We start from the raw sequence: 115,343 nt of genomic DNA on the forward strand, positions 1-115,343 counted from the left end.
TACAAACAGGTCGCTGTTGCCGGTTGCGGCCAGGTACTCAAACTGGCTGTTTACCTGCCGGTTGATGGCCTTACCGCCCACTTCGAGCAACTGCCGGCTGCCCAGCGGCGTCTGGTAATCGGCCTGAAACGTCAGCTCCTGGTTGGTATTGTCGTTGACGTTGCGTTGCCGACGCAGAATCTCGCTCGACGTGCCGCTCAGCAGGTTGGCCGTGTAGTTGTTATCGACATTGGCGCGGCTCAGTTGCAGCGACAGGCTCAGTTCGGGGCGGGTCTGGTTGCCCTCGCCCGAGCCGTAGGTACGTAGGTAGTCGAGGCTGGCGTCGATGCTGTTAGACAGGTTCTTCTGCTGGATGTCGCGAGTGGTGGGGTTGCCGTTGTATACGTTGTTAAGGTACGTCTGCGTAAACTGGCTCTGCGACTGAACGAAGTTGCGGGTGCCGTAGCGCACGCTGGCCGAGAGCGACTCATCTTTCTTTAGGTCGTAATCGGCGCTGAGCGAATAGGAGCCAAACAGCGGGTTGTCGAAGTTGCTGTTCTGTTGCAGGCTGCGTTGGGTGCCGCCGCCGGGCAGCAACGTCGTCTGGTCGAAGGTCGAGGAGGCGCGGTTGTACATGTAGCGGCCAAACCCGCCCAGGCTGATGCCCAGTTTCCCTTCGCGGTACGAGCCGTTCAGCCCCAGGTTGGAACCCCGCGTACCGGCCCCGGCGTCGACGGTCATCGTCATGCCGTGTAGCGTATTTTTCTTCGTAATGATGTTGATAATCCCGGCGGAGCCTTCGGCGTCGTACTTGGCCGAGGGGCTGGTGATCACCTCCACGCTCTTGATCATATCAGAGGGCAGTTGCTTCAGGGCGTCGGCCACGTTGGCGGCTACGATGGTGCTGGGCTTGTTGTTGATCAGCACCCGGATGTTGGTGCTACCCCGCAGGCTCACGTTGCCGTCGAGATCGACCGAGAGTAGTGGCACTTTCCGCAACAAATCGGCGGCATCGCCACCGCGGGCCGTCAGGTCTTTTTCGGCGTTGAACACCAGCCGGTCTACTTTCTCTTCGATCATGGCCCGCTGCCCCGTCACGGTCACTTCGCCCAGCAGCCGCACGTCGGGCGCCAAGGTTACCGTTCCCAGCTTCATATCGGTGTTTTTCTCCAACTGAATCGGTCCGGCGTTGCGCGTCTGGTAGCCGATGAACGAGTACTGGAGGCGGAACGTACCGGCGGGCAGGTTCTTGAGCGAAAATTTGCCCTGTCCGTCACTGACTCCGCCATCGACGGGTTTGCCGGTGGTGGCGTCGATCAGCGCGATCGTGGCGTATTCAACGGGCTTACCCGAGGCCGAGTCGGTCAGTATCCCGCCTAGTTTGGCCGAGCCTTTAGGCGCGTTGCTGTCGACGCCCGGCACAAATTCTTTTGTTTTCTTGCTGTCCTGCTGCCCCTGTCTGTAGCCGCCCATGCCCGGAGGGCCGCCCATACCGCCGCCCCCGCCGCCGGGAGGGCCAAACTGAGCATAAGCCGGTGCCGATAAGGCGACCAACAGGATGAGAGCGGAGAGACGATTCATGGCTAGTGTATTTTTAGTGCTTGTGCCACAAAGGTTTACGTGGCTTTTGTAGGAAAAAAATGAGTGTAGCGTTACACCCGAAATGTGTCGATAATCATCAGAAATGCATTTCATCGACACATTATCCCCGTTTATCGGCGGTGTGCACAAAGACGTGCCAGAAGCCCGTACCTTTCGTTATGTGGTCGGCTCACCACGGATTGGTGGGTCGATAGGGAGATGAATTATGAGAGCAATTGAACGCTACCAGGGGGCATTGCATACCGTTGGCTGGCTGGTCTTCATCGGCCTGCCATTCCTGACCTTGCCCTCTTTTCTATGGAATCCGCAGGACCTGATTAGCATTGGCACCGCACAATTGCTGACGGGCGGCGTGATGATCGTCTTTTTCTATTACAACCTGAATCAGCTGACGCCCGCGCTGCTGTTGCAGCAACAACGCCGCCGGTTTGTGCTGGTGCTGCTGGGGGCGCTGGTGACCGTTTGTCTGGTGAAACTGGCCTGTTTTTACGGCCTGCCCCAGGCGCCCCGCCCCTGGGCCAAGCCCGGCGGCCGCCATAAGCCGTTTGGCCCCTGGCCGGGTGTGCTCAGCGTGAGTTTTTCGTTTAGCTTCATCACCATGCTCAGCTCGCTGATCGCCCTGAGTCGCCACCACGCCCGCCTGCGCGATCAACAGCAACAGATGGTGATTGGCAAAGTATCGGCCGAACTGGCCATGCTGAAGTTGCAGGTCAGCCCGCATTTTCTGTTCAACACGCTCAACAACATTCGCTGGCTGGCCCGCCAGAAAGCCGATCAGACCGAAGCGGCGGTGGTGAAGCTTTCGCAGCTGCTGCGGTATATGCTCTATCAGGCGCAGCGTGATCGGGTATCACTCACACAGGAAATCGAGCAGTTGCACTACTACATCGATCTGCAACGCATGCGCCTCACCGACCGTCAGACGGTGACGTTTACCGTGCAGGGGCCCGTCGAAGGGTTGCTGATCGAGCCGTTGCTGTTTATCCCGTTCGTGGAAAATGCGTTTAAATACGGCCTGCACGGGCAGGAAAAGAGCAGCATCAGCATTCAACTGGCCGTTGATGGGCAACAGCTTACGTTCATCGTCGATAACCCGACGTTTGCGCAGGCAAGCATGTCGACTGAGGATTCTGGGATTGGGATTACCAACGTGGCGCAACGCCTGACCCTGCATTACCCCGGTCGGCACATCCTGACTTATGGGGAAGACGATGGTCGTTTCCGGGTGAAACTGGTGCTGGAAGCCGAAGGGTCACCCGCCACCAAAGCCCCGCGTCCCGCGCCGATGAATGTGTGACGGGCCAACTCCTTCTATGCTTCCCGACGATATTGAATGGCCCATCTGGCCGTTGGTGGAGGCGCTGACCCAAACGGGACTGGTGCAGACGTTTTCCAGCTGCGCGGGTCATTTCGAGCCGACGGAACAACGCCTCCGCGACCGCAACCACGCCGAAGTGCGCTTTATGCCAGCCGCCAACGTACCTGAGGCTTCCGTAGAGGTGGCATTGGGGCAATGGCTGGCGCGGTTCAAAGCCCGGCATGGCCTGATGCCCGTGACGGCCGTTGGGTACAAACTCTTCACCCCACTAGATGCGGAAACGGTTGAACAGACGTTCGTACTCGAACTACGTCCGTTCAACCGTTTCGATCAACCCGCTACCAAACGTGCCGACATCGATAGGGCCATTGGGCAGTTGGTAGGGGTAATTGGTGGTCATTAGGCTTCGCCGTCATTGATGGTCATTCGTTGTACAAAACAATTAATGACAACGAATGACCATCAATGACCATCAATGACAATGCCCCCCATTAAATCTTCAGCACCTTCATGTAATCGGCGTCGATCTGCATGCTGGCCATCGGCGACTGCGGGTATTCTTCCTGCTCAACCAGAAAATGCTTCATACCGCTTTTCTTAGCCTGTTTCAGAATCGCTTTGTAGTTGACGACGCCCTTACCCAGGTTCTGCTGCACCACTTTGCCGTCGGCTTCTTTCTTGTAGTCTTTGATGTGGCACAACTCATAGCGTTTGCCATGCTGTTTCAGGTGGTCGACGGCGCTCTGACCGGCTGCTTCGATCCAGCACAGATCGAGTTCAAACATAACGTTGATCGGGTCGGTGTTGGCGAGCAGGTAATCCTGCGGCAACCGGCCGTCGGGCATGGGGCGGAACGAATAATCGTGGTTGTGGTACCCAAATTTCAGCCCACCATTGCGAACGGCTTCGCCCACGCGGTTGAAGCTGTCGGCGACGCGCTTCCAGTCGTCCCAGGTTTTCTGCGGGCCGATGTATGGGCAGAGCATGTAGCTGAGTCCGGCACCATTGGCCATGTCGATATACTGCTGGAGCTTATCGGCGTCTTTAGCCGCACCCCCAAAGTCGAAGTGGGTACTCACCATCTTCACACCCAGTCCGTTGAGGAACGATTTCATGGCGGCGGGCTCCATGCCCCACAGGAAACCCTGCTCGCCCTGATAGCTCTCAAACTGCTTATAGCCCATTTTGGCCAGTTGGGTCATGATGCCTTTCGGGTCTTTGGGCAGCACATCCCGAACGCTGTAGAGTTGGAGGCCGAAATTACGGATAGTGCCACCGAAGGCATCGGTCAGCGACGAGGAAAGCGCAAGCGTACCGGCTGAAAAAAGGCCCGCCTGCTTCAGAAAATCACGTCTGTTGGTTTGCATGAAACTAAGATTTGAAGCGAAAAGATACAGCGCCGACCGTTCTAATGAATAGCCTGCCCGCGCTAAACCGGCCCTTAGACACGATTTTTAGCGCAGGATTAATGCCCCGCCCAAACAAATCCCCCATTTGCCGAAAATTCTGACGTGAAACTGCTGGCCCCGTGCCGACCTTTGCGGTTTGCTTTTCAATCGACGCATGACATTTCCTAAAGTACATCTGCAAAAAGGCCGCGATGAGGCAGTACGGCGGTTTCACCCCTGGGTCTTTTCGGGAGCCGTAGCGAAGCGCGACGACGGTATCGACGATGGCGACGTGGTGGAGGTATTCGACAGCCGTGGCACGTACCTGGGCACCGGGCATTTCCACGATGGTAGCATCCAGGTACGTTTGTTTTCGTTTGCCGCGCATACCAACAGCCAGCCCATCGACCCCGGCGTGCCGTTCTGGGCGCAGAAACTGGAACGTATCCGGGCCGTGCGGCGTAGCGTCGTGCCCGCTCAAACCAACTGTTACCGGCTGGTGCACGGCGAAGGCGACGGCTGTTCGGGGCTGATCATCGACATGTACGACGGTGTCGCCGTGTTTCAGGCGCACTCGATCGGGATGCACCGGCACCGGCAGGCCATTTGCGAGGCCCTGGAGCAGGTGTTTGGTACCGAACTGGTGGCCATTTACGACAAAAGCGCCGAAACCTTGCCCGACCAATACGCGGCGGGGGTACAGAACGGCTACCGATTCGGTCGCGCCCAAACACCGCGCCCCGTGCGCGAAAACGGCCACACGTTTCTGGTCGATTGGATAACGGGCCAGAAAACGGGCTTCTTCCTCGATCAGCGCGATAACCGCCAACTGCTCGCCAGATACGTTGCCGATAAGCGGGTGCTGAACGCCTTCTGCTATTCGGGCGGCTTTTCGGTGTATGCGCTGGCCGCCGGTGCCACGCTGGTGCATTCGGTCGACGTGTCGCAGAAAGCCATCGACCTCACCAACCAGAACATCGCGGCCAATCCCGGTTTTGCGGGCGAGCACGAGGCCATCGCCGACGACGTGATGCATTACCTCAAAGCGCACGACCATCAGTATGACGTGGTGGTGCTCGATCCGCCCGCCTACGCCAAGAGCCTGTCGGCGCGGCACCGGGCGGTGCAGGGCTACAAACGCCTCAACGTGGAAGGGCTGAAGCGGGTCGCGGCGGGTGGTATCCTGTTCACGTTTTCGTGCTCGCAGGTGGTCGACCGGGAGCTGTTCTACAACACGGTGGTGGCGGCCGCTATCGAAGCCGGGCGGCAGGTGCGGGTGTTGCACCACCTGAGCCAGCCCGCCGACCACCCCGTGAGCCTGTTTCACCCGGAAGGCGGTTATCTCAAAGGGCTGGTACTGTGGGTTGAATAAACAATTTCGACTGTACGGTGTATACTATACGATTTTCACTGACAGGTCTGCTGCATCGCGTCGGCACCCCGTCGATCGTCTAGTCTACACTGTTCACTCGAATGGCTTCTACAGATACCAACACCGTCACTAACACCATTTACACGCCCAAACAGCAGCGTATTCTGCTGATTGCCAGCTTACTTGTGCTGGGTGGCTTCATCATCGCCGGTCTACAGGGCTACGTGTCGGCCTTTTTTGGGGCGGGCATCCTCTACGTCATTTTCCGGCCCGTATTTTACGGGTTGGTGTACAAGAAAAAATGGAACCGGACCTGGGTTACGTCGGGCATTATGTTCTTTTCGCTGTTTGTCATTATCCTGCCGTTTCTGGTGCTGAGCCTGTTGCTCATCGACCGCATCCAGTACTACTCGCAGCATACCGATCAGATTCTGGGCCTTGTCAAACAGGCGGAGCAACTGACCGGCTTTAAAATCACCAGTCAGCAGAATATCCAGCGGATGTTGCAGCAGGGGGGCACTTTTGCCAGCCGTCAGCTGCCGTCGCTGGCGGGCGGTGCACTCGACTTTCTGGTGATTATCGGCCTGATGCTCTTCACGTTGTTCTACATGTTTTCCGATGAAGAAACGTTTCTATCGGGCCTGCGCAAGCACCTACCGTTCAAACGCGACACCCTCCGCGAACTGGGCGATCAGCTGAAAAACAACGTTAATGCCAACGTGCTAGGGCAGGGGATCGTCTCCTTCGTGCAGGGCGTACTGACGGGGTTGACGCTGATGGTTTTCGGGGTGCCCGACGCGGCGTTCTGGGGCACGGTAGCCTTCTTTCTGGCTTTTATTCCGGTACTGGGTACACCGCTGGTTTGGGCACCGGCCGGCCTGATTCAGCTCTCGCAGGGCAACACAACCGACGGAGTCGGCATTCTGCTGGTGGGGGCCATCGTGATCACCAACATCGATAACCTGCTGCGCATCATGCTAGCCAAGCGCATGGGCGACGTGCATCCGCTGGTTACGCTGGCGGGCATCGTGATTGGTGTGCCCATCTTCGGCATTCTGGGTCTGGTAATCGGGCCTACCATTCTGTCGTTCTTCATTGTGCTGATGCAGGTCTTTGCCCGCGAAAACCAGGAGTCACGCATTGAGGCAGCGCAGGACGAAGCCACCGTGCGGGAACGAGCCGAAGAAAAAGCCGAACGAACTGTACGGTAGACACAGGGCAGCGCCTCGCCGTGTGGCGGGGCGCGAAAACCGCGTTGATCGGCACTCTAATTTTTATAAAGGAGTGACGGATTAGTCGTATTTTGTGTTTTGATTTCACAAAACACAGATACGATGGAGCGCATTGTCAGCTATTTTGAACACATTCCGTCGGCGCACCGCAGCCTGATTCTAGTCGGGGGTATTGCCTTTTTCTGGCTCATCGAAAGCGTGGTGCCGCTCTTCCGGTTCGATTACCACAAGTCCCGGCACGCGGGCGTCAACTTGTTCTTCACGCTCACAACCATCATCGTCAACTTCGCGCTGGCGTTTGTATTGGTCAAAACCAGCGATTGGGTGGTGACCAACCATAGTGGCGTGTTGTCGTGGGTGTCATTGCCGCTCTGGGCCGAAGCGGTGATCGGTCTGTTACTGCTTGACCTGATCGGCGCCTGGCTTGCCCACTGGACCGAACACCATGTGAAGTGGATGTGGCAGTTCCATGCCGTGCATCACTCCGATCAGTATGTAGACACCACCACGGCCAACCGGCATCACCCCGGCGAAAGCGTGATTCGCTTTGTGTTCACAACGCTGGCGGTGATCGTGGTGGGGGCGCCCATGTGGCTGGTCTTCATGTATCAGGCCTTTTCGGTGTTGCTCTCGCAGTTCAACCACGCTAACATCGAGCTGCCCCGCTGGGCCGACCGCGCCATTGGCTGGCTGATGGTGACGCCCAACATGCACCACGTGCATCATCACTACGTGTTACCTTATTCCAACACCAATTACGGGAACATTTTTTCGATCTGGGACCGGCTGTTCAATACCCACGCCGAGCGAGCCGGTAAGGACCTGGTGTATGGGCTCGACACCCACCCCGATACCCATGAGCACAGCCATATCGGCGGCATTCTGAAGACGCCTTTTCAGGCTTACCGGCCACCCGTTGGCGAAAAACAGCGCGTGTTAACCGACGACTGAAGAGAAGTAACTAGGAATAAGTTGAATTGTCTTTTTGCCTATTTTTAGGGTTTGGCTCCCCCTATTCGGCAGCTAATCAACTTACTACTATTCATTTGGCAGGCCTCGACCTGCCACACGGCCACTTTATGTCTGCACATGGACCTATTCTGATTATCGAAGACGATGAAGATGATCAGTACATGATTAACCTGTCGCTCGAACGACTCAACGTATCCAATCCACGCCTCTTTTTTTCGAACGGTCAGGAGGCCCTGACGTACCTGGAAGTGACAACCGAACTCCCTTTTCTGATTCTCTGCGACGTGAATATGCCGCTGATGAACGGGCTGGAACTGCGGCAGTGCATCACCGACAACGAGACGCTCAAACGGAAGTCGATTCCGTTCGTTTTTTTTACCACCGCATCGAATCCGGAACTGGTGCGGGCTGCCTACGACGAAACGGTTCAAGGGTTTTTCAAAAAATCGACCACCTTCGGGTCGTTGCAGGAACAGATCGGGCTGATCATCGCCTACTGGCAAAATTGCCTGCACCCCAATAATTGTTGAGGCTGCGTCAGGTACGTTTGTTTGTTACCTTTAACCAATTTACTAAACCTTCCTGTCCATTATGGCTTCTCGCCGCACAGTGCTCCAAACCTTATCGGTGGCTTCGGCCTCAACACTTGTGTCGCCCCATACGTTGCTGGCGGCTACAGCTCCCAAGAAAGACAAGTTAGGCGTGGCCCTGGTGGGGCTAGGCTATTACAGCACCGATCTGCTGGCCCCCGCGCTTCAGCAGACCAAAAACTGCTACCTCGCCGGCATCGTGACCGGAACGCCCGAAAAAGCTGAAAAGTGGAAAAAGCAGTACAACATTCCCGATAAGAATATCTACAACTACCAGACGTTCGATCAGATCGCCAACAATCCCGACATCGACGTGGTGTATGTGGTGCTGCCGCCGTCGATGCACGAAGAATACGTGGTGCGGGCGGCCAAGGCGGGTAAGCACGTGTGGGTGGAAAAGCCAATGGCCGTAACGGCGCGCGAATGCCAGAACATGATCGACACCTGCCGCAAAAACAAGCGGGTGCTGACGGTCGGCTACCGGCTGCACCACGAGCCCAACACGCAGGCGTATGTCAAGTTTCTGCGCGACGGCAACATCGGTAAGATTCAGCTAGTAAACTGCGCAGCGGGGTATTTCGACGCCCGCACCGACCACTGGAAGCAGAAGAAAGAAATGGGGGGTGGTGTGATGTACGACATGGGCGTTTATGTGTTGCAGGGGGCGCGGCTGGCAACGGGCGAAGAACCGATTGCCCTGACGGCGCAGCAATACACGACCCGGCCCGAGATATACAAAAACGGCCTCGATGAAACCAGCATGGTTCAGCTGGAATTCCCGAGTGGGGCACGGGCGTCGGTGCAGAGCAGCTACGGCATGAACATGAATTTCCTGCAGGTGACGGGGCAGAAAGGCTTTTTGCGCATGGAGCCATATTCGGCCTACGACGGCGTGAAAGGGGAGGGGAGCAACGGCTTCAAAACCAATGTGGCCTTCAAAACGCCCTATGAGCAGACCATGCAGATGGACAACGACGCCAAGGCGATCATGACCAACTCACCGGTGCTGGTGCCCGGCGAAGAAGGGCTGGCCGATATTCGGATCGTGGAGGCGATCTACAAAGCTGCCAAAGAAGGCAAGCGGGTGACGCTGTAAAAATAGTTTGCCGTTTGTTGGGTAGCGTTTACGGTTGCTAATCAATCCGATAGCTGACCGGATGACCAACGCCAAACGCTACCCAACGAACGGCAAACTGTTTTTCCTTCTATCTTCGCTTGAAATCGACGCCGTATGACCCCCGCCCATTTTACCAGCCTTGACACCGACGATCAGATGAACGCCCTGTATTTCGAGGGTAGTATTCTGGCCAACCGGTACGAAGACGAGTTTATTTACCTGCTTTACAGCCTCGACTCCTTCTACGTCGAGATCCGGCACGACGCCTACACCAATCAGATTCTTCAGGTAACCGCCTTTAAATCCACCGATAAACTCGAACCCTATCTGCCCTATCTGGCGGAAGTCGAGTGAATGAATAATGCACAATGTACAGTGTATAATGGGGCCTGAGGCGAAAACCCATTGTACATCGTACAGTATACATTACCCTTTTATCACTGTAACCGCGCGTCTTCGTTGCTGTTGAAGGTATCCCCCTGTTTGATGTCGCCGGTTTTGTAGCCTTTCATGAACCAATAGGCGCGCTGGGCGGCGGTGCCGTGGGTGAAGGCATCGGGCTGAACGTACCCCTGCGTTTGTTGCTGAATGCGGTCGTCGCCGATGGAGTTGGCCGCGCGCAGGGCCGCTTCAATATCCCCCTCTTCAAGCCGATTCTCGGTTTCCTGATAATACCGGGCCCAGACCCCCGCCAGAAAATCGGCCTGGAGTTCGAGCCGCACCGATAGCCGGTTGGCCTCTACCTCGCCCATGCGCTCCTGGGCCTGATGCACCTTGTCGAGAATACCCCACTGATCCTGGATGCAATGTCCCACCTCGTGCGCGATCACGTAGGCCATGGCAAACTCGCCCGGCGCCTGAAAGCGTTGACGCAGTTCATCGTAAAACGACAGGTCGATGTAGATTTTCTTGTCGACGGGGCAATAGAACGGGCCCGACTCAGCAGCGGCGGTGCCGCAACCCGACCGGGTACGTTGCCGAAACATAACGAGCGTGGGGGCGCGGTACTGATCGCCGTCTTTGTTGAATAGCTTGGCCCAGACATCCTCGGTGTCGGCCAGCACCACCCGGGTAAACTTGGCCGCCTGATCATCGGCCTGCGAGTTGACCTGCGCCGACGGCATGGTGGGGCTGCTGGTATCTTGCTGATTGAGAATGGTGGATGGGTCGCCGCCCAGCAAATACACAACGAGGGCAATGACCAGCGTGCCAATGCCGCCACCGACGATCATGCCACCACCGCCGCCTTCACCCCGGCGATCTTCTACATTTCCGCTTTCGCGATCTCCTAACCAACGCATTTAGTTAAATAGGTTATGGGCACCTTGGCCCGTGAACACAGGTCTTACTGTGGCGTATAAACTGCGTTTGCTAACAAAGAGTTAGACCAGCACAAAACATCAGTGATACGCGGCAACTGGCCGAAAGGTAAGCAATTCGGCGATATTGGCCACAGCGGGGTTCAGAACCCCTATTTTGCCGGGTCAGGCCGGAATCGTCAATTTTTCTGAAAAATTATGGCGTATTCTTCCAAGTGCCGAACTTTTGCAGGCCATAGGTCGTTTACCTCATAACTGCATCAGAGAAGCCCGTCAGCCCAAACGCCGACGGGCTTTTTATTTAGGGGATTGGGCTGACTAGCCTCCCACAAATTCCTTCGGCGACAGGCCGGTAAACTTCTTGAAAGCCCGGTTGAAAGTGGCTTTAGAGTTGAACCCGCAGTCGAGCGCCAGCCCCAGAAAACTGAGGTGTGCATTGGCTGGCTCCCGAACCTGCCGCTTGAACTCATCGACCCGGTAGGCATTGACAAAATCATTGAAATTCTTGCCGGAGCCTGCATTGATCACCTGCGATAGTAACACAGGGTTGGTGTGTAGCCGCCGGGCCAGATCGGGCAGGGCCAGGTCGGGGTCGAGGTAAGGCTTTTCGGCGTCCATATAGGCCAGCAGTTCATTAAGGCGCTCAGATAAGTCGGGTAGCGTCGTTTCGGGCCGACTTGTCCCCGCCAGAGCGGGTTTCACCGGCTCGGCACCAGCAGGTGCGCTAACGGGCTCGGCCAATACAGGAGGCTGGCTAATGGGGGAAAGGCTGGGGCTATCCGGGCTGGGTACGTTGTCGGGCCGAAAGGTGAGCTTCCGGGCGGTTTGGACCTGCGCATACCCCTCGATGCTGACGTAATAAATCAGGAATACGTCAACGAGATTACCCCACCAGTCTTGCCAGAACGACAGGTTAAGCCAGAGGTCGATGAGGGTCATCACCACGCTGAAGGTCAACGAAACCGACAGGGCCACCAAAAAGTTACGGTACCACCGGAAACTCACCGATTCGGTTTCGGAGAACTGCGTCTTGATCCAGGCGCGGTAGGCTCGGTACAGTTGAAACGACCAGTACAGGTAGAGGTACTGCTGACCGGTGCTGGTCAGAAACTCCAGGTCATCGATGCCGTTGTCGTGTACGTTCTGCTGCCACTGTCGCACAAACGCTGGCCCCTGCGCGAACACAATGAGGTGATAAGTCAGATTGATCGCAAACGGCAGGGCATGGACCAGATCGCGGCGCCGAAACCGAAACGAGGCATCGAACTGGCTTTTGAGGTAGAAATAAGTGAGCGGCGGCAGCAGGTACGTCAGGTTGCGGGGGAAAAAATCGAGTTGCTGCCAGAAGATCTCGATACCCCCGAACCCCAGCATGTAAATCCAGATCTGGAAGCATAGAGCCACCAATACCCAGCCCAGCAGTTTATCCGACAGGCGCTCCTCGCGGTACCCCCTCAGCCAGAGCAGGACTGCATACACCCAACCCTGAATGAAGCCGAATAAGAGCGGTGTCGAGTAAGCAGAAAAATAAAAGGTCATGGAGGGTGAGTGGCTTTATGACTCTCGGGTCCTGTAGGCGTAAAAGACGCCAAGCGGCGCGTCAGTTGCAATGAATCACCTTGCCCTGATCGTCTTTTTTTACAATCCAGAACGGTTTCCCGTCATCGATTCGCTTGCCGCTCATCACGACATCGACCTGTTCGCTGTTGGCCAGATACAACTTCGTACCAACCGGAAAGGTGAAAGAACGGCTTCCCTTCGGAGCCAGCATGAACCCCGTTGTGCTGTTGCCCGGCTCACCTGGTGCGTAGCTGATCAGGGTGAATTTGCGGGGTAATAGACTTTTGCTGGCCAGCCGAAACGTGACGGATGGGAGCGACGTAGCGGACTGCGCTGGCGTTGACTGGTCGGTTGGGATGGTGTTGCCTTCATCGGCCGCCGTAACGGTCGTAATTAGTCGACCCTTTACGGTGCCATCCTCACTGAAATAAAGCTTCGAGCCAACGGGCCAGTTGCAGGGCGTGGTAGCATGTTTCCCCATGGTGAATCCATAGGCCATACCGGGTCCTTCGGCCCGAAACATGCGGCTGTAGTTCAACGTGTTTTTTAGCAGGAAAGATACCCGGTCGACGGGGAGGATGGTCTGGGCGACGCAGGTGGTACACAGCTGAATGGCCAGATACAGAAGGGGGATCGCTTTCATGGGGATGTATGGGACTTAGACTTAACGTTTCTGAATCAGGTTGATGGTTTTGTCGGCATCGGTTGCTTTGACAAGCAGTAGTGGCTTGCCCGTTACATCAGACCCGCGCATGCTGGCATTAATCTCGTCCTGGTTGACCTGGGCGAGCGACGTACCCACCTTTAGCTGCACCTTGTAGGTCTGGCCAGGCAGCAGGTACGTGGTGAAGACGTTGGGGTATTTGTCGTCGGGGTGGCGCTCCAGAAACTTAAATTCTCTGGGCAGCAAGCCGTTGTTTTTTAGGAGCAACGTTACTTTTTGGTTGCTCTGGGCGAAGGCGGTGATCGCGAGTAGCCACACCAGCAGGTACGTGACGAAGCGAATCGGTTTCATGGGCATTGGTTGTTTATCGGGTTGATTTACAGGTTTCCTTTGGTTTTGATACGGCTGGCATCGGTGCCGGTTTCGCGGTCGCGGGCTGCTTTTACGTCGTTGCTGCCGAAGCGATAGCTAAACCGGAGCGTAAGGCGGCGGCTCTCCCATTTGCGCGCCAGATCGAAGCGTTCAACCTGGCCGGGTGTGCCATTGAACGTACCCGACTGCCGCCAGCGCATGGTGTTGAGCACGTCGTCGGCGGTGAGCGACACTTTGCCTCGCTCGTGCATTACTTTGCGGCTCAGGCTCAGGTTGAGCGCCCCCAGCCCGCCATTGCGGTAAAGGGTTTGGGTGGTCGGGGCATTCCAGAAGCCCGACACCTGTGCCGACATCAGTTTCGACAGCGTAAACGAGTGTTGCATGTACCCCTCGAAGGCAAAAGCCCGCCGGTCGAATGCTCCTGCCGGGTCATTGTTCGGAAAAACATTGCCCTGGAAGCGCGTCCAGGTAGCCCCGGCGTAGAAGTAGGTGTCCCACCATTTGGTAATGGGCAGCGGCGAACTGAACGACAGGTTCAGGGCGTCGGCGGTGCCCACGTTGGCCACGGTGCTGTAGGTGACGAGGCCCTCCTGCCGGATCACGTCGGTGGCGAAGTCGTCGGTGAGGCTGTAGGCGAGCTTGAGCGTCGTGGCCCATTTATACGTGTAGCTCACTTCCAGGTTGTGCGTATAGGTTGGGCGCAGGTAGGGGTTACCCCGCTGGCTGGTATAGGGGTCGACCTGGTAGATGAAGGGGTTCATGTCCTGATAGCTGGGCCGACCGATACGCCGCCCGTAGTTTAGGCCAAACTGGCTTTTATCGCTCGCCTGATACTGCACGAAGGCCGTCGGGAAGAGGTTCAGGTAAGTAGTGTCGGGCTTTGGCACAACGTTCTCGGCCAGGTCGGTCGATCGGCCCCGCACGGTCGAATGTTCGGCCCGTAGCCCTGCCTGTACCGTCCATTTGCCCATAGCGTGGTTTAGTGAGGCATAAGCGGCACTCACAAGTTCGCGGTAGGTAAAGCGGTTGGTGCGGGTCGCGTCGGGGCGTTCGGGTGCTTCGGGCGTACCACCCACAAAGGCCAGCAGGTCGTTGTCGGTCGAGACATCGGTGTGTTTCAGGCCCGTTTCCAGTTTGAGGCGACGCGCTTTCCATTCGTTGATGAAATCACCTTTCAGCGTAAGAATGCCGATGGTGGTGCTGGCATCGAAGCGACTTTGCCGACGCAACAGCGGCTGCCCACTGGCCGTGCGGTAATCGGTGCCGATGAGGCTGGGCGATTCATTACCGAAGCGGGTGTAGTCGACGTCGATGTTCAGATCGTGGCCGAGGGTATCAACGAAATGGTAATTCAAGGCAGCGTTGACCCGCTTGTTCCAGCTTGGATTGTCGATGCCGTTGATGAGGGTGGTGTCGAGTCGACCGCCGTTGCTGAACAGGTTGGAAGTGGTATAGGTGCCGAACTGATTCGCTGCCGCATTGCCCGATACAACCAACCCCAGGGTGTGGCTTGCCCCAATGAAATAGTCAGCCCCGGCTTTGTAGACGATCGCCCTGGTTCCGTCGCGGTCATAGCCCCGCTGACTAAGCGCCGCGCCCGCTGCCGACCGGTCGTAGGCCACGTTGGTGATCTGGTAATTGTCGCTCAGGCTGGTGTTGCCGTAGAGGTTAAGGTGGCGGGCCCGGTAGTTGAGGTCGAGGGTCGCGAGCGCCCGGTGGTGGTCGCTCTGCCCGTAGCTGGCGGAGGCGTTACCGTTCAGCCCCAGGCTTTTGTCGCGCCGGAACCGGATGTTGATGATCCCGGCCCCGCCCTGCGCATCGAACCGGGCCGACGGGTTGGTGATGAGCTCAACCGTAGCGATGTTGCTGGCGGGGGTAGCGCGCAGCAGGTTGGCCACGTCGGCCGATGAGAGGTTGGTGGGTTTGCCGTCGATGAATACGTTGACGCCCTGTTTGCCCGCCATGCGGATGTTATCGTTGGGGTCGATCACCACGCCGGGCGCCTGCTGAAGCAGTTCGTAAGCTGTTTTGCTCTGAGCTGCGCCATTGGTGGCTACGTTCAGTACGGTCTTGTCGGCCTGCTGTTCGATGTACACTTTGCGCGCCCGCACGGTCACGGCGTCCAGCGTTTTCTCGTCATTGCCCAGTAGCAACGTACCTACCGCGGTCGTCTGGCTGGCCAATACGGTTACGATTGGGCTGCTGGTTTCGGTCATGCCGACCAGCGAGGCCCGCAGCCGGTACGGGCCCACAGGTACGTTGCTGAGCTGGTAGCGCCCGGCCTGGTCGGCGACCGTGCCCGTGACGAGGGTCGAGTCGGAGGCGCGGAGCAGTTTCAGCGCGGCATACGGGGCGGGCTGGTGGTGGGTGTCGTGTACCAGACCGACGAGGGTGCCCGAAGGCGTTTGCCCCCATGCCGACAGCGTGACCGTAAAACCGAACAGGAGTAGACAGAAGCGAGCCATAAGCGAAGTCCCCGGTTGGGGCGTTTGCGATTGATGGCTCAAAGGTTGCGGTTGACACCCCTACGCTTCGACTCAGGATAATTTGAGACGGCTCAATGTATGATTTGAGCCGTTTGAGCAAATGCCGCTATTCCTGAAAAAGCATACGATTTATCGGTTAGGAAAGAATACCGGAAACGCCTCATTGCTTTACCTCTTCTATTCAGGAAGCCCTCTGTGGTAGGCGGTATTTTGAGTAAAGTCGTTGATGGTCAGTGTATATGTTTCGTGGCCGTCGCGGTTGCCCAGGTACGTTAGCGGGCCGGATTGGGTGCTTCGACCGCCGTAAACGGCTTGTAAGGGCTCAGATTGAACGTAATGTTGCCAGTCGATTCGGTGCCTGTTGCACCGGCGATGTCGGCCTGGAGGACGTACCGGGCTTTGGGTTTGTAGTTGGGTACGTTCAACAGGTAGAAAAACATATTTTTCTTGAACGGCGTACCCCTGAATTTATCGGCCAGCGATTCGTGGTTATCCGACGCTATTTCGACGCCATCTTCTAGCAGTTTTACATTTTTTACTTTCAGAAACGAGGCGCCGCCAGTAAAGAAAAACCCGGCCTGCGCCCGGCCATTGGCGTACACTTTATTGGTAACGTCGATGCGAATCGGCGTAAACGTCGTGCTGATCGTAGACGGATTCCAGGTGGAAACGATATAGCCGCCGGGCTTATAGTAGTCAACGTTCAGGGCGTCTAATCGGGCGTAGTGCGCGTTGAGCCGGGTGAGGAATTCAGCCAGATTTTTAGCCTGTCCGGTCGTCCATTCGATTTCTGAGGCCGCCAGTAAGCGGGGGAAATTCTGAACGTTTACGTCTTTCACTTCCTGCGGCACGGCGGGCCACATATTGGCCTGAATGCCCAACACGTATTTCTTTTCGTGTTCGCTCAGGTCCGCCAACGGCTGGTACGCGTATACCTGCTCCAAGGTGTTGGCCTCGCCATAGTTCAAATCGGCCATGGTTCCGTCGCTGCGGTCTTTTTGCGCGATGTCGAAGTAGAGTGGCCCGGTGGGGCAGGCCACCGTATAGAATTTATATTTGGCGGCCTCCCGAACGGCGTCGGCTCCCAGCCACGACATGATCGCCGTATTCTTGGGCAGATGGCCGGCGTCGGCGAGGATGTCGTTCCAGCCAATTGGCCGTTTGCCCTTTTTGGCAATGATGCCGCTCACCCGACTGACAAAATAGCTTTGTAGGGCCTTTACGTCGGCCATGCCGTGCGCCTTCATGAACGCCTGAATGTGCGGTTCGTTTTTCCATAATTTATGGACCACTTCATCGCCGCCAAAATGAATGTAGGTCGAGGGGAAAATGGCTGCGATTTCGGAGAAGATAGAATCCAGAAACGTATAAACGGCTTCTTTCGTCGGGTCCAGCGTATTGGGGGTATACTGCGCGCCCCAGTAGCTGTACGAATCCATAAAGGAGATTACGTAGTCGGGGTGGGTTCTCTGGTTCACGCCCAGCTCCGGGTGGGTGATAATGATCGGCCAGCAGTGCCCAGGTACGTCTATTTCAGGCACAATGGTAATGTGCCGGGCCTCGGCATAGGCAATCAGTTCGCGTATGTCGGCCTGGGTGTAGTAGCCGCTTCGCTCGGCTGGCTGCTGGCTGCTCTCGCCAAAAACGGTCGTTTTTTTCGAGGTTAGTTCGGGATGATTTTTTAGCTGAATCCGCCACCCCTGATCGTCGGTCAGGTGCAGGTGGAAGACGTTCATTTTGTAGAGCGCCATGATGTCCAGGTACTTCTTCAGTACGTCGAGGCTGTAAAAAGTCCGGCTGACGTCCTGCATGTAGCCCCGCCACTGAAACTGTGGCCGATCGCTGATGTGCAGCTCCGGTATGGTCCAGGCCACGTTTGTAACGGGCGTTTCGTGCTCAACGGCCGCTGGCAACAACTGCCGGATCGACTGGATCGCGTTGAACAGACCGGCTCTGTCGGCCGCTCTGGCAACCACCGCTTTTGCCGTTACGTCGAGGGTGTACGCGCCTTTGGTGGTATCCGCGACGTTAGTCACCAGCAGCAGGGCGATGCCCGTCTGGACATTGCCTGACGAGGTAGTGACGGCGCGCAACGGATAACCGGTTGACTGTTTAAGCAGAGCCAAAAGGAAAGAGGCTTCCGGCATGGCACCCTTCGAGGCATAGATGGTCGTGTTGGCCGCTACGGTGAACCGTCCGGGACCGTTTGTTACGTGCAGGGGTTTGGGGATAATGGCGATAGAGGCTTGCTGCGCATAGACCGATTGGATGAGAAAAAGTATGGGTAAGAACGTAGTAAGCCACTTTCCTGTCATGGTGCTCTGCTGGTTACCTGGTTGGCGATTTCAGTGGGTGCGGCTGCTGGATTCCTGAAGCGGAAGGTTGTTTTTTACGCCCGTCCTCAGGACAAGTGTTTAAATGTAGTGACATAGGATAGCTTCAGAAAGAGGGAAATAAGGACAAAACAGGTATATTGACAGGAGTAGAAGTGCGCAAACGTTTGTACAAGGCTGAACAAACGTTTGTCTAAACCCAATCTTTTTGGGTTGACGCTACCTGACGATCAAACACGGCTCGCACCGTGACCGGGACCGCCTACGTCAAGCTGGGTTAGCAAGCGGTGCGTGCTGAAACGTACCACCGCTTCGTTAATCGGGTACCTGACGGCGCGTGGCCCGATCGATCAGCCCTGTTTTTTGTATTGACTGTTGACCGTTGATGAAAGAAGCCGTTACGATAAAAGCGATTGCCCGTCAATTGAGAATCTCACCCTCTACGGTCTCGCGGGCCCTCCAGGATAATCCCCGGATTAGTCAGAAAACCCGTGATGCGGTCCAGGAATTGGCGACTCAGTTACGCTATACACCCAGCCAGACGGCCCGCAACCTGCGCAGTGGCCGGACCGGGGTTTTTGCCATGGTGCTGCCGGAGATCCGGGAAAGCTTTTTCTCGGAAACCGTGAATGGGGTGGAGGAACTGGCCTTTCTGCATCATTACAGCGTCGCCCTGTACCAGTCGCACGATTCGTATGAGCGGGAAAAGCAGATTCTGTCCAGGCTGACGCGCAATCAGGTCGACGGGGTGATGCTCTCGGTGGCGAAGGAATCGCAGCAGTTTGTGCACATTCAGGACCTGATCGACCGGGGCGTGCCAACGGTTCTGTTTGACCGCATTGCGCCGGGGATCAACACGCATCAGGTGTCGTGCGACATTGAAAAAGGGGCTTACGAGGCTACCAAATGGCTGGCTGGCCGGGGTTTTCGACGCATCGCGCTGCTCAACGGCCCCTATCAACTGGTAGCCAGTGAAGATCGGTACCGGGGCTACGTGAAAGCGCTCATCGACGAAAAGCTGCCCGTTGAAAATGCCCTCATCAAACGGGTCGATTTGACGACCGACGACACGTTCCAGAAAATGGGGCAGCTCATCAACCTGGAGCACCGGCCGGATGCCGTACTGACCTTCAACGATTACGTGGCGCTGGATGCCATGCAGGCCACCCGGAAACAGGGGTTGCGCGTCAATGAGGAGATTGCCTTCGTCAGCTTCGCAAACCTGCCGCTGACGGCCTACATGGATCAATCACCGCTTGCCTCCGTTGAGCAGCATCCTTACCAGATCGGGCACGAAGCGGTTGACATTCTGCTGAACCTGATGGCGCTCAAGGAAGACCACACCACGGATCCGTTTGCGTGCGTGACGCTGGAACCGAAGCTGGTGATTCGGTAGACGTGAGGCTAGTGTACGTCAGCAAAAGCGGGCGCTCCGTCATCTGTTCAGCCGGAACGTGCGAACGGGCTGGTCAATTCCACCGACCAGCAAGGTGGTGTGGTTGGCAACCAGCAGCGTGACCATGTCCCGAATGTCGCCGTCCCACAGCAGCCCCGCCTGGGCCATGGGTACGTACCTGAACTGGCCTTTCCCCCGGTTGATAAACAACTGCCCCCGGTTGGCGTCGCTTTTGCCGATCCGAACGCGGTTATACGTCCGGTTGCCACCCAGGATAAGGTCAGGCAGGCCATCGCGGTCGACATCGGCCGTGGCCATGGCGTATACCGGGGTCATCTGCGCCTCGATTGGCAAGGGCTGAACCCGAAAACGCGGGGCCTTTGAACTGCCATCGTTCAGGAAAAGCACGGTCTGCAACTGCGCGGCGTCGAGTTGGTGCGCCTGCTTCAGTTCGGCGGGGCTGAACAGGTCGGCAACGGTGGCTTTGGCGTAGGACGTATAATCAGTAAATTTCTTTCGGAGCGTCACGACCTGATCGAGCATTTCGTCGCGGGCGTTGAACGGATACAGATTGGCCGCTGCGTTGCCCGTGGTTTCGTAGTCGGCCAGAATGGGTAACACCGTCCCCGCCGCCGTGTTGATGCCGTACAACCGCAACGGGTACGTCGCCGAAGCGCTCAACTGGCTGTTCAGTCCCGCGTTTGCCGCAACGATGTCCAGGTCCTGATCGCCGTCCAGATCCTGCACAAGCAGTCGGTTCCAGCAGCCGGTGGTGCCGGGGATACCGCCCATGGGTTGCAGTGTGTTGCCCACGAAGCGAAAAGCCTGCACTGCCCCGAAATCCGTTGTCAGTATCAGTTCGGGGCGGTTATCGCCAGTCAGGTCGGCAAAAACGGCGTCGGTAACCATCCCAACGGTGGTCAGTACTGGCTGGCTGCCGGGTACGTCCGAGAAGTGGCCGTGGCCGTCGTTGAGCAGCAGGTGGCTGGTGGGTCGGTCGGGGTAGCGACCGGGCACAACGCGCGCGCCAATGAACAAATCCTGATCCCCGTCGGCGTCGATGTCGGCCGCCCGCACGCAGGAAGCACTGACCCGCACATCGGGGAAATCCGTTGCTCTCGTAAGCCGCCCCGTGCCGTCGTTGCGGTACAGGCGCGTTTGCAGGCGTAGGTCGGTGGCGGTCAGTTCATAACCGGCGCTGGCTACCACCAGGTCGAGGTCCCGGTCGCCGTCGGCATCGAACCAAGCGGCACCGGCATCTTCGTAACTTCGGTCGTTTAGCAAAGCGGGCTGAGCAAGCGGCGAAAACTGGCCGTTGCGCTGGAGCAGCGTTTGGCCGCCCCGCCCCCGGCTACCACCCACCCAAACATCCGCCTGCCCGTCGCCGTTCAGGTCGCCCACGGCAAAATGGGGGCCTGTGGCCGAGAGCATATAGGGGAGTAGCGGCTGATTCTTGAAGTCGTTGACCGTATCTTCCCGACTCACCACGTTCAGCCCCGTTGCCCGTTGCCAGTAAGGGGCTGAGGCGCTTACCGGCTGCTCGCTGGCCGTGGGTACGTATCGGATCGTGAGTGACCCGGCTGGCTGAGGCCCGATACGCTGGCTTCGGCCATCGGCCCAGCGCACGTGAATCGAGTCGACCCGCGCTGCCTTGCCCAGACCGAACAGGAGCGGGCCGTACATCGCCGACTGAAACCCCCGCACCGGCATAAACTCCTGCAACTGCTGGCGCTGCCCCGCCCACACGCTCACCCGCGCGCCCATCAGTTGGGCAGGATTGGGGCTTTTCAGGTGGATCGTGAGGGTGTGGTGCTGGCTCAGTTTGTCCGTGTGGTTTTCGTAAATACCCGCCTCTGCGTTGACATTGTTCACCACCAGGTCCAGGTCGCCGTCGTTGTCGAGGTCGGCGTAGAGCGCGCCGTTCGACTGGGTAAGCTCGTTCAGGCCCCAGGCGGTGGTTTCGTTCGTAAACGTCAGTTGGCCCGTGTTGCGGAAGATGTAATTGGGTTCATTGATGCTCGGCATCTGGGCAATGACCGCCATCGGATCGGCCCGAGCGCCGGTCTGGCGCGCTTTGAGTTGCTCGTCCATCGTAAACTTCAGGAATTCCATGTTCGTGTAGTCGCGGGCGTAGCCGTTGGTCACGAACAGGTCTTTCCAGCCGTCGTTGTCGAAGTCGGCAAAAAGCCCGGCCCAACTCCAGTCGGTATTGGAAATGCCCGCCAACTGCCCGATTTCCGAGAATACCGGAATGGCCGCTGCTGCCGACGTACCCACGGGCGCGGTGGTGCTGGCTTCCTGCCCGACGTTCAGTTGCAGCATATTGCGCATGGTCTGGTGGTGAAACCCCGCCCGAAGCAACTGCGCGTATTTGTCGTAATTGTCGTCGCCGGCCGTCAGTTTGATGCGCTCGTTCCGTTCGGGGAGCATGTCGAGCGTCAGCAGGTCGACCCGCCCATCGTTGTTGATATCGGCGGCATCGGACCCCATCGAGTAAAGCGACGTGTGGCCCATCGACGACCGGATGGTTTCGCGAAACGTCCCGTTCTGCTGGTTGATGTACAGGTAATCGTTTTCGTTGTAGTCGTTCGACACGTACAGGTCGAGCCACCCGTCGTTGTTGACGTCCGTAGCCGCCACGGCGAGGCCAAAACTCAGCACGTTGGCGACCAGGCCCGCCGCCGCCGACACATCGACAAATTTTCCTTGTTGGTTCTGGTAGAGTTTACTCGTATAGTTGGGGTTGGTCTGCTGCTTATACTGGCCGATCAGCCGACTGAATCCGGCGTATTCCTGCACGGAATGGTTCAGCAGAAAACAGTCGAGGTCACCATCGCGGTCGTAATCGAAAAAGGCGGCCTGGGTTGAATAAGCCGGATCGGCAAGGCCGTATTCGGCTGCTTTCTCCGTAAACGTCGGGGAGCCACCCGGCGTGGTTTTGTTGTTGATAAAGAGCAGGTTGCGGCGGAGCCTGGCGTCGGTGGCCGCCGACCGGCAAACGTACAGGTCGAGCCAGCCATCGGCGTTGATGTCCACCACCGAGACGCCCGTATTCCACCCGTCGGCGGCGGCTACCCCGGCTTTGTCGGTGATATCTTCGAACGTGATCGCCCCCGACCCCGGCTCGGTTTGGTTCAGGTACAGCCTGTTGGGGTTCAGGTTACCGGTAAAGTACAGGTCGGTCAGGCCATCGTTGTTAAAGTCGCCCGCTGCCACGCCGCCGCCGTTGTAGAAATAGCCATATTTCAGCACGTTGAAATCCGGCGCTTCCTCAAGCGCATTCGTGAATGTAACCCTGGTCTGAGACGACGGTAGCTTCTCGAAAACGGTATCGTCGTGCGTGCAGGCCGACACCAACAGGGCCGCCGCGACCAGGCATAGGAATGTCTTCATACCATTCGTAAAAAGTCGGCAGCGGACGATGCATCGTCCGCTGCCGCGACCTGTTTAGCAAGATACCCTTCGTTAGTTCTTATCCCACCAAAGGGGCGTCGTCACTTTGTCGGGGCCGTTCAGCAATGCTGCCCCTTTGGTAGCTTCGGCGGTGTTGGTCTGCTGCTCGATGAGCAGAATCGGAATCCGGCGCAAGACGCCCCCGGCCGGAATGTCTGGATTGTCGGAGTTGACGACCGGATACAGTTTGGGGTAGCGCGTCCGGCGGTATTCGGCCCAGCCTTCAAACCCGTCGGGGAAGAGCGCCAGCCATTTCTGGGTGCCGATCTGCTCCCGCTGAATAGCCTCGGTGCTGCCCCAGGCGACGGGTATGTTGCTCAACGGTGCCGATTTCAGGTAGTCGTTCGGAGCCACGGGCGTTTTGGTGCTGCTCTGATAGGCCGTGATCGCCGCCGCATCCGTTACGCCCCACTGCTTCATCGAGTTCTCGATGCCCTTGTTGTAGAAATCCTTCGCCGTGCCGCCCATGTTCCAGCCGTTCAGCGCGCCCTCGGCCCGCAGGAAGTACGACTCGGCGGTTGCCATGACGTTCTGCGGCGTTTCCAGACCGGTCGAGGTCCAGCGCTGGCCAACGTGCGAGTTGTAATCGGCGGTGTTGACGGGGTCGGTCAACTGCGTCGAGGTCAGGCCGTTGCGTAAGCCTTCGTATGACTTGGTCTTGACAGCGGGCAGAAAGTACGTACCTATGCGCGGGTCGTCGTAACCTTTCAGCACCGACTCCATGGCGGCGCTCATTCGAAACTCGTTCCAGTCTGACATGATCGACAGACCATTGCCGTCGTCGCCTTTGGTGCTGCGTGAAACGAGCGCGTCGTCGGTGGGGCTATTCGTGAGCACCCCGCCCGCCACTGCGGCTTCAGCCTCGGCTTTGGCGCGGGCGGGGTCCGCTTTGGAGATGCGGAGCGCCAGCCGGAGCCGGAGGGTGTTGGCAAACATGATCCATTTGTTGACATCGCCTTTGTAGACCAAATCGTAGTTGCCGTAGGGCGTTTCAGAGACTTTGCCTTTCAGGACCGCCGTGGCGGCAGCCAGTCGCTTAAAGAAGTCGTCGTAGATTTTATCCTGCGCGTCGTAGGCGACCGCCGTGGCGGGCTCACCCGCTTTGAAATACGGGATAGGGCCGATGTAGTCTGTCCAGCGGTGAAACGAATACACCCACCAGATACTGGCCAGCGCGTATTCGGCCGAGCTGGGGTCGGTGCTGCTCATGATTGTTTTCAACTGCGGCACGACTTCCGTGTATTGTTGGGTCCAGGGCCCCTGAAGCCAGTCCATCCGAATCACGAACCGATCGGAGGGGAAATACGTGGCGACGCAGGCGAAATACTGGGCGTACTGATCGGAAAACAGGTTCTGCCCAACCTGGTAGGTCCATTGGCTCAGCGGCGCGGCTGACTGCGCTTTGGAGAACAGGTACGGAATCTCGGATTTACCAATGACCGTGATTTTGGTCTGGTTGGTGTTGATCTGGTCAAACTTATCCGTGCAACCTGCTGCCAGCCAGAGCGATGTGGCGAGGCAGCTTCCTGCCAGCGTTCGTAAAACGATTGTTTGATACAAGGCCATAAAAGCGAAAGAGATGTCGGATTAGAAGGAAAGTTTCAGGTTCGCGCCCAGGCTGCGGTTGGAAGGCAGGGTGCCGTATTCAACTCCCTGGAAGTTGCCGTTGCCCATGTTGACGTCGGGGTCAAACCACATGGTGCGTTTGCCAACGCCGGGAATATCCAGAAGGGATTTGCCGCGGTATAACCAGAACAGGTTGCGCGCTACGAACGACAGTTGCGCCGATTTGATGAATAAGCTTGAGGGGACCGGAATCCGGTAGCCGATTGACAACTCACGCACGCGGAAGTTGGTCGCATCGTAGGCGAAAAACTCGCCCCAGCCGTAGCGTTTCCCCGACACGGTCTGCCAGAACTTCTCGGCGTTGATGGCCGTTGCATTGGTCTTGCCAGCACCGATCAGCGTTGATCCATCGGCCCCGGATACCCCCGCCGTAATGCCCGGCAACACCCAATTGCCTGCCCGGTTGATGGCCGTAGCCTCCGGTATGCCACTGAAAGCCAGGTTCATTTCGGTACCCGACACGGCAATGCCACCTACCCGTCCGTCGATCAGCAAGCGCACAGAGAGGGGGCCGAACGTAAACGTATTGGTCAGCCCCAGGATCGCTTTCGGGTTAAAATTGCCGATGTATTCCTGGTTTTTGGTGGCAACGGGCAGTCCCGTCGACACAACCGACGCCTCGGTTACGTTGGTGGAGGTCGATTGTGAAGCGATCAGAAACTGCCCTGTCGACGGATCGCGCTGCCAACGATACGACAGCATATCGCCGTAGGAACCGCCTTCTGCCACCACCGGAGAGGCCGCCCGGCCATAGCCCCCCGCCAGGAAGGCCTGCTTGACGTCGGGCGCCAGACTCAGAATTTTGTTCCGGTTCATGCCGAAGTTGAACGCCACATCCCACCCGAACCGATCGGTCTTGATGGCCGTGCCGTTGATGACCACTTCAAGGCCCATGTTGCGGATGTCGCCCGCGTTGATGTACTGGTTGCTGAAGCCCGATGCTGGCGCCAGACCCAGCTTGAGCAATTGGTTGATGGAGTTGGTTTTATAGGCCGTAATCGTGGCGCCCAGTCGGTTGCTCAGGAAGCGCACATCGACCCCCAGTTCTATGCTCCTGGTGATTTCGGGCTTCAGATTCCCGATGGCCTGGGTACCGTCGCGGCTGATGAAGCCGTTGCCCGCCCCCTGGCTGTAGGAATAGTTGGTCTGCAGCAGATACGGGCTGGCACCGTTACCAACCTGCGCATACGAGGCGTTCAGTTTCAGAAACGACACGGGTCCGCTCATCTTCAGCAGGTCGGAGAGCACCACCGATGCCCCCACGGAAGGGTATTGGAACGAGTAGGGGGCGGGCAGTGTCGAGGTCCAGTCGTTGCGCAGGCTGGCATTCAGGAAAATGGCATCGCGCCAGGCCAATGAGGCTGATCCGAACAACGACTGGGTCTGCGAACGCGAGAAGTCATCGCCGAGCGTCTGGTTGGTGCCGAAGTTCAGGTTAAACCGGTTGGGCAGGTTCAGGCCATTGGCAATCGCGTTCGTCGACTGGTAGCGGCTGTCCTGGATGATACCACCCGCCTGATAGTCGAGGGTGAGGTCGGCCCCAAATCGGTTTTTGCCTTCGATCAGCAGATCGTACCAGGTTTGCGTAGTGACGATGTTGTTGCGGTTGAAATAGCCTCCCGGCTGGCTCGCCCACAGGATCGTGCCCTGCGAGTAGCTCTGCTCGTTCTTGTCGAAATACTTGTCGAGGTTGGCGCGGCCCTGAATGCTGAGGAAATCCAGTAGCTGGTATTTGGCCGACACAAACCCCATCACCCGATCCCGGTACTGGTTGATGGCCGTCTGGTTGACCATCCAGTAGGGGTTCTGATAAATCGAATTCAGCGTTGAAGGCCAGGCGGTCGGAACGGTCTGCCCGACGTTATTGGTCGTCGCGTAGGTCTGCGCATTTGCCAGATTCACGTTACGTGGAATCTGATACAGGTCGATCACCGGTGAGTTTTCTTCCCCCGTGCGCGGCTTGTTCAGCACTGACTGGTTGATGTACGTCACCTTGGCATCCGTCGACAGTTTTGAACTGATCTGGTTCGACAGCCGCAGGTTGATGGTATGCCGGGTCAGGTCGTTGTTGGGGACAGTCCCCTGCAAGGAGTTGTTGGTATACGACAGGTACGTCTGCGAACGCTCGGTGCCGCCCGTGATGCCAATCGAGTTGTTGAGGCTGACAGCCGTGCGGAAGAAATCGCGGATGTTGTTGGGCTGTGCCGAATACGTATCCTGCTTATCCAGGTAATTCTTGTACGATTGTCCGGTCATCGCGGCCCCCCAGCTATCGCCTTTCTCGGGGTTCAGCACGCCGCCAACGCCCTGCCCGTAGGTGTTCTGCACAGTGGGCAGCGCAAACGGCTTATCCACCGCCACGCCGGAATTGATGTCGACAGAAACCCGGCCCGCCTTACCCCGTTTGGTGGTGATCAGGATGACCCCGTTGGCGGCCTGACTGCCGTATAAGGCGGCGGCCGAGGCACCCCGCAGCACCGTTATGTTCTCGATGTCGTCGGGGTTGATGTTGGAGGCCCCATCGGCATTGGCCACGCTCCCGAAGTCGCTGGTTACCTGCCCGTAGGTGTCGTTGTTAATGGGAACACCATCCACCACCATCAGGGCATTGTTGGTGCCCTGAATAGACCGGTTGCCGCGCAGCACAATGCGGGAGCCGGTGCCAGGCCCGCCCGACCCCTGGGTAATGTAAGCACCGGCGATTTTTCCCTGTAAGGTGTTCAGCACGTTGGCATCGCGCACCTCGTTGATCTGACCCGGTCTGATCGTCTGGGTGGCGTAGCTCAAGGCTTTGGCTTCCCGCTTGATACCCAGGGCCGTCACCACAACCTCTTCCAACTGCCGGTCATCGGCTACCAGCGTGATGGTCACCTGCGTCTGCCCGGCGGAGAGGGGTACGTCTTTAGCAATGTAGCCAACGGAAGACACCGTTAACACCGCATTGTCATCAGGAAGGCTCAACCTGAATTGGCCATTGGCGTCGGTGCTGGTGCCGCGTGAGGTGCCTTTGATGAGTACGTTGGTGCCGGCAATGGCCTGCGACTGATCATTGAGTACAACGCCGGTCAGTTGCCTGTTCTGAGCCCAGGACGGGCCCGCAAAGGCAGCTACCAGTAACATACAGCAGAGTAAGCATCTTGTCATAAAAAAGTGCGAGTAAAATGGGTGAAGAGATTCAGAAAAGGGTGTGGGTTAAGCGGAAAAGTAGCGGGTTTGGGTGAGCGTTTCTATCGCTTGAAAAGGCGCGAATCAGGGACTATAATAAATCGGATTGTCAGGCATATTTTTGGGTTATAGCACCTGGCCAATTCGCCAGAAAGCAACTGAGCTGTGTACGGCACCAAGACGTTGGTTTCAGCAGGAGTGCCGTATACGGCATCATATTTTTTTGGTCGCTTGTGAACGCCTTTTTCGGCCGTTTCCTGAAACCTGTCGGAGTGCCCTTCCACCAGTTAGCCTGCGCACGTATTAGTGCTGAATGATACGCGGGTTTTTGAACTAAATCAGCGCGTTGTGTTTCGTTTAAAACCCGATGAAAGTTATTGAAAGTAAGGCGATTAGTGCGTTGTATCGTGCAGGGTCAGACGTTAAAATAGCCTTAATTATGTTGCACAATCGTTTGCATAAGTTTGTGCAAACGATTGTATAAAGCTTAAGAAAAATGACTTTTTAGCACGGCGATAGGCTGCGACGAGCTTAGCAGCTTCAGACGAGGTTGACGAAGGTCATTGGTTGGTATAATTCACTTCGTCGCACGGCCGATGAAATAAAGGGATAAGCGCAGGTAGCGGTAAAAAGAAAACGCCACTCATCGGAGCGGCGCTTTGCCTAATTGCATAAACCTAATTGCTAATCGGTATCGTTATTGCCTAGCAAATGCCAGGATTTTCAGGCGTATTTTCTACGCTTGCCCGCCTCGTTTTCTGAGTTAGCGGCATCGGTGCAGATGGCGACAAGGTGGCCGGGCTAACGGGGAGGTGTCTGGTAGGGTAGAAACCAGCCAAGATTTCGCCTAGATTTAGTGACCATGTTGAAACCATTGTTCTACTGACTGTTGGCGATGGTGCAGCTGGCTTACAGAAAGTGGTAGCGAACGAAGGCTTCCATCGCGGCATAATCGGCCAGCCCCAACTGGTTGTAAAGGGCGGCGGTATCGCGGTTGCGGTCTTCGGCCCGTTGCCAGAATTCGCGGGCGTCGTTGCCCTGAAACACAACGCCATCTTTCTGCGACTGATGCTTGAAAATGCCGTATCGCTTCTGTAACACCTGCTCCGGCGACATCGGTACGGCCATTTCAATCTCGTGAATACCCCATTCGGCCCAGGCGCCCCGGTACAGCCATACCCAGCAATCCTGCATATAGGTCTCGTGTTTCAGCTGTTGTAGCGCCGCGAAAATGCCATCCAGACATACTTTATGCGTGCCGTGTGGGTCGGCCAGATCACCCGCTGCGTAAAGCTGATGCGGCCGAATCCGGGCAATCAGGTCGGCAATGAGGCGGATGTCGTCCGCACCAATCGGGTTTTTCTCAATGCGACCTGTCTCGTAGAAAGGCAGGCTCAGAAAATGGGCGTTCTCGGTCGGGATACCCACAAACCGGCACGTATTTTTTGCCTCGCCCCGTCGGATCAACCCTTTGACTTTTCGGACGGCATCGGGGTCCTGCTCCGAGGCTTTCTTGGTTTCCAGCGCCCGCTTCGCCTCCGAAAAGAGCGTGTCAATCGCAGTGGCTTCGATGCCAAACTGCTGCTTGAAGTCGACCACAAACTCCAGAAACCGCAGGGCTTCATCGTCGGCTACGGCGATGTTGCCCGACGTCTGGTAGGCCACGTGTACCTCGTGACCCTGATCGACCAGCCGTTGGAACGTACCGCCCATCGAAATAATATCGTCGTCGGGATGAGGGCTGAAAAGCAACACCCGTTTTCGGGCCGGTTGGGAGCGCTCAGGCCGGTTCGTATCGTCGGCGTTTGGTTTGCCGCCCGGCCAGCCCGTAATGGTGTGCTGCAACCAGTTGAACACTAGTATGTTGATGTCGTAGGCTCGCCCATGCTGCGCCAGCAGATCGCTCAAGCCGTGCTCGTTGTAATCACTATTGGTCAGTTTCAGCACGGGCTTGTTGAGGCTGAGCGCCAGTTGCGTCACGGCCTTCTTGATGAGCGTGGGTGTCCAGGTAACCGCATCGAATAGCCAGGGCGTTTTCTGGATCGTCAGTTCCGAGGCGCCCGCTTCATCGACAATGATGGTCGCGTTTGGGTGCGTTTGCAGGTAAGAGGCCGGTAGCAGTTCTGAAACGGGACCTTCAACGGCGCGTTGCAGAATCGTGGCTTTGTGCTCACCCCAGGCCAGTAAAACGATACGTTTCGCCGCCAGAATGGTGCGTATCCCCATCGTAATGGCTCGTTTGGGCACCTGCGCCAGCCCCCCGAACTCAGCGGCCGCATCGGCCCGCGTCAAGAAATCGAGTGTAATCAGCCGCGTGGTCGACTGCTGATGGGAGCCCGGTTCGTTGAAGCCAATGTGGCCGTTTCGGCCAATGCCCAGTAACTGAAAATCCAGCCCGCCCACATCCTGAATTTTTTGTTCGTAGTCGGCACAATACGCTTTGAGGTCGTCGGCTGGCAACGTACCTGTGGGGATATGAATGTTTTCCGGACTGATGTCAACGTGGTCAAACAGATGCTCGTGCATGAAGCGGTGGTAACTTTGCAAGGCATCCGGCTGAATCGGGTAATACTCATCAAGATTAAACGTGATGACCCGCCGAAAGCTCAAGCCTTCCTCACGATGCAGACGAATTAACTCGGCATACACTTTTTTGGGCGATGAACCGGTGGCCAGCCCCAGCACAGTCCAGTCGCCGGTTCGCTGGTGGCTAACGATCAGGTCGGCGATCTCCTGCGCAACAGCTTTCGACGCCAGATCGGCAGTCGGGTAGAGTTGCAGCGGCACCCGTTCGAAAGAGAGGGTAACTGGCGCGGTAGCCGTGGCTAAAGAGGGTTGCGAATAAGTCATGAGGAGCTTTAAAGAGCGACGTGATACTGGTTGGCGAGATACTCCTGCACCACTTTCAGGTCCGTTTTACTGGTCAGGTCAGGTACGTGTTCGGCGAGCGGGATCGTGTAAAACCCCTGTCCGTATTGCTGCCCATACAGGCTGACGGCGGTGGGCAATTCTTTCTCGTTACGAACCGGGTGAAAGGGCGTTGCTTCCAGAATGGGCAGCATAGTAGCGGCTTCCATCACGAACAGATTCATGCTGACGCCCAGTCGGCCCTGCGACGCCAGTACCGCTTCGGCTTCGTCGTCGGTTGGCTTCTCGATGATCTCTTCCAGAAAACCATCAGGGTCGGTCTTAATGAGCGCAAACGCTTTGATTCGGTCGATGGGAAATGCCAGCGCATCCCGATCGTAACTGATCAGTGCGTTCGGGTGGGACGATTCCCAAAGCGTTTTCAAGGCCGTGACGGAGTATAAGTTATCGCTGTTGCAGACCACCAACCGCCCCGTCTGCCAGTCTGGATGTTGCTTGAGGGCCTGGTATACGGCATCGGCCGTACCAGCCGGTTTCTGCCGGTCGGGCGGGATCAGCTGCCGGGCAAACCGAAACGTCATGTTCCAGAGCTGATCGGTTTCGGCCAACCGCTCGTAGTAGTCCTGCGTGACCGTGTCGGTTGGATGCAGTAGCAGGAGAACGTCTGTAAAACCCGCCAGATGTGCGTTGAAGAGCAGGTAGTCGATGAGCGATTTACCCTGTTCCCCGACGCCGATCATTCCCTTGGTGAGCGAATCGGCCTGTTCAAGCAGGGTGGCGTCTACCCCGACCGGGGCGTCTGAACGTTGTTTCATGCGCGACGAGGCACCCCCCGCCAGAATCAGTAATCGTTTTTTCTCTGCCATCTTGGGTAAACGGAGCAATAAGGATTGGTTGAGTAAGTACGTAGCTGGCCTCAGGAAACTGACAGGGACGACTGCGGGCTTGGCGTGGGAAGCGCTTCCAGGCGGGTACCTTCGGCCAGTTGCACGATGAACGCCTCGCCCCCAGCCCGCTCAATGGCTTCGGCAACCTGCTCCGGGGCGTCAGGGGCATAGGCAAACATGCAGCCTCCACCCCCGGAACCGTTGATTTTACCCCCCAGCGCACCAGCCTCGAGCGCCGCCTCGACCATCCGGTCGATTTTAGGGGTCGATATGCGCTGGGCATCGCGCAGATTCTGGTGGTGGGCCGTCAGGAGTTTGCCAAACTGCTGATGGTCGAGTGAATCGGCTTCCAGAAGCACCAGCGCCTGCCGAAGAATATCCCGGTTATCGAGGGTACCCGCCAAGAGGCGCTGCTCATCGGCCGACAGCAGGTGGCGATAGCGCGCTACATCCTGCTGCCCGGCGTGCTGAAGTGAAAAGTCGGGGTTGAGCGCCTGGATGCGGGCCACAAGCTGGCGCATCCCGCCTTTGACCCGGCCCAGGATACCGATGGTATCTTTCGGCTGATGCGAATTGCCCAGCACGAACGTACCCAGCTTGGGATGCAGGGGGCGCAGTTCGGGCGTGGGCGACGTAGCCAGGTAGATAACCTGCCCAACGGCCGTGGCGTAGTGGTCCATCATGCCGCCCGGCTCCCCAAATTCCAGTACTTCGGCGCGGTAGGCCAATTCGGCCAGCCGCTGGGGAGAAAGCGTCTGCGGCTTAGCCGCTAGCTGGGTCAGAACATGCAGCCACGTAACCAGCAGGGCCGACGAACTGGACGTACCGGCGTTGATGGGAATGTTGCCACGTACCTGCCCCTCGATGCCGCCCGAAAACCGAAAGCCCTCCTGCCAAAGCACGTTAAGGGCACTACGGAAATAATCGCGCTGGCGCTGATAGGCTAACGGCGCTGTCGTAAGCGCGAAACATACTTCGGTGCCCAGGTCGGGCAAGTGCAACTGGACGTAGGGGGCCGAGGTCGCCCGGGCCGTCAGTTGGATCCGGCAGGAAATGGCGGCGGCAATGATGGGCATACCCAGGTAATCCTGGTGTTCACCAAACAGGCAAATGCGGCCAGGCGTTGAAGCAGTTACGGAGATCACACCAGCGTTGATTAGAACAGATTTTACGGTTTCAGCTCAAATGGCTGCTTGACAGGTCTCTACATGCCGCATCGGCGGCTGTGTAGGAACCTGAGTGAGGGCAAACTACGCGACAATGCATGGCCTTCGGAAGCACCAACAGGCGGCTCGAACCGAAAACCGAGGCGTTTTCTGCTGACAAACGTTTGCGCATCCCTACGCTAACGTTTGCACAAAAGGCCACTTTTTTGCGCCGCTGCCACTGGCTGAAGGCAGCCCTGCCGAATCGTTGCCAAAAGAACCCGCCTGGCCAGCCAGGATTGAGGCGTGCGCGCGGGGAGGTCGCCGAACAGACCAGGCGGGTGGGGCCTTCGAGGGCGTGGGTTGGTACCGTCGGCACTGAAAGACGTTCGTAAACCCCGACAGGCGGCCCCCGGAGCAGGAGAGCGAGTGGCCCTTGTAGGTTCGGCTAAATGCGGGCGTTCTGCGTTCCGTTCGCCGCCCTTAAACTTGTCCAGCGTCTCATTTACCGCTTTCGGCCTAGTTTGCGTTATCTTTGGGCAACGGTCATTGGCACTGATCCATGGCCAGTCAGAGTCCACTAACATCGCATGAGTGAATATAGAGATCGGCTGCGCGCCGTCCGGCATGCCTTTGGCGCGTTTCGGCAACGGGTTCGCAGTCGCCGCCAGCAGTTGGGCGGCCGGGTCACGCGTCTTGTTGGCGAAGAGCGTGTCGACAACTGGAAAGATAAACTTATGGCCCGTCGCAATCAGTTTCGGGCTTTCGTTCACCAATACATTGATCCTGAAAGCTGGTACTACCCGTATGCGCGGGGGCTGGCTAAATACAGCCTGATTCTTTTGGGCGTGCTGGTCGGGTACGTCTTTGTGCTGCAAACCAATTTTCTGTGGCTCACTGGCTCTCTACCCGACCCGGAAGATCTGCGGAATCCCAAGCTGAATCAGGCCTCCGAGATTTACTCGCTGGATGGGCAGATGATTGCCAAATTCTACGCCGAAAACCGGACCCCTATCGAGTATAAAAACATTCCCAAACACCTGATCGAGGCGTTGATTGCCACAGAAGATGCCCGGTTTTATGATCATGGTGGCATTGATCCGCGCGCCATTGGCCGCGTGGTGTTCAGTTTTGGCCGGGAAGGTGGTGGCTCCACGATTACGCAGCAATTAGCCAAAAACCTGTTCAAGACTCGCCGCCGTGATACAGACGGGCTATTGAACCGCATTCCTGGCGTGCGCAAAGTGATTTATAAATCGAAGGAGTGGCTGATGGCGATCAAGCTGGAAAGCAACTTCTCGAAGGAAGAAATCCTGAAATACTATTTCAATACGGTTGATTTTGGGTCAAACTCGTTTGGGCTAAAAACGGCCGCCAAAACATTCTTCAACAAGGCACCCGACAGCCTGAGTGTGCAGGAGGGGGCCGTGCTGGTGGGTTTGCAAAAGGCCACCACGTATTACAACCCGCTTAAGAATCCGAAAAACTCGCTGACGCGGCGCAACGTGGTGATCCGGCAGATGGCGAAGTATGGCTATCTCACCAAAGTGCAGGCCGATTCGATCAGTGAACTGCCCCTGAAGACCGATTACACGCCCGAAAACCCCTATGCCGGGCCGGCCAGCTACCTGAAGAATGCCGTCGTGGAGTTTGTGACGGAATGGGGCAACCGCAACGGCTATAACCTCTACACCGACGGCCTGAAAATTCACACGACCATCGACTCCAAAATGCAGCAGTATGCCGAAGAGGCCGTTAAGGAGAAGATGAAGAAGCTGCAAAAAACCTTTGATAACCACTGGCGGGGTCGCAGCCCCTGGACCGACGAAGATGGCAACGAACTGCCCGGCTTCATTGACTCCGTAGCCCGCCGTACGCCGCGTTACAAAGGGCTGGTGAAGCGGTTCCAGATCTACCCGGATTCGATCGACTATTATATGAAGGTCAAAAAGCAGAAGATGCGGGTGTTCGACTGGAGTAATAAAGGGTCGCACGAGGCGGAAATGACGCCTTATGATTCGATTGCCTACTACAAGCACTTTTTACAGGCGGGCATGGTCGCCATGGACCCTCACACGGGCCATATTCGGGCTTGGGTGGGCGGCCTGGATTACGACTATTTCAAATACGACCACGTGAAGCAGGGAAAACGGCAGCCGGGGTCCACGTTCAAGCCATTCGTGTATGCCACGGCCATCGACGATACGGCTTTCAACATGACGCCCTGCGACCGCATCCGCGATAAGCCGTTCCGCAAACCGTACCGCGAAAACGGTGAAGAGAAGGTGTGGGAGCCCAAAAACTCGACGGGTGGGTTCTCTTATTCGAACATGACGCTGCGCCGCGCCCTGGCCCGGTCGGTCAACTCCATTACGGCCCAGCTGACCGATATGGTTGGTCCGGAGCGCGTGGCCGAATATGCCCACAAGCTGGGTATCACCAGCAAACTCGCTGCTGTGCCCTCGATTGGATTGGGCTCAAACGATGTGTCGCTCTATGAGCTGGTGTCGGCCTATTGCTCATTTGTCAACGAAGGGCAGTACACCAAACCCATGCTGGTGCAGCGCATCGAAGATCGCAACGGCACCGAGATTGAGTCGTTTAAGGCCGAGCGTCGGCCCGCCATTTCGCCCGAGTCGGCCTACCTGATGCTCTATATGTTGCAGGGTGGGTTGCAGGAGCCGGGTGGCACGTCGCAGAACCTGTGGTCATTCGATCTGTTCAAGCACAACCATCAGATGGGTGGCAAAACCGGTACCACCTCCAACAACTCGGATGGCTGGTTTGTCGGCGTGTCGGATAAGCTGGTAGTGGGCGCCTGGGTCGGTGGCGACGACCGGAGTATTCACTTCCGATCGACCGATCTGGGCGAGGGCGCCAAAACCGCCCTGCCGCTGGTGGGTGGTTTCCTCGAAAAGGTGTATGCCGACCCCAAATTCCGGAACTTGCAGGGACCTTTTCCGAAGGCTACGGTCGATATTTCGAAAGAATACGACAACTGCGTAAATGAGTATGATGAGTCGGAGGGTTTCAGTACCGACTCGACCGGAACCGAGGGCGTGGACGGCGCTGGTGCGGGTGATTCACTGTTTGTGCCGCCACCACCGGTAACGCTGCCAGATCCACCCGATAGCACCAAAAACAACGGTCGCTAGGGCCGCGAGATAGCGTTTCAAAACGTACTTTGGCGTTTATGGTTTGTCGTCTAACGTTGGGTGGCTTCGTTGTCAGCCCACGTCAATCGACAAACAGTAAACGCCAATCTTGTTTATGGAACCCTACACCGACGATCCGAATAAGTTGAAGAACGTACCTACGGGTATGGAAACCGATCCTGAAGCCGATGAGCAGGTCATTGACCAGACCGGCGATAACGATCAGACGGGGGCGGAAGCGAACCGCCCCGACGACATCAATCCATCGGGCATTGAGAAGCCCGAGGCCGGCAACGAAACGCCGATGGACGATTTGGCCAATGCGCTGGCCTACGCCATCGACGGAAGCGGCACTGGCGTGGCCGGGGCGCCGCCCGTGGCACCGGTCGAAGGCGAAGAGCAAAAGGTCAAAACGGAGGGCATCACGGGCGCAGGCCACGATGACGAAGAAAGGAATCTGGCAGGCTAGGCCGTTGACGGTGCGAAAAACCGGGTTTGTCGCGGGCGGCCGGGTGTTGGTCGGAAAATGGGAGCGGTGGCAAATGGGCGCCCCTACTTTTGAGGCATCAACTCCACAATAAACGGCTACGACCATGAGCACTGTGACCCCCCTGCCTGCCAACCACGATCCCTACCTCTGGGAGATTGCCAACAAGCGCGTTGCGTTCAAACAGCACCTCTGGGGCTACCTACTGGTCAACGGCCTGGCCTGGTTAACGTACCTGGTGCTGTTGGTGGCTTCATCACGCCCCGGTATGCGCTTTCCGTGGCCGCTCTTTATGAATCTGGGCTGGGGCTTCGGCTTACTGTCTCACTACCTGAGCGTTTACCGAATCAACACCGCCAACGACCCGGTCGAGCGGGAGTACCGGAAGTTAGTGCGGAAATAATAGTCGCCTGCGCTGTGCATTGTTCACTGTCCTCAGCCTTCTGTTCGCTGTTGCGTTGTTCTCTATGGCGATTCACCCGGAATGCCTAGATCAGCCCAACAGCGAACGGAAGACTAAGGACAGTAAACTGGTTTACTCGCCGACGACTTCTTTGTATTGCATTCGGTAGAGGTTAGCGTAGAAGCCTTCGTGCTGAAGTAACTGCTCGTGGGTGCCCTGCTCCTTGATCTCGCCCTTGTCGACCACGATAATCTGGTTGGCTTTCTGGATGGTGCTGAGCCGGTGGGCAATCACGATGGCCGTGCGCCCCCGCATCAGTTTGCCGATCGCCTCCTGAATCAGTTCCTCCGTCTCGGTATCGACCGACGAGGTTGCTTCATCAAGCACGATGATACGCGGGTTCTGCACCATCGCCCGCACAAACGAGATCAGTTGTCGCTGCCCGACTGAGAGTGTAGCGCCGCGCTCCTGCACGTTGTACTCGTAATTGCCGGGCAACTGCATGATAAAATCGTGCACACCCACCAGTTTGGCCGCTTCAACGATCTGCTCCCGCGTGATGTTCGGATCACCCAGCGTGATGTTATTCTCGATCGAGTCGGAGAACAGGAACACATCCTGCAACACCACCCCAATCTGCCGCCGCAGGGTAGTCAGGTCGTAGTCGTGCACGTCGACGCCATCGATGGTGATGGTGCCCCGGTTGATGTCGTAAAAACGGCTCAGCAGGTTGATGATCGACGATTTGCCCGCGCCCGTAGCGCCCACAAACGCGATGGTCTCGCCCGCCTGCACGTCAAACGAAATGTCTTTCAGCACGTAGTTATCGTCATTATAGGCGAACCATACGTTTCGGAATGCCACGTCGCCCCGCAGTTTTTCGGGTGTATAGCTGCCGTTATTGACCGTGTAATCGTCGCTGTCGAGCAGGGTCAGCACCCGGTCGGCGCTGACGATCCCCATCTGTAGCGTGTTGAAGCGGTCGGCCAGCATCCGGATGGGCCGGAAAAACAGGTTGATGAACATCACGAAGGCCGTCACCGTCCCAAACGACACCTGTTCGTTTAGAATCTCGCGGGCACCATACCAGACCACCAGGCCCGTCCCCGCCGCTGACAGGATATCAGCCACCGGGAAGTAAATCGAATAATACCAGATCGAGCGGATGTTGGCCTTGCGGTGCTCATCGTTGATCGACCGGAATTTGGCGGCTTCGATCTTTTCACTGCTGAAGATCTGGACGATGTTCATGCCCGTGATGTGTTCCTGCACGAAGGCATTGAGGTTAGCCACGGCGGTACGTACCTCATTGAACGACGCCTTAATTTTCTCCTTGAAGACGTACGTGCTGAACAACATCAGCGGCACCATCGACAGGCTGATAGCCGCCAGCCGCCAGTCGGTGTAGAACATGACGGCGATGATGAGCACCAGTTGAAGAATGTCGCCCGCAATGGCGGCCATGCCTTCGCTAAACACGTCGGCCAGTGTTTCGATGTCGGAAATGGTCCGCGTCACCAGCCGCCCGATGGGGGTGTTGTCGAAAAATTTGAGCCGCAGGCCGAGAATTTTCTCGTAGAGCTGCACCCGGATGTCGCGGATGACGTGCTGCCCCAGCCAGCCCGACAGGTAGGCGTTGGCAAACTGGATAAAGGCCTGCACCACCAATACGCCCACCATCGTCGCCAGCATGAGCGTCAGGCCCTGATAATCGCCCCCGGCAATCTGGTTGTCGATGGTTTGTTTGATCAGCAGGGGCGTGATGGGGGCCAATACCGCTCCCAGCAGAATCACCCCAACCAATAAATAAAAGCGTCCCTGATAAGGACGTACAAACGCGTATAATCGGCTTAGAATCGTTACGTCAAATACCTGACCAGACGGGGATCCGCCGCTTTTCTGTTCGTCGCTCACAAAAAAACTGTTTGCAGTCTGCGGGTTACAGAGCACCAATACGTTGCCAGCACGACCCATTTGCCGCGAGCAGGACAACCGAAAGTAGTAAACTGGAAACCGTAAACGTTCTTTCTCGTAACAGCGAAGCTTTCGGGAAAGTTACCACCATACAAAAACTCACTGCTATGACCCTCGATTGGCTTTTTGCCGCCTGTATAGGCATTGGTTTGGCGGCCTGCTGCGGTTTTCGCGTGTTTGTGCCCATGCTGATCGCCGCCCTCGCTACCAAACTAGGTTACATTGATCCGCAACCCGGCTTCGAATTTCTGGGCAGCTGGAAAGCGATTATCGGTTTGTCGGTAGCAGCCGCCTTTGAACTGGGTGCTTACTACGTACCCTGGCTCGACAACGCCCTTGATACCATCGCTATGCCGGCCGCTGTTATTGCAGGTACGTTGCTATCGACCTCGTTTTTGCACATCAACGACGAAACCTACCGATGGGGCATGGGCCTGATGCTGGGGGGCGGCTCAGCGGGGCTGATTCAGGCCGGTACCAGCCTGTTGCGTCTCGGCTCGGCCATGACGACGGGCGGGGTAGCCAACCCGGTAGTGGCCACCGGCGAAAACGCGGCCTCGCTCGGGTTGTCGTTGCTAACGGTCTTTCTGCCCCTCTTTGCGTTCGTGTTGATTGTCTGTCTGCTGCTATACGTTGCCTTTCGGCTCTTGGCCCGGCGCCGGCTCCGCTTCACCAAATCTGACACGACCCAGCAGGCCGGAACACCCCTCAGCCCGTTCCCGCGTAGTAATAATGGAAAGCACTAAGGGGGAATTTGGTGTTTAAGGGTTAATCAAAGGCTAAACGACAAACGCGCATGGAAAACTACGAAGCAGGCATCGACCAGAACCAGGGTGTGGTCGGCACGATGGCCCGGAACCAACAGCATGAAGACACCGAACTCGTGGGGTCACGCGTGGGGCGGATGGATCCCAATAACGTAACCGACCAGAGCGGTGGCACGGTCAACGACGATGACGCCGTTGACGAAACCGACGAGATGGGCGAGCGCGAATACGTGAACGATGAGGATGAAGTAATCGACGATGAGGGTAGCCCGACCGGCGAGCACGATCACCATCAGGACGACAATTATTTACTCGGCGGCAGCACGGCACGCACCTCTGCGTAAGCTGTTTTATAGTACGATTCCAAGAAAATCCCGCCCACGGATTGCTCCCCGGAAAGCGGCCAAATCACACGTAAGCGGTGGTCTGGCCGCTTTTCTTTACTTCTGTATTTGTACTATTCTAATCCAAAATATCGGTACCGTAGGATAATTCTTAGGCGAAGCGCGTTCTACCCGTTGATTAATACCGTATTTTTACACAAATTCTAGTGAACCGGGCTATGGCCTCTTGTAGCCCGAGGGAGTTTTAATTAACCAACAAATACCCATACATTGATTAGAACCGTAAGTGTATCCGCTCTGATAGCACTGGCCAAACCGACCATTGCTACATCGCTTGTTGAGCCGGGAAAACCGGCAGACACCACTCGGCAGGAAACTGGCCAACCGGCCGTTTCGCAGAAATTAAATACGCCATTACTGTTAAACGCCGACTCCACCCGTCGGTTTGTGCCCATCTATTTTTGCGGCGAGGCGGTACCCATCGACCGCTCGTCGATTTCGCGCCAGTGGATGCGCACACTCATGCAGTGCCAGGCCCAACGCGAAGAACTGTATGTATTGCGGAAGCGGGCCGCCGTCTTCTTTCCGGTGATTGACCCCATTCTGCGGCGGTTTAGCATTCCCTACGATTTCCGGTACATTCCGCTGGCCGAAAGTGCGCTCGTCAACGACTGCGTGTCGCCAAAAGGGGCATCGGGCTATTGGCAGCTCATGCCGCAAACCGCCCGTGAATTGGGCCTGATCGTAAACGATGAGATCGATGAGCGCTACGACATGGAAAAAGCGACCATCGCCGTTTGCCGGTACCTGCGGGATCTTTACCGCGAACTGGGCTCCTGGACACTCGTGGCGGCCGCCTACAACGGCGGGCTGAGCCGGATACAGGAGCGCATGATCCAGCAGCGGCAGAATAACTATTTCAGCCTGAAGCTATACCGCGAAACGAGCCAATACCTGTTCCGGGTGCTGGCCTACAAAGAGCTGCTGTCAAATCCGCACTCGTACCGGTTATTGCTGTCGTCGGATGTGCTGGCGTATCTGACACGGCCGCTACCGGCGCACCTCACGCCCCTGCCCGGTCAGAAAACCAAAGGGGCTGCCGTAGCCGTTGGGGCCGATACCGACCTGCCGGATGCCAACCGCGTCGACCCCGCTTGGGGACCGCGTCAGGGCGATTCGTTCCTGGATGCGCCCTCGCTGGCCGATATACTACTCGCCGGTGCCGCCTACGCCAGTCTCGATCCCTTTGCCAATACCACCAACCCCGACCTGACCCGCGAGCAAAAAGGCATTCCGGTGCCCAAATTGCTGGGCCTGATGGTGCTGCGATTCCGTCGGCCCCGTTTCCTGCGGCAGGTGCCAGGCACAGGTCGCCGCCCCCGCCATCGGTGGGAATGGGTGTAGTTTTCAGGTCAACCTCCACGGTTTAAGGGTCAATGTTGTGCCGCCACGGCCTCGATGGGTGCGGGTAGCTCAATATTGACCTTTATATCGTAGACCTTGAACTAATTTTTTGCCCTATTTTTGGCCCCACGTTGTTGATAATTGACGCTTCCTGAATAGCTATGGCTGAATTAATCCGAATGCCCAAGATGAGCGACACCATGACTGAGGGTGTCATTGCTGAGTGGCATAAAAAAGTAGGTGATACCGTAAAATCGGGCGATGTGCTGGCCGAAGTCGAAACCGACAAAGCCACCATGGACCTCGAAGCCTACGACGAAGGCACCCTGCTTTACATTGGTATCGAAAAAGGGCAGTCGGTGCCGGTTGATGGCATCATTGCCGTGATTGGTCAGCAGGGCGAAGATTTCCAGTCGCTGCTCAATGGCAGCAGTGGTGGCAGCGTGGAAGCGCCCGCCCCGAAAGCCGAAAGCACTGCCCCGGCCGATAAACCGGCCCCCACTGCCGCCGATACCACGCAGGTAAATACCAACATGGCTGATGAAAAGGCGGTGTCGGCTGCTCCGGCTGCCGATGCCAACGTGAACGCGTCGGTGATTCGGATGCCTAAGATGAGCGATACCATGACGGAAGGTACCATCGTGGCCTGGCACAAAAAGGAAGGTGATACCGTAAAATCAGGCGATGTGCTGGCCGAAGTCGAAACCGACAAAGCCACCATGGACCTCGAAGCTTATGAAGAAGGCACCCTGCTCTACGTAGGCGTGAAAGAAGGCGAATCGGTCGCGGTCGACGCGGTTATCGCCGTCGTCGGTGAGAAAGGGGCCAACTTCAAAGTACTCATAAGCGGTGCCGAAAGCAGCGGCGCAGCTCCGGCGGCCGAATCGGCTGGAAGCGGCAACGCCACCGCCGAACAAAACCCGCAAACCAACGTACCTGCCAACGCCGACACCGACCTGTCGTATGCCGGTGGTACCGAAAACGGGCACGACGCCAACGGTCGCGTGAAGGCGTCGCCATTGGCCAAAGCTATTGCCGAGCAGAAAGGCATCGACCTGAAACAGGTGCACGGCACTGGCCCCGAAGGGCGTATCGTGAAAGCCGACGTGGAAGCGTTCAAGCCAGGTACGTCGGCTCAACCGGCTGCGGCCTCAGCGGCCCAGCCCGCCGCTCCGCAGGCTCAGCCCGCTCAGGCCCCTGCTGCGGCTACACCGGCTCCGGCTCCTCAGCCTCAGGCAACGCCCCAGGGCGAGTACGAAGATGTGCCGGTGAGCCAGATGCGGAAAACCATTGCCCGCCGCCTGAGCGAGAGCCTCTTCACGGCCCCGCACTTCTACCTGACCATGGAAATCAACATGGACAAGGCGATGGCGCTGCGCGGACAGGTAAACGCCGTGGCCCCGGCCAAAGTCTCGTTCAACGATTTCGTGATCAAAGCCGCCGCGCTGGCGCTGAAGCAACACCCCAACGTCAACTCATCGTGGCTGGGGGATAAAATCCGCAAGTACAAGTATGTTAACATCGGGGTGGCGGTTGCCGTCGACGAAGGGCTGCTCGTGCCGGTGGTGCGCAACGCCGACCAGAAAACGCTGTCGACCATTGCCGGTGAGGTGAAGGAGATGGCGGGCAAAGCCAAAGACAAAAAGCTGCAACCCAAAGACTGGGAGGGCAGCACCTTCTCGATCTCGAACCTGGGCATGTTTGGTATCGACGAGTTTACGGCCATCATCAACCCGCCCGATTCGTGCATCCTCGCGGTTGGGGCCATCAAGCAGAGTGTCGTGTTCGAAGGCGAGACGCCGAAGCCGGTCAACATCATGAAAGTGACGCTGTCGTGCGATCACCGCGTTGTCGATGGGGCTACCGGCGCGGCCTTCCTGCAAACGCTGAAAGGTTTCCTGGAAGACCCGATGAAGATGCTGGTGTAGACCAGATTAAGGGTAGCGTTTAATGTCCAACGTCCAAAGTTGTTTCACAGAGAGAACCTGTGTCCCAGCTTTGGACGTTGGACATTAAACTTTGAACACAAACGAATGACACCCATTCACGCAACGACCGTTGTTGGTATCCGACACAACGGGCAAGTCGCCCTTGGCGCCGACGGACAGGCCACCATGGGCAACACCGTGGCTAAAAGCAACGTTAAGAAAATACGCCGGTTGGCAGGCGGTAAGGTATTGGCCGGTTTTGCGGGATCGACCGCCGATGCCTTTACGCTCATCGAGCGGTTCGAGGAAAAGCTGAGCAACTACAACAACAACCTGCGCCGGGCGGCTATCGAGCTGGCCAAGGACTGGCGGACTGACCGGTTTCTGCGAAAGCTGGAAGCCATGATGATTGTCGCTTCGGCCGATGACCTGCTCATTATTTCTGGTACGGGCGATGTGCTCGAACCGGATCACGACGTGGCCGCCATCGGGTCGGGTGGCGTATATGCACAGTCGGCAGCGCTGGCGCTCAAAAAACACGCTGCGCATCTAAATGCCGTCGATATGGTGAGTGAGAGTCTGCACATTGCTGCCGACATTTGCATTTATACAAATCATAATCTGATCGTTGAGCAACTAGGTAGTTAGTAACCGGCGGAAGTTGGTAACAGTACGCCTGCTCAACAATACTCAACGCGTCTGATCATCAGCTCTCCTTAATGCGTTTCATTTCCGCACTCAGCCAGCAGCTTAAAAACCGCCGGATTGCCGTAGGCTTTGTGGTGGCGGTGCTGTTGGTCGGGTTCGGATTTGCGATGTCGGTGCATAGTTACAACCGGTCGCAGCGGGATAACCAGAACATTACCCACTCGTTTCAGGTCCTGAATCGGCTGGAGGATATTCTGTCGCTGACCAAAGACGTGGAGACCGCCGTGCGGGGGTACCTGGGGTCCAACGACCGGGTCTTTCTGGCCCCCTATTACTCGGCCTACCCCCGAATACCCGGCCAACTGGATGCCCTGCGAAAGCTCTACGGCAGTGATTCGGCAAAACTCAAAAGCGTCGACACACTGGAATACCTCGTTGGGCGCAAATTGGCCATCGCCCGGAAACAGATTTGGCTGACGGCCCAAAACGACATGACCGTCCGGCGTGAGCACCTGCTGATCGGGAAGCTGCGGATGGACAAGGTACGGGCGCACGCGGGCAAGATGATTGCCTCGGAGCAGCGGCTGATGGAGCAGCGGAGTGTGCTGGCGCGGGCGTCGTTTGGCAACACGCTGGTTATCATTTTTGCGCTGTCGATGCTGACGTTCATCGCGTTGGTTACGCTGTATCGGCTGCTCGATAACGAACTGCGGCAGCGGGCCGAAAACGAGGCGCAACTGCGCGCTTATGAACAGCAATTGCAGGAGAAAATCCAGCAGCTGGAAACCTCGAATCAGGAATTGGAACGGATGGCCTTTGTGGCCAGTCACGACATGCAGGAGCCGCTCCGGAAGATTCGGGCGTTTGGCGACCTGCTCACCCAACGGTTTAGCCCATCGCTGGAAGACGACGGACGAATGTTTCTGAGCAAGATCATCACCTCTGCCGATCGGATGTCGATGCTGATTCGCGACCTGCTGAACTTCTCCCGCTTGACGAGCCGCCGTGATCTGTTTGTGCCCGTAACCCTCAATGAATTGGTCGACAAGGTGATAGGCGACCTGGAACTACCCATCCAGGAAACAAACGCCACCGTTAGCCGGGGTGAGCTACCCATCATCGACGCGGCTACCCTGCAACTGGAACAGCTGTTTCTCAACCTCATCACCAACGCGCTGAAATACGTGCAGCCCGGTGTGGCCCCCCAGGTACGTATCGAGGCTGAGGTTACCGACAGCGCGCTTCATCCGGGCCTGGTGTTTGGCGAACGGTACGTTCGGCTCACGATTCGTGACAACGGCATCGGGTTCGACGAAAAATACCTCGACCGGATTTTCGACATCTTCCAGCGGCTGCACAACAAAACGAATTACGAAGGCACCGGCATCGGGCTGGCTATCTGCAAACGGGTCGTCACCTACCACAATGGCTACATCACGGCCCAAAGCCAGGAAGGTGTTGGTACGACGTTTATCGTCCTGCTGCCCGAAAAGCAGCCTAAAGCGGCTCCCGATCTGCCGCACGCCAAACTGCTGTTACACTAACGCTACAGCCCCGTCAGCAACACAAACAACCGCTCGATCTGGGGGGTGAGGGCGGCGTATTTGCCTTCCTGGTATTTGTTGATCATGAGCGAGAAGCTCATCAGGCTCCCGTCTTTGGCCGTGAAATAGCCCGCGTAGGCCCGGACGCCCTCGATGGTGCCGCTTTTGGCCCGCACGTTGCCGGCCGCTTTGGTGCCTTTGGCCAGCCCACGTACCGTGCCGCTCTGCCCCACCACCGGAATGCTGGCATAGAAGGCTGGGTACGTTCCCTCGCGGGTCATGGCCATCAGAAAGCTCGTCATGTTGTCGGCGGTCATCGCCCCCACCGTCGAGAGGCCGCTGCCGTCGCGCGGGCGGAAACCATCCAGATTGACACCCTTGGCCTGCCAGTAGCCCGTAACGGCCGACACCGACTCGGGCCAGGTAGTAGGCCGCTGTTTGATCTGCCGCGCCGCCGACCGCAGCAGCGCTTCGGCGTAGAGGTTAATGCTCTGGAAATTAGTCTCGCGGACCAGATCGCTGAGCGGTGGCGACGTGTACCGATACACTTCCGTGCGGCTGGCAGTTGTTGCCGATGTGCTGCCCGTTGCCGACACAAACGGCCCCGGTGTATAGGCGACGGGCGTGGAGACGGGTTGGGCCGCCGTATTGGCCGCCAGTAGTTCCGCAGGCAACGTACCCAGGCGGTAGGAGGTAGGCGTACCCGACACGCGGATGCTGTCGCGCCGGAGTTGCTCGGTCAGCGCATAAGCCACGAAGTAAGCGGGGTCGGGCATGGCGCCTTTCACGGCAAACTCAGGTACTGCCCCGGATAGGTTGGGTGGCACCGTGCCTTCGAGCGTCGCCGTATTCTGGAACGGTACGCCGTAGATATCGACCTCGTCGCCAGAGCCAGCGGGGCCCGTGGATACGCGGTTGTTCAGGCTGAGGTAGGGGAGGGCGGGGTCGGTGCGCAGGACGGGGGCCGGTGCGTCGACCGTAGTCCCCGGCTTGAATACCACCCGGTACAGGTTCTCGTTGAAGTTCAGCCCAAACAGGCCCGCTCCGTAATAATTGCCCAGATCGCCAAAGGGCCAGGTGTCGGGTATGGGCTGGCCGTCAAAAAAGCTGGCGTCGCCGATGATTGCGCCGTCGATGCGCCGGATCCCCGCCTGCCGCACCCGGTTCGACACGTCGCGCAGGAAGGCCACCCAGGCCGGGTAGCCCGTAAACCGACCGCTGGCCAGGGAGGGGTCACCGGTGCCGCGCAGGTACAGATTACCCGTCAGAACGCTGTCTTTGAGCGTGCCGTCGTATTCGAGAAAGGTGCTGTAGGTGAAGGTGCTGCCCAATGTAGCCAGGGCCGTACCCGTCGAAACGAGCTTCAGCGTGGAGGCGGTGGGGAGGCTACGGAACTCGTTTTGCCCAAAGACACACAACCCGTCGCTGATCCGCCGAACCGACAGGGCCACGGTCCCATTCTGCACCAGCGGCCCCCGTTGCAGGCTTTCGGCCCAGTCGCGCAGGCGTTGCAGCGCGGCGGAGTCGGGTGGGGGCAGGGTGTAGACCGCGCTGTTGGCCAGCTGGGGCGCCCGCCCCGCCAGCAGCGTAACGGCATCGGCGTGCAGGAAGTAACTGCTGAGCAGGCCCAGCAGCACGGGTAACAGACGGATCAGGGTAGACGAACGACGCAAAGTGAGGGGTTAGGCTGTATGGGCCTTTTTCGTAGCTTTGCAAAGCTAAGGGAATTTAGAATACCGTACCCGCGTTATCAAAAGGCCCTTTCCGGGCAAATAAGGCAAACCCGCCCCCTTATCCGACCCCATGAATAACTGCGCCGATCTGGCACATGGCAACCAATGGAACCATGCAATGCCTGAACGCGTCGGCCATGATCATATAGACGGTATAGACCACGCATGAAATTAACATTTTGGGGAGCCGCCCAGCAGGTAACGGGTAGTATGTACCTACTGGAACTGGACGAGGATTACCGGATCCTGATCGACTGTGGGTCTGATCTGGAACGGTCTACTAACGGCCAAACTCCCCCCATTGACCAACCTACTACTGGCTTCTTCCCATTCGAAGCTTCCAGTATCAATGTGGTGCTGCTCACACACGCACACATCGACCACTCTGGCAATCTGCCCAACCTCTATCGCGAGGGCTATGAAGGCCAGATTCTCTGCACCGAACCTACCTATGCGCTGACCAATATTCTGTTGCAGGATGCGGCCTCGCTCAACAGCAAACGCATCAACGAACTTAACGGTAGCAAGAAGAAGCGGGTACGCGACAAGCAATCGCAGATGCTGAAAGACCTGTTTCTGGAAAAGCAGGTGCGCGAAAGCATGGAAAGCGTCGTGCCCATTCAGTTTGGCCGCAAATTCCGCCTCACCGATTCGTGCAGCGTCACCTTCATCCCGGCCGGGCACTTGCTTGGCGCGGCCCATATTGTGGTCGACGTTTTCGAGAACGGGCAGAAGAAAAGCATCTGCTTCTCGGGCGACATTGGCCGCAAGAACTACCCGCTCCTGGTCGATCCGGCTACGGTGCCTCCTGTCGACTACCTCGTCTGCGAATCGACCTACGGCAATCGCCTGCACGTCGATCAGATGAGCCCGGAAGATGCCCTCGCCGATGTGATCAAACGGACCTGCATCGACATCCCGGGGCGGCTTATCATCCCGTCGTTCTCGGTGGGACGTACCCAGTCGCTTCTGTACACGCTCAACCGGCTCTACACCGAGCGCGGCTTTCAGCCCATCAAGGTGTTTTCGGATAGCCCCATGGGCCTGGAAAGCACCAAGGTGTATCAGAAGAACATCCGGCAGTTGAGCAAGGAGGCGCGGGAGTTTTACGAAGAAAACGAGACAATCTTCGACTTCGACAACTTCGAATTCCTGGAGTCGACCAAAGCGAGTAAGGCCGTCAGCGATTACAACGAGCCGTGCATCATTATTTCGTCGTCGGGCATGGTGCAGGGCGGGCGCGTGGAATACCACGTAGCCGCCAACATCGAAAACCCGTACTGCACAATCCTGATTATCGGATACTGCGCCGAAGGCACGCTCGGCTGGCGACTGCTCAATGGGCAGCCTACGCTGACGATCAAAGGCGAGGAGAAGCAGGTGATGGCCAACATCGAGCGCATCGACGTATTCAGTGGCCACGGCGACCGCGACGATCTGCTAAACTTCGTGCGGATGCAATCGCCCGAGCAGTTGAAGAATGTATTTTTGGTGCACGGAGAAACCAGCAGCATGGAGGCCTTCCGGGGCACGCTTGCCGAAGCTGGTTATACCCATGTTGAAATCCCCGCCAAGGGGCAGAGTTATGAACTTTAATTAGCGAAGGCTTAGAGCGTAGGGCTTGGGGGGTATCGTCCGTGGTTTATTCGTACACCCAAGCCCTACACCCCAAGCCCTACGCGCACTCTATGAGAACTTATCTCGACTTTGAGAAGCCGCTGGCTGATCTGGAAGGCCGGTTAGACGAACTGAAGCGGCTGGGTGAAACCAGCAAAGTGGATGTGACGGAAGCCATTGCGTCGCTGGAAGAAAGCATCGCCAAGCTGCGGGCCGAACTGTTTAACAACCTCACCCGCTGGCAGCGGGTGCAACTCTCGCGCCATCCCGACCGCCCCTACACGCTCGATTATATTGAGCGCATGTGCGATCAGTTTATCGAATTGCACGGCGACCGCACCGTGCGCGACGATCCGGCGATGGTGGGTGGTTTCGCCGAAATAGATGGCCAGACCATCATGATCATCGGGCAGCAGAAAGGGCGCAACACCAAGCAACGGCAGCAGCGGAATTTCGGCATGCCCAACCCCGAGGGCTACCGCAAGGCCCTGCGACTGATGAAAATGGCCGAGAAGTTCAACAAGCCCATCGTTACGCTGATCGATACGCCGGGTGCGTTTCCGGGCCTCGAAGCTGAAGAACGGGGACAGGGCGAGGCCATCGCCCGCAACCTCAAGGAAATGTTTATGCTGAAGGTGCCGGTGATCTGCATCGTCATCGGCGAAGGCGCTTCGGGCGGGGCGCTGGGCATTGCCATCGGCGACCGCGTGATGATGCTCGAAAACACCTGGTACTCGGTTATTTCCCCCGAAAACTGCTCGACGATCCTCTGGCGGAGCTGGAATTACAAAGAACAGGCGGCCGAAGCCATGAAGCTGACCGCTGCCGACATGCAATCGTTCCGCCTGGTCGACGGCATCATCGACGAACCTACGGGCGGCGCCCACGCCGACCACGCGGCGATGGCACAGATCCTTAAAGACACGATCCTCAACACCATCGCCGAACTCAACACCCTGACCGCCGACGAGCGTATCGATCAGCGCATCGAGAAATTCTGCTCGATGGGGGTGGTGATTGAGTAAACGTAGGTTGTAGGGTTTGTATTTACTGTAAACGGTTGGTTGACGCGCGATTTTGCTTCCGCGTCAGCCAACCGTTTACAGTAAATACAAACCCCCAAAACGAATCAATTTTCCCGCACCTCGCGGTTGCCCAATGCTTGGATGGGCCGATTGTTCTTCGGGTATTTCTGGGCGAATGCACCCTCCTGTCCGGCAGAAATAGCGACCGGGTTCTTGAAAATAAACCAGTCCTGCTGCTGGGTACAGCTTGCCGACATGGGCGAGTCAGCATAGGTGTAATAAGCCTTATTCTGGGGTAATAAATCGGCAGGGTTGATGCTGACGCCCGCCACCACGTTGGGTTGATCCTGCGTCGTGGGCAGGTTGGCGAGCACTTGTTGCAGAACGGCATTTTGTGGGCCATTCGTCAGAAAAACGCCTAGCACGATAATCGCGCCCGTTCGTTCATCCTGATTAACCAGATGCAACTCCATCGGAGCGGCCTTTCCGTTGAGGGTGTGCTCGCTGCCCCGGTGAACGTGAAACTGCTTCAGCAGGTACGTTACCCCATTATAGCTAATCGCGTTTTTGCCATCACCCAGCACCTCGATGGTGTGGCCGTCGTCGAGCACCTGCAAGGGCATCGACTGGTAACTAAACGTCAGCGCAGGCAGGCTCCCCTTCCGGGTTTCGGTCGTGTCGATGTCGATGGGCGACATTGCCTGTCCGGCGCAGGCCGGAGCCCCTTCCGATCGCCAGTTGGTTTGTTCGTAATTCCAGTCGGTAGGGGCGGGTGTTGCGTCGTCGGGTGCCGTTTTAGAGCAGCCCATAGCCGCGAGCAAAAGCAGCCCGACGGTGGCGGGGAAAATCCGGTTCATAACAGTTGAGTTCGTTGATCGCTATACTAGCTACGTCGAAATCAACCCTATTATTTCAATGGATTTAGTAACCGTTCCGTAAACAGGCCAAACCCGCCAGCCTAGCTCGTTAGTGCCAGCTTGATATGGGCGAGGTGATGTTGACCGTGCCACGCAACCATATCCAGCGCTGAAGCGAGCGAGACATTGAGCTGACGGAACGGGTGATAATAAGCCCGTTGCCGCTCGGTTTCGGGCAGGCGTTCAAACAGGTAGGCCAGGCGCGCATGCAGGCCTTCCAGGAGCGCCAGTGAGTAAGCGACCGGCGCGTCGTGACCGTCGGGCTGTTGGGCCCAATCGCCGACCGAACTCAGTATGCCAGGCACTACCTCGGGTTGTGTTAGCGCGTGTTTGATGCGGAAATAATGCCACTGATGCGTATCAGCGACATGGTGCACCACCTGCCGGATGGTCCAGCTTCCCGGCCGGTAGGTACGTTGCAGCGCCTCATCGGTCAGGGTTTCGGTCAGTTGGCGATACTGCCGCGGTAACTCGCGTAGCAGGGCGATGCGCTCGGTGATTTCAGCCGCGGAAAAGTCGGTTTGCCCGCTCCAGGGGCCAATGGGAAATTGACGGGGATCTGTCATGGGGAATGCGTAGAGCGGCAAGAATGCGTCGCCAACGCGGCGGCAATATACGGTCAGGCGTTTCCGCTGCCTACCCATTTTAAGCCGACAATGGCAACGGCCAACAGCCCGATGAAAAATAACTCGCCCGCCGACCACGGCGCCTTGTAGACAACTACGTCGGCTAGTTTGATAAAGATCAGCGTCAGGGCCGTCCAGATGCCAAAGGCTGTGGTGATGGGTACGTACCGGAAGGCCTGATTCAGAAAAAAGACGTTGACCAGCCCCGACACCACGTTGAGCAGCACCGGACCGACCACGGGCAGCGAGAACTGAAACGACGCCAGCGCTTTGAAATCAGCGAATTTGAGCGAAAATGTCCACACCGTCTGGCAGAGAGCCGCCAGCGCCAAAAACAACCAGGCCATGCGGGCAAATTAAGGGTGTAAAGGCAAGCCGACGCGGGAAGTTGTATTATCAAATCGTTTTACTTTTGCTTCATGTCGACCAATACCATCGCTACCCTGAACGCCGACTGGCAACAACAGTATCCAACGTACCTGAACGCGTTCCAGACAGGGCAACTGTCGTACGTGCCCAATCTGTTGCCGCAGATCGCTGTGCAGTTTTCGGTGTATCAGACGCTCGACATCCTGCAAAAACGGCTGGGAACCGATCTGCTGCGTCGTGCCCTCGACCCGCAGCAAACCATCGCCTCGCCCCGGCTGGGGCAGCCCAGTGGGCGGTGGCTGCGGCAGAGCAACATGGTCGGTGTCAACGTCAGAACCATCGGCTCGTTCTGGAACGTGGTCAACTACACCCTGACGCTGCCCGCTTGCCACGACAGTATCCACCTGCTGCCCATCTGGGAGCCCGGCGTGGTCGGTAGCCTCTACGGCATGGTGAGCTGGCAGATCAACCCGGAGTTTTACAGCGTCGACCTGGCCCGGTTTATCCCTACGCTCGACACCGTCGATAAGCAGCTCAAGGTGGTTACCAACCTGCTGCACGCGCTGGGCCGCACGGTGGGTATGGACGTGATTCCGCATACCGATCGGTTCTCCGAAATGGCCCTCATCCACCCCGCGCTGTTTGAGTGGGTCCACCGCGACGGGCACCGGCTCGTTGATCATAGCGAAAACGTATACCGCCACGTTGAAGAGGTGATCTGGCAGTTTTTACACCAGCACGGCACGGCCGATGGCAGCCCCATCACGTACTCGAAAAGCGTCTTTTTCTCCACGCAGATTCCGCTGTTGAGCGACGAGCAACGACACCTGATTCTGTTTGGTAGGCCGGGCGATTACAGCGGGCGGCTTCAGCGACGGCTCGACCTGATCAAACACCTGACCAACCAGGGTTTCGAAACCCTGCCCATGACCATGGCCCCGCCCTACCGGGGGCTGCATATTGTACCCGATGATTTCATCACCGACGAGTTTGGGCAGGTGTGGTATCAATACAGTTTCGATCAGCCGCAGCCGTTTTCGCGGGTGTTTGGGCCATTGGCGCGCTACAAATTCTACCACAGCCTGAACGACAACCGCGACTGGCAGCTTGATTTTGGTCGCCCCAACCGCGCCGCCTGGGAGTACATTTGCCGGAAAGTGCACGCCTGCCAGCAGCAGTTCAATTTCGATTTCATGCGGGGCGATATGGCCCACGTGCAGCTACGGCCCGATGGCGTGCCCCCCACACCCGACACCTTCTACGACCCGCTGCGGACGATCAAACACTACGTGCAGCAGCAGGGGACCCCGCACTTCGGCTTCTTTGCCGAGACCTTTCTGGCCCCGCCCGATACCATGGCCTATGGCGATGAAGTGGCGCACCTGGAAGCCATCGACGCCGACAGCACGCTGGGCGATCTACAATCGATGGTGGTGGGGTCGGCGGTGTTCAACGAGCAGTTGGCAACGTACCTGACCCTGGCCGAGACGAAGTCCTTTTCGCCCAACTTCACGGTCATGACCGCCGACAAGGACGACCCCCGTTTCGATGAATTTTACCGCACGGGCAACACCTTTCGGTACTTTGTGAGCCTGTTTCTACCTCAGTTACCCAGCTACGTTGGGCTGGGTTTTGAGGTACGAAACAGGCACCTCGAGCGCGGTGCCAACGAAGAATACACCAAGCTCTACGTGTTCCGTATCAGCGACGAAAGCCAGACCGACAAAGTCACGCATGGGCCGTTCATGTGGGGGCAGGATGCCGGGCAGTTCACGGCTGTTCAATTAATCCGCTCGTTTGCCGAGGCCCACTGGTCCGATTTCGCCAATCAGCCGGTTGTGTGGCGGCAAAAGCCGGCAATTCATGAGGGCGTGGGCCTATCGCTGGCCTGGCAACTGGGTACGTTCCTGTTCACCGCAACCGTTGGCGACGTACCTGCGTACCTAGATGACGCCACAGCCACGGGTGAACTGCTGCTCGATGTGGATGAATGCCGGGTTTATCGGGTAAACGTATAGCTGTAAACATGGGTAGAGGCCGCAAATCGGCCACGTGTTAGCTTATTTCCAAAGCCCGGAACAGTGGCTGAAGCTTATTTGTTAATTTTGTAAGATAAGTTCTTAAACAACGAGGAGGGCGTTTTGCGTTGCAGCCGCTCTCATTGGCAATCGCCGACTTAACATGAGCAAAGAAGTTGAACTCTTAGAGAGCATCACCAACGCCGAGTACAAGTACGGGTTTGAGACCCTAATTGAAGCGGATGAAGCTCCCAAAGGGCTGAACGAAGATATTGTACGCTTCATCTCCGCGAAGAAAAACGAACCCGAATGGCTGCTCGAGTGGCGCCTGAACGCGTTTCGCTTGTGGCAGACGATGGAGGAACCGCATTGGCCGAACGTCAAATACCCGAGAATCGATTACCAGGACATCAAGTACTACTCGGCACCGAAGCAGCAGAAGACGGTTGGTTCGCTCGACGAAATCGACCCCGAACTGCGCCGGACGTTTGAGCGGCTGGGTATTTCGCTGTCGGAACAGAAGCGCCTTTCCGGGGTGATCGACGAACCCGTCGATGCGAATGGTAACCCTATCGAGCGCCCGCAGGTGGCCGTCGACGCCGTGATGGACTCGGTATCGGTCGCTACGACGTTCAAAAAGGAACTGGCCGCCAAAGGCATTATTTTCTCGTCGATTTCGGAAGCCGTTCACGAGCATCCCGAACTGGTGAAGAAATACCTCGGCTCGGTGATTCCGGCGAAAGACAACTACTTCGCCGCGCTCAACGCCGCCGTTTTCTCGGATGGTTCGTTCTGCTACATCCCCAAAGGAGTACGTTGCCCGATGGAACTGTCGACCTACTTCCGCATCAACGCGGCGGGCACGGGGCAGTTTGAACGGACGCTGATCGTGGCCGACGAAGGCAGCTACGTAAGTTACCTCGAAGGGTGTACGGCCCCCATGCGCGACGAAAATCAGCTTCACGCCGCCTGCGTTGAACTGATCGCGCAGGACAATGCCGAAATCAAGTACTCGACGGTGCAGAACTGGTACCCCGGCGACAAAGAAGGCCGTGGCGGTATCTACAACTTCGTGACCAAGCGCGGTATTTGTGGCACCAACGCCAAAATATCGTGGACGCAGGTTGAAACCGGCTCGTCGATCACCTGGAAGTACCCTTCGGTGATTCTAAAAGGCGACAATTCGATCGGTGAGTTCTATTCGGTGGCTGTTACCAACAACATGCAGCAGGCTGATACGGGTACCAAAATGATCCACATCGGCAAGAACACCAAGAGCCGGATCGTGTCGAAAGGGATTTCGGCGGGTAAAAGCCAAAACTCGTACCGGGGTTTGGTGGAAGTGATGAAACGCGCCGAAGGAGCCCGCAACTTCTCCCAGTGCGACTCGCTGTTGCTGGGCGATAAGTGCGGTGCGCATACGTTCCCGTACATCGAGGTGAAAAACCCCACCGCCACCGTCGAGCACGAAGCCACAACCTCGAAGATTGGTGAAGATCAATTATTCTACTGCAATCAGCGTGGTATCCCCACTGAGCAGGCGGTTGCGTTGATCATCAACGGCTACGCTAAAGAAGTGCTCAACCAGCTCCCGATGGAGTTTGCCGTTGAAGCCCAGAAGCTGCTCGAAATCAGCCTCGAAGGATCAGTTGGATAGATCGGGCATACATTTGGTTATATTGAAGCCCCTGCAAATTTGCAGGGGCTTTTTATTTAACACTTCTGCATGCAGATGATACTAGGCCTTGACGATTGGGAAATTCCAGCTGATACGGAACCGGATCAAGTAGCGGTTGAAATCAGCGTTAGTATCGATAACGACACGGTTGCATTAAGGAAGATAAGGGATCCTGAACAGCGTAGAGAAGAGGCCGAATACCAGCGCAACCTTGTGGCCAGGCAATTAATTACTGACTGTCGAATTGAAGTGTACGTTATACAGCGTAAGGGATATCAGGTTGACATGACGACGACGCTAGCGCAACTCGATCGCATTGCTGCCTATCCCGGCGTGAACCATGTAATCGTACGTCGAACGTCTCCAGGGCGAAGGCGAAAAATTCGTAAGCCCGTGACTTATTGGTGCCTGAAACTACAGTTCATCATCCAGATTGAAGGGCGGAAACAAGGCTTGACAAGCGTTGATGAGCAACTCGTACTGGTGAAAGCGAAGACTAGAGAAATTGCGGAGGAACGGTAAGAGCTTACGCAGCTGACTATGAAACACCTTACATGAACAGTGACGGTCATTGGGTACGTTGGAAGTTTCACGGTATTCAGGATGTTTACGAACCCAGCGTACAAAAACCGTTATTTGTCGATGGCCCCGTGGAGCTTTTTTCGTCATTTCAACGCCGTCGAATGAAGCCTAGTGATTACTGGGATGGACAGTGGTGAGCACTCAAAGTTGATGTGTTCCTTAAATTTGTTGTAGTTTCCAGTTGTACTGAATCTCGCGCGCTCACTTTCTTTTGCGGCTGATGTTGCCTTTAGTTATCACGACGATAATGCTGGTGTACTCGATTCCGCATTTGCGAAAACAGGAGTACTATATCCGAATACCCACCGGCGACTACGGCATCTAGAAATTGGCACTGTACCAGTATTGATGAACCTAAAACCGTTCAGGCGCGCTAGATTAGTACCATCTCGTTATGCTATTCAGCTTTACGGCAACACCCGACTTTGATTTCATGACGTACTTTGCCCGGCACATCCAGGCAACGGTACAGCATGGGCTGCTCGTGATACCTGATTCGCTAGGGCAGGGATACATCCGTAAAGTAACCTTCGGGCAGGATTTCAAGATTACGATACACCGTTACGTGCTCAAGGAGGATTTCGTCCTCAAACGCACTGCCTCCGGGCAGGGAAACGACCTGATCACCCTCTTTTTTTACAGCAACGAGCAAGCCCTCGAGATCGCCTATAATGATGATCCGCAGGTGCTGTTCTCGCAGCGTGATGAGTCGGCCATTCAGGTGACGTCCAACGACCTCAGCTCGACCATTCGTTTCCCCGCCCATCAACAGATTCACTATGTGGTGGTGGCCATAACGCCCGCCCGGTTAACCGAACTGCTGGCTGTCAGCGAGCCTAACTCGGTCCTGCAAACCATTACCGGTAGTGGCAATTCCTTTCTGTTCTTCGAGCGTATGGAAGCGCAGACCAAGTTACTGCTGAAGAACCTGGCCGCCGTCGACATGACGGATCGCCTGAGTCAGTTCTACATGCAGATCAAGGTACAGGAATTGCTCTACCTGGTTTTTCACAAATTGTCGTTGCGGGAAAACACGGCCCACCAAACCATCAACAGCGCCGATGTGGAGCGCCTTTTGCACATACGCAATGAGGTCATCCGCGACCTGAGCGTCCCGCCTGTCATCCGCGACCTGGCGCAGGTAGCTGCTATGAGTGAGACCAAGCTCAAGCAGCTTTTCAAGCAAACGTTTGGCGCCACGATCTACAATTATTACCAGCAGGCCCGGATGGAAGAAGCCGCCTTTCTGCTGAAACAAGGCAAACATGCTGTCGGTGAGGTAGGCTACGAGCTGGGCTTTTCCAACCTGAGCCATTTCAGCCGGGTGTTCGAGAAGCATTACGGGCTCAACCCCAAGCGGTACTCGTATTCGTAGCGGGCTGCTTACCCCAGGTAGTCGGGCGGGAAGACCTGTTGCCCGTGTTTTTCGGCAATTCCCTGGAGTCGTTTTATGGTAGGCGCATCCAGCACGGGCGGGGGCAAAAACTGCCCGTGCGCAACGGGTTGGCCAATTTCCTCGAACAACATTTCCAGGCCGGCCGGTACCACCGTGCACAACAGATGCGCCGTTTGGTTGGTCTTGTTCTTGAAGCCGTGCACCACGCCCCCTTTGGGGATGGTGATAAATGACCCTTTGGTCGCTACGTAGTTGCCAAGCTCGGATTTGACGTCAATTTCGCCGTCGATCACGTAAAACGATTCGTCAAAATCCGCATGAGCATGTGGTCCGGGGCCGCCGCCGGGTGGAACGAGCATGTCAATGGTGGCGAACGCGCCCGCGGTATCGTTACCGCTAACCAGAATTCGGTACGTGCTACCGCCTACCGAAACACTCTCGCCTGCGCCGGGGCCTATCGTGATAGGCTGCTTTTTTTGAGTTTCCATTGTGATTTGAGTTAATCAGGCCACAAAGTTCAGGCAGGCTTCTAGCGAAAAATATTCCGATAAGACCGGAAATCAGTCGTATCGGACAAGCCGGTTCTGGTAGCTTATAAGGACTAACCGCGTTCATATATCCGGTGAGTATCTGGATTCGCCTGGCCAGTCGGATACGACTATTTTTCTGACTTTTTGCGCTATTTCTGCCTTACAAAAGCGTTCACCTTTGCTGCGTAATCAATAAAACACACGGCAATGAGACAAGTAATGTATAGCCAATTTGGCGATGAAAGCGTGCTCCAACTGACCGAGCAGGCAGTACCCAGTATCGAGAAAGATCAACTGCTGATCCGGGTAAAAGCAGTTTCCATCAACCCACTGGATTGGAAAGTATATGGCGGCGAAATGACATTGATGTCGGGGTCCAAATTTCCGAAATCGGTAGGCATCGATTTCGCGGGTCTGGTCGAACAAACTGGCAGCGCGATCACGCAGTATACGGTTGGTGACCCGGTCATGGGCTTACTAGACGCCTTCAAAGGCGGGGCCCTGGCCGATTATATTGTTGTAAAAGCGACCGATGTGGCACCGAAACCGGCAAATACCTCCTTTGAGCAGGCCGCCGCCCTGCCTGTAACCGGGCTATCGGCCATCCAGATCATTGATCAACTGGCTGCCGTCAAGGCTAATCAGGAGGTGTTGATCAACGGCGCTACCGGCGGGGTTGGCGTATTTGCCGTGCAGATCGCCAAAAAACGCGGCGCCAGGGTCACGGCGGTTGTCAGCACGAAAGGCGTTGCGGCGGTAACGGCATGGGGGGCGGACACCGTAATCGACTATACGAAGCAGCGCCTCGACCAGCTAAATCAGCGGTTCGACGTGGTTATCGACCTGTCTACGAAGCTTCCCTTCGCGGAGGCCAAGCGCCTGATGAAACCCCGGGCCGTTTTTGTCAGCACGCTTCCTTCGCCAGTGTCGTTGCTGTCTTCGTTTGTCAACAACCTGTTTTCCGGGAAAAAACACAAGATTCTGATCTTGAAACCCACCGCTACCGGTTTTTCTACGCTCACGAAGCTGGCTGAAGACGGCCTACAGATTGTGCTGGACAAGACCTACGCACTCGCCAACGTTCAGGAAGCCTACAGGGAAGCTCGTCGGGGTAAAGGGATTGGGAAATCGGTGATTGTTATGGACTAAAGCCAGCCTCGCGGCTGGAAACCGCCTGTAATTTACCATCAATTGACTGCGTCGCGCTTTGTGTAAATCCGCGTGAAGGCTTCGGTCGGGATTTTGTCGAACTCGCCGGCTACCAGGTGCGGGTTCAGTTCGTAGGTGACCACGTCGGGCCGGTCGTCAGGCGATTCGCCGAAGAGGTCGCGTTCCATCGGGGCCGAATACTGCTTTTTTACCCAGATAAGGCGTTGATCGGGCGTTTTGCCCCAGGCCCGGTTGTCGCCCAGTACCAGTTGAATACGCCGCCAGTCGTCGTAGAAGTATTCCTGCAACAGCGGAATCAGTTTGTCGCGGAACGTGAGGCAGAGGTCGTCGTGGGTCTGAACGCCCAGCAGGTAAGCGTGGCCGATGAGGTGGTCGCGGTCAAAGAGGTATTCAATACGCTCGTTCATCGTGCGCAGCAACGTACCCAGCTCGACGCCTGCCTCCAACGTACCTGGATTTGCCGACGTACCGGGCTGCGTGCCGCCCAACCCGTCATACTGTGGCCCCATCTCCCGGAAATTGAACCGGCGGCGGAGGGCAATATCGAGCAGGGCGATGCTGCGGTCGGCGGTGTTCATGGTGCCGATGATGTGCAGGTTGAGTGGAATACCAAAGCGTTCCTGCGAATAAGGGAGCGTCAGCCACAGCTCGTCGGGGGCGCCGAGGCGTTTGGCGTCTTCCAGCAGGGCAATCAGGTCGCCCAGCACCTTGGCGATATTGGCCCGGTTAATTTCGTCGATCAGCAGCACCTGCGTAGGGGCGTTGGCCAGTCGGCGTTGCCGCTGTTCGGGCTGATCGTTGAGGCAATCGGCCAGCGTGGCATAGCCCGCCAGTTGGACGGCCGACACGCAGGCTTTGTAGAAAATGCCTTTTCTGACTTTGTACGTTACCTGGTTACCCACGGCTTCGGGCCGGATTCCCTCCACAAATTCTTCGTAGCCATACGACGGGTGAAACGTCACCACGTCGGTGGGGTAGGGCTGAGCCAGTTGCCGAGCCAGGTACGTCTTGCCCGTGCCCGGCGGGCCGTACAGAATGAGGTTTTTGGGAAACGTGGGCTTGTTGGCGACGTACCCGGCTTCGGCCTCGGCCACTTCGGCGGGCGCGGTAGCCGTGCGGATGGCGTCGTAGGAAAGGTCCGGATTGTCGGCCAGCCGCAGTAGATCGCTCAGGAAGCCTTCATTTTCGGCCGCCTCATAAATGTCGGTATTGTGCCGGGCGACGTGCGGGCCGCGTTTGGGGGTTTCGAGCAGTTCGAGCAGGCAGTCTTCCCAGCAGCGGCGCAGCGTCTGATGGTGGAGCAAATGCGCACTCGACTGCCCCACAATCACCGAGACATAATCGGCTTTTTCGGTAATGGGCGCCACGTCGATCTCGGTCAGTTTTTTGAGCTTGTCCTGATCGGACCGTTTGATGGTGAGCCAGTATTCGGCCTCGCCGGTGCGGGGTTTGTGCAGCCGCAACGCCAGAAAGAAATTGACATCGGCCGAAATGGATTTCCGGTCTTTCCGCACCGAAAACGCCAGCCGGGGGTCGCCGTTGGGCAGGTTGACAATGTCGATGAGTTCTTTCAACAACGCGAAAAAACGCCGGACGGCCTCGGGTTGGCCAATGTCGCGGATGCGGTCGATCAGGGTTTGGGAAGGGCGTTCAGCAATCATTGTAGTGACTTAAAGATACAAAATTTTGGCAAAGCCTGCCTGAAAACCCTACCTATGTCTAGCTAAGCCGATAAAGTGCAGAACTAAACTCATCAGCTTTTGCCATGCGCAGCACGTCAGTGACAGGTACACTGCTCTTAATCGTCGGATTACTAGGTAGCCTCTTGCCGGGAGAGGTCCTGGCTCAAAAGGGAGTCAAAATTAGTCTACCCCCGGCGAAGGTCGCCGATAACGATCCCCAGCGGCTCTTTTATATCGATTCGGTTTACACTACGTTTCCGGATACGGCAGCTATCGGTACCGTATACCGGCCCATGCTCGGTGATATGCAGCCGGCCTACCTGAAAAATGGTGTGTCAAAAGGCATTGAGCAGTGGCTCTTCACCCACTTTCCCAGCTTCAGACCCACACAGCGGTCTGTTCACTTGCGGATTGATCAACTCACATACCTGGAAGACCCCACGCAGGGCTATGAACTGGAAGCCGAGCTGACGTTTTTCCAGCAGGATAGTGCCCGCCGGTACGTTCCGTTCTACAAAGCGACCATCGAAACCGCCACGGGCGGCTTTGGCCGGGGTGGCAACATTGCCGAGCAACTGCTACGAGCGATCGGGCAGATGAATGCGTACCTCAATGATCCGGCTAAACGGCCCAACTACCTGGATGATCACGAGGAGGCGATGCGCAAGGCCGCCGTCGACATGAAGCTGGATACTGCCCGCTATGCCGCCGAACTGACTCCGGAGGATAATTTACTCACGTGCAAACAGAAACGGGAAGGAATTTACCTGAACGAAGAGGACCTGATCCGGAACCGGCCCGCCCTGATCGGGGCGCTTGAAACCGTTTCCCGCAAAGAAACGACTAGCCTGATTCGACCTGATAAACGACGCAGCCGGTATCGTTTTTTGGGTTTCTGTTCGGCGGGTGAGCTCTACATCAACACGAGCCAGTATGGTGGAAATCGGGCGGTATACACCCGGGTGCTGGACGTTGGCCCCTACCTGCTGTGGCGGGGCAACTACGTGACTATGTCTGAGCGGTCTACCAACGCCGCTGCCGTTGGGGCGGCCGGACTCGTAGGTGGGCTGATTGCCGCTGCCGCCACCAATTACCGCGACTGCATCGCTATCGACACCCGAACGGGTAAACTAATGCAGGTTACGCCCGAGGTGCTCCGGGCAATTCTGGCGGATACGCCCGCACTACTTGCCGAGTACGAAACCGCCGAAAAAGCTAAGAAATCGGACACGATTTACGAGTTCATGGTTCGTCACAATCAGGAGCTGAAGCTACAGGCGCAACGGTAACCGCCAGTAATTGGCTGAAACCCACCCCGGCATTGGGTAAAGCCGGGGTGGGTTTGTTATTTGTAGGTTAGTTACCCGCTTTTACTGGAACACCACTATGAATCGACTGTTACTTGCCTTTTTACTAGTATCATCGCTAGGCGTTCATTGCCAGTCGTTTACGGCATCGAACCTGCCGATTGTGCTGATCGATACGAAAGGAGCCGTCATTGCCGATGACCCGAAGATTGCCGCCACGATGCAGATCATCGACAACGGCGTGGGCAAAACCAATACCCTGACCGACAAGCCGACGTTCACCAGCAACATCGGCATCGAGCTCCGCGGGTCGTCGTCGCAACTGTTTCCCAAAAAAGCGTACGGGATCGAACTGCGCGACGCGACGGGCGAGAACTCGCTGGCGCAATCGGTGTTGGGGATGCCGTCGGAAAGCGACTGGGTGCTCAACGCCGTTTACAACGACAAAACGTTGATCCGCGAAGCGCTCACCTACGACTTCTACCGCAAGATGAGCAAGTATTACGCCTCGCGGTTTCGGTATTGCGAAGTCACGCTCAACGGGCAATACATGGGCATCTACCTGATGATGGAACGCCTCAAACGCGACAAAAACCGCGTCAATATCACCAGCATCAAGAAAACGGATATCTCGGGCGATGCCGTTACGGGCGGGTATATCCTGAAAATCGATAAGACCAGTGGTAGCTCGTCGCGGTCATGGCGGTCGCCGTATGGCGCGGGGCTGTTCAGGCGGGCGCTCGATATCCAGATTGACCGGCCAAAGCCTGAAGATCTAGCCGACGAGCAGTTTCAGTACATCAAAAAATACGTTACCGATTTCGAGGATGCCCTAAGCGGCCTCAACTACACCGATCCCACCAACGGCTGGCGGAAATTTGCCGACGAAGAGTCATTTATCGATTATTTGTTGTTGAGTGAAATTTGCAAGAACGTGGACGCCTACCGGCTAAGCGCGTATTTCTACAAAGACCGCGACAGCAAGAACCCCAAACTGGTGATGGGCCCCATCTGGGACTATAACCTTACTTACGGTAACGCCGAATACTGTGAAGGCAACAGTGTCAGGGGGTGGGCGTTCGATCATGACATTGTCTGCCCAGGCGACCAATTCCAACTTCCGTTCTGGTGGAAACGGATGCTCTCTGACCTGGCATTTGGCAAGAAAGTGAAAGAAAAGTACAAAGCGCTCCGGCAAACCGTGCTGACGCCGCAACGGCTGGGCGCGTTTGTCGATTCGACGGCCAACGTCCTCACCGACGCCCGCACCCGCAATTTCGTGAAGTGGCCGGTCATCGGTGTGTACGTCTGGCCAAACGCGTACGTTGGGCCGACGTACCAAAGTGAGGTCAACTTTCTGAAAGACTGGATCGGACAGCGGCTGGCCTGGATGGATGGCAACATCGAATCCTTCGGGCAATTGCCGCTGGCCACCGAACCCATAGCGGCATCGGTGGGGCCAAATCCGTCGGTGGGTGACGTGCTGGTGAGCTTACCCATGCCGCAAGCAGGCGACGTAACCCTGACGCTGACGACCACCGAAGGCCGGTCGGCCGGTACGTTCGTGTTCCCCAACCAGCCGTCAGGTACGTTCACGCATAAACTCAGTGCAGGCGCCTTCGGCGGTGCAGGCCCCTACGTGCTGCGCATCAACACACCGACCGGCCCCGTATCGAAAGTGTTGGTGCGGGAGTAGGGGAGAGGGGTAATGGGCAAGGGGCAGGGATGGCAGGGAAGTAAGCGTTGGTGACCTACTGTAAGCAACGTACCCAGCTACCCCTACTATCCCTGCCCTTCGCCCCCGCTCCCCGCCCTTTAACCTTTTTTAGCACCGCTCCCCTGACATTCTGTCAGCCCGTTGCGTAGATTCTTCGTACCTTTGCGGCTAAGAAGTACGCTATGGAACGCATTGCTGAATTGACCATCCTATCGGCCGACGACAAAGAAGCGGTCGATTTACCCCGCACCTCCGTTGATGAACTCGTCGACGGAAAGAAGCGGCTATACATTGAAAGTTACGGCTGTCAGATGAACTTCTCCGACTCGGAGATTGTGGCCGCCGTGATGCGCAACGCCGGGTTTGCCACAACCTCGACCGCCGAAGACGCCGACCTGATTTTCCTGAATACCTGCGCCATCCGCGACAACGCCGAGCAGAAGGTACGCAACCGGCTGAAGCAGCTCAACACGCTCAAGAAAAAGAAACCCGAGCTGATGGTAGGTATGCTGGGCTGTATGGCTGAGCGACTGAAAACCAAGCTATTGGAGGAAGAGAAAATCGTTGATATCGTGGCGGGCCCCGATGCCTACCGCGATATTCCGAAGCTGGTGGAAGAGGCCGAAACGGGACAGAAAGCGGTCAACGTGTTTCTGTCGCGCGAAGAAACCTACGCCGACATTGCGCCGATCCGGCTCAACTCCAACGGGGTTACGGCCTTCATCTCGATCATGCGGGGCTGCGACAATATGTGCAGTTTCTGCGTGGTACCCTTCACACGTGGCCGCGAACGCAGCCGCGATCCGCACAGCATCGTCCGCGAAGCCGAACAGCTCTTTGCCGATGGCTACAAGGAGGTTACGCTGCTGGGGCAGAACGTGGATAGCTATAAGTGGACGAGCGAGCAGGGCGAGTTTGTCAACTTTGCCAATCTGCTGGAACGCGTCGCGCTGATCAATCCCGATCTGCGAGTACGTTTCTCGACCTCGCACCCCAAGGACATCACCGACGAGGTGCTGCATACGATGGCGCGGTTTGATAACATCTGCAACTACATACACCTGCCGGCTCAAAGCGGCAACACCCGGATCTTGGAACTGATGAACCGGACCTACACGCGCGAGTGGTACATCGAGAAAATCGACCGTATCCGGGCTATTCTGGGCGACGACTGCGGCATTTCGCACGATATGATTTCGGGCTTCTGCACCGAAACCGAAGACGAGCACCGCGATACGCTGTCGCTGATGGAATATGCCCGCTACGACTACGGCTACATGTTTGCCTATTCGGAACGGCCCGGCACGATGGCAGCGAAAAAATACAAAGACGACGTACCTGAGGACGTGAAAAAGCGCCGCCTGAACGAGATTATCGCCCTGCAACAGCGCCTCTCGCTTGAGCGCAATCAACGCCATATCGGGCAGGTGCAGCGCGTGCTGGTGGAAGGCACCAGCAAACGGTCAGACGACGATCTGTTTGGCCGCAACGACCAGAACAAAGTGGTTGTGTTCCCTCGTGGGCAGCACCAGAAAGGCGACTACGTAAACGTACTGGTCACCGACTGCACGGCGGCCACGCTGCTGGGACAGGTGGTTTAAGTTTTTAGTTGGCTAGTTCTCCGTTTTCAGTTTCTGGTCGTTCTGCTGCGTACGGTTTTCTTGCCTGGCGGAGCCACTGAAAGCTGAAGACTGACGACTGAAAACGGTCATTGAATGGATAATCGGGAAATACAGTCTGTAAAGAATCGCTTCGGGATCATTGGCAATGCGCCCGCGCTGAACTACGCCATCAGCGTAGCCACGCAGGTCGCGTCGACGGACCTGACGGTGCTGATTACGGGCGAAAGCGGCAGCGGTAAAGAGTCGTTTTCAAAAATTATACATAGTCTGAGTGCCCGCAAACACGGTCAGTTCATTGCCATCAACTGCGGGGCGATCCCCGAAGGCACGATCGACTCGGAGCTGTTCGGGCACGAAAAAGGGTCGTTTACGGGGGCGGTTGATCAGCGCAAAGGCTATTTCGAGACCACCAACGGCGGCACCATCTTTCTGGACGAAATCGGGGAGATGCCCATGGGCACGCAGGCTCGTCTGTTGCGCGTGCTGGAGAACGGCGAGTTTATCCGGGTGGGGTCGTCGAAGGTGCAGAAAACCGACGTGCGTGTGGTGGCCGCTACCAACGTAAACCTGCTGGCGGCGGTTGAGAAAGGGCGTTTCCGGGAGGATTTGTACTACCGGCTCAACACCGTACCGATCTACGTACCACCCCTGCGCGAGCGCGGTACCGACATCGATCTGCTGTTTCGTAAGTTCACGACCGACTTTGCCGAGCGCTACCGCATTAACCCCGTGCAACTCACCGAGGATGCCAAACGCCGGTTGCTGACGTACCCGTTTCCGGGGAATATCCGTCAACTGAAAAATCTGGCCGAGCAGATTTCGATTCTCGAATCGGAGCAGAACCGGGCGATCGATGCCGAAACGCTGGCCAAATACCTGCCCCGGCCGCAAACCAACGTACCCACGATGGCCCTGACCGGCCCGGGCGCGGGTGGCCCCGAGACGTTCTCGGAGCGCGAACTACTCTACAAAGTGCTGTTCGACATGCGCCGCGACATGACGGAGCTGAAAAAACTGGTGCGCGACGTGCTCAGCAATGAAGCCTACGGGCCGCAGGTGCTGCACAAACACCGCGATCTGTTTGAGTCGGTCAGCCGAGAGGAGAGTGCTAACTATGGTGACCCTCAGCGCGAGCCCAACTATGCCCGGTTGTTGCCCGATGGCACCCGTACCAACGGCAACGTACCTGGCCACACCGACGTAGCCGACCTGTCGGATGAGTATGAGACGGAGTACGGCCACCCAGCGGTGCAGGTGATCGACGATACCGACCGCGACATCAACGAGACCACAGTTGAGGACGTGTCGCACGAAACCGAAGAAGACGATTCGCTGTCGCTGGAGAAGAAGGAGAAAGAGATGATTGTGAAGGCCTTACGCCGCAATAACAACAAACGCAAGTACGCGGCCCAGGCGCTCGGTATTTCGGAACGGACGCTGTACCGCAAAATCAAGCAATATGAGATTGATGAAGAGTAAGGGAATGAATGATGTAAAATGGATAATGTATAATGGATGGATGCTGCAAATGCGTCGACTACTCGCTGCATTGTGCATTATACATTGTGCATTATTCATTCAATCCTGCGGCGTGTATTCGTTTTCAGGAACGACGCTGTCGCCCGATATCAAGTCGGTGACGGTCAATAACTTCACGCTGCAAACGGCGGGTGGTCCGGCCAACCTGCCGCTCACCTTGACCGAAAAACTGAAGGAATATTACCAGCGCTATACCAACCTGAAGGTGCTGCCAACGGGCGGCGATATGGCCCTGGAAGGCACCATCACCGGTTACGACCTGATCCCGGTGGCACCCACTGCCAGCGATCAGGCTGGCCTCAACCGACTTCAGATCACGATTCAGGTACGTTTCACCAACACGAAAGACGACACCAAGAGCTTCGATCAGGCGTTTTCGTTTTACAAGGATTTTCCGCAGAACCAGACCCTAAGCCAAAACGAAGGCCGACTGGTGCCCGAAATTCTCGATCAGCTGGTACTCGACGTATTCAACAAAACCGCCGCCGACTGGTAGCCGGTTACCTAAAATTAATCTGAACCTGTCTGTAGCTTTCGGCCTAGTTGGTCGTAGATTCGCTAAACTGCTGACACCAATCCGTTCATGATGCCCATTGACAAAGAAACGTTTTCCTATTGGGTCACGCATCCTGAAGACCTGACAACCGCTGATTTTCAGCAGCTGCAGGAGAACCTCGACGCCTATCCCTATTGTCAGTCGCTGTATACCCTGGCGGCCAAAGCCGCCTCCATTCATCAAAAAGGGCAAACCGTACCATACGTGCGCCGGGCCGCGGCCTACGCGCTCAGCCGGAACGCCCTGCGTAAATTAATCGATAATGAATTTCAGTGGTCGACCAATCTGCTGCTGAAATTAAATGAATTAGCCTCGCGGCAGGTACCCATCCCCGACGACTACCAACACGAAAGCTACGCGCTGTTTCGCAACAAAGCGGTTGGTACCAACGGCTGGCAAATGCCGCTGATTCAAATGCCCCGCATTGCCTTTAACGAATCGGGTATGGTGGTCGATACGGCCTTCCGCCCACCCGTTGACGACCCTACGCTGGCCGAAGAAGCGATACAGGCCGATCTGGCCCTCGACGAACAACAGGCCCTGGAAGAAGACCAACAGCTGGCCCAACAGCGGCAGATCGACGAAGACCGCAAACGGCAGTTGGAGATTATCGAAAACTTTATCCGGAACGAACCCCGCATTGCACCCGTTCGCGGCCGGCTCGGCGAGCCCGCCGAACAGGAAGACCTCAGTCAGCGCAGCCAGCCCACGGCACTGGGTGGCGGGCTGGTCACCGAGAGTTTCGCCAAAATCCTCTGTCGGCAGGGGAAATACGACAAGGCCATCGAGATATATGAGAAGCTGGCCTTGAAAAATCCAGAAAAATCTGCGTATTTTGCGGCCAAAATCAGCGAATTGACAACAAGTCGGAACGAGGAACAGCCTGTGGCGAAACGCTGACTAAACACGAGTTTTCGGTCAATTTGTCTATAGGTTCAATCGGCACACGATTTGCAGGCTATCGACCAACAGCTGGAAACAGACGACTTTTTTAACTGTATTCATGGTAACGACAATTATTGTTTTAGTGTGCATTCTGACTGTCCTGCTGGTGCTGGTAGTCCTGATTCAAAATTCGAAAGGCGGTGGGTTGTCTGGTGAACTGGGCGGGCTTGGCTCAAACCAGTTGATGGGCGTAAAGAAAACCACCGACGTCGTGGAGCAGATTACGTGGGGCCTGGGTGCTGCCGTGATGGTGCTCGCGCTGGCGTCGTATGCTCTGGTTGACAAAACCGGCACGGCCAATTTCAACAGTGTTAACGCCGAGCGCGCCGCTACCCGCACGCTACCGAGCGCAGCACCGGCTCCGTCGCAACAACGCCCCGCCCCGGCTCAGGCACCGGCGGCCGCTCCGGGCAATTCGCAGTCGGCACTCCGTCCGTAGACCTTCCAAAAGAGCGAAAGAGATAAACAGCGAAAGAGTGGCTTACGCACGATTACACCTGCGTAAGCCACTCTTTCGCTGTTTATCTCTTTCGCTCTTTCAGATTAGGCCTGCATAAAGGCCCGGGCTTTCCGGATGTGCTCGTTGGCCCGGTCGGTTTCAACCAGTCCGTCGCGAAGCCTGACAATGCGGTGGGCGTATTCGGCGATGTCTTCTTCGTGCGTCACCATGATGACCGTGTTGCCTTTCGAGTGGATTTGGTCGAACAGGTCCATGATCTCATACGACGTTTTGGTGTCGAGGTTACCCGTCGGTTCATCGGCGAGCAGGATGCTTGGGTCGTTGACGAGCGCGCGGGCCACCGCCACCCGTTGCCGCTGCCCACCACTCAACTCGTTGGGCCGGTGGCCGGCGCGGTTTTCCAGTCCCACGTTTTTCAGCGCGATCATCGCTTTTTCCGTTCGGTCGGCTTTGCTCAGGCCCGCGTAGATAAGTGGCAACGCCACGTTTTCGAGCGAGGTCTGGCGGGGGAGCAGGTTGAACGTCTGAAACACGAACCCAATCTCCTTGTTGCGCACTTCAGCCAGTTCGTTCTCCGTCATATTGCTCACATCCTGGCTGTTGAGGATGTACTGCCCCGACGTGGGCGAATCGAGGCAACCCACAATGTTCATCAGTGTCGATTTGCCCGAACCTGAAGGGCCCATGAACGCGACATACTCGCCTTTCTGGACAGCAATGGTGATGGACTTGAGGGCTTCAACCACTTCGCTACCCATTACGTAACGTTTGGCAATGGCGCGGGTTTCAATGATGTTCATAGACAAACCAGTTCGCAGGTTTCAGGTTGGGCGTTTTCAGTGGCAGGGTTTCTGGGCGATTAGGTAGTCAGTTACCACCGAAAACGCCCAACTTGAAAACTGTTAAAACTACCTCAGTTTGTAAACCGTTGACGCTGGTTTTCGACCGCCGTAATTTTTTGCTGATAAGCCGCCTCGAATGCCTGATAGTCGGCGGGCGTAGTGGCAAAGTTGAGCTTGACCAAGCCTTGCTCCGCGTAGTCGAACAGGCTTTGGTCGGCGCAGAGCAGCACGTAGCTTTTCAGCAGGGCGGGGTCGTTTTCGCTGACCGCCAACGCCCGTAGAACGGCATTATAGGCCGGTTTCACCTGCTTGTTGGTCCGTAGGAAATTAGCTGCTTCGGCAACAACGGCCGCGTTGGCGGGGGCCAACTGAAGCGCAGTCGTATAGGCTTGCTGAGCGTCGGGCAGGCGTTTGGCTTTGGCAAAGACCTGACCGCGTAGTGCGGCGATCAGGCCCTGATGCGCCGGAACAAAAAACGTTTTTGCCAGCGAATCGGTCGCGGTTACTTTCTGCCGGAACGCCGCAATCTTCACCGCCGACAGGTTTTCCGTCGACCGGGCAAACGCCGAGAGCCCTTTGGGTTCCCCCATTTGGCTCAGGATCATCTGGGCGTAGAAATACTGCCGCGTCGCCAGGTACGTGTCGATCAGAAAGGCGCCGGCTACCGTTTTCAGATTGGTATCGCGGATGGTTTCCCAAACCCGGCCTCGGTTGGCGTCGTCGGGTCGGAACGATACGTAGAACGCTTTTTCCAGATCGGTTACCGGTTGTTTCTGGCCATACAGCGTTTCGGCGACGCCGCGCATCGTGGCATCCTGCCGGGTGGCCGTTTGCCAAAGGGGTTGAGCCGCCACCAGATTACCGGTTTTGGTCAGCGCCACCGCCCGATACAGCATCGACAGCGTGTCGAGCGAGTTGAGGGCAAATGTTTCGGCCGCCTGCCGGTTCAGGCCCTGTTCCAGTTCCAGCAGACCGAGTGTCGTGCGGTAAGCAGTGCGTTTGCGGGCGTCGTTTTCAGCCAGTTGGGTCAACAGGTCGAACGCTTCGGGGTGCTGATTCGCCTTATACCGCGCCAGCGCCGTGGCCAGCAGCAATTCGTCGGTGACCTCCTGATTGGCCGGGTTCAGCGCTGCCTGCTGAAGCTGGTTGACGAGGAGCGTATCGGGCCGGGGTGTGGCCAGCGCGTAATTATACAGGCTGGCAAATTGCCCGGCATCCAGCGCCTGCCCGGCTTTCAGGTTGGTGAGCCAACTGGGTACGTTGGGTACGTCCGACGAATCGCCAGCAGGGGTACGTTTCATGACCAGCCGGAGCGCCAGTGCGTTGGCCGTAAAAGCCGGGTCGGTGCGGGGTTCGATTTGTTGGGCCAGCGTGGAGTCGGCTGCCAGAATCTGCGGATTTTTGGCATAAACACCCATCAGATTGGCCAACGGCACGGCATCCTGGTTGGTCAGATCAACGGCCGATTGCAGGTAATAATAGGCCGAGTCGGCGATGGCCGTTTTGCCATACAGATAGCCCAGATTGGTCCGTAGCTCGCCACTGTTCGGAAACGCCCGAATGCCCCGTTGCAGGGTTTTGATGGCCTCGAAAAACAGGTTGGTTTGCCGATACGTATCGCTGAGGGCGGCGTAGGCCTGGGGTGAAGGCTGTTTTTGCAGCGACTGCGTCAGAAACTGGGCCGCCGTGGTCTGATCGTTTCGGAGGAGCGCCATCGACGCCAGGGCGTAGTTGGCCTTATGTTGCAGAAACTCATGCCCCAGCGATTGTTGGTAGAAGGTCTGGGCCAAGTCGGGCTGCTGTTCGGCCATATAGGCGTCGGCGATGGCCGACTCCAGTGCGGCCTGTCCCTGCCGGAACACAAAATAATTGCCACCCGCCACCATGCCGACGATACCCACGATGCCCGCCAGTCGGAAAAGGGGCAGATCGGCCAGTCTGGCTTTGTATAACACCCGGTGAACGGGTAGCTGCTGCTGGTAGATGGGCCAGAAGTTCAGCGCCACGTAGAGCGTCATGCCGATGCCCATGGCAAAGTGGCTATACACGATGGCATCTTCGAAAACCTCGATGAGTGGGTCGTTGGCTGTTGCGAAGGCATAGGCTATCGTGAGCAGCGTCAGTGTGGCCCCGCCGAGGTAGATACCCGCGCCCGCGTTAGCAAACGATACGCGCTCCTGTTGATCGAGCAACCGACGAAACCCCCAGACGCCCAGCCCAATCGACACGATGATGATAAGGAACGGGCTGATCGTCAGGATATCCCAGTCGATGGTGCGCGTATTTTTAAGCCAGATCAGGAGGAGGTTGACCAGATACAGGACGCTGATCAACAGGAAATTGTACAAGCCCAACGGTTTGTCGGACCCAACGGAGGCGTCGGAGCGGCGTACGCTCGTTAGCCAGACCATCGCGGCGATCGGCTCGATCGCGATCAGGACGATAAACGAAATGCTCAGGACGAGCAGGCCCGGTAATGCGTAGCTGACCAGCAGTTGCGCTGGGTACGTTGCTCCGGCCACGCTACCGATGCCGAGGGCCGTTAGGCCGATCAGGCCCAGAAATACGCCTGTGCGAATGGCGAAGGAAGTACCAGTCCGGAAGGCGTGAAAATAATAGCTGGTTCCCCCGAAGGTGATTGTCAGGATGAGGAACAGCCACTTGCCCAGGAAACCCGGCAGCGTCAGAATGTCGAAGCGGCAAACGGCAAGAAACAGGATAAACAGACCCATGCTGATCCGGTACAGGAGCGTGGGGAGCCGACAGACGCCCGCCAATAACAACGCCATGGCCCCGCACAACCCAACGAGGGTGCCGGTAGCTACGAGCGGGTACACCTGCATGGGCGAGGCCATAAACTGCCCCATGACGGCCTGCACCTGCCCCGGTATGGGGTATGTGAGCAGGCCATCCGTTACGGTGTAGAGCGAGGTGGGCAGGCCAACGAGTTCACTCAGTACCTGCCATCGGACCACGTTAGTCAAGCCCCGATACCAGGTGAACCCAAACCAGCCAAGAGACAAGAGTAATACCCCCAACCCGGTCAGGTACGTTAGCCGGTTGGGTAAAGTCCAGTTCTTCCAGAAAATCAATGACATACACTATGAACGAAACTGACAATAAAAATCGTAAACGTCGTTTGGGTTATAAACACAAAAAGCACTGACCAGCAGTGCTTTTTGTGTATTGAAATGTACCGGGAGCGGGGATCGAACCCGCACGAGCTTTTACGGCTCACAGGATTTTAAGTCCTGCGCGTCTACCTATTCCGCCATCCCGGCAAGTCAACGAATAGGGGTTCAGTCTGAACCACCTGATACAAAAAAAGCACCGGGGTTCGGTGCCATTTCTGTGGAGCGAAAGACGGGGTTCGAACCCGCGACCTCGACCTTGGCAAGGTCGCGCTCTACCAGCTGAGCTACTTTCGCGTTTTTCGTTGTTGGCTTGTGGCCGTCAGCGATTTTGATGATGCAAAAGTAGGGGGTTTCGCAGCGTTTGTCAAGAGGCTGGGCGAAAAAAGCGGCTAAAAAAAGTAGACCGTGTTGGTAAGTGGCTCATTCCGAAAGCACTATTTTAGAAAAAAAACGAGGGCAGCCGTCCCGAAAAAGGTTAAACCACCTCATTTTTGAAGGCGATACGCAAGGCCTACCGACAAGGCTCCCCATGCATCGAGACTATTACCACTCGGGATGGGCCCGAAGATATCACCACCGTTGAGGGTCTTGATCGTACTGTTGTCATGGTCGAAAGTAGCGTCGAGTTTGTCGGTATGAACGACGTTGTAGCGTAGGTCGACTGTCAGGCTCAGGCTGCGGGAAAGAGGCGCACAGTATCGCAGCCCAAGCGGAACCACAACTTCGTGCGTTTGGGTTACGCCCGCTACGCCTTTGGCCGTATAATTATCACTAGCCGTGCGGTGGCTGCCGGGGCCATTGGTCAGCCGTTGAACGGAGCCGTCACTGAGCGAATAGGCGGTGGCATTGAAGAAAATCAGGCCGTAGGTGAGGTAAACCGACAAATGGTTGCGCGCCTGCTCAGGCCGTTGTTGCCGGGTTTTGCGGTTGATCAGTTCCGACAAATTCACCGAAGCCCCAATGCTAGCCTGGGTAAAGCGGGTTTGCGCCTGGGTGTTGTAAAAAGCCTGCTGTTGCGCGCCCAGTGTTCCCAGATCGCCCAGCAGTTGAAAACCAAAGGTGCGACTGATGGGGTAGGTCAGCGTGACACCGACGGCGGGCTTGAGATCAGGTGATGACAAATCGCCAAAAAGTTGGGTGACACCCACTGCCACGCCAACCTGTAGGGTATGAGTCTCCATCGGCCTTGGGTGAGCCAGTGTGTCGGTTGGATGGTCAGGTGAAGCTAACGGCGGAACGGACGTGGCCAAACTTGCTGTACAGGTCGTCAGGCAGACGGCAAGTAGCGATAGGGAGGTAGCGTTTCGAACGGAAGGTAGGGATATAGTCATACAAATTATCACTGGTTGATCTGTTGTATAGTGCAGGTAAGACGATGTCCGTATATGAAAGTAACTGTCCGTATGCGGACATGTAAGTGATTTTAGCTTGTTGATAATCAGTAGTTTATTGGTTTGGCGTGCCTGTTGTTCTGTGCTTGGTACAGCATTTTATGGTAGATGACGCAACGGTTGTTGTCGACGCTGCATCTTTTCAATGAACGCATCCCAAACGCATAGTCCCATGAGCCTTTTACGCACATTCCTATTGTTGACGACGACGCTAACAGCAGCGATCCTGCTCTCAGTAGCCTGTTCACCAGCGATCTCGGGCATATTGACCGACGACCGCGACTCGAAACCCTACAAAACACAGACATTCACGGGCATCAATGCCGTTCGTGCCCAAACATCGGGTGGCAGCCTGACCGTCGAAGGCGGTAATGGGGCTGAAGCACGCCTGGAAATGTACGTACGCAGCAGCAACTGGAATGGCCGCGACGAACTGAGCCGCGAGGAGATTGAAGACCGGCTGAGGGATTACGAAATCAACATCCGGCAGGATGGGGGCACACTGGTGGCCACCGCCAAATCGAAACGAGACGGCAGCTGGTGGAATAACCGGAATGCCCTGAGCATCAGCTTTAAGTTTTTTACCCCGCGCCGCGTCAATACCGACCTTAACACCTCAGGTGGTAGTATCCAGATCAGCCACCTCGATGGGAAACAGCGCTTCGAGACGTCGGGCGGGAGCCTGCGGCTGGTTGATCTGAAGGGCGACATTGCCGGGCGGACGTCGGGCGGCAGCATTAAACTGGATGGCTGCCGGGAGCGGGTCGACGTCGAAACGTCGGGCGGGAGCATCGAAGCGAGCAACTCAAATGGCAACCTGACGCTTGAAACGTCGGGTGGGAGCCTGCGGCTGATGGGCCTGAACGGGATGATCAAGGCGCGGACCTCGGGCGGTAGCATCAACGGCGATCAGATCGATGGTGAACTGCAAACGAGCACCTCGGGCGGCAGCATCCGGATCCGGAATATGGCCGGCAGCATCGACGCCAACACGTCGGGTGGTAGCGTTGAGGTGAACCTCACCCGCGTCGATAAATTCGTGACGCTGGGTACGTCGGCCGGGAGCGTGCGTGTGCAGATGCCGATGAACAAAGGCATGGACCTTGAGCTCGACGGCAACCGGGTGAGCGCCCCATTGAGCAATTTCAGCGGTACGGCCGACAAAGACCGGATCGTGGGCAAGATCAACGGTGGTGGTATTCCCGTTAAGCTGACTGCCTCGGCCGGCAACGTGTATCTGAATCAGAATTAAGCGGGAAATGAGTCGGTGCCACAAACGCCGATTTGTCCGCCCGCTGTCCGAATGCGGACGAGTAGCTAGCCAAAAAAGCCCTGAATCGCTTGATTTAGGGCTTTTTTGTGTTGTGGCACACCGATTGAACCTAGCTTTATGGCGTCAAACTTGTAACAGGACATTAAGGTCGAGTTGCAGAATGATGAAAAACGATGATCTGGATGAATTCAGTTATTGGATCAACCAAAACCAGATCGGGAGTGGGGCTGGCTTCGGTTTCGTTTACCATCGTTTCTGGGAGTGGTTCCAGCTTGATTTTTTTCCGCTGGTACTATAACGTTCCCAAACCGGTGGTGAGCCTGGCAATAATACGCTGATGATCCCGGGGTGCATACGTACCCTATCTTCATGGAGAAGCAACGGGCCGTCAACCTTCGGATGATACATTCTTTTGCAGTTAACCTTATTAAAGATAACCGATTATGATTCAACTCTCGAACGTCGCCAAGTACTACCCCGCCGGGTTTGGCCGGACGTATGTGCTACGGAATATCAACCTGACCATCAACGAAGGGGAGTTTGTGAGCATTATGGGGCCGAGCGGATCGGGCAAGAGTACGTTGTTGCACATTTTGGGTTTGCTAGAAGAGCCTTCCGAGGGCGAATACCGATTCCTGGATCAGCCCGTGCAGAAACTGTCGGAGAAGCGCCGCACCGAATTGCACCGCAGCCACATCGGCTTTGTCTTTCAGGCCTACCACCTTATCGATGAACTGACCGTCTACGAAAACATCGAAACGCCGCTTCTGTACAAAGGCATGTCGGGCAACGAGCGCAAGAGCCGCGTGGCCGATGTGCTGGACCGGTTCAACATCGTGGCCAAGAAAGACCTGTTCCCTAGCCAGCTATCGGGCGGGCAGCAGCAACTAGTGGGCGTGGCGCGGGCCATTGTCGCGCAGCCGAAGGTCATCTTTGCCGACGAACCCACCGGCAACCTGCACTCGGCGCAGGCCATCGAGATCATGGAGTTGTTTCGCGAACTGAACCAGAAAGACGGCGTCACGATCGTGCAGGTGACCCACTCCGAAGCCAACGCCGAGTACGGGAGCCGCATTGTACGGCTGAAAGACGGCTGGCTCGAACCGGAAGCGGCCCCAGCGGTGTAAATCAAACCTTACCGGTTTTAAACGGGGGCGCCCAGCCCTATAAGGTGTAAGAGCGGCGTAATCGCATCGGCCGACGTACCCCCGAACGTCTGGATGCCGTTGACGTTGGCACAAAAAACCGCGTCGGCTGTAGCCAGGGTTTCGGGGGCGTACAACCCTTCTTCCACGACCTGGGTACGTAGCAACTGCCGACGCAGGATACCGTCGATGCAGCCGGTGTCGAGGCTGGGCGTAAACCACTGGCCGTTGTGCCGCCAGAACACCGACGAGGCCATGCACTCGGCCACGTGGCCGGCTGTGTCGAGTAGGATAACGTCGTCATAGCCGTGTTGCTGCCTGTGCAGGCCCGCCAGCACGTAGGGCAACGCGTTGAGGGTTTTGAACCGGGATACCGGTGACGAGACCAGCCGAACAGCGGTGAAGAAACCGAGATGGGCTTTCGCCGTGACGGTAAATGGGGAGGTGGGTTGCGCCGTCAGCAGCCAGTTGGCCGCTCGGGTCGTAGGCGTATACAGGCCGCCGGTTTGCCGCCACACCTGCAACTTGATACGGGCCGACCCATCGGCCAATTCGTTCTGATGGATCAGAGCCATCACCTGCTCATGCAGGGTGTCGCTGTCGAACTGGGTGGGTACGTTGAGTTGAAGTGCGGCCATGCCCTGCCGGAGGCGATCGTAGTGGTCGGGCCAGAACCAAACGCGATTTTTTTCGTAGCGAATGGTTTCAAACAGCCCGTCGCCATACTGGAAAGCCCGGTCGGTTGGCGGGGTCATCCAGTGGCTTGCCGGAAGTACATCCGAGTTATAAACCAGATTCATGGCGGAAATTAGCCGTTTATCCCAAAACGGTGGTTGCCGCTTCAAGTACCTTTTAACATTGACCTTAGAAATGCACATGAACATGCGCCTACTGCCCTATTTGCGACTCTCTGCCGCCGGACTGGCACTCGCCGCTCTGCTGGGCCACCCATCGGTTTTTGCCCAGACGGCGGGCACGCCTCCGGCTGCGTCGGCCACACCTGGCGAGGGGCAACGCGTTCCGCAGCGCCTCGGCCTGCAAACGTGCATCGACATTGCGCTGCAAAACAACCTGACCCTGCGGCAGAGCCAGATTCAGTTGCGTAACAGCGAACTGCAACTCCGGCAGGCTCGCCTCAACCGGCTGCCCAACGTCGGTGCGTTCCTGACCCAGGGGTATAACTCGGGCCGGAACATCAACCCCGTAACCAACGCCTTCGTTGATCAGGGCGTATTGTCCAACAACTTCCAGGCATCCGTGCAGGCGACTGTCTACAACGGGGGGCTGTTGCAGAACACGATCAAGCAAAACGATCTGCTCCGCCAATCGAACGAGGCTACGGTAAAAGCGACCGAAAACAACGTGATCCTGACCGTCATTCAGCAATACCTGAACGTACTGACGGGGCAGGAGCAACTGGTGGTGGCACAGCGGCAGCGCGACGTGTCGGTAGCACAACTTGACCGTACTCAGAAGCTTGTTAATGCCGGTTCGCTGGCCGAAGCCGAACTGTTTGTGATCCGGGCGACGATTGCCAATGATGAACTGGCCATCGTGAATGCTCAGAATACGATCGAACTGGCGAAACTGGCCCTTCTTCAGGCCATGAACGTACCCGCCGGTGGCCCAACCACCAGCAGCTTCGAGGTCGAAACCGTGAACGTACCTGATCCAACGGTAACGCCCTATGGCACGACATCGGACGATGTGTTTGGCGTGGCTCAGCAGTACATGCCCGATGTGAGAGCCGCCGATCTCCGCGTGAAAAGCGATGCGTTTGGCGTGCAGGTAGCGCGGGCGAGTCTGTTTCCGGTCGTGACGCTGAACGGGAACCTCAGCACCCTTTATTCAAACGTAGGGCTGCAGCGGCGGTTCGATCTGGGAACGGTTACCAACATTGATCAGACGATTCTGGTCAACGGCATTCCTACGACAATCACGACCCAGCAGCCCAATTATCGCTTCGAGAACTACACCTTCTTCGATCAGCTGGGTAACAACCTGAACCGCAGTGTGTCATTGCAGGTGCAGGTGCCAATCTATAACCGATCGCTGGCCCGGACGCGCATTCTGTCGGCCCAACTACAGCAACAGAACTCGGAGATTGCCGCGGCCAATACCCGCCTGCAATTGCGCCAGAACATCGAAACGGCCTATACCAACCTGCGGGCGGCGGGCAACCGTTACCAGGCGACTCTGGCGCAGGTAACGCAACTGGAGCGGGCCTTCAAAGTATCGGAAAGCCGCCTGAACGCGGGCGCGCTCAACTCAACAGACTACAACGTGGCGAAGGGTAACCTCGACCGGGCCCGCGCTGGCCTGGTTCAGGCCAAATACGACTACGTGTTCCGCATTAAGATTTTAGATTTTTACCAGAATAAGCCACTCAATTTTTAGTGAGAGCGTGAAGGAATGAAAGAGTGGGTCTGCGTTTCTGCGACGTACCCACGAAGCCAATCACTCTTTCGCTCTCTCATTCTTTCACTCCTTCACTCTTTATGAAAAAGAAATCAAACCGTATTTGGTGGGTATTGGGTATCGCTGCCGTGTTGTTGATTGGGGGGCTTGTGGCCGCCAAACAAGCCGGCATTATTGGTAAACCACCAACCACGGAAGTCGATTTTGCCGTAGCGCGAACCACCGATATTGTTGAGCGAGTGAGCGCCTCGGGGCGTGTGCAGCCCGAAGTCGAAGTGAAAATCAGCCCCGACGTATCAGGCGAGATCATCGCCATGTACGTAAAAGAGGGCGATCCCGTCAAGGCGGGGCAGATTCTCTGCCGGATCCGCCCCGACAACTACGAATCCTTTTCGGCGCGGGCCGAAGCCACGGTCAACCAGAGCAAAGCCCAACTGGAGCAATCGAAAGCGGGTGTTTTGCAGGCCGAAGCTCGCCTGATCCGCACCAGGGCCGATTACGAACGGAGCCGTAAACTGCTGGCCGACAAAGTCATTTCGCAGGCCGACTTCGAAACCGTCGAGGCCAACTACAATGTAGCCAAACAGGATATCGAAGCCCAGCGGGCCAACGTTCGGGCGGCGCAGTTCAGTATTCAGAGCGCCCAGGCCAGTCTGCGCGACGCGAAAGAAAACCTGCGCAAAACGACGATCTATTCGCCCGTCAATGGTACGGTGTCGAAGCTGAACGTCGAACAGGGCGAACGCGTCGTGGGTACGTCGCAGATGGCCGGTACCGAGATCATGCGACTCGCCAACCTCAACAACATGGAGGTGCGCGTGAATGTCAACGAGAACGACATCGTGCGGGTGACACTGGGCGACACGGCCGACATTGAGGTGGATTCCTATACCACGGCCGGGCGCAAGTTTAAAGGCATTGTGACCGAAGTGGCCAACACGGCCAATGGCCTGGCAGGCAGCACCAACTCAGCCGCGTCGTCGAGCCTGTCGACCGACGCTGTGACGGAGTTTGAAGTCAAAATCAAGATTCTGAACAGTTCATACACCGATCTGTCGGCCAAGCTGGGTGGGCGAGGCTTCCCGTTCAAGCCGGGTATGACGGCTTCCGTCGAGATCATCACCGACCGCCGTTCGGGCGTCTTGTCGGTACCCATCGCGGCTGTAACCACCCGCGCCGACAGCACGAAGATGGCCGCCAAACCCGCTAACGACGATAACGAGGAGCAGCCGACCGCCGCACCGAAAAACGTGAAGGAAATCGTGTTTGTGGCCGAAAATGGCAAAGCCGCCCAGCGCGAGGTGAAAACCGGTATCAGTGACTTCGAAAACATTCAGATTCTATCGGGCCTGAAAAAAGGCGATCAGGTGATTGCCGGACCTTTTCTGGCGGTTTCTAAAAAACTCAAAGCCGGCGATCTGGTTGTGAAAAGAGACCCGAATAAGGTCAAGAAGGAATGATGATTCAACGGTTACGGTTTAACCGTTGAACAGTAAACGCTGGCTCGATGCACGGTACCATTATTCACTATGATACGCTGACCCAATGTGGCCTGCTTCGGACAGAGGCAGGTCAATTGCATTATTTCCGGCGCGACGACGTGGCCGAGGCGACGGGTTTTGCCGCTGGTCGGCAGGTGTCGCTTCGCGCGGGTACGCTCGCCGACACGGGCGGTAGTCAGATGGACATCGTGGAAGGGCTGGCGGCCATACGGCACGTCGAGCAGGCCCGCCGCGTGGGTACGTTGCCTGCTCAGCCCGCACCACCACCGCCCAAACGCGCTACCCAGTCGATCAGTTGGGTCGGTGGCTGGCTCTCGCTTGCGGCGCTGCTTTGCCTGCTGCTGGCGGGGGGGAATCAGTTTAGCGAGCCATCGGTGTATGCCGCTGCCGCTCCCAAACTCATCGGGTCGGTGTTCGGCGTGGCGGCGGCTGTGTTGCTGGTTATCCTCGCAATTTTGTTCTTTACACACAAAACGCGCCGCCTCGTACGTTGGACATACTGGCTGACGGTCTGGAGTTCGCTCTTCGCCTACATTGCCCAAACAATCGACGGGTTCGAGATCGATGCCGCCGCTACCTGCTACGGCTACTCGCTCATCGCCCTGTTGGTTGCGGTGTTTTTTGTCCGAAAATGATCCATTATCCTCGTCACCACACGACCCGTTACATGAAGTTTACCGCCCTTACGCTCGCCATTGCCTTATTGATGACCGCCTGTGGTGGCGGAAAGAAACGCGATAAACAGGAAGCGAGTACGCCCACAAAAACCGAGCAGGTCGGCAAGGTTCATTTCTTTCTGGAAACATCGGCCAGCATGGGGGGCTACCTCAACGGTGGCACTACGTTCAAAGACGTCGTTTCGGACGTAGTGACGAAAGCCAACCAACTACGACCCGTATCGCTCAACACCATTTCGGGAAAGACGCAGCCGGTATCGGGCGACGTCAATACGTTTGTGGCGCAGATGGCGACAACGCCGCTGGCAACGGGCAAAAGCTCGGAGCTCCACAAGATTTTCCGGGAAGTGGGGGAGCGCGCCAAAGGCAACGACGTGGCCATTTTCGTGTCGGACTGCATTCTGTCCTTTCCCGACGCCGACATCAAGCGTGACCCCGAAGTGAACCGAAACAACGCGTCGAGCACGCTGAAAAACAGCATTTACGATCAGTTTGCCACCTTCAGCAAGCAGGGAATTGGCGCCACGGTGCTGGCCTACACCTCGCCGTTCAACGGCACGTATTACACCTACCAGAATCAGAAACAAAAACTGGCAGGCGAGCAGCGGCCCTTCTACATCTGGATTATTGGCAAGCAAAGCCTCGTGGGTACGTTCGCCGGCCAATTGCTCGAAAGCCTGTCGACAACCCCGGCCAAACGACTCGATTTCGGCGCGGCGGGTGCCCTGAAAGCCTACGACCTGTTGTTCAGCGCCAACAAAAGCGGCGACTGGCGGGCCGAACGCAACAACGTGACGGAGATCGAAATGGGCCGCAAAGCCAAGCCCGTCGAGTTTGCCATCGCCGTGAATCTGAACGCGCTGCCCGGCTACGCGCAGGAAGAGACGTACCTGCAAAAGAACCTGAATGTGGCGGTCGACAATGGGGCCGTGAAACTGGTGAAAGTGCAGCGCAAAGCGGCCCTCAACACCGACCGTATGAGCGATCGGGAGCAAAAACTCCTCAGCCAGAATACGCACGTGCTGACCTTCCACGTTGATAATCTATTCGACGAAACCGCCACGGTGACGCTGAAACTGCCCGTGCGGTTCGATTCGTGGTACACCAACTGGTCGACAATGGACGACCGGACGGCGACCGGGCGGCAGGGCAAAACCTTCGCCCTCGAACACCTGATGACCGGCGTGCGCGAAGCCTACCAAACCAGTGGCAATGAGTTTGCCGCTATGAGCATTAAACTGAGCAAAAACTAAATGCACAATGTAGAATTGACAATGCACAATGATTGGCTGAACCGTGTTGACCACAACAGGCATTGTGCATTGTCAATTCTACATTGTGCATTTCTCATCCCCCATGTTCCAATCGATCTACGAACTCTTCCTGGGTCAGAATAACGACCCAATTTATGCCGACGAAATTTTCACGCCCGTGGGCACCATGACCGTGCTGGTGGCGTTGGTCGTGGCGGCGGTGTTTTACGTGGCACTAGGCCGCTGGAAACCCGTTTTTCACCGCACGCTGCACTGGGCGCTCACGCTCGTAGGGGTGCTGATCTTCGGGTATGCCTACGCCGTCTGGTACGCCAAAGACCGCACCGGTGCCGACGATGCCGACTCCTACATGACGAGCTTCGGCGGGGTCAACGTGTTGCTGGCGGCTATTCTGTTCTTTTTGTTCTCGCTGGGCCTTCGCTACGCCTCGATTTTCGCCCGCAGAACGCCATTTTAATTAATGGACAATGCACGATGGATCATGTACGATGAATAGTGTACAATGTACAATGGCTTGCGAATGAGCAACTTTTGCCTAAGCGGAGATTCATTGTACATTATCCATTGTGCATCGTACATTATCCATCGTGCATTGTCCATTCCCTTCTTATGAAACTCTTCCTTTTCGGCATTGGGGGCACTGGAGCCCGTGTGTTACGCTCGCTGACGATGTTGCTGGCGGCGGGGGCCAACGTACCTGCCGACCTGACGATCATCCCGATTCTGCTGGACATGGACATGCAGAATGGCGACACCGAGCGGGCCCTTCGGCTGGTTGAATTATACCGGAGCCTGCGGGCGGGCGGCTACCCCAACGGCCCGCAGGACCACAACGGTCGTCGCCCATTTTTTGGCACGAACCTGCAACCGCTGGGTACGTTGCAGGCCGACAACGCGCAGCAGCAGATCGGCGATTCGGTGCTGCCCAAACTCACCGACCATCAGGGGACGTTCGAAGAGTTTCTGAACGTGAGCAGCATGGACGAAATCGACCGCGAATTTCTGAAGCTGCTCTACGACAACTCGGCCAAGCCGACCAACGCCGAACTGAAGCTGAACCTCTCGGTGGGCTTCAAGGGCAATCCGAACATCGGCAGCGTGGTGTTCAACGCGCTTGAAGATTCGCCCGTCTACAAGTACTTCACGGGTGCCTTCAACGATCAGACCGACCGGATTTTTGTTATCAGCTCGATCTTCGGTGGAACGGGCTCGGCGGGGTTTCCGCAACTAGTGAAGCTGTTGCAGCACCCCAGCCAGAAAATGCCCATCCGCAACGCCAAAAAGGGGGCGGTGACGGTGATGCCCTATTTTGCGCTGGAAGAAAACAGCCAAAGTGCCATCGACCAGAACCGGTTTCTGTCGAAGACCAAGGCGGCGCTCTCGTACTACCAGAGCCAGATCGACCTCGACGCGCTTTATTACATCGGCGACCGGCCCGGTGCCAAGCTGTACCCCAATGTGGAGGGTGGGGCCAAACAGGCTAACAATGCGCACGTGGTGGAAATGCTCGCCGCCGAGGCCGTCCTCGACTTCGCCCGGCGTGGCCCCGGCGAGTTCAGCACCGACAAGCGGTACCTGGAATATGGCCTGCGCCGCAACGACCGCAGCCTCGATTTGCCTCACTTCGCCGATGGTACGTACCAGAATCTGCTGGAGCCTATGGTTCGGTTCACCTACGCCGCCAAGTTCTACACCGACTTTCTGCCGAATAACTTGGGCGAGGCGTTTGCCAAAAACCTGAACCTGCCCCAGACCCTGCGCTCAGGTACGTTCTACACCTCGCTGGATAACTTCATCAACGCCTACAAAGCGTGGTTGCGTGAGCTGTCGGCCAACGATCGCAGCTTTGCCCCGTTTGACCTCGACACCGATTTCAACGGCTTGGTCCGGTCGAAGCGGATCGAGACCGGCTTTTTCAACAAAGGCATCAGCGAGGGCTTTTTGCAGGATGCCGCTGGCAAGGGCGAGAATAGCCTGAAGGCCGCTTTCCCAACCAATGAGGCCCGTTTTATGCAATTGTTGATGGAAGTGGCCGATAAATGCGTTGAGAAATTAGGACCGCTCAACCGGCAACTGGCCGACGTATGATTTACCCCCCGCCCTGAAGGGAGCCCGCTGGCTGCCGTACCGAGCATACGCCAGCGGGCTCCTTTCAGGGCGGGGGGTAAATAACTGAGCGGAGGAGATTAGATGTAAACAACGATCCCACCAGTATGGCTACAGACATGTTTTTCGGCGCGCAACCTGTTTTATTTGAACAGGCTAAACAGTTAAGGGAAGCCATGACGCCTGCCGAGTTGCTACTCTGGGAGCAGTTGAGACAGAACAAGCTCGACGGGTTTCGGTTTAAAGCGCAGCATCCGATTGCTTATTTTATCGCTGACTTTTATTGCCATAAAGCCCGATTGATAATTGAAGTCGACGGAGGGGTGCACGACGTACCTGAACAGATTGAGTATGACAAAAATCGCACCTACCTGCTCAACGAACTGGGATTAACGGTCATTCGCTTTCGCAACGCATCCATTTTAACAGACATCAATCAAGTACTGACAACGATCCGAAGCTATCTTTCATAATGTATAGCTGCTGTTTACCCCCCCGCCCTGAAGGGAGCCTGCTGGCGCAAGCACATTGCTTACGCCGGTCTGCCAGTTCGGAAGCTACTGGCGCGCCAGCAGGCTCCCTTCAGGGCGGGGGGTAAACAGCAGGGAACCATGAACTTCCAGTAAATGCCTCATATCCTTCGCATTGATACCGACCCGAATGTTAGTCAGCAGAACCATAACGGCTGGACAGGGTCCCCGGCGGGCCTGACGGGCAACCGCATCGAACATATTCCTGATACGCTTTCTGGCGCGGGTGGCGGAGCGGCGGGTGCCGCTGCCAAAGCCGGTACGTCGATTCCGTCGCCGTTCGCGCGGCTGTATCTGTTCGATACGGCGTTCCGGATGGTGAAAAACAACTTGCAACCGGCCGAACTGAGCATGTACCACGTGCTGGTGTCGCACACGCTCGACCTGCTCGAACTGCTGTTTCAGGCGGGCAACTCCGACGACCTGACCTACCGCCTCTGGAACCGGGGCGAACGGCTGGGCAAACTGGGTTCGGCGACAGGCGGGTCAATCTCGGGTGGTCGGCACCCACATCAGGTGCTGGCTAAAGCGCTGGAACTCGATTTCCGCAACGAATTGGCGGCGGTGCAGACTACCACGCTCATTTATTACAAAAATGCGCTGCTGGGCGGTACGTCGCCGCTCACGTTGGTGTTTACCTCGCCCAACTGGGAGCAGGAGCGGCAGAACAAGTTTATCGATCCGCCGAAGAGCAGCACGGGCCGCGTACTTTTCCAGAACGAATACGTCCCCCTGCACCTGCGCGACGAAGGCTTTACGACGTACCTGCGCCGGTGGTATGAGCAGTACAACAACCAGATGCCGCAAGGTGGCTTCAAGGAATACCTCTACCGGGTCTTCTTCGACAGCGCCGTGTTGCCACCCGTAGCGGCGGGGCTGACGCTGGCCAACTTCGAACCCATTCAGGTACGTGGCGAGAGCACCAGCACGTTGCAGGTGCTGCCCGGCATGCCGCTCTACCGCGTGCGGGAAGACGACGTGCTGAACGACATCGAAGAAGGCTCCGACTTCGTGATGGTGCCGACGGTCGATTATTACACCCGCGAAACGATCAACGGGGCGGCAACGGACGTGCGCAAACCCCTCGCGCTGGCGTCGCGCATGGACGTGGCGGGGCGCTACGTGAAAAACACGAACTGGAACAGCAACACCGTGATCATGCGGCAGCGCGATCTGGGGAGTGGTTTCCTGCTGTCGGAGCGGTTTCTGCCCGGCGTCGACAATGTCAAATACCCGTTTGTCACGACCGACGATTTCCTGGAGGATTTTCTGGTTCGGATGCCCTACAAGCTCAACAGTGGCCGTTTCTTCACCGGTACGCCGGGCGACATGGAGTTTCTGCTGCCGGTGCGGAAAGAGTATTTCAACTTCTTCCGCATGGAAGATCTGGCCCGGCAACTGACGTTACGCACCGAAGACCGGGGCCTCGACCGCATCATCATTGCGTCGCTGGCGATCCCGATTCGGAACAACCGGACCGTCACGTTCCGCAAAGAATACAATCTCGGCAATCCCGATACCATGCTCGAATTCCGGGCGGGTATTGCCTGTTTTCCGTTCTACCGCATCACGGTGCCCGACCCGGCCCTACAGGCGCTGAACGAGTACACCGTGATGCTGCTCGACGGCAGTAAAGACGAAGCCAATTTCCACGCAGCGCGGTCGGTGCGGTTCTTCCAGTTCGAGCAGGTGGTCAACAACCAGCCGCTCGTGGTAGCGGCGCCCGAACACCGCACGCCCAAGTCGGGGCCCACGCAGGCGGCCTCGTATTACTACAAAGTGCCGCAGGCGTTTGATCTGCTGGAGGTGCAGCTACAGCGCAACGGCATGCCCTACCGGGGCCTGCTGCTACCCAAATTCACGATCATCAGCGAGCGCGGCTACAAGCCGTTTACGTTTGCCATCGACTTCGGAACGTCGAACACCCACGTTGCCTACACGGACACCAATATGGGCAATAGCGACCCGAAAACACTGGCGATCAGTGATGACAAGGTGAACCTGGACGCCGACGAGTTGCAGATGGTGACGCTCAACAAGCCCTACGATGGCTACGAGGCGCAGACGCCCTACGCCCGGTACCGGCTCGGGGCGGGTTACGGGCAACTGGTTGAATTTGAGACGTTTATTCGGCGTGAATTTGTGCCCGCCATCATTGGTAGCCAATACGGTTCGCCGTTTACGTTCCCGCTGCGCACGACGGTGTATGAAAAAACGGGCTCGGCCGATGCGGGCGATAACCTGTTCAACAAGATCAACCTTGGCTTCAACATCGACCTCGAAACGGGTAGCACGGGCGTCAACCGCTACGTGACGAACCTGAAGTGGCTGTTCGAGAATCAGCCGGGCGATCCTATGAACCGGCCGCGGGTGCGGGCGTTTTTCGAAACGCTGCTGCTGCTGATGCGCAACAAGGTGCTGCTGAATCAGGGTAACCTCAACGACACCAAGATCACGTGGCTGGCCCCAACGAGTATGCAGGCCGACACGGAGGACAAGCTCGTGGAGGAATGGGAGAAGGCCTTTCGGCGGGTGTTTAAAACCACGCAGTATTTCCGCCCTAACCCGGTTCCAGAATCGCTCGCGCCGCATTTCTACCTCGTCACAAAGGGCGTCAAATCCTTTGCCGATGCGGTAAACGTCGATATCGGGGGCGGCACGGCCGATATTATGCTGTTCATGAAGCAGCAGAACCGTTACCTGAATACCTCATTCCGCTTTGCCGGTTACGACATTTGGGGTGGTGGGCTTAATCAGCAGGGGCACCCGTCGCATCAGAAAGACAATGGCTTCATCCTCAACTACCTGCAATACCGCCGCACGCTCAGTCAGGCCCCGGCCCCGGAAGATCAGATTCTCGACACCTTTCTGGCCAACAACGACCTGAGCGCCGAGGATATCGTGAGCCTGCTGTTCCGCAACAACGATCACTACAAGTTCACGCAGTCGATCATCGACGGTCGCCCCGCGCTTCGGATCGTGCTGTTCCTGCACTACTCGGCCATTGTGTACCACCTCGTGCAACTGATCGAGGCCAACCAGATGAGCCTGCCGCGTTACCTGACCTTCACGGGCCGGGGCAGTCAGTACCTGAAAATGCTGGGCTCGTCGCGGCGATTGATCGAGTTCACGAAGATGCTCTTCCGGGCGTATACGAACCTGCCCGTCCCGCCTGATTTTGAGGTGGTGATGAGCGAAAACCCGAAGGAAACGACCGCCAACGGGGCGGTGCTGTTCGAAAACGCTAGCCCGCTGGAGAAGGACAAGTATAGCAGTCGCCAGACGGTCTGCTATTGGGGCAACGCGCCGCTTGAACAGAAAGCGCTGCCCCAACCGACAGATGCACCACCCACCCAACCGGGTTTCGGAGCCAATATCAATACGTGGGGTAATCCGGCAACGTACCCGGCCGGGGAACTGCAACCGACCACCCCGCCCGTGCAGGTAGTGAACGCGCCGTTCGAGTATCGCCGAACGAAGATTGGCGAGGTGAGCGGCAACCGCACCTTCCACGACTCGGTATTGCTCAACGTGAAGCGGTTCCTGGAACTGACCCTCACCGACCGCGACATCGCTTATTACCTGAGCGAGCATAAGATTCAGACGCCCGAGCAGTACCTGTCGTTCCTGATTGGGCCCGACGTAACCCGCAGCGGTGCCGTCTACGACAGCTACATGCTGGCCCGGCAAGGCATGGAGCAGGAGCCCAACCAGGCCGTTTCGGAGACGTATTTCTTCCTCCCGCTGAAACACGCGCTCTACGAATTATCAAAACACATCGCAAGCTGAACGGAGTAACGCAAAGAGCGCGAAGGTTGACGCGAAGAACGCTAAGTTCATAGCAAATAATAACCTTTGCGTTCTTCGCGTCAACCTTTGCGCTCTTTGCGTTTAAATCCTCCCTCAACCATGAAGACACTCCAGACATTTATCTTGCTGACCCTGGCGACGACCGCGCTGGCGCAGGAACCACAGACGGGCATCGAAAAAGGCACGTTTGGTATGGCGAAAGCCACGCTGGAATTTCTGGCGACTGATACGAAAACCTTCCCGAAAGCGCAGGAAACAACCTGCAAAGACTGCGTCGAGTACGGTGACTTGTCGGCGTTTATTCAGAAGAACAGCCTCAAAAAAGCGGATGGCCTGCTCAACGATATTCAGAAGCACAGCCTCAAACTGAACGACGGCTTTGCGGCTGATGAGTTCAGCAGCGAAGGGGCCGTGCTGGATAGCCTACGGCAGTACATTCTTAATCGCGTAACCAGCGGCGCCGAACGCGCGCATCGCAAGCAACTGGCGTCATACGCGGCTTACCAGACCAAAATGACGGCGCTAGCTGGTGGAACCAATCCCGAAACTGCGCTGGATGAGCAAACAGCTGCTCTGCAGGAAGGCTCTGCCCCGGCCGACGACACGGATGCCGCCTCGGCAGGTACGGGCAGCTTTAGCTGGGGTACCTGGGCGTTCTGGCTATCGGTGCTAAACCTGCTTGGTCTGGGTTATCTGTTGGTTACCCGTCAGCAAGGCGGTGGCGGCAAAGTGGCAATGCAAAGCGACCGGGACGATGCCCGTATCGCTGGCTTGCAGGATGAAAACAACCGGCTGAGCAGCACCGTGGCCGAACTGGCCAACCGGCTCACGATGGCCGAAAAGAAACTGATGGCTATGCAGGGAGCGCAGGCACCGCCGAACCGCCCTCCCGCCGACCGGCCCAACGTACCGCAGGGCAACCCCACGCAGGCAGCCCCCAACCCCATGCCTGCCAACCAGCCACGGCCCGCGCAGGGGCAAGGCTACGGTAACCAGCCCAATCCGTCGGCCATGCCCATGTCGGGCAGTAGCCAGATGAGTGCCCCCAACCAGCCAGCCACCCCCACACCGCCCCCCTCCAACGTGCGGCCTACGCCAACCATCCCGCCGCTGCCCGGGAACGTAGCGGGTGACCGCCCAGCCAGCGAGCGTCCAGCCGTAGAACGACCTGTTTCGTCGGGCATGCCAGCGCCCGAAATGCCCAGTTCGCAACCGGCTCCGCAGCCCGTGCCCGCGCCGCCAGCCATGCCTGCCGCACCGCCCGCGCCCAAGCGTCTGTACGCCCGCACGGCCGACCTCGGCAACGGTTTCAGCCTGGCGGGGCTCCTCGACCAACCCGAACGTGGCATCGTCTACGAAATCGAACTGACGAGCCCGTCGACGGCCTTATTCCGCGTGAGTCAGTCGCCCGAAGCCCAACAACTGGCCATGAGCGACCCGTATTCGTACCTAAGTGACGCCTGCCTGTATGAGAATCAGCCCGGTGGCCCCAACAGCCGCATCCAGACCGTAGCACCCGGCCAACTGGTGTTACAGGCCGACAAGTGGCAGATTACCGACAAAGCCCGGATCGGTTTTGTATAATCAGTAGGCGGTCAAAACCCACCGCGCTGTCAGTTTAACATTGGCGTAACAGCCGTTTGGGGGAAGCGTGCCAACTTGCAGGCCAATCCAATCGCCTTACCTTGTCTGCTCCGTTTACCCGCGCCGATTTCGGACCCGATTTTGCCTGGGGAACTGCCTCCGCCGCGTTCCAGATCGAAGGCGCTGTTGCTGCCGATGGTCGTGGTCCGTCGGTTTGGGACGTGTTTCAGCAGAAAAAAGGGGCCATCAAAACGGGTGAAACTGCCGAAACAGCCTGCGATTTCTACAGCCGCTACACCGACGATATTGGCCTGCACACGAGCATGGGGTTCAACGCCTTTCGCTTCTCCATTGCCTGGTCGCGGGTGTTGCCCGACGGTACGGGGCGGGTGAACGAGGCAGGGCTGGCCTTTTACGACCGGGTGATCGACGAATGCCTGCGTCAGGGACAAACGCCGTGGATTTGCCTCTACCACTGGGATTTACCGCAGGCACTCGAAGACCGGGGCGGCTGGGCCAATCGGCAGGTGCTCGACTGGTTTACCGAATACGTCACGCTGATTGTCAAAGCGTTTGGGCATAAAGTAAAACACTGGCTGGTGCTCAACGAACCCTCGGCGTTTACGCTGCTGGGTTATCTGGTGGGGATGCATGCACCCGGTCGGCGCAGTATCGGCAGCGTTACGGCGGTTATTCACCACGCCACGCTGGCGCAGGCCGAAGGGGGCCGACTCATCCGTGACAACGTACCTGGCGCCGTGGTGGGTACCACGTTTTCCTGTTCACCCGTCGAGCCGTTTTCTGCGGGCAAACGCGATCAGCAGGCGGCGCAACGGGCCGATGCCCTGCTCAACCGGCTGTTTATCGAGCCATCGCTGGGGATGGGGTATCCGACCCGCGAACTGTCGTTTCTGAGCGCCATCCAGAAGCGCATCGCCCAACCTGGCGACTGGGAAAGGCTCGCCTTCGACTTCGACCTGATTGGCCTGCAACATTACTTCCGCGTGGTAGTCGAGCATTCGCTGCTGGTGCCCTACCTGTGGGGGCGCGAGGTGTCACCTAATCGGCGCGGCGTGGAGCACATCACCGAGATGGGCTGGGAAGTGCACCCTCAGAGTATGCTGACGATTCTGCGGCAGTTCAATCAGTACGACGGCATCCGGCAGGTTATGGTGGCTGAGAGCGGAGCCGCGTTTTTCGATCAGGTCGAGTTTGGGCGGGTGGTCGATATCCAGCGCGTCGGTTACCATCAGCAGTGCCTGAAACAGGTCTTGCAGGCCAAAACCGAAGGCATCAACGTCACGGGCTACTTCGTCTGGACACTGCTCGACAATTTTGAATGGGCCGAAGGTTACCGCCCCCGTTTCGGCCTCGTGCACGTCGACCACCGTACGCAACAGCGCATCATCAAGCAATCGGGTCTGTGGTTCCGGGCGTTGCTGGCGGAGTAAGGTGAGACGCTTGTATGAGTCTGCTCGGCAGCCGGGCTGGAGCCCGGCATCACTTAGCCTATTGTTAGAACCAGTGCACCCAGCGCCGGGACGGTTACCGTTACGCTGTCGGTCCCTTTGACCTGGCTTTTTGCCCGAAAAATGTCCCGGTAAATGCGCGGTTTGTTGCCTATCTGCTTCATCGCCTGCCAGGCTTCGGCTGGAATCGTAATCGTGGTTTTGACAGCCTGTTTTCGGTCGAAATTACAGACGATCAGCAGGCGTTGCTTGGCCGTGTAGCGCAGGTAGCTGAACAGCGTATTCGTAGGGCCATACTGCCGTAGGTCGAGGAACGTACCCAGCCGGATGGCTTCGCTGCCGTTGACGAGCTGATTCAGTTGCTGGTAGAACTGCCGCAGGCTGCGCTGGCTCGCCGTTAGCTTACCGCCGTCGAAGGTGCCACCGTTGGCCCAGGCCTGGTATTCGGGAATGCCCCAATAGTCGAAAATCGTCGTGCGGCCATCGTCGCCCTGGAAGCCCTCGGCCTGCGTCGGGTTCACGCCCACTTCCTGCCCAAAATAGAGCATGGCCGGGCCGGTCTGGGCCGTAGCGGAAAGCGTCATGGCAGGCACCGCCGCCCACGGGTCACCCGCAAAAAAACGCGAGGCGATGCGCTGCTCGTCGTGGTTTTCCAGGAAGCGCAGCATGTGCCGCCCCAGTTGGCCCGACTCCCCGTCGAGGCATTGGCTGATTTCGGTGGTGCTGCCCTTGCCCTCCATCAGCTTGCGCACGGTATCATACAACCCTACCTTGTCGTAGAGGTAATCGAAATGACCCGTCTCAATGTAATTGCGGTACTGAGCCGGGTTGTAGATCTCCGCAATAAAGACAATCGGCGGGGTGCCGGGTGGCGTTGGCCGCGCCGCTTTCACCTGCGGAATCACCCAGCCCCAAAACTCGACCGGCACCATCTCGGCCATGTCGCAGCGGAACCCGTCGACGCCCTTACCCGCCCAGAACAACAGGATGTCGCGCATTTTGGTCCAGGTATCGGGCCGGTCGGCATCAGTCGAGCCGAAGTAGGTTTTGCGCTCCTGCTGGATATCGACGCCGTAGTTGAGTTTGATCGTCTCGTACCAGTCGCCCACGTCAGGCTGCGCCTTGAACACGTCGTTACCCGTGGCTTTGGCGGGGTCTTCTTCGTAAGGTGTGGTCAGCAGATTGGGCGGCAGCGGCCCACCCGACGGCACCACAAAGGGCTGGTCGGGTAGGTAGTAGAAGTTGTTGTTCCGGTCGAACGCCTTCGTCGGGTCATCGGTTTCGCCGAGGTCACGTACCCCCTCGGGCCGGGCGTCCGATGCATATTGCCGGGCTACGTGATTGGGTACGAAGTCGATGATCACCTTCAGCCCGTTGGCGTGCGATCGCTTGACGAGCGCCTCAAACTCGGCCATCCGGTTGCGCACATCGACGGCCAGATCAGGGTCGACGTCGTAGTAATCCTTGATCGCGTAGGGCGACCCGGCCCGGCCTTTCACCACCAGCGGATTATCGGTCGGGATGCCCAGCGACGAGTAGCCCGTCATGGTCGCGTGTTCGATCACGCCTGTGTACCAGACGTGCGAGATGCCCAGCTTGTTGATTTCCTGAAGCGCCTTGTCAGTAATGTCGTTGAATTTCCCGACGCCATTCTCCGCCAGGTTACCCCACGGCTGATTGGTCGTTTTCTTGTTGCCAAAGAGGCGCGTAAAAATCTGATAAACAAGTAGTTTGTCGCCAGGTACGTTGGGGGCAGTCCACTCGCTCAGGCGCTGAGCGGCGGTGGCGAGCGGGTTGGCCAGCAGGCTGGTCGCCGCCATACCGGCCGTAAAAGCACGGCGTGATAAGGTGGGGGTGGTAGTGGGCACGGGGTGAATGGTTTACTGGACAACAGCAATCGCGTCAACCTCCAGCAGGTAATCGTCCTGAACCAGTCGAGTGACCTGCACGGTCGTGCTGGCGGGTTTGTTGGGAAGGTCTTTCAGGAAATCGAGGCGGATCGCCCGGTACGTGGTCAGGTCGTTCATGTTGACCATGTACGTGTCGATCTTCACGATGTTGGCAATGGTGCCTCCCGCCGCTTCGACCGCCAGTTTGATGTTGTTGAGCACCTGCCTAGCCTGCGCGGCAAAATCGCCTTTGCCAACCAGCTTACCGTCCTTGTCAACCGCGATCATGCCTGATACGTAGATAGTGCGCCCGCCCGTCGTTACGACCGCCTGCGAATAATTGGGGCTTTTCGACAGCGTAGCCGGGTTGATGTGCTCAATCGTTTGCGCCAGACTCGGCAAGCTAAACAGACAGGCAATCAGGACGCAGAAAAATCCTTTTTTCATAAAGAAGTGGTTGACCGCTAAGGGCGCGAAGAGAAGCACAAAGTACGCGAAGCAACGATAGTTTGCAACGTAGCGTACTTTGTGCTTCTCTTCGCGCCCTTAGCGGTCAATGCATTAAAACGGCGTAGCCTGATTCGGATCGGCGTTACCGAAGTTCGACAGGTCATTGGCCCGGCTGCGCAACGTACCTGAACCCGGCATGGGCGGTAGGGGCGGCATGGTGCCCGGCGGCGGTAGTGTGGGCGCCTCAAAACTGCTCATGCCCGAAACTCCGTCGGGGAAACCCCCGCCACCCGGCAGCGGCGTGAAGTAGCTGTCGAGGTCGCAGAATTTGGTGAATCGGTTCACGAAACGCAACTGAATGGTATCGAGCGAACCCGAACGGTTTTTCGCTACGATTACTTCGCCGATACCGGCAGTCGAATTGCCCGCTTCGTCCTGCGTAATATTGTAGTATTCAGGGCGATACAGGAACATAACCATGTCGGCATCCTGCTCGATTGACCCCGATTCCCGCAGATCGGAGAGTTGCGGTTTTTTGTCGCCACCCCGCGTTTCCACGGCCCGGCTCAACTGCGACAGCGCAATTACAGGTACGTTCAACTCTTTGGCCAGGTTTTTCAATGCCCGCGAAATCGAGGCAATTTCCTGTTCACGGTTGCTGCCCTTGCTGTTGTCGCCCGTCATTAGCTGAAGGTAGTCGATCACCACCATCTGAATGTCGTGCTGCGCTTTCAGACGGCGGCATTTGGCCCGCAGTTCCAGAATCGACAGGGCGGGCGTATCATCGATGTAAATGGGGGCTTCGGTCAGGCGCTGAATCTTGTGGTGCAACTGCTGCCACTCGTGCGGCGCGAGGTTCCCTTTCCGAATTTTCTCCGAATCGATCTCGGCTTCTGCCGAAATCAGACGATTCACCAACTGCACCGACGACATCTCCAGGGAGAAAATCGCCACCGGTTTGCCATGATCCACCGCCGCGTTTCGAAGTGCCGACACCACAAAAGCGGTGTTGTGCGTGACGGTCATGTCTTCGAGCAGAAACAGGTGGTTGCCGTCGATGGTGAAGCCGTAGTAATCGTCTTCTTTGTCGTACTCAACCGTAATACCCGTCACGCGCCAATCGGCTCGTGCTTGCAGAGGGCGGGCTTTTTTGCGCTCAATCCGAACGGGTATCGAATCCAGATTGCCGAAAAGGCGCAGGCGATATACCGTTGACGAATAACCCCGTGATGCGATGGTGGCCTGTTTCTCGATCAACGAGCAACGGAATCCCAGCGTATCGCAGAGGTATTTGATCTGCTCAGCCAGCGCCTTGTTCTTTTGCGTGATTTCGTAGCAGTTGAACTCGCGCTGATAATGACCGTCGCTGTCGATCAAACCAGCCAGTAGCCGGAGTCGATTAGCCGTTGAGTTGATCAGGTATGTTCGTGGGATGTGCTTGTTTTCGAGCATAGTCAGGCCACGCAGCTCATCCTGCAAGCTAAATACCGTCCGCGAGCCGCCCCGCTGCCCCGTGGTAATCGCATGGTTGGGCGTTTTACCCGCTTGCTGATAGGTCATCAGTTGCAGACCGAGCGTATCAGCATACTCCTGCATAAACGATACGACTTCGGTGTCGACGTTCGTAATACGCGAACTGTAGCTATGGCCGTCGCCCAGCCAAAGGCCTACGAAATAGGGGTCCAGGCTAAGGGCTTGTTCGGGAAATTCAACGGCTACTTTATACCCTTTGTAATTGCTTTTGAATTTGTCGGACCTGGTCAGGTAATCACGAACCGAGATATTGAGCACCTCGCCTTTGGTGTGGCCGCCTTCGTTGCGCGAGCGCTTCAGCGACAGAATGTGGCTCTCGTTGACCCGGTAATCAATTCCCTTGTTTTGCCGAATCCAGTACATGCGTTCGCGGCCCCGCGCAATTGATAGCACCGTTCGGGGCGTCGAATCGTCACCCATCAGCAAGTCGCCCTCCCGAACGTCTTCGACTTTGCGCAACGAACCGTCGAACATGACAACTTTGGTGCCTTTACCCAAGCACTTGCCCATTGCCGGACGTGCCGCCAGGATAACGAGTTCAGTGGGTTGCCAACCCGACGTGAGTCGGTCGAGCGCCGTGAAGCCCGAGGGGACGCCGGTGAGCCCTTCCTGGTTCTTCTTGGTTTCCATCTCCTTCAGAGCTTCGCTCACGATCGAGCGCATGTCGGAGACGGTCTTGCGGATGTTGGATTCGGTGAGCTGAAACAGATCGCGCTCGGTGCGGTCGAGGAGTGTGAAGACGTCGGTCGTGTCTTCGAAGGCGTCTTTCTGAATCTCGGAAGCCATCGAAATCAGGCCGCGTTTCAGGGCCTGCTCGGTGATGATCCGGGCGTGGTATTCGATGTTGGCGGCCGAGTTGACCCGCAGTGTCAGTTGCGAGATATAGCCACCGCCGCCAACGAGTTCGATTTCGCCGGTCTTACGCAGTTGCTGCGTAACGGTCAGCAAGTCGATCGGCTCCGAGTTGGAAAAGAGCGTCAGAATCGCCTTATAGATCGTCTGGTGGGCGGGTGTGTAGAAGGTTTCGGGCTTCAACAGATCGACGACCGCCGAAAGCGCGTCTTTTTCGATCATCAGCGCACCCAGCACCGCCTCTTCCAGATCCACCGCCTGCGGTGGCAGTTTCCCCAATCCACTGTCGAGAAACCGATTGCCGCCACCCGACTGCCGACCGCTGACGAAGGCGTTCGGACCGCTTTGTGCCGGATTTTTTCTGAAATTATTATTCGGGCGGGGTGCTCCGCTGTTGGTGTCCATAGTAATGCAAGTATACGCAGAAGTAGGGCCTCGAGGCAAGCTGCAAAACGGCCTAAAGGGTCGCGACTGGTAACATAGGGCGGGTAATCAACTGATGCTAAAAGACTTCAACGAGATTAAAAAAATGACCTTTATTTTACATGAAAAAGGATAGATAGGTAATTAAGTAATTCCCGGGTAGCCAGGCCGGTGGGTGGTTTGACAGCCAGAAAGATAAGTCACAGGATAGGATTATTTCCGCTTTTTTCGGTACGCTTATTATACGGCTTGGTAGGCTGTTGATTGACCCATTTTTTCGTAGAAAATGTTGTCTGGGTACGTTGATTCAGTATATTCAACCAGTCAACATGCAACCTGGACATTAGCTGTTGGAAACTGGAAACCGGCCCCCCCGTGGCGCGGTGCCCAGCGCCTGCCGGTCAGCGTCCTTAATCCATCCGAATCAGTTTGGTCGAAAAAATCATCACACTCGACAACGACGTCTCCCTTATCGATTTCCTGGGCGTCGAGAATAACAACATCAAGGAAGTGGCCGCCGCCTTCCCGATGAGCAAGATCATTTCGCGCGGAAACGAAATACGCATCAAGGGGACTACGCCCGAAATCTCCCGCATTACCGACATTCTGGAATCGCTGATGCAGCATTATCAGCGGTATGGTAAGCTTACCCACGAAAATGTGCAGACGTACCTGAACGGCGGCAACGAATCGGATCAGAACAGCGTACCGGTGTCTGACGATGAAGTGCTGGTGTATGGCACCAAGGGCATTGTAGTTCGGGCCAAGACCGCCAACATGAAGCGGCTGGTGGAGGCGGCCGAAACCAATGACCTGGTGTTTGCGATTGGCCCGGCGGGTACGGGTAAAACCTACACGGCGGTGGCGTTGGCGGTGCGGGCGCTGAAAAACAAGGAAGTACGGAAGATCATTATCACCCGCCCGGCGGTGGAAGCTGGCGAAAACCTCGGTTTTCTGCCCGGCGATCTGAAAGAGAAGATCGACCCCTATCTGCGCCCCATTTACGATGCTCTCGACGACATGATCCCCGCTGAGAAGCTGAAGTTCTACCTGGAAAACCGGATCATCGAAATTGCACCGCTCGCCTACATGCGGGGCCGAACGCTGAATAACGCGTTTATCCTGCTGGATGAGGCCCAGAACACGACGGCCATGCAGATGAAGATGTTCCTGACTCGGATGGGCCCCAGCTCGAAGGCAATTATTACCGGTGACCGCTCGCAGATCGACCTGCCTAAGCACCAGAAATCGGGCCTGTCGGAGTCGATTGGTATTTTGCGTGATATCCCCGGCATCGCTTTCGTCGAGTTGGATGGGCGCGACGTAGTGCGTCACCGCCTCGTGAAGGCGATCATTAATGCTTATGAAAAAGCAGGACAATAAACGAGTGTTGGGATTCGGGTTTCGGGTTTTGAGTTTCCGGTCAGGCAGTAAAGCCGCGCCACTGAAAACCCGAAACCCGAAACCCGATATTCGCTTACGGGTCGGTCTGGCCGGCCTTTTTTTGTGGGCGGCGTGCGGTAGTGTAGCCCTGGCCCAGACGACCGTAGCCGACGAACCGCTGCGGGAATGTGCTTCGGAGATCGTGGAGTGGCAGTTGCAGCAACGCTTTCCCCAACGCAGGCAACGCATCGACGCGCTGAATCAGCAGGTACGTATGTTCGGCATGATCAACAGCCGGGCCCGCGGTACCGACGAAGAAATCTACCGCATTCCGGTGGTGGTGCACGTGGTGCACAACAATTCGAATAATACCATTGGCGGTGCTAACAACCCGAATATCTCCGACGAACAGATCTTATCGCAGATTCGGGTATTGAACGAAGATTATCGCAAGATCGCCGGGACACCGGGCGGCAGTTCCACCAACCCGCTGGCGGTCGATACCGGCATCGAGTTTTTCCTGGCCACGACTGACCCCAACGGCCTGCCAACCAACGGCATCACCCGAACCTACACCACCCGCACGGGTTTTGATATTACCAGCTACCAGGACCAACTGGCGCTGTCGAATCTGGTGTACTGGCCCACCAACCGATACCTCAACTTATGGGTATGTGCCAACTCGGCGACGCGGTACTTGGGCTATGGGCAGTTCCCGACTGTCGACGCCACGTCGGTGCCCGGTCTCACCGACGTAACTGATGAGCGGATTGATGGCCTGGTGGTCGATAACCGGTACTTTGGGGCCGGGCTGGGCACCGTTACCAGCCGATTGTACTGCTGTGGCCGAACGGTGACGCACGAAGTGGGGCACTGGCTCGGGTTGCTGCACCCTAACGGCGACACCCGCTGCGGCGATGATTACGTTGACGACACGCCCGTGATCGAGGCGCTGAACAATGTGAGCGAAACGAGTTGCACGCCCGTCTTTTCGACCTGTACCGGCACGCGCACCCGCAACCTGATCGAAGATTACATGGACTACACGCCCGACGCCTGCATGAACGTGTTTACAGGCGGGCAGCGTGACCGGATGCGGGCCGTATTGCAGCTGAGCGCCCGGCGTAGGCAGGTACTTTCGTCGGCTGTACAACTGGCTGAAACGGACCAACTCACCTTGACGGTCTACCCCAACCCCGTCAGTAGCCAGGAAGAAAGTACCGTCGATGTGCAGTTTAAGGGAAGCCAACCGTTTGAGGCGGGCTTGTACGACGTCAGTGGGCGATTGCTGAAAGGGCAGGCCTACACCGCCTCGCTGAGCCGCCGCATTACTCTGTCAGGCGTGGGGCTGTCGGCGGGAATCTACATCCTGCGCATCACGACGCCCACCGAAACGGCGACAAAACGGGTACTGGTGCGGTAAGCCATAACGGGTTGGTTTTGGTTTACAGTCAAGGAGTGGGTGGCTTGCGTTGGCCCGCTGAAAACTGTAAACTGCAACCTGAAAACACGCACCGATATGATCAACGTTTCGCCAATACGGTCAAAAACAGACATGGAAGCGGCTTTCGCGATTCGCCGAGTCGTGTTTGTCGAGGAACAGAACGTACCTGCTGAAGACGAATACGACGAGTTTGAAGCCGAAAGCCAGCACTTTCTGGCCTACCTCGATGACCAGCCCGTGGGTACTGCCCGGTGGCGGCGAACCAGCAAAGGGGTCAAGCTGGAGCGTTTCGCTGTACTGGCCACGGCCCGGCGCAAGGGCGTGGGGCAGGCACTGGTACAGACCGTGCTGAACGACGTGTTCAGCCAGCAACCCGAACCCATCGAAAGCATTTATCTGCACGCCCAGCTGTCGGCCATGCCGCTGTATGAGAGCTTCGGCTTTGTGCCGGTTGGGCCTCAGTTTGATGAGTGCGGTATTCAGCACGTGAAGATGGTGCTGCCCGGCAAACGGATGCCCAGCGAACAGATGTCGGAAACCCGTTCGCCAGACAGTAAACCCGCCCAGCCGGGCACGACTGACAATGCGGCCGGCAACGCGCAGCAGGTAGGAGCACAACCCACCGAACGCCGGTAGCGGTGTATGCGGGGCTATCCGTTCTTCAGGTACGTTGCCGCGTTACTCATCGGCATTGTGCTGGCTGAAGCCTGGCCGACGGTTTCGCCTTACTGGGCCGCCGGGTTCGGGCTGGGGTGTCTGGGGCTGTATCTGTTCCGCCTGCGCCGCAACGAACGAAAAACCATAAAGCCGCTCGACCTGGTGCAGGGATTTGCCTTGCTGGGCCTGATGGCCGCCCTGGGCTGGGGGTTGCTGTATGCCCACACGCCCGCGCATCGGCCCGATAATCTCCTGAACGTACCCAACCCGCCCGACGCCTACGAAGCCGTCATTACCAACTTGCCCGAAACCCGCGCCAAAACCATCAAGGTCGAACTGGCGCTGCGCCGTGGCCGCTGGAACGACGGTGATTCGGCGGGTTATCGGCCGCTAACTGGCCGGGTGGTGGCCTACCTCGACAAAGGTGATTCGCTGGCGCCAACGGCAACGCCCCGGTACGGCGATGTCTGGCTGGTGCTGCATCCGCCGCGCCTGGCCGATCCGCCGCTCAACCCCGCCGAGTTTGACTACCGTCGCTTCCTGAGTCGACGGGGTATCTATCACCAGCAATACCTGCGCCCGTGGCAGCGGCGCGTGATTGGCTACGACCCGCCCAGTCGGCTCACGGCGCTGGCGTATCGGGTCAACGCTTGGGCCGATAGCCTGCTGACGCAGAAAATAGGCTCGCGGGCGGAATATGGGGTCGTCAACGCCATGTTTCTGGGCACGCGCGACGACCTCGATCCGGTGCAGTACGAGACCTACGCCGCCGCCGGGGCCGTGCACATCCTGTCGGTATCGGGCATGCACATCGGTATCCTGTTTATCGTGCTTAGCGGGCTGCTGACCTGGCTGGCGCCGGGGCAGGGCAATCGATGGTGGGTCATTGGGCTTAAGCTGAGCGTACTGTGGTTCTACGCGCTCACCACCGGTTTGTCGGCGCCCGTGCTGCGGTCGGCAGTGATGTTCACTTACCTGCTGCTGGCGGGTGGCTTCAACCGCAGCCAAAGTCTGATGAATACGCTGGGGGCCTCGGCTTTTTTTGTGCTGGTCTACGATCCGTATGCCGCTTTTTCGGTAGGGTTTCAACTTTCCTACCTGTCTATCCTGGGCATTGGCGCCTGGGCACCGCAGTTTATCAAACTCTGGCGACCCCAGACGCGGGTTGCCAACTGGCTCTGGGAGATCTCGATGGTGGCAGTGGCGGCTCAACTGGTCGCGCTGCCGGTATCGTTGTATTACTTTCACGCGTTCCCGGTCTATTTTCTGTTGGCTAATCCGGCGGTGGCGTTGCTGTCGACCCTGCTGGTGCCGCTGGCCGTCGCGACTGTGGCGCTGGGTTGGGTGCCCGTGCTGGGCGATGGGCTGGGCTGGCTGCTTCGGCAGGTGGCCTGGCTGCTGAATGCGGCGGTCGATTGGGTAGGGCATCTACCCGGCGCCACGTTCGATGGGTTCTGGCCGTCGGCGCTGGCGGTTGGGCTGATGTATCTGCTGATCGGGCTGGCGGGGATGGTCGTGCTTACGCGGCATCGGCGCTACGTACGGCTACTAGCCGGGGCGGCGGTCGTCTTGGCGTTGCTGACCGTTCACGACGTGCAGCAACAAGCTACCCAACGCCGGCTTGTTGTGCATTACCAGCCCCGAAAAACCACGGTTAGTTTGACCGCAGGCCGACAAACCCAATTGCTTACCGACGCCGACTGGGAAACCAACCCGCGCCTGTATGATTTCTACCTCAAAAATGCGCTGGATTCGTGGGGTGTTCGGCAGGTTCAGACGGGCAGTCTGCTGGCCGATACGATAGCGACGCTGCCACCGTACCGGCACACGCCTGATGTGTCGCTGCTGGTGTGGGAGGGACGCAGCCTGTTGTTGGTCAATCGGCTGGCTTCGTACCGGCGCTGGCAACTGCCTGCCGTGGTCGATTACGTCGTCTTGCGTCGCAACGCCCTCCGCGATTGGCACCAGTTGCAGCAGCGCGTGGTGGCCCGGCACCTCATCTTCGACGGCTCGAACGCGATGGAGCGGGTGGATAGTCTGCTAAAAACGAAACCCCCGACGCTGGCGTCGAGGGTTCATTCCGTTCGGCATTCCGGCGCATTTGTGGCGGAATGGTGATGCTGATGGGCGGCAGGTACGTTACGTATGATTGACGGACTAGTACTCCAGCATCGACGGCAAATTTTTGGCCTGTTCGATGAAGCCGGCTACTTGTTCGGCAGACGGGGGGCGCTGGGTCAATTGACGGACACTATTGATCTCAACAAGTTTCGCGTGCAGATTCTCCGGAACGCGTTTCGCTAATTCTTTCACCGTGTCGACGCCCGCTTCTTCCAGTAGATCGCTGTAGACACGGCCGATGCCCTTGATCCGGGCGAGGTCAGCGCGATTAGCCAATTCCAGAATGACAGAGCCATCAATCCCGATGGTCTCGGCCAGCTCTTTGCGTCCCTTTGACGTACGCGTTGCTTCCAGCAGTGTATCTGAATCGACAAGCCCCTGCGCTTTCAACAAGTTAATCAAAGCATCATTAATCCCCTTTAGTTCTCCTAGTGTGAGGCTCATACGTTTGATGGATAAGGTATGGGTTAACTGATAATGGGCCATAGTAAGTCGCCCAACTTCACAACTATAAATTAACGCAATAAGTATTTACGCCTTGTTTTGTTAAGTAGAAATTTTTTGTAAACGGTAAAACTCGCTGGTCCCATTTGCTCAAAAAGCCGTTCCCACTCGGCATACGTGTGGGCGTCGTTCTGAGCAAATTGAGCCGAGTCTATCTTTTTGGTTAGTAGATACTCCGTAAATGTCATGGTAGAAACAAAAGCTGACAGAGTGACGGGGGAGAAGCGTTGCCTACCGGGCGGTATGATGGTTGCTGGGTGAGTGGCCCCACAGCAAATACACAAGTCATGGTAACCACGTTCATAAATGGGCCCGACTATGAGGCCGACGCTGCCAGTTCGGCAGCACCCGACGCGTCACTGCTTGATGCGTACTCAAACACGGTTGTAAATGTAGCAAAAAAGGCCAGCCCCTCGGTGGTGCAGATCAAAGTGAGGGGCCAGCGCCGGCCGGGTAACGTACCTGGCGGCACGCCGCCGCGTCGGCGGCAACCCGACGAGGGCAACGGTACCGGATCGGGCTTTGTCATCTCGACCGATGGCTACCTGGTTACCAACAACCACGTAGTGGCCGGCGCCGAAACGATTACCGTGGCCCTGCCCGACCGCGACGACCTGACGGCTACCCTCGTGGGGCGTGATCCGGCTACGGATATCGCCGTACTGAAAGTCTACGCCGATGGGCTGAAGGCCATCCGGTTTGCCGATTCGAAACGCCTGCAGGTAGGCCAAATCGCCATTGCGCTGGGCAACCCGTACGGGTTTCAGTATTCGCTGACCGCGGGCGTCATCAGCGCGTTGGGCCGTACGCTCCGCTCAGAATCAGGGCGCCTGATCGACGACGTCGTGCAAACCGATGCAGCCCTGAACCCCGGCAATTCGGGCGGACCGCTGCTGAATTCGCAGGGGGAAGTGATCGGCGTAAATACGGCGGTGATTCTGCCTGCGCAGGGTATCTGCTTTGCCGTTTCGTCGAACCTCGCCAACCTGGTAGTGGGCAAACTGATCACCGAAGGCCGGGTGCGCCGGGGGTACCTTGGGATTGCCGGTCAACTGATTAACCTGACCGAGCGCATCCGGCAGTACAACCAGCTTACGGCCCGCACGGGCGTGATGGTGGCCAGCGTAGAGCCCGATGGCGTTGCCAACAACAGCGATCTGCGGCAGGGCGACATCATCGTGGCCTACAACGACCGCCCCGTAACGACGGTCGATGATCTGCACCTGCTGCTCACAGACGCCACCATTGGCCGCCCGGCCCAACTGACGGTGCTGCGCAATGGCCGCAAGCAGGGCGTGATCGTCACGCCGGGCGAACTGACGTAAAGGCGACGTTTGTGGTTTGTTGGGACAAACTTCATGATTTAGCTATGCCCCAACAAACCGCAAACGCTGCCCTGCCGGTTATCTTCGCCCCATGAAAAATGCGTTCTTTTTTGTGGCCCTGCTGGGGCTGTTTACGGGTTGTTCGCCCAAACTGAATAAAGCCGCGAAAACCGAGCTGTCGGCAGCGCGGTTTCGCTATCAGGCAGGCCAACCGGCGTTGATTTCGGTACACCGGGGTGGGGGCGATCTGCGCGGCTATCCCGAAAACTGCCTTGAATCGTTCGCTTATGTGGCGCAGCAAATTGGCCGTAAGGATGCGCCGGCGGTGATCGAGTGCGACATCGACCTGACCAAAGACAGTGTGCTGGTGATGATGCACGACGCCACCCTCGACCGCACGACCACCGGCACCGGCAAGCTCATCGACCATACCTATGCTGAGGTGCAGCAGGTGAAGCTGGAAGACAACTTCGGCAACCCCACCGCCTTCCGCGTACCGACGCTGAACCAGATTCTGAGTTGGGGACGCACCAACGTGCTGTTTACCCTCGACGTGAAGCGCAATGTGTCGTTTGCCAAAGTGGTCGAGCAGGTGCGGGCCACCAAGACCGAATCGAACGTAGCCATCATTACCTACAACGCCAAAGACGCGGCGCTGGTCCACCAACTGGCTCCCGATCTGATGATCTCCGTCACGATTCGTAACCCCGACGAATACAACCGCCTGCGCGAGCTCGGTATCCCCGACAACCGGATGCTGGCGTTTGTTGGCACCCGCGCCCCAGAGCCGAGCCTGTATGCCTTTCTGCACGAAAAAGGCATCGCCACCATCCTGGGTACGTTGGGCAACCTCGACAAGCAGGCGGCTACCAAAGGCGACAACCTCTACAAAGAATGGACGGCCGCTGGGGCCGACATGCTCTCAACCGACCGGCCGCTGGAAGTGAGCCGAGTCTTGCGGTAATGAAAAAGGGCCGCGAGCGGAGCCGGATTATTTATGGCCTCCTCACGGTGGCGGTGCTGCTGTTGGGGCTGGCATCCCGGCGCTACTCGGTCTGGTTGCCGCCCTTCGTTCATGCTTATGTCGGGGATGTACTCTGGGCGCTTATGGTGTTTCTTGGGCTAGCGCTGTTGCTGAACCGGCAATCGACCCGGACCGTTGCGTGGCTGGCGATGCTCTTCTCCTTCGGTATTGAAGTTGGTCAACTGTATCACGCGCCCTGGATCGACCACCTGCGGGCCACCCGGCTGGGCGGTTTGTTACTCGGCTTCGGTTTCCTGTGGACAGACCTACTCTGTTATGGCGTCGGCATTGCCATCGGGGTGCTGCTCGACCGATGGTTATTGGCCTCGTCACGCCGCTGATGGCATACGCTTACAAGCCAGTACAAACGCCAATGGTCAGCCTTCCCTTTTTAAGAGTGAAGGCTGACCATTGGCGTTCAGGTATGTTTGTCGTCAGCTAGTTGTCGCTGCTGTCCAGAATTTTCTTCTTTTCGGCTTCGTATTCCTTTTCCGTCAGGATTTTCTCGTCGAACAGCTTTTTGATGTCGCGAAGACGGTCGGCTTTGGTTTGGATTTTGGGGGTAGCCTCGGCCGTGACGCCATACAGCGGGGTCGCGGTTGAGGCTGGCACTGTAGTGGCCGGCTGCTCAGTACCCGCTAGTGGGCGAAGCTCGTACGTATGATCGGGATCGTACTTCATCGTCCATAGGAAGGGAAAGAGCAGAAACACTCCGCCTACGATAGCCCCCGCGTCGGCCCGCTCGTTGCGCACCAGTGGCAGTTGCAACGGTTCAAAACCGTCTTTTTCGAGGCGGAGGTCGGTCACGCTGCCAACGATCTTAGTATCGCTGTACTGGTAGGGCGTTATGCCTTTGTATTGGCCATTGACGTACAGTTTGGCCCCGGCAGGCCGGCTGTTGATGATCGTAGAGCTGCTACAGTTGGCGAGTAGCACAGCACTCGCGGCAATCAGGGATAAGCCCTGAATGGGCTTTTTGGCAAAGAACGTAAGCATGAGCGATAGGCAATTGATGGTTAGGCCGGACGCTATTGTCCAGGTTTTCCTTGGATACGTTTCAGTCGAAAGGTTTAGTGCAAGTAAATAAAAAAGCTGTTGTCAACTCCTTGTGGGTTAACAACAGCTCCCTTACTTAACGAAAAGACAACAACGCCCCGCCTAATTACTCCGACACGACGATTACCGGGGCGACGTGTTCAGGGTCATTATCGTGCGAGGCTTTTTTGGCCGCGCGCTTTGAGGGGCGCTTCACCGTCACTTCGTAAAGATCAGTGCGGCGGTCTTTCAGGTTCTGCACCGACCCATACTCGTGCAACTCCTTCAGCAGCGACACGTCGACGTCGGCAAAGAGAACCATCTCGGTGTTGGTCGTCGCTTCGGCTTTGATGGCATTGTTCGGAAACTGGAAATCAGACGGGGTAAACACCGCCGATTGAGCGTAATGGATGTCGGTGTTAGGTACGTTGGGCAGGTTGCCCACGCAGCCCGAGATCGCCACGTAGCACTCGTTTTCGATGGCCCGCGCCTGCGCACAGTTCCGTACGCGGTAGTAGCCGTTCTGGGTGTCGGTCAGGAACGGGACGAAGATGATTTGGGCACCCTGCGCGGCCAGAATCCGGCCCAGTTCGGGGAATTCCACGTCGTAGCAGATCATCATGCCCACCTTGCCGCAGTCGGTGTCGATGGCTTTGATCTCGTAGCCGCCCACCATGCCGTAATACTTCACCTCGTTGGGTGTGATATGAACCTTGCGGTATTCTTCATACGAACCGTCGCGGCGGCAAAGGTAGGCGACGTTGTAGAGCTTACCGTCGTCGATAAGCGGCATCGAGCCGCCCACAATGTTGACGTTGTAGGAGATGGCAAACTGCGCCAGTTTGTCACGTACCTGTTCGGTGTACTGCGCCAGCTCGCGGATAGCCTGCGGTTCGGGCATATCGCGGAACTGCACCATCAGCGGCGTATTGAAAAACTCGGGCAGCACCAGAAAGTCGGCCTTGTAGTCGGAGACCACGTCGACGAAAAACTCGACCTGATCAAAAAACGATTCCAGATTGGGGAAGTGCCGCATTTGCCACTGCACCACCCCCAGCCGGATGATGGAGTCGGTGTGGGGTTTTCGGTCTTTCTCGGCCACGTAGTAGATGTTGTTCCACTCAAGCAGCGTGGCGTATTCTTTCGATTCGGTATCGCCGGGCAGGTAGCCGCGCAGGACCTTCTTTACGTGGAAATCGTTGGCCAGCTGGAACGACAGCGTGGGGTCGTAAATGTCTTTCTGCTTCACCCGGCTGATAAACTCGCGGGGCGACAGCTCATCGGCATACTTGCGGTAGTTGGGAATACGCCCCCCCGCCAGGATGCCTTTCAAATTCAGCTGCTCGCAGAGTTCTTTGCGGGCGTCGTAGAGGCGGCGGCCCAGGCGCAGGTCGCGGTAGTCGGGGTGCACAAAGACCTCGATCCCATACAGCCAGTCGCCCTTGACGGTGTGCGTATCGAAGGTATACTCGCCCGTAATTTCTTCGAAGGTGTGGTTATCGCCAAAATCGGCGTAGCGGACCCGAATGGCCAGTGCGCAGGCGACCACTTTGTCGTCGACTTCCACGCAGAACTGACCCGTCGGGAAGATGGTCAACAGTTTGTCGATCAGATTTTTCTCCCAATAATCCCCGCCGATGCCGCTGTACGATTCGATCATGGCCTCCTTCAGATCAGGGTAGTCGCTTTTCTTCAAATTCCGGGTTACAATCCGCATAGTACTGGTGATCTCGTTTAGTTGGGTAAACCCATTTTGGCCCCAAAACAATCCTGATACTAAACCAAGGTTTGGTGTTTGGCGTTTGGTGTTTGATGTTGTCAGGCTAGAAAACCCGGCACCGTCAAACACCAAACGTCAAACGTTTCACATTCACAATGGCACAAGCTAAACGCAGAGCATCGGCTACCTGGGAGGGTAGCTTACAGGAAGGCACCGGCACCCTATCGGCCACGGGCGGCGTCCTGAACAACACCCCTTTCTCGTTTAAAACACGGTTTCAGAGCGAAGACGGCTCGGCGGGTACTAACCCCGAAGAGTTGCTGGCCGCGGCCCACGCCGGCTGTTTTACCATGGCAACGGGCGCCACGATGGGGCAGCAGGGTTTTACCCCCACGCACCTCGAAACCAAAGCCGTATTATCGATGGATATGGACACGCTGACGATCACGGCAGTGGAGCTAACGCTGACAGGCAGCGTGCCCGGTATCGATCAGGCGAAGTTTGAAGAAATCGCCAACGACGCCAAGAAGAACTGCATCATCTCGCGGGCGCTTTCGCCCAACATCGAGATTACGCTGAAAGCGACGCTGGTGTAGGTAAGGCCTTGGGCATAAACCAGCTGAAGCGAGCAGTCGGATGGTTTATGCCCTCATTTTGCCTAAAAAAGGAGTCTGTGTGGTAGGGTGAGGGGTATTGGTTTTTCTTGACATGGTGCCAGAATTGGCCTATTTTGGTCTAATAATTGATAGGCCGTTCACGGGCGCGCCCACGCCTGACATCTACACTGCAAGTCTCTAATCCGCTAAAGCCAACTTTTCCATGCAAAAATTAAGTTTAAGCCAGTCGTTGCAGCAGAAGCTCTCGCCGCAACAGATTCAGTTCATTAAGCTATTGCAGATTCCCACCGCTGAGTTGGAAACCCGCATTGAAGAAGAACTGGAGATTAATCCGGCATTGGAAGAGGGACAAGACGAAGAGTTTGAGGCGAAAGACGAATTTGACGATGACTTTGATGGTCAGGACGATTACAGTGAACGCAACGACGATCTGGACATCGACACGTACCTGGCCAATGACGAGTTTGCCGGGTACAAGATGCAGGGCGACGGCGCCTACGGCGAAGAAGACCGCGAGATGCCACTCGCCACGTCGAGCAGCCTCACCGACTCGCTGATGCAGCAGTTTGGCTACCTGCGCCTGACCGACGAGCAGCGCACCATCGGGCTACAGCTGCTGGGCAGTATCGAGAGTGATGGCTACATCCGCCGCTCCATGCAGGCGATTGTGAATGACCTGGCGTTCTCGCAGAATATTTTCGTTGATGCCGAGGAAATTGAAGATGTGCTTCACAAGATTCAGACGTTCGACCCGCCGGGCATTGCCGCCCGCGACCTGCGCGAATGCCTGTTGCTGCAACTGAAGCGCAAAGATCAGGCAGACAGCTGCGTACAACTGGCGACCCGGATCATCGAAGACTACTTCGAGGAGTTTTCGAAAAAGCATTACGAGAAAATTCAGCGGCGGCTCAATATCTCCGATGAGTCGCTCAAGAAGGTTGTCGATATCATTATCAAGCTGAACCCCAAGCCGGGTTCGGTAGAGGGCGACGACAACGCCGCGCCTTACCTCACGCCCGACTTCATTCTGGTCAATAACAACGGCAAACTGGAGCTATCGCTGAATTCGCGCAACGCCCCGGAACTGCGCATCAGCCGCTCGTTTGCCGACATGCTCGACACCTACGACAAGAGCAACAAACAAAACAAGGCGCTGAAAGAGACGGTCACGTTTGTGAAGCAGAAGCTCGACGCCGCCAAGTGGTTTATCGACGCCATTAAGCAGCGGCAGCAGACCCTGCTGAAGACGATGAACGCCATCGTGCGCTACCAGTACGATTTTTTCCTGACCGGCGACGAAACGAAGTTGCGCCCCATGATCCTGAAAGACATCGCGCAGATGATCGAGATGGACGTGTCGACGATTTCGCGGGTGGCGAATAGCAAAGCCGTACAAACCGAATTTGGCATTTACCCGCTCAAATACTTCTTCTCGGAAGGGATCTCGACCGAATCAGGTGAAGACGTGAGCAGCCGGGAGGTGAAGAACATCCTGAAGGATATGATCGATAGCGAGCCGAAAGTAAATCCGCTGTCGGACGATAAGTTGGAAAAGATGCTTAACGACCGGGGCTACAACATTGCCCGCCGCACCGTCGCCAAATACCGCGAACAGCTCAACATTCCCGTCGCCCGCCTGCGGAAACAATTGTAACGTATAATGTGGCCCGTCGGAGGCGCCTAGCCCTTGCGGAACAATGTACGATGTACAATGGGTTACTAGGAGCAGTCGGATACACGTTGTACATCATACATAGGTCATCGTACATTAAGCTTTGAATTCCCGCTTCGCTCAGTTTCTTTCCGTTGTTTTCCATCCGTTGCTGATGCCGACCTGGCTGTTTGCCTTACTGCTGTATGGGGCACCGGCTCGGCTCAACGTAGATACCTATTCACTGGGGGCGCGGTTCAGCGTGCTGGTGCTGCTCTTTCTGGGTACGTTCGCCCTGCCAAGCCTGCTCATTTTTTACCTGTATCGCATTGGCTACCTGCGCGACATGACCATGCCCGACCGCGCCGACCGCCGGTTGCCATTTCTATTGACGGGCTTTATCTACACCGGCGTTACCTACTTTTTTGCCTTCCGCATGAGTCTGTTTTCGGCTACATCGCCGGGCGTAAGCGTGTTGCTGGCGGGGATCACGCTGTCCATTCTGCTGGTCGGGATGATTAACCAATACTGGAAAATCAGCGCGCACAGCGTTGGTGTGGGGGGCGTGCTGGGCGCTGTAGCGGGCTTGCTGGCCAAATCGGGCGATACTGATCTGTTTCTGCCGCTGGTGGGGCTTATCGCGATTAGTGGTCTGGTGGGCAGTGCACGCCTGCAACTCAATGCCCACACGCTGGCGCAGGTTGGCGCCGGTTTGGGGCTGGGCCTGCTCGTCAGCCTGGCCTCCGTGAGTTGGTTGCTGTAGGGCTGCACTGTCATTTGCCTTCGGCGTCATTTGGCTATGCCGTCATTGGTTGTCATTAATTGTTTTTTTACAACCAATGACAACCAATGACAACCAATGACCACAAAAGATCATCCCTGACCCACAGCGGCGGACTGTGCTAATCCTTCCAGAAAGGCCACGAGCAAACGGATACCGTATGCGGTCGCGTTCTTCTGCTGACCGAACTCGGTGTCGGCAAAGGCCATCCCGGCGATGTCGAGGTGCGCCCAGCGCGGGTGATTGTCGGTAAAGACCTCCAGGAATTTGGCGGCGGCAATGGCGCCGTTGATGGGCTTTCCGCTGAAATTCTTCACGTCGGCCACGTCGGAGGTCAAATCATCCTTGTAGGCATCCCAGAGCGGGAGGCGCCAGAGCCGTTCGCCGGTTTGGTCGCCAGCCGTGAGCAGTTGGGCCGATAACTCGTCGTTGTTGGTAAATAACCCACCAGCCTGATACCCCAACGCGGCAATGACGTTGCCCGTGAGCGTTGCCAGGTCGATAAGCACGTCGGGCTGAACATGCCGAACCATATGGCCTAGCCCGTCGGCCAGAATCACGCGCCCTTCGGCGTCGGTGTCGATGATTTCGATCGTCTTGCCCAGGTAGGACGTGATCACGTCGCCGGGTTTGGTCGCCATGCCGTCGACTACGTTTTCGGTAGCGGGTACGATGCCCACCACGCGCAGGGGCAACCGCAGGCGTGCCGCCACTTCCAACGTACCCAGCACGGCCGCCGCCCCGCCCATGTCGCTCTTCATCAGGTGCATGTTAGTCGACGGTTTGATCGAGATACCACCCGTATCGAAGGTGACGCCCTTACCCACTAGCCCGACCGTGGGGCCGGTGGCCTGGCTCGGATTGTAGTCGCAGACGATCAACAGGGGTGGGTTTTCGCTGCCCTGCCCCACACTCAACAGCGCGTTGTAGCCTTGCCGGGCCAGTTCGTCGTGGTCGATAATCGTAACGCTGTAGCCATGCGCCCGCCCCGAGGCCACGGCCCAATCGGCCAGCGTTTGGGGGGGTTTATAATTGGATGGCGCATTGGCCAGATCGAGCATCGCCCGTTGGGCCGCCCCGATTACCGTGGCCCGGTCGATGGCTCGTTGGGCCGCCGTGAAATCGGCCTGCGTCACGGTCAGGTGCAACGTACCTGACTCGCCGTAAAAGCCGGTTGGCGCAGCCTTGCCAGTTTGGTAAAGTTTCAGGTCGTAGCCGCCGCCCAATACGCCGAGCACAAGTGGTTCGAGCACGTCGGGCAAAGTGCCGCCCCCCAACGTACCGGTCAAGTCGATACCGATGCGCGTTGGTAGTTTTGCTTTCTGGCTAAAAAATAGCTTCCGAACAGCTTTCAGGTACGTGTCTGACGTGGGCTTTTCGCCCAAACCGAGTAGGAAATGCTTATGGCCGTCGGGGCCGTAAACGAGCAGCGTTTCGTTGCGGTCGCCGGTGAAATCGCCCTGTGCGACTTGGGCGACTTCGGGCAGAGGCTGATTCTTGACGAGCAGCCAAACCGTGGCATCAGTCGCCACCGAACTGGTGTGAAGAAGAACTTGCATAGGGGGAACAAACCTGTAAACCTATAAGGTCTTGAAAACCTTATAGGTTTAGGATTAAACCGCGACCGGGGCTTTAATCGCCGGCCAGGGGTCGTAGTTTTCGAGTGTAAAGTCGGCGTAGGTAAAGTCGAACACCGACTGGACATCAGGGTTCAGGCGCATCGTTGGCAGGGGGCGGAACGGGCGCGCCAACTGCGTATCAACCTGCTCCAGGTGGTTCAGGTACAGGTGCGTATCGCCGCCCGTCCAGATAAACTCGTAAGCCTCGTAGCCGCACTCCTGCGCGATCATAATCGTGAGTAACGCATACGACGCAATGTTAAACGGCACCCCCAGAAACACGTCGGCACTGCGCTGGTAGAGCTGACACGACAGCTGCGGTTTGGTTTGGCCTTTAGCCTCGTCGGGCGGGGCCACGTAAAACTGGAAAAGCGCATGGCAGGGGGGGAGCGCCATCCGGTCGACCTCGCCGGGGTTCCAGGCCGACACGATCATGCGGCGGGAGTCGGGCGATTGTTTCAGTTGCCGGATCACGTTGGCCAGCTGGTCGATCTGGCGGCCATCGGTGGTTTCCCAACTCCGCCACTGCTTACCATAGACATCGCCGAGGTCGCCATTTTCGTCGGCCCACTCATCCCAGATACTAACGCCGTTGTCTTTCAGGTACTTGATATTGGTGTCGCCTTTGATAAACCACAGTAGTTCGTGGATGATCGACTTTGTATGGACCTTTTTGGTCGTCAGCAACGGGAAGCCTGCCTGGAGGTTGAAGCGCATCTGGTAGCCAAATACGCTGAGGGTGCCGGTGCCGGTACGGTCGGTTTTGCGGGTACCATTGGCAAGAATGTGCCGGAGCAGGTCATGGTATTGCTGCATAATCGGGTAAGTTGAAGGGGCGAAGATACAACGCGAATGCTGCCGACAGGTCAGGAACCCGACTGCGACCCCCCACGTTCTAACGTTGCCGCAATGGCCTGCCGGGCTTGCTCGGCGACCTGCTCGGCGTTGAGGCCAGCCGGGTCGATGGGGGCTAACACCGTCCACGACAGGCGGCTAAACGAACGAAGCGGAAACAGCCCTTCCGGGTTGAAGCGGCCGGTACCGTCGATGGCAACCGGCACGATGAGCGAATTGGGTGCTTTTTTGAGTAAAATAGCCAGACCGGCACCGGCAAATGGGCGCGGCATACTGTCGCGGCTGCGGGTGCCTTCGGGAAAGATAATAACGGAGCAGTCCAGGGTTTTCAGTCGGCCACCCAGCCGACCCAGTTCACCCAGCGATTGGCGGGCATCCTGGCGATCAATCAGGGCCGCCCCACTTTTGCGCAGGTTGTAGGAGACGCTGGGGGTGCCATACTCAAGTTCTTTTTTCGCCACAAACACGGGTTTATAGGCCCGTAACCACCAGCCCATGGGTGGAATGTCGAACAGGCTCTGGTGGTTGGCAACGAAAATCAGTGGCCGGTCGGAGGGGAGTGTCGTTGCGAACCGAAACCGCGAAGTGGTGCCGGTAAGCCACTGCCCGTAGACAAGGCCCGCATTCATAGCTGAGGCAGCGTGCTGTTGCCAGGCACGGCCACCCAGCCAGAACGTCAGTACCTGAATGGCATGAAAAACGAGCAATACGAGGCCGAAATAGACCAGATACAGGGCGCTAAGGATGTAATCGAGTCCGCGTTTGGCGAACCGAAAGGGACTAAAAGGACGTGGCATTGCCCCAAAAATAGGTAACAAGCCTGTTTACATGCTTTCTTTGACGAATCATTTGCGAATAGATCATCAGTTGTGCGAGGTTAAGACCTCATTTATAAAGGAAAAGAATGAATCTTCGGACTGAAGTGATGCAGTTCATCGGCACCAAAATGGATGCCTTCATGAACGAGTTTCTCAAGCCTATCGAAACGAACTGGCAACCGGCCGACTTTTTGCCCGACTCGACGCAGCCTTCGTTTTTCGACAAGCTGCGCGACCTCCGCGAACAGGTGGCGGCGCTGTCGTACGATTACCTGGCCGTGCTGGTGGGTGATACGGTGACGGAGGAGGCGCTGCCTACGTATGAATCGTGGCTGATGGGCATGCAGGGCGTCAACCAGGAAGACGGGCAGGGCTGGACGCGCTGGGTACGTGGCTGGACGGCCGAGGAAAACCGCCACGGCGACCTGCTCAACAAGTTTCTGTACCTGTCGGGCCGGGTGGATATGCGGGCGATGGAGGTGTCGACGCAATACCTGATT

Annotated in this window: 89 protein-coding genes and 2 tRNA genes (2 of these 91 only partly in view); 55 read left to right on the plus strand and 36 right to left on the minus strand. The window is 57.1% G+C overall.

Features of this window, described 5'->3' with window-relative positions; genetic code table 11:
• A protein-coding gene (locus FAES_RS10395; RefSeq protein WP_041257750.1) for a TonB-dependent receptor domain-containing protein crosses the window boundary here: on the minus strand, positions 1-1,560 show its 5' portion. 1,032 nt of this gene lie to the left of the window's left edge; only the first 1,560 of its 2,592 coding nucleotides appear in the window; its start codon is at positions 1,558-1,560; the stop codon falls past the left edge of the window.
• 226 nt (positions 1,561-1,786) lie between these two features.
• Between FAES_RS10395 and FAES_RS10400 the strand changes: the two genes are divergently transcribed.
• Both FAES_RS10400 and FAES_RS10405 read left to right on the plus strand, forming a co-directional pair.
• The gene (locus tag FAES_RS10400; protein WP_015331166.1) at positions 1,787-2,878 is read left to right on the plus strand and encodes a sensor histidine kinase; all 1,092 of its coding nucleotides are present in this window, start codon (positions 1,787-1,789) and stop codon (positions 2,876-2,878) included.
• A 16-nt stretch (positions 2,879-2,894) separates the two neighbouring features.
• A complete protein-coding gene (locus tag FAES_RS10405; protein ID WP_041257751.1) occupies positions 2,895-3,302 on the plus strand; it encodes a hypothetical protein in 408 nt (135 codons plus the stop codon).
• An 88-nt stretch (positions 3,303-3,390) separates the two neighbouring features.
• On the opposite strand, the gene FAES_RS10410 is transcribed toward FAES_RS10405, so the two are convergent.
• Complete coding sequence (locus FAES_RS10410; protein ID WP_015331168.1) at positions 3,391-4,266, minus strand: sugar phosphate isomerase/epimerase family protein; 876 nt, start codon at positions 4,264-4,266, stop codon at positions 3,391-3,393.
• A gap of 196 nt (positions 4,267-4,462) precedes the next feature.
• Between FAES_RS10410 and FAES_RS10415 the strand changes: the two genes are divergently transcribed.
• The 6 genes from FAES_RS10415 to FAES_RS10440 all read left to right on the plus strand — a co-directional run bounded on the left by FAES_RS10415 (position 4,463) and on the right by FAES_RS10440 (position 9,924).
• Complete coding sequence (locus FAES_RS10415; RefSeq protein WP_015331169.1) at positions 4,463-5,659, plus strand: class I SAM-dependent rRNA methyltransferase; 1,197 nt, start codon at positions 4,463-4,465, stop codon at positions 5,657-5,659.
• A 101-nt stretch (positions 5,660-5,760) separates the two neighbouring features.
• Positions 5,761-6,870, plus strand: coding sequence for an AI-2E family transporter (locus FAES_RS10420; RefSeq protein WP_015331170.1), 1,110 nt, complete (start codon positions 5,761-5,763; stop codon positions 6,868-6,870).
• Between the two features lie 123 nt (positions 6,871-6,993).
• Entirely contained in the window at positions 6,994-7,842 is an 849-nt protein-coding gene (locus tag FAES_RS10425) for a sterol desaturase family protein (protein ID WP_015331171.1), read from the plus strand.
• A gap of 128 nt (positions 7,843-7,970) precedes the next feature.
• Positions 7,971-8,393, plus strand: a complete 423-nt coding sequence (locus FAES_RS10430) for a response regulator (RefSeq protein ID WP_015331172.1) — start codon at positions 7,971-7,973, stop codon at positions 8,391-8,393.
• A gap of 61 nt (positions 8,394-8,454) precedes the next feature.
• A complete protein-coding gene (locus FAES_RS10435) occupies positions 8,455-9,549 on the plus strand; it encodes a Gfo/Idh/MocA family protein (protein ID WP_015331173.1) in 1,095 nt (364 codons plus the stop codon).
• A 135-nt stretch (positions 9,550-9,684) separates the two neighbouring features.
• On the plus strand, positions 9,685-9,924 hold the full coding sequence (locus FAES_RS10440) for a hypothetical protein (protein ID WP_015331175.1): 240 nt from the start codon (positions 9,685-9,687) through the stop codon (positions 9,922-9,924).
• A gap of 83 nt (positions 9,925-10,007) precedes the next feature.
• Here the strand turns inward: FAES_RS10440 and ypfJ are convergent, their stop codons facing one another.
• The 6 genes from ypfJ to FAES_RS10470 all read right to left on the minus strand — a co-directional run bounded on the left by ypfJ (position 10,008) and on the right by FAES_RS10470 (position 18,286).
• Positions 10,008-10,871: a KPN_02809 family neutral zinc metallopeptidase gene (gene ypfJ, locus FAES_RS10445; RefSeq protein ID WP_015331176.1), complete on the minus strand. Its 864-nt coding sequence runs from the start codon at positions 10,869-10,871 to the stop codon at positions 10,008-10,010.
• 336 nt (positions 10,872-11,207) lie between these two features.
• Entirely contained in the window at positions 11,208-12,428 is a 1,221-nt protein-coding gene (locus FAES_RS10450) for a helix-turn-helix domain-containing protein (RefSeq protein ID WP_015331177.1), read from the minus strand.
• Between the two features lie 61 nt (positions 12,429-12,489).
• The gene (locus tag FAES_RS10455) at positions 12,490-13,092 is read right to left on the minus strand and encodes a hypothetical protein (protein WP_015331178.1); all 603 of its coding nucleotides are present in this window, start codon (positions 13,090-13,092) and stop codon (positions 12,490-12,492) included.
• Between the two features lie 21 nt (positions 13,093-13,113).
• The gene (locus FAES_RS10460) at positions 13,114-13,464 is read right to left on the minus strand and encodes a hypothetical protein (protein WP_148289337.1); all 351 of its coding nucleotides are present in this window, start codon (positions 13,462-13,464) and stop codon (positions 13,114-13,116) included.
• A 26-nt stretch (positions 13,465-13,490) separates the two neighbouring features.
• The gene (locus FAES_RS10465) at positions 13,491-15,950 is read right to left on the minus strand and encodes an outer membrane beta-barrel protein (RefSeq protein ID WP_015331180.1); all 2,460 of its coding nucleotides are present in this window, start codon (positions 15,948-15,950) and stop codon (positions 13,491-13,493) included.
• A gap of 293 nt (positions 15,951-16,243) precedes the next feature.
• Positions 16,244-18,286 (minus strand): beta-N-acetylhexosaminidase, encoded by a 2,043-nt coding sequence (locus FAES_RS10470; protein WP_015331181.1) that lies wholly within the window; start codon positions 18,284-18,286, stop codon positions 16,244-16,246.
• A gap of 403 nt (positions 18,287-18,689) precedes the next feature.
• Between FAES_RS10470 and FAES_RS10475 the strand changes: the two genes are divergently transcribed.
• On the plus strand, positions 18,690-19,700 hold the full coding sequence (locus FAES_RS10475; protein WP_015331182.1) for a LacI family DNA-binding transcriptional regulator: 1,011 nt from the start codon (positions 18,690-18,692) through the stop codon (positions 19,698-19,700).
• Positions 19,701-19,739: 39 nt separating this feature from the next.
• Here the strand turns inward: FAES_RS10475 and FAES_RS10480 are convergent, their stop codons facing one another.
• From FAES_RS10480 to FAES_RS10505, 6 genes are all read right to left on the minus strand, one after another.
• Positions 19,740-23,093: a VCBS repeat-containing protein gene (locus FAES_RS10480; protein WP_015331183.1), complete on the minus strand. Its 3,354-nt coding sequence runs from the start codon at positions 23,091-23,093 to the stop codon at positions 19,740-19,742.
• A 72-nt stretch (positions 23,094-23,165) separates the two neighbouring features.
• The gene (locus tag FAES_RS10485) at positions 23,166-24,719 is read right to left on the minus strand and encodes a SusD/RagB family nutrient-binding outer membrane lipoprotein (protein ID WP_015331184.1); all 1,554 of its coding nucleotides are present in this window, start codon (positions 24,717-24,719) and stop codon (positions 23,166-23,168) included.
• A gap of 21 nt (positions 24,720-24,740) precedes the next feature.
• Complete coding sequence (locus FAES_RS10490) at positions 24,741-27,899, minus strand: SusC/RagA family TonB-linked outer membrane protein (RefSeq protein WP_229364456.1); 3,159 nt, start codon at positions 27,897-27,899, stop codon at positions 24,741-24,743.
• A gap of 954 nt (positions 27,900-28,853) precedes the next feature.
• Complete coding sequence (gene nagB / locus FAES_RS10495; RefSeq protein ID WP_015331186.1) at positions 28,854-30,794, minus strand: glucosamine-6-phosphate deaminase; 1,941 nt, start codon at positions 30,792-30,794, stop codon at positions 28,854-28,856.
• Positions 30,795-30,802: 8 nt separating this feature from the next.
• Complete coding sequence (locus FAES_RS10500) at positions 30,803-31,678, minus strand: sugar phosphate nucleotidyltransferase (protein ID WP_015331187.1); 876 nt, start codon at positions 31,676-31,678, stop codon at positions 30,803-30,805.
• 50 nt (positions 31,679-31,728) lie between these two features.
• Positions 31,729-32,844: a GHMP family kinase ATP-binding protein gene (locus tag FAES_RS10505; protein ID WP_015331188.1), complete on the minus strand. Its 1,116-nt coding sequence runs from the start codon at positions 32,842-32,844 to the stop codon at positions 31,729-31,731.
• Positions 32,845-33,434: 590 nt separating this feature from the next.
• Between FAES_RS10505 and FAES_RS10510 the strand changes: the two genes are divergently transcribed.
• The 3 genes from FAES_RS10510 to FAES_RS10520 all read left to right on the plus strand — a co-directional run bounded on the left by FAES_RS10510 (position 33,435) and on the right by FAES_RS10520 (position 36,889).
• Complete coding sequence (locus FAES_RS10510) at positions 33,435-35,999, plus strand: penicillin-binding protein 1A (protein WP_015331189.1); 2,565 nt, start codon at positions 33,435-33,437, stop codon at positions 35,997-35,999.
• Positions 36,000-36,114: 115 nt separating this feature from the next.
• Entirely contained in the window at positions 36,115-36,468 is a 354-nt protein-coding gene (locus FAES_RS10515) for a hypothetical protein (protein WP_015331190.1), read from the plus strand.
• A 124-nt stretch (positions 36,469-36,592) separates the two neighbouring features.
• Entirely contained in the window at positions 36,593-36,889 is a 297-nt protein-coding gene (locus FAES_RS10520) for a 2TM domain-containing protein (protein WP_015331191.1), read from the plus strand.
• Between the two features lie 132 nt (positions 36,890-37,021).
• Here FAES_RS10520 and FAES_RS10525 read toward each other — a convergent pair whose 3' ends face one another.
• Complete coding sequence (locus tag FAES_RS10525) at positions 37,022-38,803, minus strand: ABC transporter ATP-binding protein (protein ID WP_041258798.1); 1,782 nt, start codon at positions 38,801-38,803, stop codon at positions 37,022-37,024.
• 167 nt (positions 38,804-38,970) lie between these two features.
• Between FAES_RS10525 and FAES_RS10530 the strand changes: the two genes are divergently transcribed.
• The 6 genes from FAES_RS10530 to FAES_RS10555 all read left to right on the plus strand — a co-directional run bounded on the left by FAES_RS10530 (position 38,971) and on the right by FAES_RS10555 (position 45,498).
• The gene (locus FAES_RS10530) at positions 38,971-39,609 is read left to right on the plus strand and encodes a DUF4126 domain-containing protein (RefSeq protein ID WP_015331193.1); all 639 of its coding nucleotides are present in this window, start codon (positions 38,971-38,973) and stop codon (positions 39,607-39,609) included.
• Between the two features lie 50 nt (positions 39,610-39,659).
• Positions 39,660-39,974: a hypothetical protein gene (locus FAES_RS10535; RefSeq protein WP_015331194.1), complete on the plus strand. Its 315-nt coding sequence runs from the start codon at positions 39,660-39,662 to the stop codon at positions 39,972-39,974.
• A 270-nt stretch (positions 39,975-40,244) separates the two neighbouring features.
• Positions 40,245-41,378 carry a lytic transglycosylase domain-containing protein gene (locus tag FAES_RS10540; protein ID WP_015331195.1) on the plus strand — a complete coding sequence of 378 codons (1,134 nt, stop codon included), beginning with the start codon at positions 40,245-40,247 and terminating at the stop codon, positions 41,376-41,378.
• Between the two features lie 161 nt (positions 41,379-41,539).
• Complete coding sequence (locus tag FAES_RS10545; protein ID WP_015331196.1) at positions 41,540-43,306, plus strand: pyruvate dehydrogenase complex dihydrolipoamide acetyltransferase; 1,767 nt, start codon at positions 41,540-41,542, stop codon at positions 43,304-43,306.
• A gap of 105 nt (positions 43,307-43,411) precedes the next feature.
• Entirely contained in the window at positions 43,412-43,954 is a 543-nt protein-coding gene (gene hslV, locus FAES_RS10550; protein WP_015331197.1) for an ATP-dependent protease subunit HslV, read from the plus strand.
• 71 nt (positions 43,955-44,025) lie between these two features.
• Complete coding sequence (locus FAES_RS10555) at positions 44,026-45,498, plus strand: sensor histidine kinase (RefSeq protein ID WP_015331198.1); 1,473 nt, start codon at positions 44,026-44,028, stop codon at positions 45,496-45,498.
• A gap of 2 nt (positions 45,499-45,500) precedes the next feature.
• Here FAES_RS10555 and dacB read toward each other — a convergent pair whose 3' ends face one another.
• The gene (gene dacB / locus FAES_RS10560) at positions 45,501-47,171 is read right to left on the minus strand and encodes a D-alanyl-D-alanine carboxypeptidase/D-alanyl-D-alanine endopeptidase (protein WP_015331199.1); all 1,671 of its coding nucleotides are present in this window, start codon (positions 47,169-47,171) and stop codon (positions 45,501-45,503) included.
• Between the two features lie 225 nt (positions 47,172-47,396).
• Here dacB and FAES_RS10565 point away from each other — a divergent pair, with 225 nt between their 5' ends.
• Positions 47,397-48,827 carry an MBL fold metallo-hydrolase RNA specificity domain-containing protein gene (locus FAES_RS10565; protein WP_015331200.1) on the plus strand — a complete coding sequence of 477 codons (1,431 nt, stop codon included), beginning with the start codon at positions 47,397-47,399 and terminating at the stop codon, positions 48,825-48,827.
• Between the two features lie 92 nt (positions 48,828-48,919).
• Complete coding sequence (locus FAES_RS10570) at positions 48,920-49,873, plus strand: acetyl-CoA carboxylase carboxyltransferase subunit alpha (protein ID WP_015331201.1); 954 nt, start codon at positions 48,920-48,922, stop codon at positions 49,871-49,873.
• Between the two features lie 104 nt (positions 49,874-49,977).
• Here FAES_RS10570 and FAES_RS10575 read toward each other — a convergent pair whose 3' ends face one another.
• The 3 genes from FAES_RS10575 to FAES_RS10585 all read right to left on the minus strand — a co-directional run bounded on the left by FAES_RS10575 (position 49,978) and on the right by FAES_RS10585 (position 51,763).
• Entirely contained in the window at positions 49,978-50,730 is a 753-nt protein-coding gene (locus tag FAES_RS10575) for a carbonic anhydrase (RefSeq protein ID WP_015331202.1), read from the minus strand.
• A gap of 101 nt (positions 50,731-50,831) precedes the next feature.
• A complete protein-coding gene (locus FAES_RS10580) occupies positions 50,832-51,356 on the minus strand; it encodes a YfiT family bacillithiol transferase (RefSeq protein ID WP_041257752.1) in 525 nt (174 codons plus the stop codon).
• Between the two features lie 53 nt (positions 51,357-51,409).
• Complete coding sequence (locus tag FAES_RS10585) at positions 51,410-51,763, minus strand: DMT family transporter (RefSeq protein WP_015331204.1); 354 nt, start codon at positions 51,761-51,763, stop codon at positions 51,410-51,412.
• A 72-nt stretch (positions 51,764-51,835) separates the two neighbouring features.
• Here FAES_RS10585 and FAES_RS10590 point away from each other — a divergent pair, with 72 nt between their 5' ends.
• The 4 genes from FAES_RS10590 to FAES_RS10605 all read left to right on the plus strand — a co-directional run bounded on the left by FAES_RS10590 (position 51,836) and on the right by FAES_RS10605 (position 57,438).
• Positions 51,836-53,803 (plus strand): hypothetical protein, encoded by a 1,968-nt coding sequence (locus FAES_RS10590; protein ID WP_015331205.1) that lies wholly within the window; start codon positions 51,836-51,838, stop codon positions 53,801-53,803.
• A gap of 163 nt (positions 53,804-53,966) precedes the next feature.
• Complete coding sequence (gene sufB / locus FAES_RS10595; RefSeq protein ID WP_015331206.1) at positions 53,967-55,460, plus strand: Fe-S cluster assembly protein SufB; 1,494 nt, start codon at positions 53,967-53,969, stop codon at positions 55,458-55,460.
• Between the two features lie 69 nt (positions 55,461-55,529).
• Positions 55,530-56,003 (plus strand): hypothetical protein, encoded by a 474-nt coding sequence (locus FAES_RS10600; RefSeq protein ID WP_041257753.1) that lies wholly within the window; start codon positions 55,530-55,532, stop codon positions 56,001-56,003.
• Positions 56,004-56,457: 454 nt separating this feature from the next.
• Positions 56,458-57,438: a helix-turn-helix domain-containing protein gene (locus FAES_RS10605; RefSeq protein ID WP_015331209.1), complete on the plus strand. Its 981-nt coding sequence runs from the start codon at positions 56,458-56,460 to the stop codon at positions 57,436-57,438.
• Between the two features lie 8 nt (positions 57,439-57,446).
• Here the strand turns inward: FAES_RS10605 and FAES_RS10610 are convergent, their stop codons facing one another.
• Positions 57,447-57,947: a cupin domain-containing protein gene (locus FAES_RS10610; RefSeq protein ID WP_015331210.1), complete on the minus strand. Its 501-nt coding sequence runs from the start codon at positions 57,945-57,947 to the stop codon at positions 57,447-57,449.
• A 249-nt stretch (positions 57,948-58,196) separates the two neighbouring features.
• Here FAES_RS10610 and FAES_RS10615 point away from each other — a divergent pair, with 249 nt between their 5' ends.
• On the plus strand, positions 58,197-59,138 hold the full coding sequence (locus FAES_RS10615) for an NAD(P)-dependent alcohol dehydrogenase (protein ID WP_015331211.1): 942 nt from the start codon (positions 58,197-58,199) through the stop codon (positions 59,136-59,138).
• A gap of 38 nt (positions 59,139-59,176) precedes the next feature.
• On the opposite strand, the gene FAES_RS10620 is transcribed toward FAES_RS10615, so the two are convergent.
• Entirely contained in the window at positions 59,177-60,820 is a 1,644-nt protein-coding gene (locus FAES_RS10620) for an McrB family protein (protein WP_015331212.1), read from the minus strand.
• A 104-nt stretch (positions 60,821-60,924) separates the two neighbouring features.
• Here FAES_RS10620 and FAES_RS10625 point away from each other — a divergent pair, with 104 nt between their 5' ends.
• The 7 genes from FAES_RS10625 to secG all read left to right on the plus strand — a co-directional run bounded on the left by FAES_RS10625 (position 60,925) and on the right by secG (position 68,966).
• A complete protein-coding gene (locus tag FAES_RS10625) occupies positions 60,925-62,130 on the plus strand; it encodes a DUF6563 family protein (protein ID WP_015331213.1) in 1,206 nt (401 codons plus the stop codon).
• Positions 62,131-62,227: 97 nt separating this feature from the next.
• Positions 62,228-63,844 (plus strand): CotH kinase family protein, encoded by a 1,617-nt coding sequence (locus tag FAES_RS10630; RefSeq protein WP_015331214.1) that lies wholly within the window; start codon positions 62,228-62,230, stop codon positions 63,842-63,844.
• A 203-nt stretch (positions 63,845-64,047) separates the two neighbouring features.
• Positions 64,048-65,466: a tRNA (N6-isopentenyl adenosine(37)-C2)-methylthiotransferase MiaB gene (miaB, locus tag FAES_RS10635; RefSeq protein ID WP_015331215.1), complete on the plus strand. Its 1,419-nt coding sequence runs from the start codon at positions 64,048-64,050 to the stop codon at positions 65,464-65,466.
• Positions 65,467-65,580: 114 nt separating this feature from the next.
• Positions 65,581-66,966 carry a sigma-54 interaction domain-containing protein gene (locus FAES_RS10640; protein ID WP_015331216.1) on the plus strand — a complete coding sequence of 462 codons (1,386 nt, stop codon included), beginning with the start codon at positions 65,581-65,583 and terminating at the stop codon, positions 66,964-66,966.
• 112 nt (positions 66,967-67,078) lie between these two features.
• The gene (gene lptE / locus FAES_RS10645) at positions 67,079-67,522 is read left to right on the plus strand and encodes an LPS assembly lipoprotein LptE (protein ID WP_229364457.1); all 444 of its coding nucleotides are present in this window, start codon (positions 67,079-67,081) and stop codon (positions 67,520-67,522) included.
• A gap of 87 nt (positions 67,523-67,609) precedes the next feature.
• Entirely contained in the window at positions 67,610-68,482 is an 873-nt protein-coding gene (locus FAES_RS10650; protein ID WP_015331218.1) for a DUF8458 domain-containing protein, read from the plus strand.
• A gap of 103 nt (positions 68,483-68,585) precedes the next feature.
• Positions 68,586-68,966, plus strand: a complete 381-nt coding sequence (gene secG, locus FAES_RS10655) for a preprotein translocase subunit SecG (protein ID WP_015331219.1) — start codon at positions 68,586-68,588, stop codon at positions 68,964-68,966.
• A gap of 104 nt (positions 68,967-69,070) precedes the next feature.
• Here secG and FAES_RS10660 read toward each other — a convergent pair whose 3' ends face one another.
• The 5 genes from FAES_RS10660 to FAES_RS10680 all read right to left on the minus strand — a co-directional run bounded on the left by FAES_RS10660 (position 69,071) and on the right by FAES_RS10680 (position 74,144).
• Positions 69,071-69,787: an ABC transporter ATP-binding protein gene (locus tag FAES_RS10660; RefSeq protein ID WP_015331220.1), complete on the minus strand. Its 717-nt coding sequence runs from the start codon at positions 69,785-69,787 to the stop codon at positions 69,071-69,073.
• Positions 69,788-69,900: 113 nt separating this feature from the next.
• Entirely contained in the window at positions 69,901-72,927 is a 3,027-nt protein-coding gene (locus tag FAES_RS10665; protein ID WP_015331221.1) for a tetratricopeptide repeat protein, read from the minus strand.
• 96 nt (positions 72,928-73,023) lie between these two features.
• Positions 73,024-73,110 (minus strand) — tRNA-Leu (locus FAES_RS10670).
• Positions 73,111-73,181: 71 nt separating this feature from the next.
• Positions 73,182-73,257, minus strand: a tRNA-Gly gene (locus FAES_RS10675).
• Positions 73,258-73,448: 191 nt separating this feature from the next.
• Positions 73,449-74,144 (minus strand): hypothetical protein, encoded by a 696-nt coding sequence (locus FAES_RS10680; protein WP_041257757.1) that lies wholly within the window; start codon positions 74,142-74,144, stop codon positions 73,449-73,451.
• Between the two features lie 382 nt (positions 74,145-74,526).
• Here FAES_RS10680 and FAES_RS10685 point away from each other — a divergent pair, with 382 nt between their 5' ends.
• Both FAES_RS10685 and FAES_RS10690 read left to right on the plus strand, forming a co-directional pair.
• Positions 74,527-75,606 (plus strand): DUF4097 family beta strand repeat-containing protein, encoded by a 1,080-nt coding sequence (locus FAES_RS10685; RefSeq protein ID WP_041257758.1) that lies wholly within the window; start codon positions 74,527-74,529, stop codon positions 75,604-75,606.
• A 464-nt stretch (positions 75,607-76,070) separates the two neighbouring features.
• Positions 76,071-76,754: an ABC transporter ATP-binding protein gene (locus FAES_RS10690; RefSeq protein WP_015331224.1), complete on the plus strand. Its 684-nt coding sequence runs from the start codon at positions 76,071-76,073 to the stop codon at positions 76,752-76,754.
• A gap of 17 nt (positions 76,755-76,771) precedes the next feature.
• Here the strand turns inward: FAES_RS10690 and FAES_RS10695 are convergent, their stop codons facing one another.
• Complete coding sequence (locus FAES_RS10695; protein ID WP_148289338.1) at positions 76,772-77,572, minus strand: aminotransferase class IV; 801 nt, start codon at positions 77,570-77,572, stop codon at positions 76,772-76,774.
• A 76-nt stretch (positions 77,573-77,648) separates the two neighbouring features.
• Here FAES_RS10695 and FAES_RS10700 point away from each other — a divergent pair, with 76 nt between their 5' ends.
• The 10 genes from FAES_RS10700 (at position 77,649) to FAES_RS10745 (ending at position 92,124) form a co-directional block, all read left to right on the plus strand.
• Entirely contained in the window at positions 77,649-79,169 is a 1,521-nt protein-coding gene (locus FAES_RS10700) for a TolC family protein (RefSeq protein WP_041257759.1), read from the plus strand.
• Between the two features lie 101 nt (positions 79,170-79,270).
• Positions 79,271-80,650, plus strand: a complete 1,380-nt coding sequence (locus tag FAES_RS10705) for an efflux RND transporter periplasmic adaptor subunit (RefSeq protein ID WP_015331227.1) — start codon at positions 79,271-79,273, stop codon at positions 80,648-80,650.
• A gap of 47 nt (positions 80,651-80,697) precedes the next feature.
• Entirely contained in the window at positions 80,698-81,327 is a 630-nt protein-coding gene (locus FAES_RS10710; RefSeq protein ID WP_015331228.1) for a hypothetical protein, read from the plus strand.
• A gap of 32 nt (positions 81,328-81,359) precedes the next feature.
• On the plus strand, positions 81,360-82,622 hold the full coding sequence (locus tag FAES_RS10715) for a hypothetical protein (RefSeq protein ID WP_229364458.1): 1,263 nt from the start codon (positions 81,360-81,362) through the stop codon (positions 82,620-82,622).
• A 103-nt stretch (positions 82,623-82,725) separates the two neighbouring features.
• Positions 82,726-83,100, plus strand: a complete 375-nt coding sequence (locus tag FAES_RS10720) for an Asp23/Gls24 family envelope stress response protein (protein ID WP_015331230.1) — start codon at positions 82,726-82,728, stop codon at positions 83,098-83,100.
• 152 nt (positions 83,101-83,252) lie between these two features.
• Positions 83,253-84,731, plus strand: a complete 1,479-nt coding sequence (locus FAES_RS10725) for an FtsZ/tubulin family protein (RefSeq protein WP_015331231.1) — start codon at positions 83,253-83,255, stop codon at positions 84,729-84,731.
• Between the two features lie 125 nt (positions 84,732-84,856).
• Entirely contained in the window at positions 84,857-85,222 is a 366-nt protein-coding gene (locus FAES_RS10730) for an endonuclease domain-containing protein (protein ID WP_015331232.1), read from the plus strand.
• A 153-nt stretch (positions 85,223-85,375) separates the two neighbouring features.
• On the plus strand, positions 85,376-89,068 hold the full coding sequence (locus tag FAES_RS10735; protein ID WP_015331233.1) for a hypothetical protein: 3,693 nt from the start codon (positions 85,376-85,378) through the stop codon (positions 89,066-89,068).
• A gap of 120 nt (positions 89,069-89,188) precedes the next feature.
• Positions 89,189-90,673 carry a hypothetical protein gene (locus FAES_RS10740; protein ID WP_015331234.1) on the plus strand — a complete coding sequence of 495 codons (1,485 nt, stop codon included), beginning with the start codon at positions 89,189-89,191 and terminating at the stop codon, positions 90,671-90,673.
• A 101-nt stretch (positions 90,674-90,774) separates the two neighbouring features.
• Positions 90,775-92,124, plus strand: coding sequence for a GH1 family beta-glucosidase (locus FAES_RS10745; protein WP_041257760.1), 1,350 nt, complete (start codon positions 90,775-90,777; stop codon positions 92,122-92,124).
• 53 nt (positions 92,125-92,177) lie between these two features.
• Here FAES_RS10745 and FAES_RS10750 read toward each other — a convergent pair whose 3' ends face one another.
• The 3 genes from FAES_RS10750 to dnaB form a co-directional block, all read right to left on the minus strand.
• Positions 92,178-93,962: an alpha-amylase family protein gene (locus FAES_RS10750; RefSeq protein WP_015331236.1), complete on the minus strand. Its 1,785-nt coding sequence runs from the start codon at positions 93,960-93,962 to the stop codon at positions 92,178-92,180.
• A gap of 60 nt (positions 93,963-94,022) precedes the next feature.
• Positions 94,023-94,478 (minus strand): RidA family protein, encoded by a 456-nt coding sequence (locus FAES_RS10755; RefSeq protein ID WP_015331237.1) that lies wholly within the window; start codon positions 94,476-94,478, stop codon positions 94,023-94,025.
• Between the two features lie 114 nt (positions 94,479-94,592).
• Complete coding sequence (dnaB, locus tag FAES_RS10760) at positions 94,593-97,271, minus strand: replicative DNA helicase (RefSeq protein ID WP_015331238.1); 2,679 nt, start codon at positions 97,269-97,271, stop codon at positions 94,593-94,595.
• Positions 97,272-97,718: 447 nt separating this feature from the next.
• Here dnaB and FAES_RS10765 point away from each other — a divergent pair, with 447 nt between their 5' ends.
• The 4 genes from FAES_RS10765 to FAES_RS10780 all read left to right on the plus strand — a co-directional run bounded on the left by FAES_RS10765 (position 97,719) and on the right by FAES_RS10780 (position 102,891).
• Complete coding sequence (locus FAES_RS10765) at positions 97,719-98,672, plus strand: PhoH family protein (RefSeq protein WP_015331239.1); 954 nt, start codon at positions 97,719-97,721, stop codon at positions 98,670-98,672.
• The gene (locus tag FAES_RS10770) at positions 98,653-100,095 is read left to right on the plus strand and encodes a zinc-dependent metalloprotease (protein WP_083891479.1); all 1,443 of its coding nucleotides are present in this window, start codon (positions 98,653-98,655) and stop codon (positions 100,093-100,095) included. The genes FAES_RS10765 and FAES_RS10770 overlap by 20 nt, the downstream gene beginning before the upstream one ends.
• A gap of 132 nt (positions 100,096-100,227) precedes the next feature.
• Complete coding sequence (locus tag FAES_RS10775; protein WP_374755354.1) at positions 100,228-100,752, plus strand: GNAT family N-acetyltransferase; 525 nt, start codon at positions 100,228-100,230, stop codon at positions 100,750-100,752.
• Positions 100,753-100,758: 6 nt separating this feature from the next.
• Positions 100,759-102,891 (plus strand): ComEC/Rec2 family competence protein, encoded by a 2,133-nt coding sequence (locus tag FAES_RS10780; RefSeq protein WP_015331242.1) that lies wholly within the window; start codon positions 100,759-100,761, stop codon positions 102,889-102,891.
• A gap of 39 nt (positions 102,892-102,930) precedes the next feature.
• Here the strand turns inward: FAES_RS10780 and FAES_RS10785 are convergent, their stop codons facing one another.
• Positions 102,931-103,338: a DUF4332 domain-containing protein gene (locus FAES_RS10785; protein WP_041257761.1), complete on the minus strand. Its 408-nt coding sequence runs from the start codon at positions 103,336-103,338 to the stop codon at positions 102,931-102,933.
• Between the two features lie 347 nt (positions 103,339-103,685).
• On the opposite strand from FAES_RS10785, the gene FAES_RS10790 reads away from it, so the two are divergent.
• From FAES_RS10790 to FAES_RS10800, 3 genes are all read left to right on the plus strand, one after another.
• The gene (locus FAES_RS10790) at positions 103,686-104,723 is read left to right on the plus strand and encodes a S1C family serine protease (protein ID WP_015331244.1); all 1,038 of its coding nucleotides are present in this window, start codon (positions 103,686-103,688) and stop codon (positions 104,721-104,723) included.
• Positions 104,724-104,814: 91 nt separating this feature from the next.
• A complete protein-coding gene (locus tag FAES_RS10795; protein WP_015331245.1) occupies positions 104,815-105,687 on the plus strand; it encodes a glycerophosphodiester phosphodiesterase family protein in 873 nt (290 codons plus the stop codon).
• Positions 105,687-106,088: a ribosomal maturation YjgA family protein gene (locus FAES_RS10800; protein ID WP_041257762.1), complete on the plus strand. Its 402-nt coding sequence runs from the start codon at positions 105,687-105,689 to the stop codon at positions 106,086-106,088. The genes FAES_RS10795 and FAES_RS10800 overlap by 1 nt, the downstream gene beginning before the upstream one ends.
• Before the next feature lie 97 nt (positions 106,089-106,185).
• Here the strand turns inward: FAES_RS10800 and FAES_RS29420 are convergent, their stop codons facing one another.
• Positions 106,186-106,743 (minus strand): PEGA domain-containing protein, encoded by a 558-nt coding sequence (locus FAES_RS29420; RefSeq protein ID WP_015331247.1) that lies wholly within the window; start codon positions 106,741-106,743, stop codon positions 106,186-106,188.
• Positions 106,744-106,909: 166 nt separating this feature from the next.
• Positions 106,910-108,499, minus strand: coding sequence for a bifunctional GNAT family N-acetyltransferase/carbon-nitrogen hydrolase family protein (locus tag FAES_RS10810; protein ID WP_015331248.1), 1,590 nt, complete (start codon positions 108,497-108,499; stop codon positions 106,910-106,912).
• A 158-nt stretch (positions 108,500-108,657) separates the two neighbouring features.
• Between FAES_RS10810 and FAES_RS10815 the strand changes: the two genes are divergently transcribed.
• The 3 genes from FAES_RS10815 to FAES_RS10825 all read left to right on the plus strand — a co-directional run bounded on the left by FAES_RS10815 (position 108,658) and on the right by FAES_RS10825 (position 111,533).
• Positions 108,658-109,098: an OsmC family peroxiredoxin gene (locus FAES_RS10815; RefSeq protein WP_015331249.1), complete on the plus strand. Its 441-nt coding sequence runs from the start codon at positions 108,658-108,660 to the stop codon at positions 109,096-109,098.
• Positions 109,099-109,321: 223 nt separating this feature from the next.
• Positions 109,322-110,773, plus strand: coding sequence for an RNA polymerase factor sigma-54 (gene rpoN, locus FAES_RS10820; protein ID WP_015331250.1), 1,452 nt, complete (start codon positions 109,322-109,324; stop codon positions 110,771-110,773).
• Between the two features lie 121 nt (positions 110,774-110,894).
• A complete protein-coding gene (locus FAES_RS10825; protein WP_229364459.1) occupies positions 110,895-111,533 on the plus strand; it encodes a hypothetical protein in 639 nt (212 codons plus the stop codon).
• A gap of 110 nt (positions 111,534-111,643) precedes the next feature.
• On the opposite strand, the gene FAES_RS10830 is transcribed toward FAES_RS10825, so the two are convergent.
• Genes FAES_RS10830 through FAES_RS10840 form a run of 3 tightly spaced genes read right to left on the minus strand, consistent with a single transcriptional unit; the run spans position 111,644 to position 114,822 of the window.
• On the minus strand, positions 111,644-113,110 hold the full coding sequence (locus tag FAES_RS10830) for a leucyl aminopeptidase family protein (protein WP_015331252.1): 1,467 nt from the start codon (positions 113,108-113,110) through the stop codon (positions 111,644-111,646).
• A gap of 54 nt (positions 113,111-113,164) precedes the next feature.
• Positions 113,165-113,986 (minus strand): thymidylate synthase, encoded by an 822-nt coding sequence (locus FAES_RS10835; RefSeq protein WP_015331253.1) that lies wholly within the window; start codon positions 113,984-113,986, stop codon positions 113,165-113,167.
• 50 nt (positions 113,987-114,036) lie between these two features.
• Complete coding sequence (locus tag FAES_RS10840) at positions 114,037-114,822, minus strand: lysophospholipid acyltransferase family protein (protein WP_015331254.1); 786 nt, start codon at positions 114,820-114,822, stop codon at positions 114,037-114,039.
• Between the two features lie 107 nt (positions 114,823-114,929).
• Between FAES_RS10840 and FAES_RS10845 the strand changes: the two genes are divergently transcribed.
• Positions 114,930-115,343, plus strand: partial view of an acyl-ACP desaturase gene (locus FAES_RS10845; protein WP_015331255.1) — the beginning only. The gene runs 552 nt beyond the window's last position; 414 of the gene's 966 nt are visible here — the first part of the coding sequence; the start codon lies at positions 114,930-114,932; its stop codon lies off the right edge, out of view.

Origin of the sequence: Fibrella aestuarina BUZ 2 (genome assembly GCF_000331105.1) — a bacterium.
In the GTDB taxonomy this organism is placed as follows: domain Bacteria; phylum Bacteroidota; class Bacteroidia; order Cytophagales; family Spirosomataceae; genus Fibrella; species Fibrella aestuarina.

What these genes read in the sequence shown, in the direction of transcription:
- FAES_RS10400 (WP_015331166.1), top strand. Translation starts at nt 1,787, where the DNA reads ATGAGAGCAATTGAACGCTACCAGGGGGCATTGCATACCGTTGGCTGG.
- FAES_RS10405 (WP_041257751.1), top strand. Translation starts at nt 2,895, where the DNA reads ATGCTTCCCGACGATATTGAATGGCCCATCTGGCCGTTGGTGGAGGCG.
- FAES_RS10410 (WP_015331168.1), bottom strand. Translation starts at nt 4,266, where the DNA reads ATGCAAACCAACAGACGTGATTTTCTGAAGCAGGCGGGCCTTTTTTCA.
- FAES_RS10415 (WP_015331169.1), top strand. Translation starts at nt 4,463, where the DNA reads ATGACATTTCCTAAAGTACATCTGCAAAAAGGCCGCGATGAGGCAGTA.
- FAES_RS10420 (WP_015331170.1), top strand. Translation starts at nt 5,761, where the DNA reads ATGGCTTCTACAGATACCAACACCGTCACTAACACCATTTACACGCCC.
- FAES_RS10425 (WP_015331171.1), top strand. Translation starts at nt 6,994, where the DNA reads ATGGAGCGCATTGTCAGCTATTTTGAACACATTCCGTCGGCGCACCGC.
- FAES_RS10430 (WP_015331172.1), top strand. Translation starts at nt 7,971, where the DNA reads ATGTCTGCACATGGACCTATTCTGATTATCGAAGACGATGAAGATGAT.
- FAES_RS10435 (WP_015331173.1), top strand. Translation starts at nt 8,455, where the DNA reads ATGGCTTCTCGCCGCACAGTGCTCCAAACCTTATCGGTGGCTTCGGCC.
- FAES_RS10440 (WP_015331175.1), top strand. Translation starts at nt 9,685, where the DNA reads ATGACCCCCGCCCATTTTACCAGCCTTGACACCGACGATCAGATGAAC.
- ypfJ (WP_015331176.1), bottom strand. Translation starts at nt 10,871, where the DNA reads ATGCGTTGGTTAGGAGATCGCGAAAGCGGAAATGTAGAAGATCGCCGG.
- FAES_RS10450 (WP_015331177.1), bottom strand. Translation starts at nt 12,428, where the DNA reads ATGACCTTTTATTTTTCTGCTTACTCGACACCGCTCTTATTCGGCTTC.
- FAES_RS10455 (WP_015331178.1), bottom strand. Translation starts at nt 13,092, where the DNA reads ATGAAAGCGATCCCCCTTCTGTATCTGGCCATTCAGCTGTGTACCACC.
- FAES_RS10460 (WP_148289337.1), bottom strand. Translation starts at nt 13,464, where the DNA reads ATGAAACCGATTCGCTTCGTCACGTACCTGCTGGTGTGGCTACTCGCG.
- FAES_RS10465 (WP_015331180.1), bottom strand. Translation starts at nt 15,950, where the DNA reads ATGGCTCGCTTCTGTCTACTCCTGTTCGGTTTTACGGTCACGCTGTCG.
- FAES_RS10470 (WP_015331181.1), bottom strand. Translation starts at nt 18,286, where the DNA reads ATGACAGGAAAGTGGCTTACTACGTTCTTACCCATACTTTTTCTCATC.
- FAES_RS10475 (WP_015331182.1), top strand. Translation starts at nt 18,690, where the DNA reads ATGAAAGAAGCCGTTACGATAAAAGCGATTGCCCGTCAATTGAGAATC.
- FAES_RS10480 (WP_015331183.1), bottom strand. Translation starts at nt 23,093, where the DNA reads ATGAAGACATTCCTATGCCTGGTCGCGGCGGCCCTGTTGGTGTCGGCC.
- FAES_RS10485 (WP_015331184.1), bottom strand. Translation starts at nt 24,719, where the DNA reads ATGGCCTTGTATCAAACAATCGTTTTACGAACGCTGGCAGGAAGCTGC.
- FAES_RS10490 (WP_229364456.1), bottom strand. Translation starts at nt 27,899, where the DNA reads ATGTTACTGGTAGCTGCCTTTGCGGGCCCGTCCTGGGCTCAGAACAGG.
- nagB (WP_015331186.1), bottom strand. Translation starts at nt 30,794, where the DNA reads ATGACTTATTCGCAACCCTCTTTAGCCACGGCTACCGCGCCAGTTACC.
- FAES_RS10500 (WP_015331187.1), bottom strand. Translation starts at nt 31,678, where the DNA reads ATGGCAGAGAAAAAACGATTACTGATTCTGGCGGGGGGTGCCTCGTCG.
- FAES_RS10510 (WP_015331189.1), top strand. Translation starts at nt 33,435, where the DNA reads ATGAGTGAATATAGAGATCGGCTGCGCGCCGTCCGGCATGCCTTTGGC.
- FAES_RS10515 (WP_015331190.1), top strand. Translation starts at nt 36,115, where the DNA reads ATGGAACCCTACACCGACGATCCGAATAAGTTGAAGAACGTACCTACG.
- FAES_RS10520 (WP_015331191.1), top strand. Translation starts at nt 36,593, where the DNA reads ATGAGCACTGTGACCCCCCTGCCTGCCAACCACGATCCCTACCTCTGG.
- FAES_RS10530 (WP_015331193.1), top strand. Translation starts at nt 38,971, where the DNA reads ATGACCCTCGATTGGCTTTTTGCCGCCTGTATAGGCATTGGTTTGGCG.
- FAES_RS10535 (WP_015331194.1), top strand. Translation starts at nt 39,660, where the DNA reads ATGGAAAACTACGAAGCAGGCATCGACCAGAACCAGGGTGTGGTCGGC.
- FAES_RS10545 (WP_015331196.1), top strand. Translation starts at nt 41,540, where the DNA reads ATGGCTGAATTAATCCGAATGCCCAAGATGAGCGACACCATGACTGAG.
- hslV (WP_015331197.1), top strand. Translation starts at nt 43,412, where the DNA reads ATGACACCCATTCACGCAACGACCGTTGTTGGTATCCGACACAACGGG.
- FAES_RS10555 (WP_015331198.1), top strand. Translation starts at nt 44,026, where the DNA reads ATGCGTTTCATTTCCGCACTCAGCCAGCAGCTTAAAAACCGCCGGATT.
- FAES_RS10565 (WP_015331200.1), top strand. Translation starts at nt 47,397, where the DNA reads ATGAAATTAACATTTTGGGGAGCCGCCCAGCAGGTAACGGGTAGTATG.
- FAES_RS10570 (WP_015331201.1), top strand. Translation starts at nt 48,920, where the DNA reads ATGAGAACTTATCTCGACTTTGAGAAGCCGCTGGCTGATCTGGAAGGC.
- FAES_RS10575 (WP_015331202.1), bottom strand. Translation starts at nt 50,730, where the DNA reads ATGAACCGGATTTTCCCCGCCACCGTCGGGCTGCTTTTGCTCGCGGCT.
- FAES_RS10580 (WP_041257752.1), bottom strand. Translation starts at nt 51,356, where the DNA reads ATGACAGATCCCCGTCAATTTCCCATTGGCCCCTGGAGCGGGCAAACC.
- FAES_RS10585 (WP_015331204.1), bottom strand. Translation starts at nt 51,763, where the DNA reads ATGGCCTGGTTGTTTTTGGCGCTGGCGGCTCTCTGCCAGACGGTGTGG.
- FAES_RS10590 (WP_015331205.1), top strand. Translation starts at nt 51,836, where the DNA reads ATGTCGACCAATACCATCGCTACCCTGAACGCCGACTGGCAACAACAG.
- sufB (WP_015331206.1), top strand. Translation starts at nt 53,967, where the DNA reads ATGAGCAAAGAAGTTGAACTCTTAGAGAGCATCACCAACGCCGAGTAC.
- FAES_RS10600 (WP_041257753.1), top strand. Translation starts at nt 55,530, where the DNA reads ATGCAGATGATACTAGGCCTTGACGATTGGGAAATTCCAGCTGATACG.
- FAES_RS10605 (WP_015331209.1), top strand. Translation starts at nt 56,458, where the DNA reads ATGCTATTCAGCTTTACGGCAACACCCGACTTTGATTTCATGACGTAC.
- FAES_RS10610 (WP_015331210.1), bottom strand. Translation starts at nt 57,947, where the DNA reads ATGGAAACTCAAAAAAAGCAGCCTATCACGATAGGCCCCGGCGCAGGC.
- FAES_RS10615 (WP_015331211.1), top strand. Translation starts at nt 58,197, where the DNA reads ATGAGACAAGTAATGTATAGCCAATTTGGCGATGAAAGCGTGCTCCAA.
- FAES_RS10620 (WP_015331212.1), bottom strand. Translation starts at nt 60,820, where the DNA reads ATGATTGCTGAACGCCCTTCCCAAACCCTGATCGACCGCATCCGCGAC.
- FAES_RS10625 (WP_015331213.1), top strand. Translation starts at nt 60,925, where the DNA reads ATGCGCAGCACGTCAGTGACAGGTACACTGCTCTTAATCGTCGGATTA.
- FAES_RS10630 (WP_015331214.1), top strand. Translation starts at nt 62,228, where the DNA reads ATGAATCGACTGTTACTTGCCTTTTTACTAGTATCATCGCTAGGCGTT.
- miaB (WP_015331215.1), top strand. Translation starts at nt 64,048, where the DNA reads ATGGAACGCATTGCTGAATTGACCATCCTATCGGCCGACGACAAAGAA.
- FAES_RS10640 (WP_015331216.1), top strand. Translation starts at nt 65,581, where the DNA reads ATGGATAATCGGGAAATACAGTCTGTAAAGAATCGCTTCGGGATCATT.
- FAES_RS10650 (WP_015331218.1), top strand. Translation starts at nt 67,610, where the DNA reads ATGATGCCCATTGACAAAGAAACGTTTTCCTATTGGGTCACGCATCCT.
- secG (WP_015331219.1), top strand. Translation starts at nt 68,586, where the DNA reads ATGGTAACGACAATTATTGTTTTAGTGTGCATTCTGACTGTCCTGCTG.
- FAES_RS10660 (WP_015331220.1), bottom strand. Translation starts at nt 69,787, where the DNA reads ATGAACATCATTGAAACCCGCGCCATTGCCAAACGTTACGTAATGGGT.
- FAES_RS10665 (WP_015331221.1), bottom strand. Translation starts at nt 72,927, where the DNA reads ATGTCATTGATTTTCTGGAAGAACTGGACTTTACCCAACCGGCTAACG.
- FAES_RS10680 (WP_041257757.1), bottom strand. Translation starts at nt 74,144, where the DNA reads ATGGAGACTCATACCCTACAGGTTGGCGTGGCAGTGGGTGTCACCCAA.
- FAES_RS10685 (WP_041257758.1), top strand. Translation starts at nt 74,527, where the DNA reads ATGAGCCTTTTACGCACATTCCTATTGTTGACGACGACGCTAACAGCA.
- FAES_RS10690 (WP_015331224.1), top strand. Translation starts at nt 76,071, where the DNA reads ATGATTCAACTCTCGAACGTCGCCAAGTACTACCCCGCCGGGTTTGGC.
- FAES_RS10695 (WP_148289338.1), bottom strand. Translation starts at nt 77,572, where the DNA reads ATGAATCTGGTTTATAACTCGGATGTACTTCCGGCAAGCCACTGGATG.
- FAES_RS10700 (WP_041257759.1), top strand. Translation starts at nt 77,649, where the DNA reads ATGAACATGCGCCTACTGCCCTATTTGCGACTCTCTGCCGCCGGACTG.
- FAES_RS10705 (WP_015331227.1), top strand. Translation starts at nt 79,271, where the DNA reads ATGAAAAAGAAATCAAACCGTATTTGGTGGGTATTGGGTATCGCTGCC.
- FAES_RS10710 (WP_015331228.1), top strand. Translation starts at nt 80,698, where the DNA reads ATGCACGGTACCATTATTCACTATGATACGCTGACCCAATGTGGCCTG.
- FAES_RS10715 (WP_229364458.1), top strand. Translation starts at nt 81,360, where the DNA reads ATGAAGTTTACCGCCCTTACGCTCGCCATTGCCTTATTGATGACCGCC.
- FAES_RS10720 (WP_015331230.1), top strand. Translation starts at nt 82,726, where the DNA reads ATGTTCCAATCGATCTACGAACTCTTCCTGGGTCAGAATAACGACCCA.
- FAES_RS10725 (WP_015331231.1), top strand. Translation starts at nt 83,253, where the DNA reads ATGAAACTCTTCCTTTTCGGCATTGGGGGCACTGGAGCCCGTGTGTTA.
- FAES_RS10730 (WP_015331232.1), top strand. Translation starts at nt 84,857, where the DNA reads ATGGCTACAGACATGTTTTTCGGCGCGCAACCTGTTTTATTTGAACAG.
- FAES_RS10735 (WP_015331233.1), top strand. Translation starts at nt 85,376, where the DNA reads ATGCCTCATATCCTTCGCATTGATACCGACCCGAATGTTAGTCAGCAG.
- FAES_RS10740 (WP_015331234.1), top strand. Translation starts at nt 89,189, where the DNA reads ATGAAGACACTCCAGACATTTATCTTGCTGACCCTGGCGACGACCGCG.
- FAES_RS10750 (WP_015331236.1), bottom strand. Translation starts at nt 93,962, where the DNA reads ATGGCGGCGACCAGCCTGCTGGCCAACCCGCTCGCCACCGCCGCTCAG.
- FAES_RS10755 (WP_015331237.1), bottom strand. Translation starts at nt 94,478, where the DNA reads ATGAAAAAAGGATTTTTCTGCGTCCTGATTGCCTGTCTGTTTAGCTTG.
- dnaB (WP_015331238.1), bottom strand. Translation starts at nt 97,271, where the DNA reads ATGGACACCAACAGCGGAGCACCCCGCCCGAATAATAATTTCAGAAAA.
- FAES_RS10770 (WP_083891479.1), top strand. Translation starts at nt 98,653, where the DNA reads ATGAAAAAGCAGGACAATAAACGAGTGTTGGGATTCGGGTTTCGGGTT.
- FAES_RS10775 (WP_374755354.1), top strand. Translation starts at nt 100,228, where the DNA reads ATGGAAGCGGCTTTCGCGATTCGCCGAGTCGTGTTTGTCGAGGAACAG.
- FAES_RS10780 (WP_015331242.1), top strand. Translation starts at nt 100,759, where the DNA reads ATGCGGGGCTATCCGTTCTTCAGGTACGTTGCCGCGTTACTCATCGGC.
- FAES_RS10785 (WP_041257761.1), bottom strand. Translation starts at nt 103,338, where the DNA reads ATGAGCCTCACACTAGGAGAACTAAAGGGGATTAATGATGCTTTGATT.
- FAES_RS10790 (WP_015331244.1), top strand. Translation starts at nt 103,686, where the DNA reads ATGGTAACCACGTTCATAAATGGGCCCGACTATGAGGCCGACGCTGCC.
- FAES_RS10795 (WP_015331245.1), top strand. Translation starts at nt 104,815, where the DNA reads ATGAAAAATGCGTTCTTTTTTGTGGCCCTGCTGGGGCTGTTTACGGGT.
- FAES_RS10800 (WP_041257762.1), top strand. Translation starts at nt 105,687, where the DNA reads ATGAAAAAGGGCCGCGAGCGGAGCCGGATTATTTATGGCCTCCTCACG.
- FAES_RS29420 (WP_015331247.1), bottom strand. Translation starts at nt 106,743, where the DNA reads ATGCTTACGTTCTTTGCCAAAAAGCCCATTCAGGGCTTATCCCTGATT.
- FAES_RS10810 (WP_015331248.1), bottom strand. Translation starts at nt 108,499, where the DNA reads ATGCGGATTGTAACCCGGAATTTGAAGAAAAGCGACTACCCTGATCTG.
- FAES_RS10815 (WP_015331249.1), top strand. Translation starts at nt 108,658, where the DNA reads ATGGCACAAGCTAAACGCAGAGCATCGGCTACCTGGGAGGGTAGCTTA.
- rpoN (WP_015331250.1), top strand. Translation starts at nt 109,322, where the DNA reads ATGCAAAAATTAAGTTTAAGCCAGTCGTTGCAGCAGAAGCTCTCGCCG.
- FAES_RS10830 (WP_015331252.1), bottom strand. Translation starts at nt 113,110, where the DNA reads ATGCAAGTTCTTCTTCACACCAGTTCGGTGGCGACTGATGCCACGGTT.
- FAES_RS10835 (WP_015331253.1), bottom strand. Translation starts at nt 113,986, where the DNA reads ATGCAGCAATACCATGACCTGCTCCGGCACATTCTTGCCAATGGTACC.
- FAES_RS10840 (WP_015331254.1), bottom strand. Translation starts at nt 114,822, where the DNA reads ATGCCACGTCCTTTTAGTCCCTTTCGGTTCGCCAAACGCGGACTCGAT.